The organism is Bariatricus sp. SGI.019 (genome assembly GCF_050315235.1).
Lineage (GTDB): Bacteria > Bacillota > Clostridia > Lachnospirales > Lachnospiraceae > JAFBIX01.
In genome coordinates this window covers 57,672-154,846 of sequence record NZ_JBNPOQ010000005.1, presented here as the reverse complement: position 1 = coordinate 154,846, position 97,175 = coordinate 57,672, and the positions used below count along the sequence as shown (strand labels likewise).

The window sequence follows — 97,175 nt, the reverse complement described above, 5'->3', positions numbered from 1 at the left end:
TATATTAATATATCATATGTTTTCTCGCTTGTCAACAACTTTTTTAATTTGTTTTTTGTCGTCCATTCCCAAGTGTTTCTAACACCTAAGCGACAACTTTTATAGGATATCATGTCTCCAAATCTTTGTCAACATTTTTTTGATATCTTTTTTGGATTTTTTCATTTCCAAAGTCTTTCCGTATAAAAATCCACCACGTTTTCGCGGTGGATTTTTATAATATCATTTTTTATTCTTAACGTCAAGTAGTTTCTTTATTTTTTAGTGAAATATTGTCGCCAGCTTCATAATCGGATTATATTCATATAACATTGTAAGAAATTGATTTTCCTGAATCATCTGAAATAACTCTTTTCCAACAGTTGTTGTATACATTAAAGTAATTATAATATATAACGTCCACACAATGACCATTGCTCCAACCATTCCTATAACTCCTCCCGCAAGCCGATTAACAATTCCAACACCCGGAAGAGAAGAGACAATATCCAGCGCAAATACAATTGCACGCAATATGATAGAGATTAAGACAAAAGTAATCAAAAACGCTACTATATTAATAATCAACTTAGCCAGATAACTACCTACATACTGTGCAAATGTTTCTACGCCAAGTTGTTGGTAAATCTCACTATTATTATTAACCGCCAAAAGACTCTTGAACACATTCGGAAGATCTGCCTGTTGTATGGCTTGCGTCTGCATTTCCCTCGGTATCTCTGCCCCTTCTATCGCCTGCTCAACAGTCTGCTGCCCCGAATCGAGACCGTCCAATACATTTCCGGATATTCCGTATTGAGCAAGATCTTCTTTGCTTATATTTCCATTTACAATATCTTCTATAGTAATACCATACTGTGACAATAGATCTTCCCCGACTCCTGCTGCTTCTAATACTTTTCTGACACTTTCTTCCGAAAGACCTCCTGACTCCTCTCCAGAAGCCTGAGAAACCGCCGCATTTGCCATTGTGCTGATTACCTGATTCTTAATCACATCATCCATAGGTGTATACTTTTCAATCGCCTTCGCCACATATGGCGTTGCAAAAAACACCAGTACAAGTGTAACAATTGTTGTTGCAAGAGATACTGCTATTTTAATCGCACCTCTACAAATCCCAACAATTATACTGACCAAGAAAATTACACCAACTGTTATCAATAACCAATTCATAAGTTCTCCTTATTTCACAAGACGGATTTTTTTCATTCCATCTGTGCTCATCAAAATGTACTTATTAACACCTGCAACCGGGAAAATCTCCAATATATTATCATCCATTTCCCCATCAAACTTCTGTATGCCACTTTTCATAAATATACTACATTTTTTACTATCATACAGAATCACTTGTCCGCCGCAGATTTTTGCATTTGCATAATCACCTGTAAAATCTTCCGACAGAACCACCTTCCCATGGGAATTATAAAGGCGAAGCTCATAGCCTTCTTTTCCTTCATTTTTAAGGACCATACCAATATATTTGTCGCTGTGGAACAAGCTTTTTATCTCTTTTTCAATCGTAATCTTAGTCTCTTCTTTCGGGATCTCCCTACCTTGATATATGGACAGGCAATTATCTCCAACCGCCACTGAAGTAGAACTATTGAGGAAAAATCCCGAAGCCATAATAGTATCTTCATATTCCTTCGTCGTTACCTGGTGATCGGCATCTTCCTCGCCTGCCTCACCAAAATTATAGTAAATTACTTTTGAAGTAATCTTTCCATCCTGCGTATAAAGATACAGAACCTGCATTACTTCTCCATTTGCCGACAAAGCCACATCAAGCGGATAGCCGGTTCCAGCCAAAGAAGTTTTATGCTCTACCAGCACATTTCCCGCCGTATCGTAACACATTATTTTTGCCGAAGATTCATTCTTTAATATCGCACTAACGATACCTTGCTCAGATACGCTTATTTTCTCAATCGGTATCGTGGTATGAATCTCTCCTTTTATACCATTCTTCTGGAATACAAGGATATCATTTCCACCTTTATCAGCTACTGCTGCCGCTTTCTCTCCCACATCAACAAATGGATTTTTCATCTGATAGGATTGATTCCATTGTTCTTCACCATTTTGATCAAGATAGGAGATACCATCACGGCTATATTTTAACACTCCCTCTGAAAACTGTATGTAGCTGTTATTTGATGTGCCGCTGTTCTGATATGAATCTATGGTTCTTGCCTGATTGTATGTCTGAAGATTCACAAGAAGATAAATACCAACCATTGCCACAAGTACTACTGCCACACAAATAATTCTCTTGCGCCACTGCTCTTTCTTGTGTTGTTTGATCTGCTCATTCAGTTCTTCTTGTGGGGTATTTTCATTATTCAATTCTTGCATTATATCTTTTACAATCTCATCTGTTGGATCTTCCTGTTCTCTGACAACATGAAGGTTTTTATTTCTCCGTTGTATCATCTGTCTCCCCTTCATTCGTTCTTCCGCAGAGCGGTGGTTCTTACCCTATCGAACTTCTTCGCTTCTTACGCCGTGCTCACTTCACACGACTTTGTGCTTTCGTGAACATTGTAACACATTTCCGGTTAGGGGAGTAGTAGTTTTTGTCCGATGTAAATGAGATTGCCATCGGATAACCCGTTCATTTTGCAGATTGCTGTTACATGAGAGGAATCTCCGTATAGTTTTACGCTGATGCTATCCAGGGTGTCACCCTTTTTTACAACGTAATAATCATCTTCACTTAATTCCTCTTGTATTGTTGAAGTCTCTGGTACAGTACCCTGAGCAGCTACTTCATCTGCACTCTCTGCACTACCGCCTGTTTCAACTACCGTTTCCTCACTTACGGTTTTGTTCTGACTTCCTGCTTGATCAACAGATTGCGACAGAGATTCCAGTGAACTTTGAACCGCCTCCATTTTGTCAAAGTTATTAACCGTCGATACCCCAATCGCAAGCACTACTACCACCAACAGCACGCTGGTTGCATAGACCAATCTCGAATTTTGCCGTTGTTCTTTATCTTCCATTTTCGTTCTTACGGCACTACGAAAATCCTTTGCAGCTCGATCCTCAACCATTTCACTGGGTGTCACGCCATTCTTTTTGCGTGTCGCAATCATATAATTTTGCATGGAAGGATTTTTTTCATAATATATATAATGTCCTCCCATCTGCATCAGTTCACCATATTTATGAGCATAATATAACTCCTCATTATCTCTGGCATCTTTCCAAATAAATATGGTATTTTCTCCCGAAAATGTTTTCGCGTGTATCTTTGAAATTTCCCGAATCTGTCCCATAGGATGACCACTCTCAATAAGTCCCCATCCAACGATCTGACTGAATGCAAAAAACTTTTTCCGCTCTCCTTCCATCTCTTCAAGCGTCTCTTCTTTAATAACGATCTCCGTACTAGTTACTTCAATTTCTTTCATCTGCATAGCGCCAGAAATATAAACCACATCCTGCCCCTCTTGATTCAGTATTTCACCAATAAGCATGACACCTATCGGTTCCTCAGACGCCTGTTGCTGTAGCTGAGTCAAATAGATATCCACATAATCTTCTACGTATATTTTAGGCTCATCACTTACGTTTCCTATCTGCCTTACATTTTTGGGAAATTGTCTTTCCATATACTCTCACCTCATCTTGAATATTTTTGCTAATGATAGCATACGAAATCTGCATATTTTATCAATTGATGGGACCTGTCCCAAAAACTTTCCGCCATATTACGACCGGGTACAGGGTATTTGCCAAAAAGGTACAGGGCATTTGTCAATTGGGGACGTAGTATTTTGTAAAAATACTACGTCCCCAATTGACAAAAAGAAGAAAACACACCCACAGGATGTGTCTTCTTCTTTCAGGAAATGTTTTTTATACAAACGCTTTTACTTTTTCGTAAATGCTATTTGCATCTAGTCCGTATTTTTTAATCAGTTCCACTGCTGGTCCTGATTCGCCATATACATCATTAATACCGATTTTCATAACTTTTGCAGGAGCTTTTTCTGCAACTACGTCGCAAACTGCGCTTCCCAATCCGCCAATGATTGAATGTTCTTCTACTGTTACAATCTTTCCAGTCTTAGCTGCTGCTGCGATAACTGCTTCTTCATCCAATGGTTTGATGGTGTGCATGTTGATTACTTCTGCGCTGATTCCATCCTCTGCCAGTTTTTCTGCTGCTGCCAGTGACTCAGACACTGGAAGACCAGATGCGATAATCGTAACATCGGTACCTTCACGCAGGGTAATTGCTTTTCCGAGTTCAAATTTATAGTCTTCGTTATCGTTGATTACAGGGACCGCAAGTCTTCCAAATCGAAGATATACTGGACCCTCATGTTCATAAGCTGCTTTTACTGCCGCTTTTGCCTCTACATCATCAGAAGGGTTGATAACAACCATTCCCGGAATAGTTCTCATCAGGGCAATATCTTCATTGCACTGGTGTGTTGCGCCATCTTCTCCTACGGAGATTCCAGCATGTGTTGCACCAATTTTCACATTTAATTTCGGATAACCAACAGAGTTACGTACTTGCTCATAGGCGCGTCCCGCTGCGAACATTGCAAAGGAACTTGCAAATGGTACTTTTCCGGTTGTTGCGATTCCTGCAGCGACACCGATCATATTGCATTCTGCAATACCACAGTCGATATGACGCTCTGGGAAAGCTTTTTTAAATGTTCCTGTCTTTGTTGCTGCTGCCAGGTCGGCATCCAGAACAACAACATCTTCATGTTCTTTTCCCAACTCAACTAAAGCATTACCGTAGCTTTCTCTTGTTGCGATTTTCTTTACTTCTGACATAATGCTTCACCTACTTTCTCTAAGTCTGCCATTGCAACCGCGTACTGCTCATCGTTTGGAGCGGTTCCGTGCCAGGACACCTGATTTTCCATAAAGGAAACTCCTTTTCCTTTCAATGTCTTTGCGATAATCGCTGTCGGCTGCCCCTTAGTTTCTCTTGCTTCTTTAAATGCAGCATCGATCTCATCAAAATCATTTCCATTAATATTAATTACGTGGAAATTAAATGCCTCAAATTTCTTGTCGATTGGGTACGGAGAGTTGACCTCATCAATCGGGCCATCAATCTGCAGATTATTGTTATCCACGATCACTACCAGGTTGTCCAACTTTCTGAAGCCCGCAAGCATAGACGCTTCCCACACCTGACCTTCCTGAATCTCTCCATCTCCAAGCAGCGTGTATACACGATAAGCATCTCCAGATAATTTTGCGGAAATTGCCATACCTACAGCCGCTGAGATTCCTTGTCCCAGAGAACCACTTGACATATCCACACCAGGAATGTGCTTCATGTCAGGATGTCCCTGAAGGTAAGAACCTACTTTACGCAATGTGGTAAGATCTTCTACCGGGAAGAACCCTCTGTGTGCCAAGGTAGAATAATATCCCGGTGCAGTGTGACCTTTTGACAATACAAAACGGTCGCGGTCAGCTTTTTTCGGATCCTTCGGATCGATATTCATTTCTTCAAAAAACAGATAGGTATAGATATCTGCAGCAGATAAGGAGCCGCCTGGATGTCCTGATTTTGCACTGTGTACAGCCGTCACAATACCCTTGCGAACCTCATTTGCTGTCTTCATTAACTCTAACTTATTCATGAGCTGCCTCCTACTCTCCAAATACTGCTTTATAATCTGCCTGGAATTTTGCAATTCCTGCATCTGTTAATGGATGTTTTGTCATCTGCTCAATTACAGAATACGGAACTGTTGCAATATCAGCACCAGCCAATGCGCAGTCTGTTACATGCATTGGATGACGTACACTTGCTGCGATGATTTCAGTCTTTATTCCAGCAACACGGAAGATCTCTGCGATCTCTGCGATCAAGTCTGTACCTCTTACAGAGATATCATCCAGACGTCCTAAGAAAGGAGATACATATGTTGCGCCTGCTCTTGCTGCCAGAAGTGCCTGATTTGCTGTGAAGATCAATGTCACATTTGTCTTGATTCCTTCAGCTGTCAGCTGTTTGCAAGCTTTCAGTCCTTCTACAGTCATAGGAATCTTAACAACCATATTCGGGTGAATCTTTGCGATTTCTCTTCCTTCTGCGATCATTCCCTCTGCATCAACAGTTGTTGCTTTTACTTCTCCACTGATTGGACCGTCTACAATAGAAGCGATCTCAGCGATAACTTCCTCAAATACTCTTCCTTCTTTTGCAATCAAAGATGGATTTGTAGTTACACCACAAATTACTCCCATGTCATTTGCTTTCTTAATATCCTCTACCTTCGCTGTGTCAATGAAAAATTTCATTTCGCTTTTCCTCCTTATAAATCCGCTATTTACTTCATGATTGGATTATAACTTACACCATGAAGATTGGTCAATAGCGCTTATTTATTATTAATAATTTTGTTTATTAATAATTTTATTTTATCAATTATTTTATTCTATTTTTTTCTTTCGTTTCTTAATAAACAGATTTTTATTCTCGCACTTTCAGCATTTTTTCCAGATGCATTACCGGAAAATATTAATAATATTTTTTCAAAATGAATTAATTTTTCTTTTTTCTTTTCTCTTTTGCATAAGATGTTGTTCCCCGTATGATCAACTGTGGTTCATACTCTACATGGTATGTGCTGATCGGCTCAATCTCTGAATATCTCGTATCATGGGATGCGATTTTCTTCATAATAATATCGCAGGCATCTCTGCCCTTAAAAATAACAAAATGTTCAATCGTCGTAAGATCCACTTTATGCATTCGGGCAAACAAAGTATTATCACAACCCATAACGGACATCTCTGACGGAACTTTTATCTTCGCTTCATGAAGCGCATCCAGAATTCCAAATGCAATCATATCGTTCAGTCCAACAATCGCGGTAATCTCCCGATTTTCCTGCAAAAGCTCTTTTGTCAAATCATAGCCAATCTTATATTCCGAATCAATGAGAGCAACATCAAGGTCTATCTCTTCTTTCGCAGCCTTAATAATTACATTTTCCCGCAAACCAGCCTTTTCATACTCTTTCAAAAATCCTTCTACACGTTTGGAACGTTGTTTTTGGCGCGCAGTCAAAGGCGGTGCAATATATGCCACATTGCGATGCCCCAGTTCCAGGAGGTGACGGGCCATAATTCTTCCAAGCTTAGAATTATCCAATTCCACCGCATCTACATTCATTTTTTCATTCTGATTATTAATAATCGCCACCGGAATCTTCTGAGACAACTCCTTTACCAGATCCATAAAACAATGACTCGGATTACAAGTATAGATAATTCCCAGGGGACGCAGCTCCCACATCATCTTCAGATATCGTTCTTCCATCTTCAGATCACGCTGCGTATTGCATACAAACAGACCAAATCCCTGCTCCTTAGCACGGGATTCAATCCCCTGAAGCAACATAACATAATACGGGTTGGTCAGATTCGAACAGAATACCACCAATAATTTTTCCTTTTTTGTGCCCTTTTTCTTCTTGCGCTTCGGCGGAACATATCCCAGTTCTCTGGCCGCACGTTCCACTTTTTCCACCGTTTCCTTGGAAAACGATACATTGTATTTTTTATTTAAGACCATTGAAACCGTAGACTGGGATACCCCTGCTACCTCAGCTATATCCATAGATGTAATTTTCTTCTTTTTCATCCTCACTCACCTCATTTGGGGACAGGGTAAATCTAATTGGGGACAGGGATATTTTAATTTGGGACGGAGGAAAACGAAAAAACCCCCGTCCCAAATTACAATTGTGTTCTTCCTTCCAATGCCCGAAGCAGGGTTACTTCATCTATATATTCCAGATCTCCTCCCACTGGGACACCGCTGGCAATCCGGCTGACTTTAATTCCGGTCGGCTTTATCAGCTTGCTAAGGTACATTGCAGTGGTCTCACCTTCCAAACTTGAATTAGTGGCGATAATCACTTCTTCTACATCTCCCTGCAGTCGTTCCATAAGCTCTTTCAGCTTAATGTCGTCCGGTCCGATCCCGAGCATGGGCGAGATTGCACCGTGAAGTACATGATACACGCCGTCGTACTTGCCGGTTTTTTCGTATGCCGCCAGATCTCTGGTATTTTCCACGACCATAATTGTCTTGTGATCTCGATTACTATTACTGCAGATCGGACACATTTCCTGATCCGTCAGAGTATAACATTCTGAACAATATCGGATGTTCTCTCTTGCCTCGACCATGGTGGATGCCAGCCTTTTTACATCTTCTAAAGGCATATGAACCAAGTGAAAAGCCAGCCTTGCCGCTGACTTTGATCCTATGCCCGGAAGGCATGACAATTCTTCAATTAATTTGCTCATCTGGTTACTGTAGTAATCCATATTTTGCACTCCCCGTTAGAATAATCCCGGCATCTGACCGCCCATGCCGCCGGTAAACTTAGCCATTGCGGATGCCGACTCAGCATCTACTTTATCCATGGCTTCATTTACCGCTGCAACGATCAGATCTTCTAACATCTCTACATCATCCGGATCAACCACTTCTTCAGCTAACTTTACTTTCAATACTTTCTTCGCGCCGGAGACCGTCACTTCCACAGCTCCGCCGCCCGCGGTTGCACTGAATTCTTTTGTCTCCATCTCTTTTGCCTGTTCTTCCATCTGGCGCTGCATCTTCTGTGCCTGTTTCATCAGATTCGCCATATTTCCCGGCATCCCGCCTCCTGGAAATCCACCTCTTTTTGCCATATTCATATCCTCCTACTCATCTTCTATTGTTATATCCATGTGGATCAGATTTTCAATATCAACAAAATGATCCTCAAACTTGCGTCCTTCTTCTAATTGTCGGACTTCTACTTCCATTCGCTTCCCAATCTTTTCTTCAATCAACCCTTCAATCTCTGCCTTATGTTCTGCTGCGGCGACAAAGCTTGCACTAACTTCATCCGGGAGCACAATAAGCAGACGATTACCTTCTCCTGCGCTAAGTCTTGCCTTTTTAAGATAAGTTCTAAGCAGCGGAGAGGCATCATTTGCAATCACACGAAAATCTTTCACCACTGCTTTCACATCTTCATTCAGCGCCTTGGGAATCTCCGGTTTTGACTGTTGCGATGTCTGCTGCGCCTGCTCTCCATTTACATAGACAACTCTTTCCTTTACTTTGGCTTCCGGCAGACCCTCTTCCAATTGTTTTTCGATTGCCCGGATACGATCCAGAAGAGCATCTGGATTCCGATCCATCTCTGGTTTGCACAACTTAATCAATGTCACTTCCAAAAGAACTCTTTTTTGGCTTGCGTATTTCAACTGATTGGTAAGATCTGAGAAGATTCTAATATAACGGATCAGTGTCTCATTGTCAATCATCTGCGCCTCTTCTTTTAGCTGAACCAGATTCTCTGTGGACACATCCAGTACGTCCTCCATATTATCAGAACTTTTTACCAGCAGCAAGTTTCTGAGATACCAGGTAAAATCTGCTGCAAGCTGAGACAGTTCACGGCCTTGCATGACCAATTCATCTACCGTTTCAATCACTTTATGCACATCCATGACCAGAAGTTCCCGAAGAAGCCGGCTAAACACTTCTGTATCTACAGCCCCCAGGACTTCCAGCACATGGTCATAGGTCAGTTTTTCTCCAATATAAAAAGCAACACATTGATCCAGAAGACTAAGCGAATCTCGCATGGAGCCATCTGCCATCTTAGCAATATAGCGAACCGCCTTTTCTTCTACATCCCACTGTTCTTTATCAATTAATTCCCGAAGCCTTGCGGAAATAGTTTCGATAGAAATTCTTTTAAAATCATACCGTTGGCATCGGCTCAAAATCGTGATCGGAATTTTATGCGCTTCTGTAGTCGCCAGGATAAAGATAACATACTCCGGCGGTTCCTCCAAAGTTTTCAGCAACGCATTGAACGCTCCAATAGAGAGCATATGAACCTCATCTATAATATATACTTTGTAGCGTCCTTCCGTCGGACGATATGACACTTCCTCCCGGATTTCACGGATATTATCCACACCGTTGTTAGATGCCGCATCAATCTCGATGACATTCATAGAAGCTCCAGACGCAATCGCTTTACACATGGCACACTCACCGCAAGGACTTCCGTCAATTGGATGTTCACAATTAACTGCTTTGGCAAATATCTTTGCCACCGTTGTTTTCCCGGTTCCCCGCGTTCCACAGAACAGATATGCATGTCCTATACGGTCTGCCATGATCTGATTTTTTAATGTCTTTACAATTGCATCCTGCCCCTTTACATCCTCAAACTCATCCGGACGAAATTTTCGATATAATGCCGTATATGACATTCTCTACACTCCCCGCTTCTTACGTCTTTATTTTGTACCGAAACTGATGCCCGTCATCTCTGCTTCCTTGATAATGCTGGAATTCGGATCAACATATTTCAGCTTACCGGCAACTTCTGCTAATGGAACACGTACAATTTCATTTTTCTTCACGCCCATCATACAGCCATAATTTCCTTCCAGAATTGCCTCTGCCGCTGCTGCACCAAGTCTCGTTGCAAGCACACGGTCATACGGGCACGGAGAACCACCACGCTGTGTATGGCCCGGAACAGTAATACGAACTTCCTGATCTGTCTTCTTCTGAATTCTCTCAGCCACTTCATATGCAACAGAAGGATATTTCTTCTTTGCTACCTTCTCCTTCATCTCTTTTTTGGATAGCTTGGCATCTTCTTTTGAAATTGCACCTTCAGCAACAGCGATAATCGTAAATCTCTTTCCTGCTGCTTTTCTCTTATTAATAGCATCCACCACCACATCAATATCATATGGAATCTCAGGAAGCAGAATAATATCTGCACCACCTGCAATTCCTGCATGGAGTGTTACCCATCCGACTTTATGTCCCATGATCTCAACAATAAATACGCGGCTGTGTGATGTCGCAGTCGTGTGAATCTTATCAATCGTATCCGTAGCAATATCTACCGCACTCTGGAAACCAAACGTCATATCCGTTCCCCACAGATCGTTGTCAATCGTCTTTGGAAGTGTAATGACATTCAATCCTTCTTCGCGAAGCATATTCGCTGTCTTATGTGTTCCATTACCGCCAAGTACCACGAGACAATCCAGATTCAATTTGTGATAAGTATGTTTCATTGCTTCAACCTTGTCCAAACCGTTCTCGTCTGGTACTCTCATCAATTTAAACGGCTGTCTGGAAGTCCCAAGAATTGTTCCTCCAACCGTCAGAATTCCTGAGAAATCCCTGGAAGTCAGCATCTTAAAATTAGAATAAATCAATCCCTTATAGCCTTCTTGAAATCCATAGATCTCAACATCGTCTCTCTTTGAACAGATTCCTTTTACAACGCCACGCATAGCTGCATTTAAAGCCTGGCAGTCTCCTCCACTTGTAAGCATTCCTATTCTTAACATACGCCTGCTCCTTTCACACTCAAACTTATTACACTTTAGTTTATCACAGAGTATGATGCAATTACAAGGAGAGGACGGGGGTTTTTGAAAAAACCCCATCCCCTCTTGACAAAGGATGCTATAATTATAAGTAAAGTATTTTGCAAAGAAAGTAGGTAATATTGTGGATAAACTGGATATAAAATTATGGTCTCTGGCCGCCAAGGGACAGATTGTTCCTGACCGTTCTCTTTTAAAGACTCCGGCGCAGATCGAAGCAATCAGAAAGAGCGCCGATTTGAACACAGCGGTCCTGGATCATGTGGCTGCCCATATTCACGAGGGCATGAGTACAGCAGAAATTGACAGACTGGTTTATGATTTCACAACGGAGCATGGCGGAATCCCAGCACCGCTTAATTATGAAGGTTTCCCAAAGAGCGTATGTACCTCTATTAACAACGTCATCTGCCATGGGATTCCATCCGAAGATGAGATTTTGAGAAACGGGGATATCATCAATGTGGATGTATCTACTATTCTGAATGGTTATTTTTCAGATGCTTCCCGCATGTTTACTATCGGAGATGTATCTCCTGAGGCAGCGAAGCTGGTACAGGTAACGAAGGAATGCGTGGAACTCGGTCTCAAAGAGGCGAAACCTTGGGGACACCTGGGGGATATTGCTTACGCAATTAACTCTCACGCACAAAAGAATGGCTACTCTGTTGTCGAAGAAATTGGAGGCCACGGCATTGGCCTTGCTTTCCACGAAGACCCTTTTGTCAGCTATGTAACTCCTAAGGGAAGTGAAATGGTTTTGGTTCCAGGCATGATGTTCACCATCGAACCAATGATCAACGAAGGCAGCCCTGATTTCTTCATCGACGAAGAGAATGGCTGGACCGTCTATACTATGGATGATAGCCTATCTGCCCAGATTGAATACATGGTACTGATTACAGAAGATGGTGTAGAAGTACTATCGAAATAATAATTGCTTTCTAGTGTCTGCCACAGAAAAAAAAGGAAAAGGAAAACGTCTGCAAATTACCAGAGGACGTTTTCCTTTTTCTTCTTATGTTAAGGAATTAATTCAGGTATCCGTATTGTTTTAATGTATCTTTCAAACGTACAACAGTCTCTTCTGGAAGATCTGACAATACAGGTTTGCGTGAATATCCGGCATTGACACCTCGCATCTTAAGACCTTCTTCCCTTTCTTTTCTTCTATAAACTCTTTTCATTACTTTCATTCTGATTTGGGCAAGTCTGCTTATCCATGTCCCTCATACTAAGTACAAGCGCTGAATGTGCACCCATATTGGCCACCACTTCGCCATCTTCTACGAGGAATTCATCATAATTCGTCGAATATCCGTCCAGATAAGAATACATCAACTTCTTCATTCTGCACTTCATCGGAATCTCTGCCTGCCATACCGGCACAGTTACCTGCGCAAGCTCACTGCGGTTATTGATAATAACGATGACCTTGTCTTCTTCCAGAAAACGGCCATATGCCAGAATATTTTCAGCCCAATACAGCATATTCAGGGAACCAGTCCTAAGAGCCGGATGTTCTTTGTGAATCCGAATCATCTCTCGATGAAATGCAATCAGCTCCTTATCTTCATGACCCCATGGGTAAGTGCGCCGATTATCAGGATCTGTAAATCCACATACGCCAGCTTCGTCTCCATAATAAACAGTTGGCGCTCCGACCCAGGTCATCTGCATCACAACAGCTTCGCGCATCACTCCAAGATTTACATAATTATTGGCAGCCTTCGGCCCAAGATGTTCAACTCTCCCAACCATGTGATTCGTACGGGTCAGAAATCTGGAATGGTCGTGATTCGACAATTCATTCATCGCAACCTGGAGAGAAGGCGTCAACATATTGGACATATGATGGGAAATGGATGCCACAAAGTTATCTGCATTGCCCAACAGTTCTTCCCGCGATTCATCGCTGTGCTTCTCCATACCCGTCAAAAACCAGGTCACCGGCTCCATAAACGCATCATAGTTCATGACCGTATCCCACTCATCTCCCCGGAGCCATTCACTTGGGTCGCCATAATGCTCCGCAAGAATCAACGCATTTGGATTGGCATTTTTGACGGCTCTGCGGAATTTTTTCCAGAAACGATGATTATAATCATTGCTTCTTCCAAGATCCGCCGCCACATCCAGACGCCATCCGTCTACATTATACGGTGGGGATACCCATTTTCTTCCAATATACAGAATATAGTTTTCTAATTTAACAGAATCTTCGTAATTTAACTTAGGAAGGGTATCATGGCCCCACCAGCCATCATAATTATAATTATACGGCCAATTCTCCGGTTCCTCTTTGAAGAATCGGAAATAGCTCCGGTATGGACTATCCGACGAAGTATATGCACCAGGTTCATAATCTTCCTGTCCTTCATAGATTCTCTCTCGATCCATCCACTTATTAAAAGAGCCACAATGATTAAAAACGCCGTCAAGAATAATCTTCATTCCCCTCCGGTGAAGTTCTTCCACTAATTTGATGAATAGTTGATTACTGGCTTCCAGATTCTTAATATCCGTTACTCTTTTCTGATATTTTGTCGCCTTTTTATTCTCTGTCACACCATCCGTCAGGACTTCTCCACCATCTTCCACGATCACACCATAATGTGGATCAATATAGTCATAATCCTGAATATCATATTTATGATTCGACGGTGATACAAATAACGGATTAAAATATAGTACTTCTACTCCGAGTTCCTGCAGATAATCCAACTTATTGATCACTCCCTGCAGGTCTCCCCCATAGAATTCCCGTACCCCCATATTGGCCGGATACTTATCCCAGTCAGTTACCTTCTGGCTGTATCCGCCTATATAATAATATTCGTTCGTCTCTACATCATTGGTCTTATCGCCATTATAAAAACGATCCGTAAAAATCTGGTACATCACTGCACCTTTTGCCCAGTCCGGTGTTGAAAATCCCGGCACAATGACAAAATCATAAAATTCTACAATCTCTTTTGCAACTCCACATCTATTATAATAACAGGTCGTATCATCATCCCTGATTTCAAAGCAATAACGGAAAGGTTCTTCATTCAGGCGCCATTTGATCATATAATAATCAAACTCGCCACTGGTACTCTCTTTTTCCATATCATATCCACCGACCGCCGTCATCAGACGCACCCGCACCTTATCATCCTTCGCCGTACGAAAACGTAAAATTACGGTCTCATTTTCCTGTGGTTCCTGTGGAATCACATAGCTTGCAGTCCCATCGCAAAACAACGCTTGTTTTTTCATGCAATCCATTTCCTCTCTCATTCATCATTTTTGTATTATGCTTCTGATACTTCTCCAGTAAATAATGATTCAAATTCTTCTCTTGAGATTTTTTCTTTTTCTAACAACAAGTTTGCACATGCGTGGAGAACATCATCGTATTTGTGGATGATATGTCTGGCTCTTGCATAACATTCATCAATAATACGTTTTACTTCCTGATCGATCACTGTTGCCACACCTTCTCCATATCCACGGGATGTATGGGCAAGATCTCTTCCTATAAACACTTCATCACTGTCATCATCATAATTAATCAATCCAACAGCCTCAGACATACCGAACTTGGTAACCATAGACTTTGCAAGTCCAGTCGCCTGTTTGATATCCTGAGAAGCTCCTGTCGTGATATCATCAAACACTTCTTCTTCTGCTACTCGACCACCCAATGCTACCGTGATATCCTGAAGCATCTTTCCTTTGGTGTTAAACATCTCATCATTTTCCGGCAACGGCATTGTATAGCCACCTGCGCTTCCTGTCGGAATGATCGATACACTATAGACCGGTCCAACATCCGGAAGCACATGGAACAAAATTGCATGACCTGCTTCATGGAACGCAGTAATTCTCTTCTCTTTATCAGAGATGACACGGCTTTTCTTCTCCGCACCGATTCCAACTTTGACAAATGCTTTCTGAATATCTTCCTGCTTCAGATATATCCGATCACTCTTAGCCGCCAGGATTGCAGCTTCATTCAGAAGGTTCTCAAGATCTGCCCCCGTGAAACCTGCCGTCGTCTGTGCAATCTGCTTCAGATCAATCTCTTCACTCAATGGCTTGCCCTTGGCATGAACCTTCAGGATCTCTTCTCGTCCTTTGATATCCGGTCTTCCTACCATAACCTTACGGTCAAAACGTCCCGGACGAAGAATTGCCGGGTCAAGAATATCAACACGGTTGGTCGCAGCCATTACAATGATGCCTTCATTCACACCGAAGCCATCCATCTCTACCAGTAGCTGATTTAATGTCTGTTCCCTCTCATCATGGCCTCCGCCCATACCAGTTCCACGGCGTCTTGCCACAGCATCGATCTCATCAATAAATATGATACATGGCGCGTTTTTCTTTGCCTCTTCAAACAGATCCCTCACTCGGGAAGCACCTACTCCGACAAACATTTCCACAAAATCCGAACCAGATATTGTAAAGAACGGTACTCCTGCCTCCCCGGCAACCGCTTTGGCAAGCAATGTTTTTCCCGTTCCCGGAGGGCCGACAAGCAGTACTCCTTTTGGAATTCTTGCTCCTACTTGAATATACTTTTTCGGAGCCTTCAGGAAATCTACAATCTCCTCCAGTTCTTCTTTCTCTTCTTTCAGACCTGCCACCTGCGCAAATGTAATCTTTTTGTCGTTGCCTGTGCTAAGCTTCGCACGGCTCTTTCCAAAATTCATCGCTTTGGCATTAGCCCCACCGCCCTGGCGATTCATAAGCGAAAAGATCAGCACAATACCTAAAAGTGTTACCAAAAGCGGCACTAAAGTCGTACCTATCCAACTGTCCTGCGGTACATCCGGCATGGCATAATCAATCTGCTTCTCTTTCAGATAATCCTGAATATCATTCACATCTGACACATACAGCCACTTCACTTCGCCTTCTTCGTCTCCGTGGCTCTTCATCTGTATCTCTACTCTTCCAGTCGGAACATTCTTATTCTGTGTAATCGTAACAGATTCTACATCCTCACTTACAACCAGGCGTTCAAACTGTTTCCAGGATATCTCTTTTTCTTTCTGATCAACTTGATTGGTGAACCAGAATGCCGCAAATAAAAATACGACAAACATCAGAACAGTCGCACCGCTCAGTCCTCTCGTCCTTTTATCGTTCAATGTTTAAAGCCCCTTTCTACTCCACTCCTTCTACAACTCCGATGTAAGGCAGGTTTCTATATTTCTGTGCATAATCCAGACCATATCCTACGACAAATTCATCCGGGATCTCAAATCCCACATAATTTACCTTTACATCTCTGACTCTGCGGTCAGGTTTATCAAGAAGTGTACACAATCTCATACTTTTTGGATTTCTCTTTTTCAGAATGTCCAGAAGATAATACAGCGTTCTTCCTGAATCAATGATATCCTCTACTACAAGCACATCTTTACCTTCCAATGATTCATCCAGGTCTTTCGCGATCTTTACCACACCGCTGGATGAAGTGCCATCGCCATAACTACTGACACTCATAAAATCCATGGATACTGGCACACTGATTCGTTTTGCCAGTTCACACATGAAGAATACTCCGCCTTTGAGCACGCAGATTAAATGCACCTGCTTACCTGCGTAATCTTCACTGATTTTTTTACCTAATTCTTCGATTCGTTTTGCTACTTCCGCTTCTGGGACCAACACTTTAATGCTCTCTGCCATCTTTTTTTCCTCCATGAAAATGAATTTCCATAATTCTTCTGGTATGTTCAGTTACCTGATATTTCTGATTCTGTCGATACCCGACGATCCACATAATCTCCGATCCGTCAGCTACAAGCCACACTTGATCTCTTTCTTCCCGGGGTATCTTTTCATTCACAAAATACTGCTTTAACTTCTGAGTGCCTCCGTTTTTATCAATCGTGAGATAATCTCCGGGCGCTCTATGCCTTATTTTTACAGTATTTTTTATTATATCATAGTCAAACCATTTCGTGTAGGTTTTTTTCGGAAATATTACTATATCCGACTGTCGTTCAAAGATCCGAAACGTTGCCGGTTCTTCCGCCGATATATCCTCTATCGTATCCACATCTGTAGTCTTTGACAGAACGATCCCTTCATAGCATCGTCTGGCCTGCATGTGGTAGGGAAGATCTACTCTTCGTCCCACCTGCTTTTCGATAAGCTCCATCACCGCCCGGACATGCGCAGATTCTATATCCTTTCGTCTTCCTGCAATCTGACACAGCATCTCATGAATCATATACGCTTGCAACGCCTCGGGAGCTTTCCCGTAAGCTTCTGCATTCAATATTGCCTGATTGCCGTGCACATATCGGATACATTGCCGTGCGTGCCGCCTGGTCTCCTGCTCTACGAATTCACCCAGCTTACGCATCTGTTCCATCGTATCTGCCATATGTTCTACCGTCTGCTGATTAATCTGCTCTTCCAGATATGGGATCACATGACTTCGAATACGATTGCGCGTATAATCGTCTTCCAGATTCGTCTCATCCGTACAATAAGATATTCCCCGTTCTGCAAGATATGATTCAATTTCTTTTCTCTTCAGACATAAAAGTGGCCGCACATATACTCCATCTACCGGCGCAATTCCTCCCATTCCTTTCAGTCCACATCCACGACACAGATTCCAGATCAGTGTCTCTGCATTATCATTCTGATGATGGGCAAGTGCAATCTTCGTTCCGCCACTCTCTTCTAATACCTGTCCAAACCGCATTCGGCGGATATTTCTCCCGGCCTCTTCCAATGTCAGCTTATTCCCCTTAGCATACTTCTTCACATCTTCCCGGAAAATCCGAAGGTCTACCCCCTGTTCCCGGCAGACTTTCTGAACATAATCCGCATCCGCATCCGCGGTCCCTTCCCGAAGGCCATGATGAACATGCACAGCCACAATAGAAAATCCCAATTCCTTCTGTAATTCTATAAGCATGAAAAGAAGGCATATGGAATCTGCTCCTCCCGATACGCCTGTCACCACTTTATCCTCTTTTTCCAGCATGTGATATCTCTGAATATACTCTTTGACCCGCTGATACATCTGTCTATCCTTCTTTAGTCTGCTAATGAATATCTTTAATATATAGAATTTTACTATAAAAAGCAAGTTTTCCTTATAATTTCCACATCCCCACTGCGAGCACCGTCATATCGTCCATCGGCACCTCTCCCGTCCATTCCAGTACCTGCCCCAGAATATGGTGAGCCAGTTCTTTCGGATTCACAATATCGGAATCCTGTATAAAGGTACACATCAACGCTTCCTGCTCTCCCACCGGCAGAGCATCGATTACTCCATCTGTTACCATAATCACATAATCTCCCGACGTCAACTCTTTTGTCTCCACATCAATCTCCAACTCCTGTAAGACACCGACTGGAAGTGTTGTGGAACTAATCTTCTCAACAGAATCTTTCCGCTTGATAAATGTTGTAGAAGCCCCTGCTTTTACAAATTCACAGGTGCCGCTATAGAGATCGAACAGGCATGCATCCACAGTTGAAAACCTCACTTCTTCCCTTCCAATGACCAATGCTGTATTCATCAGCTGAATTGCCGTTCTGACCGGGAACCCTGCTTCTAAGAGTTCCTCCAGCATCTCAACAACCATCGCACTCTCACGAAACGCTTCTTCTCCTGAGCCCATACCGTCTGACAATACAATTCCCTTTTTTCCGCCCGGAAGATCTTTCATCAAAAAGGTGTCACCAGAGATCTTCTCACATCCTTTGCCAATCTTTGCCACACCCTGAAGCGTGTGATATCTGGCGCTTTCAACGCAGGCAATGGTAGAATATTCCTCTCCCACCACCGGACGTTCTCCCTGTCTGGGCATCATTACCCTCCCCATCAGATCTCCAACCAGAGCCGCCAATTCTTTTGTGGCAATGATGTGCCCTTTTGCCGCTTTTACTGTAAGATGAATCTCATACTTTCCTTGCGGCGTGATATAGAACACCGAAGACAACATCTTTGCACCAGCTTTCTTCAAATGGGTTTTCAATCGCTTTTCCAGATGTTCATCTTCAAATATTCCTGCATCAAGTTCTCGGGTAGTATATTGGATCATCTTGGCAAAATACTTCAGCTGCCTGGCGAATCCTTCCCGATTCTGTACGATCTTATGGTTCCACAGCAGAATTTTTTTTGCATTCTCAAATACTTCCAGAGTCTCCCGCAAAAACCGCGGTGCCATAATGCATCGCTTCTGCAGACTTCTTTTCAATTCAATATTCAGCTCTGCTCCATATTCCTCAACCGCACACAATATCTCATATACCATCTGATAGGTATGCACTCGGTTTTCTCCCAGACACCACTCCTTCCTCTCACAGTTCTCGCATACTTTATCCGTAACCTTTTGAAACATTTCTTCAATCTCTTCTTTCGAAAATGTCCCCTTATAATCTTCTAAAGTAAGAAATGTCTTCGACAAATGCATCAATGAATCCGCAAACTTGTCCATCTGGATCACATATGGATTCAAAAAAGGTTCTTTTTCTTTTATTTCCGTCATTCTTTGCTCCCCTTTCAACGGTAAAAAATAAAAAAGCTCTAGGAATTTTGTCTCCTAAAGCTTATCTTCTGTTCATTATTTTGCTTTGAAAATGATCTCATTTTCATGTACAAGACCCAGCTTCTCTTTTGCCACATCTTCTACATATTCATCCGTACCCACGTACTCTTCAAGATCTTCGATTTCTTTCGAACGCGCCTTCTCTTCCTTAATCTGTTCTTCCAGTTCCTGCTCCTGTGCCTGATAAGACTGATCCTTAGCCCTTAATGTCATGCTATTGACGGATATCACCGCAAACAATAGAAAAACAACGGCACATACTGCAAAAACGCTCCTTTTATGGCGCTGCATACTTTTCTTAGTCCGTCTTCTGCGACGTCTTTGCTTCATACCACTCATAATTATTACTCACCCTTACGCCGGCACCCCTGCCAGCAATACTCGCCCGATTAATAATAATATATTAACTTTTTTTGTTTTTTTTATCAAGCTTTTGACTGAAATTCTTTTTTCTTATAAACGTAGATTTTTTTGTGCATCTTTTCCAAACAATTCAAAAAAAACGTCATAAAAACCGCCCCAACCACAACACCTAGTACAAAATACCATCGTATGCTACCATCACTTGTGTGGTAAATCTGCACAAACAAATATATAGCTGCTCCTGTCCAAAAGACTAGATCTTCAGCTTCTACTGCATATCGTCTATGCTTTACAATCTGACGAAAGCAGCTGATACACCGATAGGTAAGACGCACAATGGCACCAGAAAAAACTGCTGCCAGAAATATCATCATCTCTTCTTCAATTCCCGGCATGGCATCACCGGAATAGTTTTGAGAATAGATTTTCCTGATGTTTTCCGTAGCCTTGCACTTCAGAATAAGCGACACTGTCGATATTCCCCGACAGATCCACTTCTCCCTTCTCAAGGCTTAAGCGATTCACATGCAGATCACTGCCTTTTACCATCAACATCCCTTGTTCCGTCTCCAATAATATTTCATTTAAATCAAAGGATAGTACATCAATAACTCCTGTCACCAGACTGGTTTTTCGATTATTGATCACCAGTTTGTGATTTTTTTGTACCGTTCTTTCTTCCATGTGCCTCACAACCTTTCTTAATTATCTTATGAAAGGTTGTTTCTATTTATTACAAATACCGGAACAAGTCTTTCGCTTCTTCTTTCTTCGTAGTCTCCTGGATATCCAGAACTTCCACTTTGACCGTTTTCATTCCAAACTGAATCTCAATGATGTCTCCTGGTTTTACTTTCACCGAAGCTTTTGCCACATTGCCATTGACCAGCACACGACCCGCATCACACGCCTCATTAGCCACCGTTCTTCTCTTAATCAAACGGGATACTTTTAAAAATTTGTCTAATCTCATATTCTCTCCTTCTCCGTATTCCTTCACTTTTCGTATCAGCTCAAAAACCTGATAAGAACAGATTTTCTTATAGAGTAATAAAGGGTATCTCTCAAGCCTTTTACGGCTTTTGAGATACCCTTAATCTTATTCCATATCAGCTCACCGAATTATTCGTTAACAGCGTCCTTTAATGCTTTACCAGCTTTGAATTTTGGTGCTTTGCAAGCATCAATCTTCATTGTCTTACCAGTCTGTGGATTTCTTCCTTCTCTTGCTGCTCTCTTGCTAACTTCGAAAGTTCCGAATCCTACCAACTGAACTTTATGCTCTTTCTTTAATTCTTCTGTTACAACATCGATAAATGCTTTTAATGCTTTCTCAGAATCCTTCTTTGATAATTCTGCCTGGTCAGCGATTGCTGCTACTAATTCTGTTTTGTTCATGGATGATTTCCTCCTCTTGTTTACATATAGAATCCCTTATTTATTTAATTCTACTAATTTAACGCGACTTTCATAACAATTTAAATGAAACGCCTTTAGTTACAGTTATACCTGTTTTCCATGTAAATGTCAAGGTGATTTCTCAGTTTTGCCCCGTATTTTCAGGGTTTTTCACACTTTTTTAATAACTTAAAGCATTGTGTTAATCATGGACAAAACTTCTTCTCCCAGTTTGCTTGATTTTTCATCTGCATCTGCCAGAGATGTGCCCTTTATTCCATAGTAGAATTTTACTTTTGGCTCTGTTCCGGAAGGTCTTACACACAGCCATGCATCATCTGTCAGATCATAATATAATACATTAGACTTTGGAAGGCCAGTAGTAGTTACTTCGCCAGTCGCAATATCTTTGATGGTATCAGCCTGATAATCTCTTGCCTTCAGCACCTTATATCCGCCAACCTCTGTCGGTGGGTTCTTGCGAAGCGTCTCCAGGATCTCCTGAATCTTCTGAAGTCCTTCGATTCCTTTTAACGTAATAGACTGAATGTCGTCTTTATAGTAGCCATATTTATCATACATGTCCACCATTGCATCCCACAGAGTCTTTCCCTGCGTCTTGTAATATGCAGCAGCCTCACACAATGCCATTGTGGCAACAATTGCGTCTTTATCTCTTGCATGAGTTCCGATCAGGCATCCGTAACTTTCTTCAAATCCAAAAAGATAGCTTCCCTTACCTGTGGTCTCGAATTTTAAGATCTGCTGTCCGATGAATTTAAATCCTGTCAGTACTTCAATCAGACCGATATCATATCCCTTCGCGATTGCATCTGCCAGATTGGAGGTAACGATTGTCTTGATCAGATAACCATCATCCGGAAGTCCCTGGAGAGCTTTGCGCTGTCCAATCTCATAATCTGCCAACAGGCAGCCGGACATATTTCCAGTCAATGTATGATAAACGCCATCTTTGTCCTTTACACGCACGCCAAGACGGTCAGCATCCGGGTCTGTAGCAAGTACCAGATCTGCATCTACTTCCCTGGCAAGTTTCAATCCCAGTTCAAATGCTTCCTCTGCTTCTGGATTCGGATAAGAAACTGTTGGGAATTCACCGTCTGGAAGCTCCTGTTCTTTTACTACATATACATTCTCAAATCCCAGTTCCTTCAATATACGTCTTGCAGGGATATTGCCAGTTCCGTGAAGCGGGCTGTATACAATCTTCAGATCCTTTCCGACCGCATCAATAGAATCCTGATGAATTACCTGTTTCTTCAGTTCTGCTATGTATCCATCATCTACATCTGCGCCAATAACCTGATACAGGCCAGCCTTCTTTGCTTCTTCCTGATCCATTGTCTTAACAGTATTGTAATCTACAACAGCCTTTACCTCATCCATAATTCCTTTATCGTGAGGTGGTGTAATCTGTGCGCCATCTTCCCAGTATACTTTGTATCCATTGTATTCCGGTGGATTGTGGCTGGCTGTAATATTGATTCCGGCGATACAGCCCAGAGAACGCACTGCGTAAGACAATTCCGGTGTTGGACGCAAGGATTCAAACACATATGCCTTAATTCCATTTGCCGCCAGGCACAAAGCTGCCTCGTTCGCGAACTCTGGAGACATACGACGAGAATCATAAGCGATTGCTACCCCTTTGCCCTGCTCGCCCTTCTTAATAATATAATTGGCAAGTCCCTGGGTTGCTTTTCTTACAGTATAGATATTCATGCGGTTCGTTCCTGCACCGATAATTCCCCGAAGTCCGGCAGTTCCAAACTCAAGATCTTTGTAAAAACGCTCTTTGATCTCTTTATCATCCTCTGCAATACTCTTTAGTTCCGCTTTTGTAGTTTCATCGAAATATGGATTGCTCAACCACGCTTCATAATTTTCACGATATTCCATTGTCGTACCTCCTGTCCTTAATGATTCTATTATACAACAGGAATCTACAAATGAAAAGAAAATATATCCTCTAAAAATCGCTTCTTTTCTTCTGTCTGCCTAATTGCCAGCTCCAGTTTTTCAATACTCTTCGTGGATATCCATGCTTTATTTGAATGGTAGTATGAATTTGCGATTTTCCAGAATTTTTCCGGATAAATCAACCGAATCTTCAGATACTCCATCTCTGAATCTGTAAGTGGGCGGATTGCTGAATATGCATTCAACATATTATCACCCAGTCTCTCTCTCCACCCATGCTTTTCCATAACTTTACGCAAAAAATAATACAAATCTTCAACTTGGACATCTCGTTTAAATTTTTCAAAGTTCGTTGTAGCAATACCATAGGGCTCTTTTCTATAATTGCCGCTCCCCGAACTCCCATTTGCCAAAAAATTATTTCCTGAGAGCATCAGGACATTATGATAATTGTATTCCCCATGGGTCATACAGCAATTTTCCACACTCTCCTGATAAAGCTTCTCGTAATCTGAGTTCTCCAATTCCTCTAATGCTATCGCCGCCCATTGATACATCTGGTCAAAATATTTTAAAAAGGAGGATTCAAACGCCCCCTTGGGAGAGATGCCACGCACAAATCTTCTTACTTTTTTTAATTCTCGATTATGCCTCAGGTACTCCTCTTCAAGATGTGCACCCGGCATCACACTATGCTCCATCTTATGACACATCAGGGTATGCAGTTTCGCCAGATTCCCCGAAGCTGCCAAAAGCTCTGACGGTTTCTTAATATCACATTCCTGTCCCCGAAACCATAGCTTCAACACATATCTGCTTCCATCTTCCAAGACTGAGAGAAATTCCCCCGTCTTCGTCAGCACAATCCGATCCGTTCGTGTATACCCCTGATTCTGAAGATATTCATGTAACTCATATAACGCAGGAATACGTTTTTTGGACACTTTTACTTCCTTAAGCAACAGAATTCCTTCAACTGTGTCGCATAAAATAGCACCCCTGGTCTTGCGGGTGCCGCTGACTTCAATATCATATTGTTCTAATATACTTTGTTCATACTCCTGCATATCCATCCCCTGCACTCTACATTACATATTCTCTCTAGCGTATGATGCAAAAAGATAAAATATGATTAGGAGCTTATTTAAGTTTTTTTAAAAGTTCGTTTTTTCCATTTAATTCAGGATTCTCTATTACCATTTCCAACAGTTCGTTCAATTTATCTCCGATTTCTTTTCCCGGTTTCATCCCTGCTTCAATCAAATCCTTTCCTGTAACGGCCAGATTTTTTAATGATACACACTGCCCAGTCTCTACTATTTCCTGATACAACTTTCCGATATCATTCAGATTTTTCACTTTTTCTTCTCTCTGATACATACTCTGCGCGAGTATATCTGCACGGCGGACCTCCATATAATATGGGAACAGATCCTCTCCGATTATATTCATTGCACGGCGGACATTCTTAGCCGTTGCAGGCATTCGATAATCATGGTAACGCACCAATTTCGTCACTTTACCAATCGTATTATTGTCAAATTTTAATCTTCTCAATATGGATTTTGCAATAATTTCACTTTCTAAAGCGTGCTTTTTAAAATGCGCCACACCTGCTTCATCCATGGTTTTTAACGCCGGCTTTCCCATATCATGCAGCAACATCGTTAATCGCAGCACCTTATCGGCACGTACATTCTGCAATGCATGTAATGTATGCTCTCCCACATTGTACATATGATGCGGCGTCTCTTGTTCTGTAACCATTAAACGGTCAAATTCCGGCAAAAATATCTTCGTAATGCCAAGATCATATGCGTCCCGCAATAACTCTGGCCGCGCCGAAGTGAGCATTTTCACCAACTCCACTTGTATCCGCTCTGCGCTGATATTGTAAAGCGTAGGGGCCAGTTCTTGCATCCCGCACCGCGTCTCCTCCTCTATCGAGAAGCCAAGCTGAGCCGCAAATCGAATTCCCCGAAGAATTCTAAGTGCATCTTCGGAAAAACGTTCCCTCGCATTTCCCACACATCGTATTATTTTTTTATTTAAATCCTCCACACCGCCAAAGATATCCACGAGCCCATCTTTGTCATTGTAAGCCATCGCATTAATCGTAAAATCTCTCCGCAGCAAATCTTCTTTCAGACTTCGCGTAAACGTTACTTCCTTCGGATGACGGCTATCTTCATATTTGCCATCAATTCTATACGTTGTCACTTCATATCCTTCTTTGTCAAGGAGCACCGTGACCGTCCCATGTTCGATTCCAGTGTCAAATGTCTTATGAAACAAAGATTTCGTTTCCTGCGGCATAGCAGACGTTGTAATGTCCCAATCTTCCGGTTCTCTGCCGAGAATCGAATCCCTGACACATCCACCAACAGCATAGGCCTCATATCCATGTCCCTGCAACGTCTCAATAATCATCCTTACATTCGTCGGCAATTGTATATTCAGGTTTCCCACAATCTCATCCTCCCTCACATTCATCTATACACCATCATAACATGGGGACGGGGGTTTTTTCAAATTCCTCCGTCCCAAATTAAAATAACCGTGTCCCTTTTTCATTTTACCCTGTCCCTATTAATCCTCCTCTAATATTTTGCATAATAATCATTACTTTTTTCTGTGATATTTGCAAAACTTTCATTAGTTCTTTTTTATATTCTTTTCTTATCTCCACATAATTAAACAATTCTTCCTCCCGCAAATTATATTTCCACTTGTATTCTGCAAGAATTTCCTTTGCAATTCTCATGTTGTTTTTTTCCATATCCTCATCCACATCGTCAAATATATCCCAACTCTCAAATCTGTGGAATTCAAGGAAATCCTGATTTGTGTGAAACTTTTGATTTACCATCAAAAAAGCCTTCTCATCCAGAATGTCTCGAACTCCTCTGTAAAATTCTGACATACTACTGTATTTATAATCCAACATTTCTTTCACGCTTCCATTTTTCGCCGGATTTCTGTGGATATATCGAAGGCAGTTCCAAAAATAACTTTCCTTTTCTACGCATTGGCTCTTAAATCTGTCCTGAAAAACATATCCAATTCTATGATGTTTATAATTATAATAATGTGCAAATGCGGCTAAGACTTTAGCCATAAATGACGCTAATTCTTTCAAATCAGCTTTGATTAACATATGAAAATGATTTGGCATTATGCAATATGCTAAAATAGCCACCTCATACTCAGAAAGATTCTCTCGAATCAAATTGATGATACGGGTTTTTTCCCCTTTTTCTTTAAAAACCGGCATTTTATTTAATCCACGCACCATTACATGGTACATTCCGGTCGAACTTTCCTGTCTTGCTCTTCTTGGCATTTTTCTCCCTCCTTTGCAAAGAGGGACACCACAAAACGAATTAGGGACACGGATATTTTAATTTGGGACGGAGGAAATTGAAAAAACCCCCGTCCCCAACTAAGGAGCTTAGTATGATTTGCCCCAATATGCCATGTGTTTTGCTGGTTTTCCGCACCAGATACATTTGTCTGAAATCATTTCTTCATCTTCAATCAGACATCTGGTCGCAGCTCCACCTGTGACGTATTTTACTTCACCTTCGCATTCTGGATCTCCGCACCAGCAAGCTTTTACGAAACCACGGTTTGCCTGGAATTTTTCTTTCATTTCGTCCATCGTTGTTGCTGTATCAATATGGCTCTGTAAGAAGTCATTTGCTCTGTCATACATATCCTGCTGTTCTTGCTCTAAGATGTCACGTAATTTTGTGGCAATTTCGTCCAGAGATACTACAATCTTCTCACGGTTATCACGACGTACGACTACAACCTGGTTCTTCTCAATATCCTTTGGACCAATCTCGATACGGGTAGGAATACCAAGGATTTCCTGCTCAGAGAATTTCCATCCAGTACTCTTATCAGAATCATCAATCTTCACTCTATAACCGGCTTTTTTCAATTCATCCAGCAGTGCAAATGCTCTGTCAAGCACGCCTTCTTTGTGCTGTGCAATTGGAATAATACGGCATTCAACTGGTGCAACGTGTGGAGGAAGAACCAATCCATCGTCATCACCATGTACCATGATCAGGCCGCCGATACTTCTGGTAGACCATCCCCAGGAAGTCTCGTAACAACTGTGAAGCTGATTATTCTTATCCACATATTTAATGCCAAATGCATCTGGGAATCCACTTCCGAAGAAATGGCTGGTCGCGGACTGTAGTGCTTTTCCATCATGCATCAGCGCTTCGATTGTGTAGGTATCCTGTGCACCTGCAAATTTTTCATGTTCTGCTTTTCTTCCTGCTACGAAAGGCATTGCCATCGTCTCGGTATAGCAGTCTTTATATACCTGCCACATCTGAATCGTTCTCTCTTCAGCTTCCTCATAGGTTGCATGAAGAGTATGACCTTCCTGCCACAAGAATTCTCTTGAACGTAAGAACGGTCTTGTTGTCTTTTCCCAACGAAGAACAGAATTCCACTGATTCCATACTTTTGGTAAATCTCTATAAGAACGAACTGTCTTAGCCCACAAATCACAGAACAACGTCTCAGATGTAGGACGAATACACATTCTTTCCTGCAATCTTTCCATACCGCCATGAGTTACCCAGGCAACTTCCGGTGCAAATCCTTCGATATGTTCAGCCTCTTTTTCCAGCAAACTTTCCGGAATCAAGGTTGGCAGATATACATTTTCCACACCTGTCTCTTTAAAACGTCTGTCCAGATCTGCCTGAATCAGTTCCCAGATTGCATAACCATTTGGCAGATAATTCAAGCATCCTTTCACGCTTGAATAATCACACAGTTGTGCTTCACGAACAACATCTGTGTACCATTGTGCAAAATTTTCATCACGTGGTGTGATATTTTTTACTAATTTTTCCTTTGCCATGTTTCTCTTCTCCTTTTCTTTTCCAGCAGGGCCCTTGCCCCACGATAATTTTAGCCGGGAACCAATCTGCTCTTTGTCAAATGTTTTGACTTTAAATAAAACAAAAAACACCGGGCTTCTCGTTCCCATCAAAGGGACCGAAAAGCTCGGCGGTACCACCCTAGTTAACTGCGACCCTCTCGCAGCTCTCTCTCACCACCATTAACGCTAGTGTCACGCTGTACTTTCATACAGGGGCTCCAAGGTAGGTTCATTACTTATCAATACAAGAATCTTTCAGCCAAAGGATTCCCTCTCTGTAGAATTGCATCCGTAATTACTATTCCTCTTCTTCACCCATCCTGCCTTCTGCAACCATCATTGCCAGCAGGTTATTCGATTAAACGTAATTTTAATCCATTGTTTTTTATTTGTCAAGACAAAACATGCCACTATCGAATCAAAATATACACAAAAAACGCCAGATAGGCAATCAAAAACAAAGCTCCCTCTGTTCTTCGAATCTCTCGCTTGCTGATTGCCGAAAAATAAACGATCAAACTTGCTACAATTAACAAGACGGTATCATAAACCGCTGTAACATCCAATGTAATCGGTGTGATTACAGAAGATATTCCTAAAATCAGCAATATATTAAATATATTCGAGCCAACCACATTTCCCACTGCAAGATCATTTTCGCCTTTCCCTGCCGCAACCATAGAAGTCACTAATTCCGGCAGAGAGGTTCCAAGGGCCACAATTGTCAAGCCAATAAAGGTCTGACTAAGCCCGAATGTTTCAGCAATATTACAAGCACTGTCTACAACCAGATCGCCACCCAGCGCAATCCCAGCAAGCCCTCCGATTATATATAATGCACTTTTCATCGGACTCATCACTTTATAATCCTCTTCCACTTCAGACACTTCATTTCTTGACGCAAGAGCATCTCTTACCGTCGCATAGAGAAATACAGCAAATAATATCAGAAATAAAAGTCCGCCCCATCTTCCAAGAACAAAAGTCCCTTCTCTGCTTAAAACTTTTGCAATGGAAAAATCCGAATCCAGCAAAAGCAAAATTACCGCGATAAAAATTGAGAAAGGAAATTCTTTCTTTAGCAAAGACCATTTTGCCTGCACTGGATTCACTAACGCGCAACAGCCAAGCACTACCAGAAGATTGAATATATTTGACCCCAAAACATTACTAACCGCCAGATCATTACTCCCCTGTATTGCTGCCGTGACGCTGACCGATAGTTCCGGCATACTGGTTCCAAAAGCCACAACAGTAAGTCCAATAATAATTGTTGGAACTTTCAGTATTTTTGCAACGCTCGAACTTCCATCCACAAAAAAATCCGCGCCCTTAATCAGCAGAACAAACCCTACTATCAACAATATATAATCCATAACATTCTTCCTCGTTTCATTTGCATATTCTTTCACACTATGGTTAAATGATAAGAGCGAAAAGAATCAAAGTCAAGGAGAATTATATATGGCAGCAAATACTCTGGAAATATTATACGAAGATTCCCATATCCTTGTATGCGTAAAACCCCACGGAATCGCAACTCAAAGCAAACGAATCGGCAGTCCCGATATGGTAAATTTATTAAAAAATCACATATATCAATCCAATCCTTCCCAAGGAGAACCCTACCTCGCAGTAATTCACCGCTTAGACCAGCCAGTTAAAGGAATTCTTGTATTTGCCAAGACTCCATTTGCCGCAAAAGAACTAAACAAACAACTCACTTCCCAGGGATTTGGCAAATATTATCGTGCCCTTGTCGACGGATGCCCCCCTCAAGATGAAGGCAAGCTAGAAAATTACATGATAAAAGATACAAAAACCAACACCTCCAAAATTTGCACCGCCAACACAAAAGGGGCAAAAATTGCCAGACTCTCCTACAAAATCATCCAAAAGGGACAGGGTTATTTTAATTTGGGACGGAGGAATTTGAATTTTCCCCCGTCCCCAACTGAACTTGACATCCATCTGGATACCGGCCGCCATCACCAGATTCGTGTACAATTAGCCAATATCGGCTGTCCTATCATCGGGGACACCAAGTATAATCCCCATTGCAGCGAACGGAACGAATGGCAAGAAATCTGTCTGTGTGCCTATAAACTAGAATTTCAGCATCCTAACACACACAAACTCCTACATTTTGAATTATAAAAAGGGACAGGGTTATTTTAATTTGGGACGGAGGAAATTGAAAAAACCCCCGTCCCAAATTCATCAAAAAAGAAGAGGGAGCACTCCCTCTTCTTTTATCCTTCTTATTCCTCAGCTGGTTCTTCTTTTAATGCCTCTTCATATTTTTCAAGAATAATGTTCTGAATGCGTTCTCTTGTTCCTGAATTAATCGGATGTGCAATATCCCGATACTCACCGTCCAAAGCCTTCTTACTTGGCATAGCAATAAAGAGTCCTTTTTCGCCCTCAATAACTTTGATATCATGTACTACAAATTCTTCATCCATAGTAATTGAAACCACTGCTTTTAATTTTCCCTCTTTTGCTACTTTACGCACGCGTACATCTGTGATTTGCATTTTTCTTCTAGCCCCTTTCTTCCAAGCCGTTGCACTATAGTGCATACCTCTCGTTCTTTTCCACAACTACCTTCACACCATTTTCCCCAACATGACGTGTATTTGCTCTGATCGTGTCGCGGCTCTCTACAATACAGTTCTCAATATATGTATTGTCACCGAGATAGACGTCGTTCAGGATAATTGAATTCTTGATGACACAATTATTTCCGACAAACGTCTTCTTGAAAAGGATAGAATTCTCTACCGTACCGTTGATGATACTTCCGCTCGCCACAAGACTGTTCTTAACCACCGAACCAGGATTATATTTCGCTGGCGGCAAGTCGCTCACTTTTGAGTAGATCTCAGGACGCTCTTTGAAGAAATAATTTCTTACTTCCGGTTTCAGAAAATCCATGTTCGTCCGATAATAAGCATCCACTGTTGATATGTTGCTCCAGTAATCTTTTATCTTATAACCATATATTTTTTTCAGATTCTTATATCTGATCAAAATATCAGTTACAAAATCAAATCTGTCTTCTTCTGCGCAATTCTCAATCAATTCTATCAACAGTCTTCTTCTGATCACATAGATTCCCGTTGATATGGTATTCGAAGTTGCAACCATCGGCTTCTCTTCAAATTCCAAAACGCGCATATCTTCATCCATTTTCAGCGTTCCAAAACGGCTGGCATCCTCATCCGGCCCCAAATCCTTACAAACCACCGTAATGTCGGCCCGCTTATTGATATGGTATTCTAACACTTTGTTATAATCCATTTTATATACAGCATCTCCCGACGTAATGATCACATACGGCTCATGACATCTTTTCAGGAAATCCAGATTCTGATAAATCGCATCAGCAGTTCCACGATACCAGTATCCATTATCTGCTGTGATCGTAGGGGTAAATACATACAGCCCCCCTTGCTTTCTTCCGAAATCCCACCATTTTGATGAATTCAGGTGTTCATTCAATGAACGCGCATTATACTGAGTCAGCACTGCTACTTTTTGTATATGCGAATTAGACATATTACTCAAAGCAAAATCAATCGCACGATAACTTCCTGCTATCGGCATCGCTGCACTTGCTCTCTTCTGAGTCAGTTCACGCATCTTGTTGTTACTTCCGCCTGCTAAAATAATTCCTACTGCTCTCATGCTCGTTCACCTGCCTTTATTAATGTCTCTCCACTTTCCAGTATTCCATTCGGATAGTCCTCTCTTGTCGTAACACCACTGATCGCAGTATTCTTTCCAATCTGAACTCCATCCGGAACCACGGAATTCTCACCAATTGTTACAAGGCCAAATGAATAAATCGCCGGCTTAAGTTTGTTCGGTACATCACTGCCGATTCCCAATGTAACATTCTCGCCAATCTCACAGTTCTCTGCGATAATTGACTTATCAATGACACATCCCTTCTTGATCTTCGTATCTTTCATAATGATAGAATCTCTGACAACGGCACCATCTTCTATGGTTACTCCCGAACCAATGACACAGTTACGTACTTCACCGCCAATCTCAGAACCATTTCCAATCAGACTTCTTTCAATCACTGCCTGTCCGGAAATATACTGTGGCGGAAGGATCTCACTGTTCGTATATATCTTCCAGAATTCTTCATAAAGATTGAACTCCGGAATAATATCGATCAATTCCATATTGGCTTCCCAATAAGATCCTAACGTTCCAACATCTTTCCAATATCCGTTGTATTCGTATGCAAATAACCGTTGTCCCTTATTATGACAATACGGAATAATATGCTTACCGAAATCACATCCTGGCTCGTCCTTTAACGCGAGCAACGCTTCTTTTAATACTGGCCAACTAAAAATATAAATACCCATAGATGCCAGATTGCTCTTTGGCTGTGGTGGCTTCTCCTGGAATTCTGATATCTTACCGTCACCATCCGCAATCACAATGCCAAATCTGCTTGCCTCTTCTAATGGTACAGGCATTGCAGCGATAGTCACGTCTGCATTATTCTCCTTATGATAATCAAGCATAACCTCATAATCCATCTTATAAATATGGTCACCTGACAGAATTAATACATAGTCTGGATTAAAGGTCTCCATATAATCCAAATTCTGGTATATCGCATTCGCCGTACCGGTATACCATTCGCTGTTGCTGCTCTTCTCATAAGGAGGTAGAATCGTAACTCCTCCAAAATTACGATCCAAATCCCATGGAATTCCAATTCCAATATGTGTGTTCAATCGTAATGGCTGATATTGCGTTAGCACTCCGACCGTATCAATTCCTGAGTTTATGCAGTTGCTGAGCGGGAAGTCAATAATTCTATATTTTCCTCCAAAAGCAACAGCCGGCTTCGCAACTTTTGCTGTAAGAACCCCTAAGCGGCTTCCTTGTCCTCCTGCCAGCAGCATTGCTATCATCTCTTTTTTTCTCATGTCATCACCCCTTCTCAGTAATCTTGTCGTTCACATTATACCACAGTTTCTTTTAGTAGTGAACAAATTTTACAAAAAAAATGAATTTTTCGTGAACATTTTATTAAAATATCACAAATATTTACGACTTGGTTTTTTTCTCATATATGTATATAATAATATGGATAGAGAAATACTTTTATGACTATTTTTTTATAAAAATAGAACATTCATGAAAAAGGAAGGTATCTTATGTATAAAATTAATTTTCATCAGCCTGCACACGTACATTTTATCGGAATCGGCGGTATCAGCATGAGTGGTCTTGCCGAGATTCTCTTAAAAGAGGGCTTTACCATATCTGGATCTGACAACAAAGAATCTGCCTTGACAGACCACCTGTCCAAGCTGGGCGCCAACATTTTTTACGGACAGAAAGCATCCAACATCATCCCGGGAATTGATGTTGTTGTCTACACCGCCGCAATTCATGAAGATAATGAAGAATTTCAGGCTGCCGTACAACAAGGACTTCCTATGTTAAGCAGAGCAGAGCTTCTCGGGCAGTTGATGACCAACTATGACGTTCCGATAGCCGTATCGGGAACACATGGCAAGACAACAACGACATCTATGCTTTCTCATATTCTGCTTGCTGGCGAGATGGATCCTACCATTTCAGTCGGAGGAATTTTAAAGGCAATTGGCGGTAATATCCGCGTAGGAGATTCTGGATTATTTGTAACAGAAGCATGCGAATATACCAACAGCTTTCTTCACTTTTTCCCGAAGATCGGTATCATTTTGAACATTGATGAAGATCATTTAGATTTCTTTAAAGATCTGGCTGATATCCGCAATTCTTTCCGTAAATTTGCTGAACTCCTGCCAGAAGACGGGACCTTAATCATCAATGGCAATATTCCAGACCTGGGAGAGATCATTGATGGCCTGAAATGCAGGGTTCTTGTATATGGAAATGACAGTTCCATGGATTACAGTGCTACCAACATCTCCCATAATAACTTAGGTGAGGCATCTTTTGATCTGGTAAAATCTGGAACATTTGTTGACAGGATTTCCCTTTCCGTCAATGGTGACCACAATGTATCTAACGCATTGGCCTCAATAGTTGCCGCTGATCTTCTGGATATCCCTGTGGAAACCATGAAAAAAGGACTGAAAGAATTCCATGGAACTAACCGTCGATTTGAACACAAAGGTGATATAAACGGAATTACAATTATTGATGATTACGCACATCATCCAACAGAGATCAACGCGTCCCTGACGGCTGCAAAGAATTATCCTCACAGAGAGATCTGGTGCATTTTCCAGCCACATACTTATACCAGAACCAAGGCTTTATTCCCTGAGTTTGTGGAAGCATTATCGCATACCGATCATATCATCCTTGCCGACATCTATGCCGCAAGAGAGACAGACACCCTGGGAATATCTTCCAAGGATATTGCCGATGCATTAATCGAAAATGGACGTGACGCTTATTATTTCCCATCATTTAAAGAGATTGAAGATTTCTGTATGGAAAAATGTCAAAAAGGAGACTTGTTGATAACTATGGGAGCGGGAGACGTTGTAAATATTGGCGAAGACCTTTTGAAACGCTAGTTATCCACATTTTCCACAGATTTTTATCCACAAAAAACTTGATTTTTGGGTCAGAAATTTCTTTTGTCCCTGTCTTTCTGGTGCTATAATATCTCTACGATATTTCTAAAAATGTGTATGGAACCAACGAGGAGGACTGGCGTAAGAATTATGAAGAAATTGACCCTTACTAATTATGCACAGGGAAATACTACTGTGCTGGAGAATGAATTTATAGACCGTTATATGATCAAGGCAAACGGCGAATATGTAAAAGTATATCTTCTTCTTTTGCGCCATTTGAATGAAGCTTCTGGAATGCTGTCCATCTCTGAGATTGCTGATATCCTGGAATGTACAGAAAAGGATGTACTGCGCGCACTGAAGTACTGGAAGAATCAAGGACTTTTGGACTACTGTGACCATACCGAAGAGCATAATGCAGATACTGGCAGAAGCAAGGCAGAGACATCAGAGACATCTGCTCATTCTGCTGCAGCCACTATGACTGTTTCCGACACAGGAGCTGTCTCCGACAATGATTCTGCCGCTGTGCCTAACATACAGCAATACAGAAGTCGCAAGGAACGCAAGGAATTCAAAGAGCTTCTTTTCGTTGCCGAACAGTATCTCGGTAAGACTTTGTCTGCTGTTGATATTGATACCATTACATACTTTTTTGATACTCTGCATATGTCTGCAGAATTAATTGAGTATTTAATTGAATACTGTGTGGAAAATGGTCATAAAAGCATGCATTATATCCAAAAAGTTGCTTTATCCTGGAACGAGCAGAAGATCACGACCGTTTCCGATGCAAAAGCAAGCACCGTAGCGTATAACAAGAACTGTTATTCTGTCTTGAACGCATATGGAATCAAGGGACGTGCACCTGCTGCTTCAGAGATTACTTATATCAAAAAATGGAATGAAGAATACGGATTCACTTTGGACATTATTCTGGAAGCATGCAACCGCACGATGAATACGATTCATCAGCCTAACTTTGAATATACAGATACCATTTTAAAGAATTGGCGAAGCAAGAATGTACATTATCTAAAAGATATCGAGGCACTGGATGCCGATTATCTAAAATCAAAAGAGCAGAAGACAGCTCAGGCCACAAAACCAGACAAGCATATAAAGACGACAAAGTTCAACAATTTCGATGGTCGCTCATACGATATGAACGATTTAGAGCGCAAGTTAGTTCAGCAATAAATACATAACGCAAGGAGATTTTCCCCGGCATGGCACTTTCCAATTCTCAGTACGATCAATTGATGCGTACTTATGAACAAAAACAACTGGATAATGAACATCAACTCAGGGAACACTACAGGCAGGCATATTCTTTCATTCCAGAGTTAGAAGAGCTGGATCAATCTATCTCTGCCATGAGTGTTCAAAAAGCACGCCGACTCCTTGACGGAGACAGTCAGGCATTGTCTTCTTTAAAAGAGGATTTGAATTTCCTGATTGCACAGAAAAAGCGGCTTCTTCAATCCCATGGATTGCCGGCAGATTATCTGGAGCTCCATTACAACTGTCCTGACTGTCAGGACACAGGTTATATTGGAACTGAAAAATGCCATTGTTTCAAGCAGGCAATCGTGGAGCTTCTATATACACAATCCAATTTACAGGAAGTCCTGGATAAAGAGAACTTTTCTACCTGTTCTCTAAGTTATTATTCCAACAACCACATAGATCCTCTTACAGGAAGATCTTCGTTGGAATCCATGCAGACCGCATTAAAGGTATGTCATGATTTCGTAGATACATTTTCCGATGAATTTCACAATATTCTATTATATGGCGACACCGGGGTCGGCAAAACCTTCCTCTCCCACTGCATTGCCAAGGAATTGATGGATACTTCTTTTTCTGTTGTATACTTTACTGCAGCTCAATTATTTGATATCCTGGCAAAGAACACATTTGGTAAAAAAGAGGAACAGAATTTGCAGGCTCAAGAACTGATCTACGATTGTGATCTTCTGATTATTGATGATTTGGGAACCGAGTTTTCCAATACATTCACGGTATCACAATTGTTCAGCTGTCTGAACGAACGTATATTAAGACAGAAATCTACTATTATCTCTACCAACCTCGCGTTGGAAGATATAAAATCAATCTATTCAGAGCGGACTTTTTCCCGGATCAGCAGTAATTATACGATTCTGAGGCTGACTGGTGACGATATCCGCATCCAAAAAAAATTATTAAACCTGGGAGGTACAAATGATGTTACGCCGTAATGATCGCATTCTAGAAAACATACCTGTCGGAGCACTTGGAATTATTGCTCTCGACGGTTGCACCGAGATGGGCAATAGGGTGAACGATTATCTTGTAAAATGGAGAAAGGAAGATGGCTCTGCCTATAAAGACGATGTTGTCTTCAACGGTTATGAACGAGATACCTATCTTATTGATGCAAAAGTTCCACGATTTGGATCCGGCGAAGCCAAAGGTATTATCAATGAATCTATCCGTGGAAAAGACTTATATCTTATGGTTGATGTCTGCAATTATAGTCTGACCTACTCTTTGACCGGTCACACCAACCGCATGTCTCCGGATGATCATTACCAGAATCTGAAACGTGTAATTGCTGCAGTTGGAGGAAAAGCTCGACGTCTGAATGTCATCATGCCTTTCTTATATGAGAGCCGTCAGCACAAAAGAAGCAATCGGGAATCTCTGGATTGTGCACTTGCACTTCAAGAACTTGTCCGTATGGGTGTCGACAATATCATTACATTTGATGCTCATGACCCAAGAGTTCAGAATGCAATTCCACTTAATGGATTCGAAACGGTGCGCCCGACTTATCAGTTCGTCAAGGGTCTTCTTCGCCGTTTTAAAGATCTGCAGATTGACAGCGAACATATGATGGCAATCAGTCCTGATGAAGGTGCTACCGGACGTGCGATCTACCTTGCAAACGTATTGAATCTTGATATGGGTATGTTCTATAAACGACGTGATTACACCAAGATCGTCGATGGACGCAACCCAATTGTTGCTCATGAATTTTTAGGTTCTTCTGTCGAAGGCAAAGATGTCATTATTCTGGATGATATGATTTCTTCTGGAGACAGTATCCTGGATGTTGCCCGTCAATTGAAACAGCGCAAAGCCAAACGAATCTTTGCTGCCGCAACATTCGGTCTGTTCACAAACGGACTCGACAAATTCGACAAAGCATATGAAGAAGGAACTATCGACGCAATTCTTACCACCAACCTAATCTATCAGACACCAGAATTGTTGGAACGTCCTTATTATATCAACTGTGATATGAGTAAATATATTGCACTCATGATCGATACATTGAATCATGATGGATCTATCAGCAGTATCTTGAACCCAGTAGATCGTATCCATAACGTTGTGGATAAATATAACAGAGGAGAGGAAATCTAACCAGATTTCCTCTCCTTTTATATGATCTCCTCATGATAGGCGATATTCAGTTCTTCCAATAGTTGTTTTTCTCTCTTCTGGCAGGTAAAGATCAGGACTTGTTTCTTATGAATGCTCAGCCATTGCATCACTTTTTTTAATCGATTTTCATCATAATATGCAAACGTATCATCCAGAATCACCGGATAATCTTCCTCAAACAATAGCTCGCCTGCTGCAAGGCGAAGGACAAGATATATCTGTTCTATCGTCCCCCTGCTCAACTGCTCCATTGGAACTTTTCTTCCTTCTGCCATAACACTCATATGCAGATTCTCTTCAATAAAAAGTCTGGTGTATTTTCCATCCGTAATATATTCCAGGATCTCCGATGCCTTCCCATCCAGCACCGTCTTCAACTGTTGCTGCAATTTTGCAGACAGATTATTCAGCTGATCCATAGCCAACTGGAGGGCTCTGCGCTTTCTGTCATATTCCCGGTAATCCTCACTGACTTCATCTAATTCTGTCAATTGTTCTTGTAAATTACTGTATTGAACCTGCTTTTCTCTCAATTCCTCTTCCACATGTGATTTTTCCCAGACAAGTCTGTCTAACGGAATCTTCTCTTCTTCTGGTGTAATCTCTTCCAGCAAAATCTCAGGTGCTGTTTTTTCCTGCTTTTTCCCCACTTTCATCCGATTCCAGGTGTATAATCCACAAGCAAGAAAAATTACAATTGCGACCAGATAATTCCATGGTTTTGCGATCAACGCAAAAGCAAGTATCACAAACACAGCAAACAGCAAGAGTTCAACCGGGTGAATTCTCCATTTTGCCGGCCTGAGTTCATCAATCTTCCGCCGATTCTCTTCCTGATCCTTCTCCTTTTTCTGACGATATTCTAATTCTCCTGTAATGCGTTCACACTCTTCTTCCAGGTGATGGATATCTCTCCATACATAAGAAGCTTCCTGTTCCATCCGTTCCCTTTTTTGCTGCTTTTTCATAAGATAATTCTTCTCATCACGCTCGAGAAGCTTCTTTTTCTCTTGAAGAGACTGCAATGCCCGACCTAGATCAAGTTCACTATTTCCCGTTGCATAATAATTTGTCGCATAGTTCTTTAATTCTATTCCCAGAGACTGACCGGTCTCTATCTTTAACTGACCGATAAATACCGTATTCTCATAATTTCCGGCATTCAGCCCTCCCAATAATACATCCAGATCTCCATCTGTAACCGACAATTCTTCTCCGTCATCTTCACAGATTAATTCTGCCTTTTTTGAGTATTTGTCAAAATTCCTATCAAGTCGAAAGGTCTTTTGCCCTACTCGAAATCTCAATGAGCCAGCGTAATAATTCGGATTCTCCCACGGCTCATAGATACTGTATGTATCATAAACAGACGCTCTTCCCCGGCCTCGTTCCATTCCAAAAAACATCCCTTTGATAAAGGTATGGATCGTAGATTTACCGGATTCATTTTCGCCATACATAAGGTTCATACCTTCTTTTAATTGTATGGACTTGTCTGTAAATTTCCCAAAATTCTTTAATCTTAATTCCTGAATTATCATATCTAGCCTCTTCTCGTTTCCATCAGTGCCTGCACACCTTCACATAATGCCATATATTCTATGCTGTCTTCCTCATAATCTTTCAGGCTTTTAATATATTGTCCAAGAAGATTATCCTGGTTCTGGTCCATAAGCTTTTCAAATTCATATGCCGGTCTGGTCTCATCTGTCAGCTCTATGATATTTCCATAAGTGTCCATATCCTCCAAATCAAAGATGATATCTGGATCCCGAAACCCTGTTACGACCACTTTATATATATTCTGTATGCCTCGTTCCTGAATCTGAGATGCGATCTGCATTCTCAGTTCATTCCCCGTCATTTTTTTATGAACCTGCACCTCCAGATGAATGTACTCTCTGGACGCCATTGGTACAAAGCTTATCTGACATCCTTGTTCCGACATCTGCCCTGACACATAACCGTGTGGGCCGGTATCGTTCTTGTCAATTGGCTCCAAGGCTCCTGCATATACCATTCGATCCGCAACGATCACTTGTGGTTTATGAATATGACCTAATGCCACATAATCATACCCAAGAGACATCACCTGATTCTTCTGAATCGGAATGTGCTTCTCATCTCCGCCATGTGCCAGCAATATCTCATACTTTTGCTTTTTCTCAGGACAGGCGTGATCGTATCGTCCTTCCGGGATTTCTTTCGTATGATAACTGCATCCATACACTGCCAGCGACAATTCCGGTATCTCGACACTGGTAACTTCTTCGGTTAAAATCATATGAACATTTTCTGCCCACTGAAAACTTCTATAATAAGAATCTTTCTTAACATAATCATGATTTCCTGCAATCAGTACAACTTGAGTATTTTCTAATAAACCAAAAAGATAATTTACTTCTTTTAATTCTCGCAACAATGGCTGTCGATGAAACAGATCTCCCGCAATCAGAAGAAGATCTACAGTTTCTTCATTACATACCTCAATAATCCTTCTCAGACTATTCCATATTTCCTTTGTTCTCTTTGCGCTGTATGCGCTTCCTGCGTCCGGTCTTGCCCCTAAATGTACGTCTGCGATGTGTATGAATTTCATCTGCTGCTCCCTCTTCCTTCTCTGTCTTTGATGGCAAAGTTACAATAAACTGTGTCCTCAGATCATCACTTTTCGCACGGATCAGCCCACCATGCAACTCTACGATTTGTTTTGCAATGGCCAGTCCCAGCCCTGCACCGCCGGTTCCACTGGATCTGGAACCATCCACCCGGTAAAATTTCTCAAATATCGTCTGGAGCATTGCTCCCGGAATCTTATCGCCCTGATTGGTAAAAATAATCTCTACATCTCCCTTTTTCATCTGGGCTTCTATCCGAATCACCGTGTTTGCATAACAATATGCGATTGCATTTCTTAATATATTGTCAAATACTCTGGCAAGTTTATCCGGATCACCGTATACCATCAGATTCTCTTCAACGTTAACCTCACAGGATAATTTCTTCTCCTGCAAGACACCATATAATTCATCTGCCAGCTGTTCCAGCATAAAAGACAGATTGATCTCTACCGGCTCAAGCTCAATATTCTGAAGATTATAACGGGTAATATCAAAAAATTCATTGATCAGCTCCCCGAGGCGGAGAGATTTTTCCATGGCAATATGGGTATATTTGATCCGCTCTTCTTCCGGCATATCCGGGTGACTGTCCAGCATGCTGAGATAAGCAACGATCGATGTAAGCGGCGTCTTCAAATCATGTGCCAGGAAAAGTACCAGATCATTTTTCTTCTTCTCACTCTCCTCCGCCTCTAATTCCTGCCTCTTCAAAGTTGCCTTAATCTCATTCAGACGAATTTCAATTGGTTTTAATTCCGTAATCAGATGAATCGGCTCCGTAGATTCTGACACAATATTTTCAATTCCATATCCAATCTGATCCAGGTACCTGGTCATCTTAGAAAGTGCCACATAGAAAAATAGCGCAAAAAGTAACAGGAAACCAACAATCATAAAGAACATCTTGTTGTCCCCGATTAATTTCCAGTACAGGTCTTTCGCCTGACTTTCATTCATATTGAACGCCATCATACAATTGACAAATATTTTGGCAAAACTGTCATTATAAATACCGTCGATCACGTAATTCAGCAAAAATCCGCCGACCAGAACCGTCACTGCCGTGACAAATACCGTCTGGAGCAATATACTGACCTTTAACTTACGATAGTTATTCTTCAACCTTATAACCTACTCCCCAAACTGTCTTGATAAAATCTGATTTCCCGGTCGGTGCACTCATCTTCTCCCGCAGATGACGGATATGCACCATCACCGTATTGTTACTGTTCTTATAATATTTTTCATGCCATACTTTTTCAAATAATTCTTCCGAACTGATGACCTTTCCCCGATTCTCGCAGAGAAGCCAAAGGATGTCAAATTCAATCGGAGTTAACGTCAGAGGGACCTCATTGTAAACGCATTCATGAGACGTTCGGTTCAAAACAAGTCCTCCAAAATCAATGACATCTCCTTCGTCTTTTCCCCCATCATTATATTGCGTATATCGACGAATCTGCGCTTTTACACGTGCCACCAACTCCAAAGGATTGAACGGCTTCGGAATATAGTCGTCCGCCCCCAGCGTAAGACCCGTAATCTTATCCATATACTCCGTCTTCGCCGTCAGCATGATCACCGGGAAAGTATACTTCTCCCGAATCATCTTAAGAATCTGAAAACCATCAATATCCGGAAGCATAATATCCAGAATTGCCAGATCAATCTTCCTGCTTTTAATACAATCCAACGCATCCTGACCAGTATAGAACTTGTACACATTATACTGATCATTCTGGAGATACAGTTCTACAACATCCGCGATTTCCTTCTCGTCATCAACAACTAAAATATTCATACTAGCCCTCCTTTGCCATTTGGGGACGGGGGTTTTTTCATTTTCCTCCGTCCCCAATTAAAATTACCGTGTCCCTTTTTTTGAATCCCCCTGTCCCTTTTTGAATTCCACACATTATTTTCTACAATTCGCAGTTATTTACGGTTCTTGGGAATGGGATAACATCGCGGATATTACTCATTCCTGTCAGATACATAACGCATCTTTCGAACCCAAGTCCAAATCCAGAATGTCTGGTAGAGCCGTATTTGCGAAGGTCGAGATAGAATTTGTAATCTTCTTCTTTTAATCCCAATTCATTCATCCGATTCAGGAGTTTATCGTAATCGTCTTCTCTCTGGCTTCCGCCGATAATCTCCCCGATGCCGGGAACCAGGCAGTCTACTGCTGCCACAGTCTTTCCATCGTCATTTTGTTTCATATAGAAGGCTTTGATTTCCTTCGGATAGTCAGTTACAAATACCGGGCGTTTAAATACTTGCTCGGTCAGATAACGTTCGTGCTCTGTCTGGAGATCTGTTCCCCACGAAACTTTGTATTCGAATTTATCGTTATTTTTCTCCAATATCTCAATCGCTTCTGTGTATGTCACTCTTGCGAAATCGGAAGAAACTACATTGTGAAGACGATCCAATAAGCCTTTATCCACAAATGAATTGAAGAAATTCATCTCTTCCGGTGCTTCTTCCAGCACATAGTTGATAACATATTTTAACATTGCTTCTGCCAGCATCATGTTATCATCCAGATCTGCAAATGCCATCTCTGGCTCGATCATCCAGAACTCTGCCGCATGTCTTGTCGTATTAGAATTCTCTGCACGGAAGGTCGGACCGAATGTATAGATATTGCGGAAAGCCTGAGCATATGTCTCTCCATTTAACTGACCGCTTACCGTAAGGCTTGTCTCTTTGCCAAAGAAATCCTGAGAATAGTCGACTTTTCCATCCTCAGTCTTTGGAAGATTCTCCATATCCAGTGTTGTAACACGGAACATCTCTCCTGCACCTTCACAGTCACTTCCGGTGATAAGCGGTGTATTTACATATACGAATCCTCTCTCCTGGAAAAACTTATGAATTGCATAGGCTGTCAGAGAACGCACACGAAATACTGCCTGGAAAGTATTAGTCCTTGGTCTTAAGTGTGAAATTGTTCTAAGATATTCAAAGCTGTGACGCTTCTTCTGCAGCGGATAATCCGGCGCAGATGCACCTTCTACCTCTACAGTATCGGCCTGAATCTCAAAAGGCTGCTTTGCCTGCGGTGTTGCCACCAATGTTCCTGTAACGATCAATGCTGCTCCCACATTTAACTTGGAGATCTCAGCAAAGTTATCCATCTTATCATGGTAAACAATCTGCAAAGGTTCAAAAAATGTTCCATCATTTAATACAATGAATCCAAAAGTCTTGGAATCCCGGATACTGCGCACCCATCCCCCAACAGTAATCTTCTGATCCAGATACTTTTCTTTTTCCTTATATAGTTCCTTAATCGTAATCAAATCCATACCAATTTACTCCTTTTTGTGATTGCTTGCGTTTGACGCTTTGGAGTTATTATAACATAATAATGGATGTTTTAAAAGGCAGAAGACAATTTCAGACATGATAGAAGCAAAATGGGGTCCAGACTTGCATTGCCACTCACACTATGCTATACTCTCAATCGCAACAAAGCCAAAAACAATGGACATTTATTCATATGCAAATATACGAAATACCGCAGAAAACCAACGTTTTCTGCGGTATTTCCTTTCGTCTGTATTCATCAACTATCATTCCAAATGGGGTACGTGTTCAAACAACTTTTCTTCTTATTCTTCATAATTTTCAAGTTGTTTCATACAGTATTCCTCAGCTAAATTAATAAATTCTTCGGCTGTTAGAATCTGACGTTCTGATTCCTCCCTACTGGTAATATAAAAATCATCATAATCACTGGCATGTCGTATTTCCTCTGCCTGACCTATTTTCCTTCCAATTTCTCTTGGAAATATTGATGTTTTTACATAGTTTTTATTAAATCACTCCTGGCAGTTTCCAGTCTGTAAATAACCAGATCCTTTCTCGTGCCAATCTCCTGATTATGCTGCTTCATATAACACTACTCCCTCTTCATGAATATTGGAATAAAATGGGTAATTCACACTCCACTTATTAAAATGTGTTTCACTTTTCGCTATTGGCTTTATATCCATGTCATGATCCAGATTAAAATCATATGTCATATAAGAGAGTTTCTGACTATATGCTTTCAACTCCACATCTGGCAAATCCAAAAGAATCATAATATCCACATCCGAATCTGGTTTGAAATCTCCTCTGGCATAAGAACCATATAAAATAATCTGGCGTAAATGCAAACCATATATCTTTTTTATTTCGTTCACGTACTTTTCCATTAAATTCTGCATATTCTTTGGCATATAAATATCCCTCCGTTCTGCTAACTATAAAATATTACTTCCTTATGTTTCTATCATTATAACTGAATTTTCCTTCTATTTCTATAGCTTTTCTAGACCTGCACATAATATATCAGAAAATTCTAAACCAAGGCAAAATAAAAGGAATGCGTGTTGGTAAATCTACCTGGCGTATTCCTAAAATTTCTATTTATCAGTATATAAAAGAATCTTCTTTCCTTTAACATGGTAATCTTTTACATTTTTCCATCCAAATATCCATATTATAGCAAAATGGGGTACGGACTTGCATTTCTCCCCTCGCTATGTTATACTCTCTATCGCAACAAAGCCCATCAAAACCAAGGTCTATCGGGCTTGCCGCCGATTCCCGGCGGTACTCAGATACCTGCGGTACCTGAGTCTCGCGGCATTCGCCAGATGGACATACAAGTATGTCCGCATGGCTCATTGCTTCGCGGAAAATGTGCCGAGTGTTCGAGACCTTCCACTCGTAAAACAAAACTAAAGGAGAATTTCATATGAGAAACAAAAACATCAACTTTCTGACCCAGGCGGCCATGATCGCTGCCATCTACGTGGTGCTGACCTATGTATTCGCACCATTTTCTTTCGGAGAAGTACAGGTAAGAATTGCAGAAGCCCTTACGATCCTTCCGGTATTCACACCAGCCGCTATTCCCGGCTTATTCGTAGGATGCCTGATTGGGAACATTCTGGGCGGCGCGATCCTTCCGGACATCATCTTCGGAAGTCTTGCGACCTTAATCGGCGCATTTTTCACTTACCAGTTACGAGACAAGAATAAGTTCCTGGCACCGTTGCCGCCAATTGCAGCGAACACAATCGTTGTACCTTTTGTACTGCGCTATGGTTATGGTGTTGCACTGCCGATTCCATTTATGATGCTTACCGTTGGTGTCGGGGAAGTATTATCCTGCGGCGTACTTGGTATGGTATTGTATTTTGCACTGAGAAAATATAAAAATATTGTGTTCAGACCAGCAGCGAATTCATAGACTTGTTTTGAACGCAAAAGGAAAAGACCCGCGATAATGATGCGGGTCTTTTATATTTCTGAAATCTTTCTTTTATCCAATATACGTGTTTCCACTTCCCTGGGTCATCTGATCCATTTCTTCATAAGTCACACTGGATCGTTCCCCGGTCTCCGGATCGACATAGATAACAACTGTATCCGTATATCCGATCAATATAACTGAATTTTCTGCATTCAACATACCGATCACCGGCGATCCCTGGTTAATGATGTATAGTAATTCCTCTGTTGCACAGCCGGTCAGATCCAGATACCGGTCGTCATTCAGACTCTTCATAATATCTACCGGTGCTTCTTTCTGCTTTAACCGGTCGGCAATTCTCTGGATCACATCATCTTTGTCAGCGATTGTGTACTGCAGATCTCTATTTCCGCGCTCCCAGATATAATTCTGCGTGGCATCTACCGCAACGCCACTGTAAGAATCAGCCAGCCTAATTGCTTCACCCGCCTTTTCACAACAGTCTAGCAGTTGTCCATACCCATATACATAATATTTATCTGCATGGGTTACATCTTCGAATTCAACGACTACCGGGTCTTCCATTACAATCTGCTTTGGCCGCAGTACCTTCGGCTCCTTATCTGAGATTCCATCTTCAAATGTAAGCCGGACTTGTGTCTCCTTAAGATCTGTCGCATACGATTCCAGATAGATATTGCTCTTTTCTTTTTCGGTATTATTCGTGATGTAATCCTGAGAGGTACTGGTATACGTATTGCCATCTTTTACTGCACGATTCAATGTCACCATATTATCTTTCAAATATGCATCCAACACATATGTGCCATCTGCCTGATAGGTCTTTACAATTTCGCTTTTGCTGTTCTGTATCTCTACTTTGTACATTGGAACCGTAATTTCTCCGGAAACCGTCTTACCTGTATCTGCAGTCTTGGCCACTCCATAGACAAAATCATTTTTTACAAACCCCAACGGGCGGATACATTCATCTGATTCGCATTCGGCCGTTCGTTCCTTGCCACTCTCTAGATTCTTGACAACCACCTTTGTCGCTGTGTTCAGATCTCCATTTTCCTGATAAGCGACCAGATGTCCATCTTCTGATACCACATACTGGTCTTCGTTCAAAGCTTCAACAAGCGCCGTATTCTCCTCCATCTCCACATCGAATTCATAGAGCGTACCTTCCACCATGATGTATAGCATATTGCGGCTGGCGCTGTAGTAGACAAGCCTGCTCATTTCATTTATGACGTTTTCATATGACTTGTCACTGGAGATAAATACTTTTTCTTCCACAGAGTTCTTCTCCATGTCATAATAATAGACGGCAATTCCAACTTCTCCCTCATGGCTTCCACGATTCATATAACCACATACCGCAAAGATTGTGTTCCCTGTCTCATCCATTTCCAGAAGCTTAATCTCATGCTTTGTCACAAGATTACGTACATCGCTATTTTCAGCATCTGCAAAACTGAATACCTGAGACACTTCGTCGGTATCTTTGTTGTAATTCCACAATTCATTTGCCACAACAAAAGACACAACAGAACCGTCATCATTTACCATATAAGAAATATTCTTTGGGGCTATTCCAAGCAAAACGCCTTTTTCATTCAACACTTGCTTTGTTGCGTCAAATATCTGTTCCATCGTTCTATCATAATTGAGCAGATAAGTTTTCTGTGCATCTTCAATATGGCGCACACGGAAGAATTCTTTGACCGCATAGACATCCGTCTCATTCTCTTCGCCTTTACATCTTACGCGATATTCCAACTGTACCGAGATGGAATTACTGTTAATCTCTTTAATATTCCAGCGTTCGCCTTTTTCAACTTCCGGCTCCAGGCTTCCCCAGGATACATGGTCATAATCGGAGTGAATGGTCACATGCTGAAAGCTGGTATTATCGCCCTCTTCGCTCGGTTCAATGGCTGCACCTACGCCGGCACCCTCTACTTTTCCAATGGCACTCTCGTGAAAATTCCGAATATAATCCAGACATTCCATAACAGACGCATCTGATGCATTTACAATCCTGGTGTAAAAATAAATGGTCTTATCTTCTGTATAGAGCGCGATCTCGAGGACACGCTCTTCATCCATTAGCCCTTCATCGCTCAAATCTGCCGTGATGTTTTCTCCCGGATTTTTTACCTTTTCTTCCTTTAGCTTTTCTTCGCCATCCAATGTATAGATGGTATAAGAAGCACTGCTGATCTTAATGCCATATGCCTGGACGTTAATCTCCAGACGCTGATTTGTCACCGGCGTTATGGTATCCCTCATAGCTGGAATGTCCATCGCTTTTGCATACCCACTCAACATATTCAACGCATAACCCTGGTAGGAAAATGAAACCTGTGGATAGGTTGCTGCTCCCATGTCAGCCGTCATGTTATCATTGCCTTTATTCGTATAATAGCTGAACCCTAACACAGCAATGATGAATACTATGATAAGGACTCCTGCTTCAATCAATCTATTTTTCCACTTCATTTACAAATCCCCTTCATGATCTGGCACAATTCGCATCTTGTAATAACCGTCCCAACATCGGCTCAACGTGCAGATATTCTTCACACTTTTGAATAGCCTCTGTATTCTCCCCTTTTTTTCCGGTCTTCACTGCACGAATCAATATATTCTTCGGTGTATGCTCCATATCTATAAATTCCAGAATCTGAGCATCATAACCTTCCCTTTCCAGGTATTCCGCACGCAATGCATCTGTCACCAGCGCAGCCATACGTTCCTTAATCAAGCCATATTTGAAAACAGGCTCCAGTACATCATTTTTTATCTGGCGGTTTAACTCATGCTGATAGCACGGTACTGATAAGATTACTTTGGCATCCCAGCCGATAGCTTTGGCCAAAGCAAAATCTGTTGCCGTATCACAGGCATGAAGCGTTACCACCATATCCACCTTATCTACACCGGTATAGTCAGCGATATTTCCCTCCAAGAACACCAGCTTCTCATAACCATATTTCCGGCTAAGCTCATTACAATGTCGGATAACATCCTTTTTAAGATCCAGTCCGATAATACGTATGTCATAATGCTTCAGCTCATGCAGATAATAATACATCGCAAATGTCAGGTAAGATTTGCCACATCCGAAATCCAGAATTGTAAGCTCTCTTCCCTTATCAAGCTCCGGCAAAATATCTTCAATAAACTCCAGGAAACGATTGATCTGCCGGAATTTATCAAATCGGGAATGGACGACCTTTCCCTCCTGCGTCATGACCCCCAGATCCTGAAGGAACGGGACCGGGATACCTTCTTCCAAGACATAGTGCTTCTTCCGATTATGGCTCATATCTACATCCTTTCTTTCACACTTCTGAGCCTTCTTCTTAATCGTCACCTTTCCCTTTTTACTCACCAAAACCGTATACTGGTACTTCTGCGTCTCCATCTGCATCTGACGCATGTTCTCCATATGCCCCAGAATCAGTTCACACGCCTCCCGTGAATCTGCATTCCTGTGAAAAGCCTGATTATTCTGGAACAATTCAAGCTGAAATACCAGATGCTCCTTCTGAAGCAAGGGGCGCACTTTAATCTTGACCGGGCCATCCTTTCGCCGCGGATTACTAAGCGTTGCCGTAATAAATTCTATATTTAGATTGTCCTGTAATAATTCTCTTAATTCATTCATAGTATTATTATTGTAATGTTTTTTCCTGACAAGCGCAAGTTTGGGACGGGGGTTTTTTCATTTTCCTCCGTCCCAAATTAAAATATCCCTGTCCCTTTTTACATTTGCCCTGTCCCTATTGGAAATGTTATGGTCACCCGGAACAGATCTCCATCCAGATACAATTCGAATTTGCCGCCTTGCATCTGGGTCAATGACTTGGCTATAGATAGTCCGAGGCCGCTGCCTTCTGTGCTTCGTGAGATATCTCCACGGATAAATCGTTCGGTCAGCTCATCTGCCGAGATATTGAGTGGCTGCTGGGATATGTTTTTCAGACTGAATACTGCCGAATCATTTACTACTTTTAATTCTGCATATACACGGGTTCCTTCCATAGCGTATTTGGCTGCATTGTTGTAAATATTGGCCAATACTCTCCAGAGCCGTCTACCGTCTGCCCGTATCACGACTTCTTTCTCTGGCAGGATCAGCACTTCTTTCAATTCTCTGGCTTTGAATTTTTCTTCAAATTCTCCGCTAGTCTGCTGAATCATCTCTACAAAATTAATATTCATATACTGTAGTGTAATATTGCCAGAACTTACTTTGGATGCCTCTACTACATCTTCTGTAAGGGTCTTAAGCCGTTGGGCTTTTGCCTCCAGGATCTCCAGATACCGCTGAATCTTCGGATCTTCAAAATTTTCCTTCTTTAACAAATCCACATAATTAATAATAGAAGTAAGCGGTGTCTTAATATCATGGGAAACATTGGTAATCAGATCTGTTTTGAGCCGTTCACTCTTCATACTTTCTTCCAGTGCCCGGTCCAGGCCTTCTCCAATGGAGTTAATCTTTTCAGCAATGATCTTCTGATCTCCGTTCAATCCATTCAAAGGAATCTTATATTCCACTTCACCTTCCGCAATCTTAAGAATTCCTTCCTTAATTCTCTGCTTTCCGATAGCCTGTCTAACCATATAGACAAATGCAGCCAACTCCGCTCCTAGTATCAGCGCAGGCAACAGAAAAGTAATTCCCATGACCGATGCCCACTCGATCAATGCAAAGAATGAAAACAGCCCTATAACGCCAAATACAATAATAACCTGCCACACTTCATTGAAATTACAAAATAGCACCTTTATAAATCCGCCGAACCATCTTAGAAGACTATTTTTCCATAATGTCCTTGCCTTTATTCTTCGTACCAGACTTAAGAAACCTGTCAGGAATAATGCACAGGTATAAACTGCAAGTAAAGCACCACATATCATATAAGGGATCGCACTCTGGATATAATCTGCCTGATATAACTGATAATCTCCTCCCCACGATGGAAAATACGAATACGTAATTCCAGACACACCCAATGCAACAGGAATGCACCAACCTCCAATCACCACCAGAGCAGCAATCTCGGTCTTCCAACGGTCAAATCCATTCAGATGTAATTCCTCATCTTGCGGATTACGACCGGCTATCACCGTAAGCCATACCAGAAGTATCAGGAATACAATACTCGCAGCACATCCCATCACCAGGATACCCCTCGCACTTGTTCCGTATTTATCATATAACTGGGATTCCGTATAAAATGCATCCTTAATCGGATAGGTCGTATCCACGCCAACAGCATAGATGAATCCCTCTTCTTTATTGCCGGAGTTCTTCACCTCTTCCTGCCAGTCCGAAGCATCTATATTATTAAAATTCGTCTCAAAATCTGCAAGTTTCGGCATAATGATTGCATATTTTCCCATCTTCCGGAACATTTCCAGATTCTCCTGCGCCTTGTCATAATCCTGATATGCTTTCCGGTTTGTATACACACGCTTAGTATCAGTATCTACATACAAATACGCAAAGTTCGTATCTCCTTCCTGATAGAACTCACTCAGATCATTATATTCTCTCATGTCACTTTCGACCTGGTAGATACAATATCTCAGCATTTCATAAGCTTCACTCAGCCGGCCATTCCAGATAGGATTGTCATTAGCTATCTCCATAACACTCTTGCCATCTACCGTCTGATATTCTTCGGCCAGCCATTGTCCATCGTAACTCCAGCAGTCAATATACGCAATCTTCCCTTCTACATCCTGAAGCCCCTTGAAAGCATTCACCGTATTATTATAGAAATTTCCATCCTGCAATTCATTCAGAATATCCTCTTCAGAAACTCCTGAATCATCACTTGCGATTACAAACCGAAGCTCACCACTGTCTATCAGATTCCTAAATTCACTATAGTAATAATAATGATAGGTATTGTCAGAACGCTTACATACAATAATATTCTCATCCATACCTGCATTATCATCGTAAGATGAATTCTCTTCTCCCTGGTCGAGCCATTGCTGCGCCCAGTCAGACAGATCCTGCAGTCGGTATGCCAGACCACTTAGATTTTCATTCGTAATCTCTGACTCATTATAATATTCCTGTATATCGACAATCTTCTGCGGATTATAGACCCCATCCGTCTCGAATCGGTCCCGCATTCCAATTCCATTCATTACCTGGTGGCTATATGTTCGCAACAGCTCATTAAAGCTTTTCGTCTCTTCATAATTCTTTGCAGGCTTTCCTTCAAACATCTCATTGCGCCCTGCCGGATAGGACAAAATCCATATGATGCAGACCGCCATAATCACCACCAGAATATGTTCAGCAACGATCAAAAGTCCTTTTATGATCGGCGCCCGATACCAACGACGCTTCATATATACTCCCTTCTAAAGTTTCTCTATCTTATATCCAACACCCCAGACCACTTTCAGATAGCGCGGCTCCTTAGGATTGATCTCAATCTTCTCCCGAATATGCCGGATATGTACCGCCACTGTATTATCCACACCAATGGCTTCTTCATTCCAGATATTTTCATATATCTGATCAATAGAAAATACTTTCCCTTGATTCTTCATTAATAATAGTAAAATATTGTATTCGATAGGTGTCAGCTTCACAGTCTCCCCATCTACGGTTACTTTCTTCAGATCATTATTGATTGACAGTCCTCCAACCTCATACACTGCCTGATTCTCATGATTCACCGTACTTCCAAGCTGCGTATATCTTCGAAGCTGTGATTTAACCCTGGCTACCAGTTCCAATGGATTAAATGGCTTGGTAACATAATCATCAGCCCCGACGTTCAATCCAAGAATCTTATCAGCATCCTCAGATTTTGCAGACAATATGATAATCGGCATATTATTCTCTTCCCGAATCTTAAGCGTTGCCCGTATTCCATCAAGCCTTGGCATCATAACATCAATCACAAGAAGATCTACTTTTTCGTTCTTCAAGACCTTTAACGCTTCCTCCCCGTCATAAGCCTTCAACACATGATACCCTTCCTGAGACATATATATATCAATTGCCTCTACAATTTCTTTATCATCATCACAAACTAATATATTAGCCATTTTTATCACCTCCCTTATACTATACAAGAATAGCAGTAATTTTTTAAGAGCAGTTTGTGGAAATTCTTAAGATATTCTGAAAATCTTTTCTGTCGAAAAATGTCGAATTTTTACTGTTCACGTCGCGAAATATATTAAATACTATATTTCCGATATAATGTCCCTATAGCATGTTTTCGTTTCTCATTGTAATAAAACGTAAATAGAACAGGAGACAACATGAGTGAAATAGAAATTGAACGCTTGATTCGTTCTCTTGGCATTGGCGCAACATACCGAGGATATCATTATCTTCAATATGGGATAAAACTTTGCCTGGAGAACGAAGACTATCTTCTCTCTGTCAGCAAATCCCTCTATCCCCAAATTGCAAACCATTACTGCACAAGCAGCTACAGCGTCGAGAGGGATATCCGAACCGTAATTAATGTTTGCTGGGAGCGAGGAAACCGCGAACTACTCCAGAAAATTGCCATGCACCCTCTGGAGATTCGTCCCGCTTCCAGTGAATTTTTAGATATATTAACTGCCCATCTAAAGCAAAAAAATATTGAAAAAATCTTTTTTTAGTATTTTTTCTTTGTCATCTTAAGTCCTTTTTAAGAATTTTTCTTTTTCTTTTAGAGTTTTAACATACTTTAGACATAATTTTCTTTTATACTTAGTTACAGATAGTTGATAAACAAATCACTATCTCCCCCCTCATAAAGTAAAACATCAAGAAATACATGTTCTTGATGTCACACTTTACTCTCATTCCTTTAGATAACTATAACAACAACGAAACCCGTTAGCATGATAGCTAACGGGTTTCGTCATTGTTTGATACATCATGATTTTTCTACATGTTGTTTCCCCTATTGGTTGCATCCTGTCAGTCCATAGGTTTCTAGATTATTTATAACCACCTGCCCTCCATGAGCACAAAGATATATCTGATTCTGTGCGTTTCCTGCAAACACATTGAGAGAATGGTTGTTCTGATAATCGTCCGTAAATATCTCGATCGAACTCTGATCTGATAATATATGCACATCTAGTTCTTTCCTATCCTTTAGATACATCACGCTTTTGGATATTCCTTTACTCCATCCATCTGCCTCATTTCGATTTACAGACATCTGCGCATTTTTAAAATCAAAGATGCAAATAGTCTTTTTACCCTCTCCACATCGCAAACCTATTTCCAACTGATCCGCATTCGTCTCTTCAAGATTGATTTGCATTTTCCATTCAAAAGAAATACCATCACCGGCCTTAATATCTGTCTTCTTCTCACTTACTATTATAGTCTCCTGATTCCATGCATCCACACGAAGCGATTCTATCTCTTTAATTGGAATAAATTGAAGTGTACCATCTTCTTTCATTCGAACTTCTCTTGGAATATTGTACGAACCACACCAACCTTCTTTATAAGTCGGCCCCCAGTCTTTCCAGAATGGCATCCAATCCCATGCATTAGCCCACCCAACAATTATTCTTCGTCCATCTGGAGTCAGAAATGATTGCGGTGCATAATAATCGAAACCCCAGTCAATTTCTCCATTAATATGGTAATTAAATTTTCCAGTTTCATAATCGAAATCTCCCACAAGATAGACAACCGTACGTTCTCCGGCCCCCATAGGCGAAAACATAAGTACATACCGATCTCCCATTGGATAAAAATCCGGGCATTCCCACATGTATCCCCACTCGCCACGGCTTTCTGCCAACACATTAAAGAACTCCCAATGTAACATATCTTTGGAGCGATATAAGAGTGCCTGTGCTTTATTATCCCGGCTTGCTCCGCATACCATATAATAGGTATCGTCATGTTTCCATACCTTTGGATCACGGAACTGATATGTCGGGATTCCATCTGGTGCAGTCAATACAGGATTTCCCTCATACTTTTCAAAATGTATCCCATCTTCACTATATGCAATACACTGCGTCTGCTCAAAACCTTTTCCATTATTTGTTGTGCCTGTGAACATCAAAAACAATTTTCCATCATGTTCAATTGCACTTCCAGAAAAACATCCACCACGGAAATGATCGTCATAAAATTCGGAAGGTGCAAGTGCCAGTGGTAGATATTCCCAATGGAGCATGTCATCACTTATGGCATGACCCCAGTGCATATAATCCCAGAATCCATAATATGGATTATACTGATAGAAAAAATGATACTTGCCTTTATAATAAATCAATCCATTCGGATCGTTGATCCAACCAGTCTGCGCCATAAAATGATAGTGTTGACGCATTGCACCGTTTTTCACAATATCTTTTTTTGCATCAATTTCCTGCTGAGCCTTTTCAATTTTTTTTTGCATTAATTCATTAGACATAAGACTCCTCCATATTATTTATATTCATCACGAAGTTTCTTTGCAAATTCCGTATTTAACCTTGATTCTCGACGTGCTTTCTCTTCTTTGATTCTGAATTGTTCCTGTCTTGCCGGACTGTATTCTTCCCATCGTTTTTCCCAGGAATCTCTTGCCGCTTTCATTTCATCTGTCAATTCAGGCATTCTTAAATCTCTTTCTGGAAGAACCGGAACATTCGGTAGTCTTTCTTCCATTGGAAGAATTGTAATATTCTTGCTCGTCGGCAGGGTCTGATACCAATAAGCAGTGGAACTCCAGTCATCAGACAAATGATTTGCATGCCCATGCTCGATTGTTACTTTTAAACTCTTTTCAAAACGAACCGGATCCGTAATATGGAACCTATATGATACCTGGAACCCATCTGTATCCCCTTCATGAACAATCGTTCCAAAGAACGGATACGCATTTCTCTGCATTCCCCAGGCATGATTAAAATAATCCTCTGTTCCTGTCCCATTAAGACTTGGGTATTCTTCTCCATCAATAAAGAACATATCATTACCCTCGCCCCACCAGCTTCCCTGATAGTGCTTAACAGTCAGATTACATCCTACATAATGTCCTGTTCCTTCTACGTCAAGAATCGTATAATTTCCCTCGCCTTTGAGATTCGTCACATTATTTACTTCCGGTGAATTAGTCTGAATATCTGGTCCCCATCCATCACATGGATTCTCTCGTCTCCAGCAAGCATGAAAATATGCAGTATTCTCATCCAATGGCTCTTTATACATCTCATAGTCAATATTGAAATACAAAATAAACGGTAATTCATTCTCATTTATAATCTCAATCTTTGCTTTTTTATTAAACGGCATCGGGAAATAACAGGATACAGAACAAGGGGCGCCATATCTTCCTGCCTCTTCTGGTTTTAATGAAACATTAAATGGAAGTGAACTGAAATTTCCCGGATAGCAATTTCCAATACAGAAGAAATCTCCAAAAGGAGCAAGAACACTCGGTGTATCCTGATCATCCCAGGTGATTTTTATTAACACCTTTCTATAATAAAACGGATCATAATCATCCCAAATAACTCCAAGTGCAGGATGAATCTCCATTACCGGCGCTGCCGATGCATTAAGAACCGGATCCAAAATACTTGGTGCCTTTACTTTACGGCAGGAAGATGTCATCCAAATATGGGTAATGCATCCCGGTCCTTCCACTTCTCCTAATACAATACTTTCTTTTGCCGGGATCTCCCAGTAATCCTGATTTTTTCCTCTTTGATCCCAACTTGCAAGTCTTCCGTTTCTAGCTTTTTTTATTGTTGTTAAATCTTGAAATAATCCTGATACTTTACTCATATTTTTCTCCTCCTATTGAGCAAATTTATATGCTAACCTTTTACTGCTCCTGCAGTCATTCCTTCTACGATATTCTTCTGGAATATACCATAGAATATCAACTCTGGAATAATAATCATAACACTTGATGCAACAATTCCACCATAGTCAACTGTATATGTTCCTTTGAAGAAAGATGCTCCCATGGATAACGTGTAATCTGAAACATCTCTTAACATAACAGATGCAAATGGGAACTCATTCCAGATATACAGCACATTGAATATTACAATTGTCGCAATTACCGGCTTTGTCATCGGTAAGATAACTCTCACCATTAAGTCCCAGATAGTACATCCATCTATGACTGCTGCTTCATCTATCTCTGTAGGTAATGATTTCAAATACCCCACCAATAACAATGTATTGAATGATATAGAAGTTGCTACATAAGGGAATATCAATGCCAGTTTTCCTCTGAGTCCAAAAAAAACATTTATCTTGTATACCGGGAACAAAAGAATGAATGGAGAGATTGATAACCCCATAATCAAAAAACCGTACAATAGTTTTTTAAGTTTTTTATTTTTGAATTCCATTCTTGCAAGCACAAAAGAACTGAGAAATGTAATCACCAACTCAATAATCAATGATATAATACATACAAACAACGTATTCCCATATAGCTTAGGAAAATTCAACGTTTCTAATGCATGCTTATAATTCTCAAGATTTAATGTTTTCGGCAATGACAGAGGTGTAGACAATATTTCAGAATTTGTTTTAAAAGAAAGAACCAACATCCATACAAAAGGAAATACGACCAACACAGTAATGATTGCCATTAAAATATACATCGTTGTCTTTTTTCTTTTATTTATCATCTCTTACCCCTCCTTCTCTTTTGTCAAACTAGAATAAATCGCCGTTATAATTAGAGATATTAAGAATGTAACGGTCGCTAAAGACATTCCATATCCATAATCTCCACTTGAAAATGTCTGGGAATAACTATATGTTACCAAAGTCTCAGACAAATGGTTCGGACCTCCTCCAGTTGTCTGCTGAACAATCTCAAAGATTTTAAATACACCCGTAATAATCAACACTGCAACTGTAGAAATTGTTGTCCGCATCATCGGAATCGTCACATAACGTATTTCCTGAATAGCATTTGCCCCATCAATTTTAACGGCCTCAAGGATATCTCCCGGAATCATCTTTAATCCCGCAATAAATATTGTTACAAGATAACCTAACTGCTGCCAGAAATAAATAATTGCTATACTATATGGAGAAAGCGTTTCTCCACCAATCCATTTTTGCTTAAATGCATCTGCCCCTATTGCATCCAGAACATTGTTAATAATACCAATATTAGGATCCAATATGTATACCCATATAATACCTACTATAATTGGCGCTATGATTGCTGGCGAAAAAATTAAAGCCTTAGAAAAATCAACTGCCCTAAGTTTATTATTCAACAAAAGTGCAATTAAAAAAGATAATGTGAGCAATAACACAAATGCCAGGATAAACATGATCATTGTATTTTTAAAAGAAACCCAAAACAATTCATCCTGGAACAGCCTTATATAGTTTTTTAATCCAGTAAATCTTGGTTTTCCAATACCAGAATATTGTGTGAAACTATAGTAAACTGCAATAGCAATCGGTAATATTATAAAAATACTATAAACCAGCAATGTAGGAAGCATAAGTCCTACTTTGTATCTTTTCTTACTTAACCAATGCATACAACCACCTTATTCCTTATAAGCGTTTTGTTGGGCACGACTTATTTGTCATACCCAACAAAAACGTCTTATAAACTATTGACTATTTGCTAGAGAAGTATCAATTTTATCTAATGCTTCTGCAGGTTCATAAGTTCCCTGAAGCACTCCAAAGATTCCGTCATATAAAGCTTCCTGTACTGCTGATGGTACTGTAAGATCTGGTGCTGCCTCTGGACTTCCCCATCCACTTGCAAGCGATTCAAGCATTGCATTCATTGCATACTGTGAATCTGATGCTGCAACACCTTCATAATTTGTTGCCGGGAAAATAGATCCTTCATAAGACAATTTTGCAGCCTCTTCTCCATAATAGAATTTCAGGAACTCATATACGCCTTCTTTTAATTCTTCATCATCCGCAACTGCTGCACTGACTCCGATTGGTGCAGATGGAACCTTCATTGCTATATCCTGATTTGCCTCAGTATCTGTAAATTTTGGTCCCCACCAGAAACCAATTTTGTCACCAAGATTTTCATCAAATTCTGCACAATCCCACTGACCAGTACCAAACATAGCTGCACTTCCTTCATCAAAGAGCTGTTTTGCATCAAAGTACTCAATTGTTGCCATGTTTTCAGGGAATGCCTGTGCATCTTTCAGTCCCTGTAACTTTTCAAAGCAAGCAAGCAATTCTTCATTATTAAACTTGTCTTTTCCGCTAAGGATATTTTCAATATTATCTTCCCAACCATATCTTGCGAGGAATTCATTGAACTCCCACATTGCAAATGCACTGTTTTTGCTTCCAATTGAAAGAGGTATTATTCCACTTTCTTTTAATTTTTGGATCATCTCAATAAACTCTTCGTAAGTTGTATCATCTGTTGGATATGCTACTCCTGCTTTATCAAAAAGATCCTTATTATAAAAGATTCCCTGCACATTACACTGATATGGAAGACCATATTGTCCATTATCATCTTTGAATGCTGCTTCCATTCCACCTAGAGCCTCTTTTATATCAGCATTTTCATCCAGGAATTCTGTCAGATCCATCAGCACTCCTGCCTCGCTATACTCGGATGCCTCAGAACCTTCGATCCAGAAAATCTCTGGCAATGTACCGTCTTCTGCTTTCAACTTCATATTTTTCGAGTGCGTTTCTGTGTCAGCAGCTTCAAACTCCACTTTATATTTTCCTTCATTCGCTTTATTAAACGCCTCTACAATACTATTTGTCACTGGTTCTTGTTCTGCCGGATTCGCTACATGAATACCAAATTTAATAACTGTTGCTCCGCTTTCATCTGTTGCTTTTTCACTACTACTGCCGCCGCATCCTGTCAGAAGCCCCATAGTCAAAACGCCTGCCATTGTTGCAGAAAGAATTCTTTTTACATTTTTGCTTTTCATAATTCTTTTCCTCCTTTTTTTGCTTCACTTAATTATGGAACCCGTTCCATATTCATTAAAAAAAATCATTAATATAAAAATATTTTCCGGGGATTACTCTTTGTGGAACGGGTTCCACAAAGAGTAAAAAAAACAAAATCTCCAATGTGCACTTTTTCGATTCATTTGCTTTTATTATATTACTCCCCAGCAAATTGTCAATATTATTTCTTTGCATTATAGTCTTTTTGTGTATTATACCAGAACGTCGCCCATTATTTTTGTGCATTATCACAGTTTTTCAATCGTTGTTCTTCCATATCTTACCTGCACATTTAAAAGGATCTTCTTATCCTTATAGACCCTTCCTCCTATCAGCCTGTGAATCAGTCTCACTGACTCTTTTGCCAATCCCTCTATTGGTTGAACAATAGCTGTAAGCTTCGGCTCTACAATCTCAGTAATAAAAGTTCCATCATAAGCAATAAACTTTACATCTCTTGGTACTTCCTTATGTCTGCGAATGGCTTCATTCATACATTCAATTACCAACCGGTCCACACCAAACACTCCATCAAATTCAATATCTTTTGAGAATACTTCTTCCACCACTTCTTTATAGTAGGCAGAATCCATACGGTTCCATTTTAATTCGTATCCATAAGTCTGAATATTATTTTTCTTCATAATCCGCTCAAACTCATAATGTCTTTCATGATAGGGAGATTCCACCTGCACTGCCCCTTTAAAATGCAACACCTTCTTACACCCATTTTTTATCAACGTCTCAGCGGCCAGTCTCCCTCCTTCCTTATGGTCAACCGCAACCACCGGAATGTCTTCACCGAGGTAACGATCAAGTGCTACAATCGGTTTATGAATCTTCTTATACTCTTCCACATCCAGCGAATGTACACCTGTAATAATCCCATCCACAATATGACGGTTCAGCATATCCAGATATTCCAATTCTGCATTATGAGTCTTTGCCGTATTGCAAAGCATCATCTTGTAACCCAGCTGATATAATTCCGCCTCAACATAATCTACAAATTCTGCAAAAAACGGATTTGATACGTTCGGCACCAAAACAGCTATAATCCCCGTCTTTTTGTGATATAGATTTCTTGCCAACTCGTTGGGTGTATAGTCGAGTTCTTTCATGGCATCTTCAATTTTAGCTCTTGTCTCCCCTGAAACGTACCCGCTTTCATTCAAAAGTCTTGATACAGTTCCTACTCCAACCCCCGCTCTTTTTGCAACATCTCTGATACTCGCCATTTTCCTCCGCCTTTCCATAAAATTCCTACTTCTATTTTAAAATAATTCAGCTAAAAGTCAAACAAAAGATACCTTATTCTTTTACTAACATAACACAATAAATATATACTAATATTTCTCCATCCCTTGGGAAAAAGTAGATTCTCTTTAATGATTACATTTGGCATTTTTATCACACTGCTTACCTACATAGATAGAAAAAAACAAGTAAACAACAAATAAACCTACCTTTGCACTCAGCAGTCTAGGCAGGCTTATATTTTACATTAATGGCGATCCACTTTGTGGACAGTTATTCCTTTCTCATCTATCATATATCACATCATAACATGTATTGTAAGCATATAAATTTTCCAGAGTATCTTTGCGATATCTGAAACTATTAATATCACAACTATTCCTCTTCACTCCAGAGTTATCATATAGTCATGTTCAAACTTCACGACTCTCTCTTCTCCTTGATACCGGATAACCAATGTCTCATACATCTTCTCATATCCCTGATGAATCAGCTCCATCGACAGCTCGTTTCCATCCAATGAAAAGCGGTACAGATTATATTCACCCTCCTGATAGTGGAAGTCTTCCCCATTATCCTGATAATGAACATACTCTGCTTTTCCCGGATACACCTCCAAAATCAATACCTTGTCCTTTTCCTCTGACGTAGAAAGTCTTGGTGGATACTTTGGTATTATACCTCCCGCTTTTACGAAGATTGGACACTCATCTAGTTCTGCATGGCGAATCTTATACTGTCCGCCTTGGATTTTCTCTCCAGTCCAGTAATCATACCATTCTCCCTCAGGGAAATATATGAGTTTCTGACGCATTCCTTGTTCTGTCACCGGTGCAACCATAATATGATCTCCGACCATGAACTGTCCGTTCAGATTCTTCGTCTCCTCATCCTTTTCATAATTCATAACCAGCGGACGCATCAGTGGGAGCCCTTCTTGCTCTTCTACATGGCACAGATCATAGAGATACGGCAGCAATTCATACCTGAGCTTCAGATATTTCCTGTATATATCTAGCACTTCCTGATCAAAAGTCCACGGCTCTTGCCTTCTTGTTCCCATTGCTGAATGATTTCGGCAGAATGGCGAGAAGCATCCCACTTCAATCCAGCGACACATCAGTTCTTTCGTTACATCCGAACCAAATCCGCCAATATCCGTTCCCACATAGGGGATTCCGCTTAAGCCAAGGTTACACAGCTGCGGAATTGCCATCTGCAGATGCGCCCAGATACTGTGATTATCTCCTGTCCAGGCAATGGCATATTTCTGAGAACCACTGTAGCATGCTCTTGTAATGACAAATGGCCTTTTACCGGTCAACTTCTTTAATCCTTGATAAGTTGCCCTGGCCATATTATGTCCATAGACATTATGCATTTCTGCATGAGTACTCTTCCTGCCGCCATCGTAAAACACAACATTCTCCGGTAGTTCCCCTTTAAAACTTGCTGGTTCATTCATATCGTTCCAGATTCCGCTGATTCCGGACTCCATCAACATACGATGGTTTTCTCCCCACCAATCGCGGACCTCATCTTTGCCAAAATCCGGATAAACCGCATCTCCAGGCCAGACTGCATTTTCATATATCTGTCCGTCCTCGTCCAGAGCAAAGTAGCCTTTTTCAACACCTGTATCATACACTTCATATCCCTTTTCAACTTTTACTCCGGGATCCATGATGGTCACAAGCCGGATTCCTATATCTGACAGATCCTCCGTCAGCTTCTTCATATCCGGGAAACGCGTTTCATCTACCGTAAACACTTTATATTTTTCCATATAATCAATATCCATATGGATTACATCACAAGGAAGGTGATGTTCTCGCATGGACTCCGCAATCTTTCGGATATCTGCTTCACATTGATATCCCCATCTAGACTGATGGTATCCCAGCATCCACATCTGTGGCAGCGGCGCGGTTCCAGTCAAGTAAGCATATCCCTTCACTACGTCTTTCATCGAGTCTCCGCCGATGAAATAATAATCCAGATTACCCTGGTCTCCACCGAACCAATAGTAATCATCCGATTCCTTTCCCATATCAAAATATGTACGAAATGTATTATCAAAGAAAAGTCCAAAAACAGTATCCTTTTTTAACGTAATAAAAAATGGAATAGACTTATACAATGCCCGGAAACTATCCACATGAGGATCTGGATCATCCGTATTCCAGTTCATATATTCATATCCACGCTTATTCAAGAACCCGGTCTTATCACCAAGTCCATAGAAGCATTCGTCTCCATCCAGCTTCTTCAAAACCTGAATCACATGACCATCTGCATTCTCCTGGGTAGAGTGTCCCTCTCGCTCTAAAAGTTCCAGCATCTTCTGGTCAAGTGACTGACTAGAGACTCTTTCTCCTCTGTAATCAATACAGACTGGCTTTCCATCTTTATCATAGATATCCACCTTGGCCTCATCAAAGACTTGCACGGTAAGTTTCGGCAAATGAATCTGGACACTTTTCTCATCTTCTCCTATAGCGAATGCCACCTTTCGGACTTTGTCCCCTTCTATTGCCTTAGATACCGGGCGCTCTTCGGACAACCGCGAAAATACTCGGATAATCTGTTCGGTAATAATCTGAATCTCCAGTTCTCCCTTTTCGAAAGAGATATAAATTATGTTTCCATCTTTTTTATGTTCTTTTAATCTGCCATATTTCTTCATCTTACTCTTCCTGTCACTTTGGTAAGTGCATATATCTTCTCCAGAATCTCATCTGTCAATGCACCCTTTTTCATTCTCCATTGCCAATTGCCGCCAAGCGTAGATGGTGTATTCATACGTGCCTGTGATCCAAGGCCAAGGAAATCCTGCACCGGAATGATACACGTATCTGCTACGCTGCGCATTGCCAGACAGATATAATCCCAGTGAATCTCTTCTTCATCTGTCGCCCAATTATTCAGATATGTCAGTGCCATTTCTTTATCTTCTGCACTGATGCACTGATACCAGCCCTGTAACGTATCATTGTCATGCGTTCCTGTATATACTACACAGTTCGTTCCATAATTATGTGGCAGATAATCACTTTCCTCACGGGAATCAAATGCGAACTGCAACACTTTCATTCCCGGATAGCCGCTGTCTGAAAGAAGCTGCCTTACGCTTTCTGTCAGGAAACCAAGATCTTCTGCAATAATTGGAAGATCTCCCAGTCTTTCTTTTATTGCATTGAAGAGTTCCATCCCCGGTCCCTTTTCCCAGTGTCCGAACTCTGCTGTCGTATCTCCATACGGAATCGAGTAATATTCATCAAATCCACGGAAATGATCAATTCTCATAATATCATACAGGCGGAAGCAATGCGCGATACGCTGTACCCACCATTCATAATTTGTTTCTCTATGATAATCCCATTTATATAATGGGTTCCCCCAGAGCTGACCTGTGGCTGAGAATCCATCTGGCGGACATCCTGCCACCGCAGTCGGAAGATGATTCTCATCCAACTGGAACAACTCAGGATTGGCCCATGTATCTGCGCTGTCAAATGCTACATAGATTGGAATATCACCAACAATCTGAATCCCATTTTCATTGGCATAAGACTTAAGTTCGGTCCACTGTGTGTAAAAAAGATATTGCAGATACTCATAGAATTCTATCTCATCCTGCAATTCATTTCTATAATAAGCCATTGCTTCAGGCTTACGAAAACGGATATCTTCTGCCCAGCTGTCCCAGCTTCTTCCATCAAACTGGTTTTTTACTGCTGTATAGAGTGCATAATCCTCCAGCCAGTATGCTTCTCTCTCTTTAAATGCACGGTAGTCTTCTTCCTGAAGTCCGCCGCTGTCTTTGATTCTTCCATATGCAATCTTCAAAATCAAGAACCTTGCACGAAAGATTTTCTCATAATTTACAGATTCTTCATCATCTCCAAAATCAGCCGCCTTACATTCCTCTTGTGTAAGATAACCTTCCTCGATCAATGACTCCAGATCAATAAAATATGGATTTCCTGCATATGTGGAAAATGCCTGATAGGGGGAATCACCATACCCGGTAGGTCCAAGAGGCAGAATCTGCCACAAAGATTGGCCGGATTTTTTCAATAGATCCACAAACTCATATGCCTCTTTCGAAAAGCAGCCGATTCCATAGGCAGATGGCAGTGATGATATCGGCATTAACATTCCATTTCTTCTCATCATGTTTCTCCTTTACTAAAAAGGAACCCGCTTTCATGCGGGCTCCCGAGTTATCCTTTTACAGCACCTGCCGCAACACCCTTGATGATATGTTTCTGACAGGACAGATAGAAGATAATTACCGGAATAACGGCAAGGATAAGAGCAGCCATAATCGCGCCCATATCTACTCGTCCGTAGCTTCCCTTCATATACTGAATAACAATAGAAATCGTCTTATACTTATTCAGGTCAAGTACCAAATACGGAAGCAGGAAGTCATTCCAGATCCACATCGTCTCCAGAATACCTACAGAGATATAGGTAGGTTTCATGATCGGAAGAACTACTGAGAAAAATGTACGAAGTGGAGTACACCCATCAATCATAGCAGCTTCTTCGATTTCCAGCGGAATAGACTTTACAAATCCACAGAACATAAAGACCGCAAGTCCCGCTCCGAATCCCAGATATATAATGATGATTCCCCATGGTGTGTTAAGTCCGGTACGGTCTGCAACCAGTGAAAGTGTGAACATGACCATCTGGAATGGCACTACCATTGAAAATACACAAAGCAGATAAAGAAGCTTTGTAAATTTTGTCTTTACTCTTGTAATATACCATGCACACATGGATGTACATACAAGAATCACCAATACAGAACCAATCGTAATAAATACCGTCCAGCCAACGGCACTTAACAATTCATATTTATCAATCGCAGCAAAATAATTTTCAAATCCTACATAAGTCTTTTCTGTCGGAAGTGCAAATGGTTCCTTATTGATAAATACCTTTTTCTTAAAGGAGTTCATAAGCACGATTAAAATTGGTGCAATGTAAACAATACCGATAATCGTAAATACACCGGTACCTACCCAGCTTAATTTTTCTTTTATTTTCATCTACTGCTGCACCTCCTTGGAACGTGTTGCACGAAGCTGTATCATTCCGATTGCTACTACGATCAGGAAGAAGATTACAGCCTTTGCCTGACCGACACCTTCCCATCCGGTACGTCCATAGAACGTATTGAAGATATTCAGTGCCATTAACTCAGACAGTTTTGCCGGTTCACCTGCTGTCAATGACAGGTTCTGATCAAAGAGCTTGAATCCATTGGTAATGGACAGGAACATACATATTGTGATGGAAGGCATCATCATCGGGATCGTAACCTTGAAAAGTCTCTGGATCGGTGATGCACCGTCAATCTGTGCTGCTTCCATAACATCCCCCGGTATCGCCTGCAATCCTGCGATATAGATAATCATCATATAACCAATCTGCTGCCAGCTTACCAGAATAATGAGTCCCCAGAAACCGTACCACTGATTCAGGCTGATTGCAGTGTTATAACGAGCCAGGAAACCATTAAAGATCAACTGCCAGATATAACCGAGCACGATACCGCCGATCAGATTCGGCATAAAGAAGATAGTACGAAAGATATTGGTTCCACGCATCTTCTGCGTCAGTGCCATAGCCAGTAAAAATGCAATTACATTAATTACAATAAGTGATACTACTGCAAAGAGAACAGTCATCCAGAATGAATGACGGAACATGGTATCCTTTAATGCTTCGATATAATTGGAGAATCCTACAAATTTTGCATCTGTAACTGTCGTGAACTTACAGAAAGACAGCCAGATACCCATAATAAACGGAACAATGAAGCCGATGATAAATGCACAGAATGTCGGAAGTACAAATATCGGCATATAACGTTTTATGGCTTTTTCCATAAAACTCCCTCCTTCTCTCTAAAAACGGCGAGCGAACTATTCGTCGCCCGCCGTCTGTCTCTTATGGTTTCTTTTTTATTTTGCTGCTGCAGCCTCTGTTGCCCATCCGTCAACGAATGCAGTTACTACTGCATCCCAGTTCGCATCTGTCTGGTCTGCTGCGTATGCTGTAAGTGCAGAACCAACACCGTTCTTCCACTCTTCTGAAGGCATTGTAGAGAAGTTCCATGAAACAGGAGTCTTGCCTTCTTCCAGATATTTATTAGCTTCATTTACAAGTACGTTATCAGATTCCAGATTAGACTTGAATGGAATTACGAATCCCATATCTTTGCACATAGCCTCAACACCTGTATCAGATGTTACACACCAGTTAATAAAGTCAAGTGTTGCCTGAATATCATCTTCAGAAGCTTTTGCATTGACACACCAGTAGTTTTCTGTACCTGTGCAGACACCCTGATCTTCTTCACCTTCTACGCCAATGTAGATTGGAAGGATTCCAAGATTCTCATCGCCAAGATCAGCGACATCGTTATATGCCCATGTACCATTCTGATAGAATACTGCTTCTTCTGTTACAAACTCTGCTACTGCATCGTCACCTGTCTTTGTAGAAAGAAGTGTAGGATCACAGGTTGCATTGTTAATGTACAGATCCCAGATTGCACGGTAGTTATCAAGATATGTACCCTTGATTGCATCTGTGTTGTCGATACCTTCATCTTTGTATTCATAGTAGATCGGAAGGTTTGCAAGATGTGTCTTGAATCTCCAGTCAGAGGATCCGTCCATACCTGCAGATGTAAATGCAGAGAATCCAAGTTCATCTTTACGTGCTGTGATATCTTCTACTACTTTCTTGAAGCTGTCAAAATTCGTGATATCATCTGCTGTATATCCGGCTTCTTTCAAAAGTGCTTTGTTGTAAATAATTCCGTAGTTTTCAATAACGTATGCAATACCTGCCATTTTATCTCCGTCCATCAGTGCGAAGCTGTCATCTGTAAGCTCGCCTGCGATGTCAGAACCAGATAAGTCATAGCAGTAATCCTTCCAGCTTGCAAGACCTACCGGTCCATTTACCTGGAATAAGGTCGGAGCGTCTGTCTTAGCCATCTCAGATTTTAATGTCTTCTCATATTCTCCAGATGCTGCTGTCAGAACGGTTACAGGAACACCAGTCTCTTCTGTATAAGCTTTGGCAAGATCCTGCCACTGCTCGTCTGCTTCTGGTTTAAAGTTGAGGTAATATACTTTACCCTTTGCATCCTTAGATCCTTCATCGGATGAAGAACTTCCACATCCTGCAAGGAGACTTAAGGACATTGCTGCTACCAGTAAAACTGATAAAACTTTTTTCATTTTCATACTGTTCTCCTCTTTTCTAAAACTTTCGTTTTTTTGTTTCTGGAGATATACTAACAAAAATGAATGCAAAACATTTAACAATAAAAAAACCAACTATGCAAAAAAATAAACTTTAAGGCGAAGCATCACTGCTCCGCCTCAAATTGTTCTATACTCTTATCCTCTTCCTGTGTAAACTGTTCTGGAGTGATCTTTCCAGAGATCAGATCGGGCAGATATGCTCCCAGTGTCTCCTCCTGGAGAATTGAATTCCACTTCACCTGGTAGTTCGGCACGATCTGTGGATTTCTCTGATATGCCCGGATATAATCCTGAACCACCTGGCCGCCGCTGGCGCCGTTATCCCGGAACAATTCTTCTTTTTCTTCTTTATTCAGCTTCGTCCGAAACTTCAGAAATTCTACTGCGCCTTTCTTCACTTCATCACTATAACTGGATACAATCGACCAGCCAAAAGTCTCCGGCGAAGAGACCAGCTTATTCCCCGGAAATGGCGAGAATCGCACCCTTTCCTCCCATTCTCCTTCCGGAATCTGATCAATCATCCAGTATCCATTGGGAATCATAGCTGCCTTGCCAGAGAAGAAATTCTCATAGGACACATCAAAGTTCTGCCCGATCGCATCTTTCGTTGTATACGAGAACAATCTCTTTAACGTTTCTGCCATATGCAGGCCACTTTCATTCTGATAGGACTCCGGGAAAATCTCCTTCATGAACTCTGCGCCTTCTGGTGTATCAGAAAGCTCTGCCGTAGCCAAGAGCATCGCCGCCCAGGCAGTTCCTTCTGTGTGTAACGCAAGAGGCGTTATCCCATAAGACTCAAGTCTTTCACACACATTCCAGAATTCTTCCCAAGTTTCCGGGAATTCGTCAATCCCGGCCTTTTCAAACAGCTCCCCATTCCAGAATACTCCCGAACATGAGAAAGCTGCCGTACTAAGAGGCGCCAGATATATCTTTCCGTCCGATTCACGAAAGCTGTCCAACACGACTGGCTCTATCATGCTCATCCATTCATCATCTTCCAGGATATAAGGAGACAGATCCTCAATCCTCTCATCTTCTATCATCATCTGATAGAAAGATGGAAGCATACGAAGATCCGTGATGATTGCAGGCAATTTATCCGTAACATTCAACCGTTTCAGATTCTGCCGATATTCATCCTCTGTCTCCATGACCCACTCTACATCTATCTCGTAGATTCCATCATATTCCTCATTGAACTTTACGACCACTTTTTCTTCGTTCTTCTTACCGGTGGAAGGATCTACGGTAAGGATCATCGGAATCTTTATTTCACTTTGACTGTTCTGCGTTTTCTTCTCCTCTTCCGATTCGCAGCCGACAAGCAGCATCACAACCAGAACTACACACAAGAATGCAGAGAACCATCTACTATACAATTCTTTATTCCACATGTCCTTCACCTCCCGGAATACGAATGACACAGCTTGTTCCTTCCGACTCCACATGATAAAGGATTCTCACTTCATCTCCATACTTCAGCCGCAGCCGGGTAATAATATTCACAAGCCCATATCCACGGTTTTTATCTGGGAAACAGCCTTTCACCTTACTAAGCGGCAATTCATTCAAATCATTGAGTTTCTGCACCGTCTCCTCTTCCATGGACGTACCATTGTTATACACAACAAATTCCAGTGTTTCCTCCGCCTTCTTTACTTCAATTCGAATAAAACCGCCTTCAAAAATATCGCAGAAGCCATATTTTATCGCGTTCTCAACAAGCGGCTGAAGCACAAGCTTCAACACATACGTCTGCTTTGGATCCACCTGACAGTCAATCTCATATCGGAACAGATTCTCATTCCGAATCTGTTGTATCTCCATATAACTCTTTACATTTTCCAATTCATCCTCGACTGTAACCACATCTTTTCCTTTGCTCAATGACAGTCGAAGATATTTGGACAACGCCTGTATCATCTTCATCGTTGTCTCTTCTTTATTAATACGGGCAAGCATATAGATTGTATCCAGCGTATTATAGAGAAAATGTGGATTGATCTGGCTGATCAGCATATTCAGCTCACTTGTCCTTAACTCTTGCTGCTGTATTTTAATCTCTTCCAGCAACTCTTCGATATTTCCAAGCATTTCATTATAAGAACGCCCAATCTGATCTAATTCCGTATGCGTCTCCAGTTCAATCGTATGATCAAAATCTTTTCCGTCAAAACTACTCATCGCTTCGCTGATATCCTGAATCGGTCTGGTAAAACGTTGCGAAAAATAAATACTCAAGACTAACGCAATTGCAATGACAATGACATAGATTCCTGCCAACACAAAAAGCATACTTCTTGTTCCGCTGTTCAACACACTGTCCGGCACGAATGAAAATACGATAAACCCACTTTCTTTCTGCCGATACGCCGATACCACACCGCCTGACACTTCCATGCCGTCTAAGATCATGCCATCGCCCTCTCTGTCAGTGGCCTCCAGGGAAATATCTTCCATGGGGATCCACATTTCTTCTGGTGCATTCAGACTGCATAGATTTCCATTTGCATCCATGATTCCCGAAGCAAACGCTTCCTCTGATACTCCATTGGACACAACCTTGTCCAGATATTTCTCTTCCATCTTAAGGAACAACATGCCCGGTTCATGCGCATATTCCATATTCCTTACATAGCGGCCGATAAAAAGAGACGGTTCACCGGTACCAAACAAGTTATCATCTGCCCAGAACCATACTGTTTTCGAATAATCTCCGCCCAGCTTACCCTCAAATCCACTCTGTTTAAAATCGGCGTAAGAAACATCTGAGTAATAACGGCTGTACACATTGCACTTATTATCTACATAACAATATTCCGACACATAATCCAGATCAATATATGCAAAATACTTACTGAGAGCAGTGCGGTTCACCTCTTCCATCTCATTCTTCTGAAGACTTTTCTGTACATCATCATAGACAATACACTCTGCGGTCACCTCATCGCTTTTCCGATACATATTATCTAACGCAATTCCCATTTTCTCATCAATGAACCGGTATTTATCAACGATTGTCTTTCTGACGCTTTTTTGCATATATGCCCATACTCCAATACTGGAAAGACATAATGCAAGTGCAAGAAGTGTAATTGTATATTTTAAATATTTTCTCTGGATGCCTGACTGCAGCATTCTTTTTCTCATACTTCGTATTCCTTTTTATATTCACTGGGCAGCTTTCCGGTATATTGCTTAAAAAGATGTGAAAAGTAAGACGGATTATTAATTCCGACCTGTTCACATATATTTCCGATACTTACATCCCCTTCTTCCAGAAGTCGCTTTGCCTTCTCCATTCTCTGCTGAAGGATATACTTCTTGAAAGTCATATGAAATGTATTCTTAAATACTCTTCCAAAATAAACAGGATTCAGATAAACATGCGTCGCAACCGACACAATAGACAATTCTTCATCATCCAGATGTTCATCTATATACGCAACAGCTGCCTGAATATATTCTTTGAAATATTTTGTTTCATCTTTTTCCGCACATTTCTGACGCTCTTCGATTACATTTCCGATAATCTTATAACATACATCTACTGCTCTTGCAGCGTTCAGATTCTGCATGTTAGAGTAATAATTCTGGAACTTCTCCTTCAATTCATCCGTCATTCCATAGGAATCCTTGACCATAAGTTCTACCTTCAGCATAACCTTATGGAAATACTTGCACTGCAGCTCCTCATCCTTTGGAAGATGATATATCATATGAATAAAAGCATCCTTAAGCTCTTTCGCATTATTCTTTCTCACTGCATTGACAATCAAGATATCCGCATCGTCTGAGGAACCCTTGTCCGTATAATCTTCCAGCTCCTCTGAAACTGCAAGGGCACTTGCTCCTGCCGCCCCGGCAATTCCGAACAGCTTCTGCGCCTCCTCATAGCTGCGTTTGATTCCTTCAATGCCCTTGTATGGCTTCGATATTGCGGCAATAACCGGGCTTGTCCCTTTTTGCTTAATATCTTCCAAAAGATGCTTCAGCTCTCTCACCACTGCATTGTCCTGAGTCTTAATAATGAAGATATAATTTCCTTCCTGATCTTCCATCTTCCAGTAAAAATATCTCTCTTTGACAGGCTCTTCCAGAAGATTCAATAATTTCAGTCTGGATGCCTCATAATCCAGAGAATTCGTAATCTTATATGCAATATCTATATCTGCACATACTGTAATAAACCGGTCATTTTCTAGAAGTATGTTACCGATTGCGTCAAACACTTCCTTAACTTTATCATATTCCAGACGATTCTGTACATATTTTTGCACAACTACCTGCAGAAAACTGGTAGAATCTGACACGAGCAGTTTTTCCCAGCTTTCATACTTTTCATCCGCTTTCTGCCTCTCCATGCATTTTTGATAAGCAGATTCCATGGTTTCCTGAAGCTTATCATCCTCAATCGGTTTTAATAGATACGCAAAAGCTCCCAGATCACACGCCTGCTTGGCATATTCAAAATCCCGATATGCACTTAGTACCACGAACAGACACTCCAGGCCTTCCTTTTGTATCTCTTCTATAACCATAAGGCCTGTAATCTGCTTCATCCGTATGTCTGTCAGCACCACGTCCGGCTTCACTTCACGGATAACCTCCAATGCCTGTTCTCCACTTGAAGCAGAACCCACTACTTCAAATCCCATACTCTCCCAGTCATAGGTATGCAAAAGTCCCTGTAAAAGAATCGGTTCGTCGTCCACAATTACCAGTTTTAACAGTTTCATAATTATCCCCATTTGATATAAACGTAAATACATTTTTATTTTCTCCTTTCATTTTATTGTTCAAACAGGGAATCATTTTATAAAAAAGTATACTTTTTATGCCAAAAAACATACTTTTTCGTAATTTTCCTGTCCCGGATGTAAGATATACAGCGAATTACCTTCGTTTTCCATAACATCATAACATAAAAACTTTTATAAACCGATTAAAATGTGTTATACTTTTCCAATATACCACATTACAAATTTAAATCATAAAAAGGGAATATACATATGACGATTCAAGAATATTTACAAAGAAACAAATTAATTACTGACGGTTCTTTTGGAACCTATTATGCCGGAAAATATCAGACAGACGAGATTCCAGAGGCTGCAAACACAGAGCATCCAGATCGCGTCAGCAGTATCCACCACTCCTATATTGATGCTGGTGCCCGGCTGATCCGTACAAATACATTTGCATCCAACACGGTGTTGCTGTCTTCTGACTGGGCTTCGGTGGAGCAGAATATTCGTGCAGCAATACAGCTTGCAAAAGATGCGGTCAAAAGCAAAGACATCTTTATTGCCGGTGATATCGGTCCGATTCCAGATACTTCTTCTCCGAATACCGAGACGGATCTTCTGGCCGAAGAATATTACCAGATAGCAAGGATATTTGCCGAAGAAGGAATTCAAATACTGACTTTTGAGACATTTCCTGACATGGAGCATATTCTTCCGGCAATCTCTCGTATTAAAAAAGGATATCCACTTTTTATCATGATGCAATTCTGTGTAGACCAGTTTGGTTACAGTGCTTCCGGACTGAGCGCAAAGAAATTGTTGGAAGAGGCAGCTTCCGTGCCAGAGATTGATGCAATCGGCCTGAATTGTGGTGTTGGTCCCGGACATATGAACCAGATATATGGAAAAGTAGATCTCCATTCAGACAAATACCTGATAGCTCTGCCAAACGCCGGATATCCCAAACGTCTCCGTGGACGCCAGATCTTCTTTAACAACAATACAGATTATTTTACAGAAAAGATGACCGAACTTTCTACTGCCGGAATTGACATTCTTGGAGGCTGCTGCGGAACAAATCCATCTTTTATCAAGGCAATTTCGTCTGCACTGGACATCCGACAATCAGTAAAATCTGCTTCTATCCTGTCTCACACAGAAGTCGAAGCATACAAAAAGAAATCCGGCTTCTTCTGTCAGGAAGACGGTACTGTCAAAGACAAAAAGCTCATTGCCGTAGAGCTTGCCCCTCCAGTCTCTGCCAATGATGAGAAGCTTCTGGAAGCAGCACATTTTCTGCGCAATGAAAATGTAGATGTACTGACTTTCCCAGACTCTCCGTCCGGAAGAACACGAATCGACTCTGTGCTGATGGCCGAAAAGATACGACGTTCCACAGGTATGTGCGTCATGCCGCATATCTGCTGCCGTGACAAGAATGCCATCGCCATGAGATCTCTGATCTTAGGCGCACATATCAACGATATTCATAATCTGCTGATTATTACCGGCGATCCGATTCCATCTTTGGCAAGACAGACGGTAAAATCAGTATTCAACTTTGACTCTGTAGGTCTGATGAAGATTGTAAGAGATATGAACCAGGAATATTTCCCAGATGCACCGATGGTTTACGGAGGCGCAATCAACCAGGGAAGACGCAATATTGAAGTGGAGATTAAGCGAGTAAAACGTAAGATGGAAGTCGGTGCTGAATTCTTCCTGACTCAGCCGGTTTTCTCTAAGAATGACGCTGATCGTGTCCGCTACATTAAGGAATCCACCGGGGCTCGGATTCTCTGTGGAATTATGCCTCTGATCAGCAGAAAAAATGCGTCATTTATGAAAAATGAAATCGCGGGTGTCGATGTTACTGATGAGATCATCCAACGCTATCCGGAACATGGCACCAAAGAAGAAGGCGAAGCAGTCGGTGTTGCAATCGCCAGAGAAATCATAGAATACACCAAAGACTTCGCAGATGGATACTATTTTTCATTTCCATTTAATAGAGTCCATCTGCTGAAAGAGATTCGAAAGTCTCTATAGACTCTCAATCCATTGATATAAGTCTTCATACACTTGTTCACGGTCGGTCTCATTCAGGATCTCATGCCGGTCTCCTTCATAGAGATGCATGGATACCTGTTGCATTCCGGCCGTTTTATACTTTTTATATACTTTTTCGACTCCTTTTCCAAATGCTCCCACAGGATCATCTGCTCCTGCCACGAACAGTACCGGTAAGTCCTTCGGGATACGTTCCATGCTCTCTTTTCGTGTCAGTACTTTCATCCCTTCAAACATCTGGTAATAGCCGCCCAGTGTAAACATAAAGGAACATAACGGGTCATTGACATATTTCTGTCTGTGGTCTTTATCCGAGGTGATCCAATCTTTTGAAGTCTCTCCAGGTTCGAATCTTTTATTATAGCTGCCAAAGCTCAGTTTATCGACGAATCTGCTGCGGTATCTCCAACCCTTGAATGCTGCGATCACACGGCATACCAGCTGCCCCATGTTCAATACCGCACTTCCCTGATATCCAGTTCCCATGATAATCGCACCTGACAGACCTTTTCCATACATGGTCAGATATTGCCGCAGCAAAAATGATCCCATACTGTGTCCTAACATATAATAAGGAACATCTGGATATTTTTCAGTCGTCATCTCCCGAAGCTTCTGAATATCACCAATGACAAACTGATTCCCTTTCTTTTCTTCAAAATACCCATAATCTTCTTCATTGCGTATGGATTTTCCATGTCCAAGGTGATCATGCCCCGTTACATAATACCCCCGCTCACACATATATTCTGCAAAATCATGATATCGGTTGATGTATTCCACCATACCATGGCAGATCTGAAGCACTCCCTTAACTTCTCCTTCCGGGATCCATTCTACTGCATGAATCTGCGTCACTCCATCCCGGGAAGGATAACAAAATTCCTTTTTCATCTATCGTTCATCCATTCTCAGATATGTTTTATGCTCAGCCAGCGGCTTATACGCCGGTCGGATAATCTTATCAACATTCTTCAACTCTTCCAGTCTGTGCGCACTCCATCCTACGATACGCGCCGCCGCAAAGATTGGTGTGTATAATGACGGTGGAAGATCTAACATGCTGTACACAAGACCACTATAGAAATCTACATTTGCATTGACACCCTTATAGATCTTTCTCTTTTCTGCAATTACTTCCGGTGCCAGACGCTCTACCGTCTCGTACAATGCATACTCATCTTCATAGCCCTTTTCTGCAGCAAGCTGCTTCACAAATCCCTTGAAAATATCAGCTCTTGGATCAGATACAGAGTAGATTGCATGGCCCATTCCATAGATTAACCCCTTCTGATCAAAAGCTTTTTTATCCAGAAGATCATAGAGATACTGCCGAACCTCATCCTCATCTTTCCAGTCTTTTACCACGTTTTTCATATCTTCAAACATCTGTGTAACTTTGATGTTGGCACCTCCATGCTTCGGCCCCTTCAAAGAAGCCAGTGCCGCAACAATCGTAGAATAGGTATCCGTTCCAGAAGAAGTTACCACATGCGTTGTAAATGTAGAGTTATTACCTCCACCATGATCCATATGCAGTACCAAAGCCATATCCAATATCTTTGCTTCTAACTGTGTATATTTTCTGTCCTCTCGAAGCATCATCAGGATATTCTCCGCCGTAGATAATTCTGGAGATGGGGCATAGATGAACAGATCTTCGCCCAGGCGATAATTGTACGCGTGATAACCGTATACCATCAACATCGGAAACTGACTGATCAGATTCAGACACTGACGCAGCACATTCGGAATCGATGTATCATCTGCCAATGCATCATAGGAATACAGACTCAGGATAGAACGTGACAGACTATTCATCATATCTCTGCTCGGTGCCTTCATGATCACATCTCTTACAAATGTCGGAGGCAATGTACGTCGTTCTACCAATGTCTCATGGAACATCTCCAGCTCCTTTGCTGTTGGCAATTCTCCAAACAGCAGAAGATACGCAACCTCTTCAAATCCAAAGTGCCCATCTTCCAAAAATCCTCTTACCAGATCTTTAATATTATATCCACGGTAATACAGATTTCCTTCACAAGGGACCTCTTCGCCATTCACGATCTTCTTCGCACATACATCAGAGATATTCGTAAGACCCGCCAGAACGCCTTTTCCATTCAAGTCACGCAGGCCCCGCTTCACCTCATACTTTGTATATAATTCCTTGTCAATTGCGTTATTTTTATTACACAATTCTGCGAAATGTTCTATCTCCGGTGTAACCTCAAATAATACAAATTCTCCTTTTCTCGCCATAGGCAGCACTCCTTTCTTTTTCTTCTAATCTATTATCTTATTGCGCATACTTAATCATTATGCGAATATTTCCACAAATAATTGCTCAGCTCTGCAAATTCTTCCAACGTAAGAGCTTCTCCTCTGACGCTGGAACCCTTCCCCAAAGACTCTATTGCTTCTGTGATCTCTTCTTTTGAAAATGATAACTTGTCTGAATTATTCAGGCCATTGGCCAGAGTCTTTCTGCGCTGGTTGAAAGATGCCCTTATAATATCAAACATCAGGCGTTCATCCTTCACTTCCACCGGTGGCTGTTCGTGACAGGTAAGCCTGATGACTGCTGACCCCACCTTGGGTCTTGGCATAAAACAGTTTGGCGGAACATTCGCCACAATATACGGCTCTGCATAATACTGAACAGCGAGCGACAATGCTCCATAATCCTTATTCCCCGGTCCGGTCTGCATCCGGTCTGCAACTTCCTTTTGCACCATGACAGTAATGCTCTCTACCGGTACATGATTCTCGAATAATCCCATAATGATCGGAGTTGTAATATAATAAGGAAGATTCGCCACTACCTTGATCGGCCTTCCCTGATTCTCCTCATTGGCAAGCTTCTGGATATCCAGCTTCAGAACATCTTCATTGATAATCGTCACATTCTCATACGCACTCAGTGTGTCCGATAAGATTGGAATCAGATTCTTGTCAATCTCTACCGCAACGACCTTTCCCGCTGCCTCTGCCAGATACTGCGTCATCGTTCCGATACCCGGTCCTATTTCCAGCACCATATCTTCTTTGGTAATCTCAGCTGCACGGATAATCTTATCCAGTACATGTGTGTCGATCAAAAAGTTCTGGCCAAATTTTTTCTGAAATGTAAAATTATATTTCTGCAAAATCTCAATGGTATTCTGGGGATTTCCTAAAGTCGGTTTACTCATAGATCTACTCCTGATTTTTATAGTATTTTGTTATTATACAATATTTTCAGACTTTTTGATATGTCTAAAGAATTAAATAATAATTAAGAAAATGTGAATTTATATATCAAAAAAAGGATTCACCTTGGTTTTCAACCACTGTGAATCCTTTTATATTCCTATACTATACCTCTATGTTGTGTTCACGATATCCAAAGAACATCAGCCAGAACAACACTCCGGCAAGTGCCAGCGCACACCCCAGCCCTGTGTAGAACACCGCTATAAATACATCCGGCACAAGCCCGGAGCTGCGAAGCCAGATTCCGCCGCCCATCATAACCGCCATAATACAGTACGCCTTAAGGTCGAAGAAATGCCATACCGGGCGGAACTCTTCTTTATAGCCCTTGATCCGCTTGGTATGCTTGATGCTCATTTTATAAAACATCATTCCAAACGCAGCAAAAACAAGAACGGATAACAAGATATGTATTACTGAAAATGGCAGGATCTTCTGATAAGAAAGTATGCCAAGCCTTGCCACATTAAATCCGGCAATCATCCAGACACAGCCTGCAACCGCAAGCAATGTACGCTTTTTTACATGAAAGAAAGAACGTCTGCTCATAGAATCATCACCGTCCCATCGCTTTATATCCTATCAAAACAACCCACACATAAGCACATGTCTTGGGAATCATCAACATTCCAACCGGCGGCACGGTATCTGCAAACAAAACCACCGGAATATAACATGCAAAGCTTATGACCACCGCAAGCCACAGAAACCGAAACGGCTTATCCTGTTCTGCCTTTGCACTGCGATAAAACAGAACCACAATCAACACACCAAGAATGGTGAACGGAATATTACGGTAAATTCCCCAAGAAAGTGGTGCCTCAGCGCTCATCCATGCATTCTGCGGCATCAGACATAATACAATACGCAAGAGTGCCAGAATCCACACAATCATTGTAAGTTCTTTTTTATCGTTGACCTGATACCGAAGCCGCCATACATAATAGAGCAGCACATAGAATAATGTCATTGTAATGGATGTAATCAGTTTCCCGACACCAGATATACGATATCAAACAGTGTCTCAAAAATTGCCTGCATAAGCTCTTCCTCCTTAGGTGAACATTGTTCATTTTATTTGAAAAGAAAGCCCGTCAAAAGACGGGAATTCTATTATATGAATCAATAATTATAAGTAAATCGTTCTTCGTATCGTCTCTTTCAGCACTTCACAGCTTGTCTTTCCCTGTATAAGTAATAACAACAAATTGTCTAGCACAAAATCAATAAACTCCATTTCTGTAAATGCTGAAGAAAATGCCTCTCCTGATACCCGGTCATCTGCCTTCAATACCTCCAGCATGCCTGTTTTCATATGGTCGAAATAATGCTTCATTGTGCTTTTTGCCTTCCCTTTTTCAGAGTTGGCGATACTGACAGAATGCGCTGTGAAAAAATCCGGGTAATCTTCAGCACCTTTCTGTATACATTCAAAAATATACGCTACATATTCTGGGAAAGTGAAGTCCGTCGGGCACTTGTGATCCATATGGAAAATCGCTTTCCATATATCTTCTACAATCGCAAGCAGCAATTCATCTTTATTAGAATAATAATTATATAATGTCCCAAGTGCAATATGACATTCATCAGCAACGGATCGCATATTCACTGCAGATAACCCTCTGGAAGCCACAATCCCTCTGCACACCTGAAGGATCGCTTCTTTTGATGTGATACCTGTATTCAATATACTCACCTCCCATGTGAACATTGTTCATCATAGCATTTTCTTACTCAATTGTCAATTTCTCCTCCATCACGCTCATGTAAGCCGGACGTATAATCTTATCTGTGCAGATCAATTCTTCGATGCGATGTGCACTCCAGCCGACAATCCTTGCGATTGCAAATATCGCTGTGTATAATTCCTGTGGAATTCCAAGCATATCGTACACAAATCCACTGTAGAAGTCTACATTCGGGCTGACTCCTTTGAATATATGGCGTTTCTTGGCAATCAGCTCCGGAGCAAGCTCCTCTATATTTTCATAAAGTGTCAGATCTTCTTCTCTTCCTTTTTCTTTTGCAAGCTGCTTCACATATTGCTTGAACACTCTTTCTCTCGGATCAGACAGCGAGTAGACTGCATGGCCGATTCCATAGACCAGACCCTTCCGGTCAAATGCCTGCTTATCAATAATCTTATTCAGATAGGCTGCTACTTCCTCTTTATCCGCATAATCTTTTACATTTTCCCGGATATTTTCCATCATTTCCATGACCTTAATATTCGCTCCTCCATGTTTTGGCCCTTTCAGGGAGGACATTGCTGCTGCTATCGTAGAGTAGGTATCCGATCCGGAAGAAGTTACGACTCTCGTTGTAAAAGTAGAATTGTTTCCTCCTCCATGCTCCATATGGAGAATCAATGCAGTATCCAGAACTTTTGCTTCTGTCGGCGTATACTTCATATCCGGACGTAACATTCGCAGAAGATTTTCCGCGGTAGACAGCTCTGGATCAGGATTGTGAATATACATACTCTGATTATTTTCATAATGGTTGTATGCATGATAACCATACACAGCAAGCAGCGGGAATTCGCTAATTAACTGGATACATTGCCGAAGGGAATTGCTGACACTGATATCTTTCGCATTCTTATCATAAGAAGCCAGGGTCAGAATGCTCCTTGTCATAGAATTCATGATATCTTCAGAAGGTGCTTTCATAATAACATCCCTGGTAAAATTGGTCGGCAGCGTCCGGCATCTTCCGATGATATCACGAAATGTTGCCTCTTCTACCTTTGAAGGCAGTTCGCCCATCAGCAGTAGATAAGCAATCTTTTCGAATCCCATCTGATCCGATCCCAGACTGTGAATCAGATTCTCCACCTTATATCCTCTGTACCACAGCTCTCCATCACAGGGAACCTTTTTATTGCCTTCTATACGTGTTGATACAATCTTTGATATCTTCGTAAGTCCTGTCAGAACACCATTTCCATTCTCATCACGCAGGCCTCTGTTTACACCATACTCATCATACAGGCGCCGGTCAATGTTATCATTTTTACGGCAGATATCTTCTTCCCGTTTTGTATAATCATTCATCAATTCCATCATCTCTGTCATTTTCTTCCGACACCTCCATTTCTTCTATCTTACTGGTCATAACGGTATCCAGTTGTTTCATCAGCTGTAGTAATTTAATCAGATTCTCTTTTCCAAACGCTTCGATTACTTTTCCATAATAATCTTTCAGACAGGCTTCTTGTCTGGCAAGCAGACTGCTTCCCGTATCTGTTATTGTGACATAGGTCCCTTCTTTTCCACTTCCATCATGGGACCACAGAACCAGCCCCCGGTCTTTTAATTCCGTTATCATCTTGGAAGTCTGCCGAATGGTCATCTGCATCTTATCAGACAGATCTTTTAAATAAGTCCTTCCTTCATATATGATAGAACTCTTACTCTCTGAAGCAATCATATGCAGAGCAATGTATTCGGCCAAGGTCATTTCACAAAAAAGTTCTCGGATTTTACCCCTGTTCATCAGATAATGTCGATATATCAGTTCATTCGAAAGCTCTGCTACTTCATTATTCTCTAATAAGTTCTTCATACATCTATCACTCCGAATCAGCTATCTTTTATCGGTCTTCATATTTATCCTAATACATATCTGGCTGCGGAGGTACTGCCGGTGCTGCTTCCTTGATATCTGCCACAGCAGCTTCTGTAGTCAGAAGTGTAGCTGCTACGCTGACGGCATTTGCAAGTGCATGTTTTGTGACCTTGACAGGATCGATAATTCCTTCTTTGAGCATATCTACATACGTTCCATGAATTGCATCGAATCCAATTCCATCTTCACTTTCTTTTACTTTATTTACAACGACAGAGCCTTCCAGTCCTGCATTTTCTACAATCGCGTAAAGCGGTGCTTCCAGTGCTGTTGCTACGATCTCTGCACCTGTCTTTTCATCGCCTGTCAGTGTTGCTGCAAGTTCATGGACTTTCTTCTGTGCATGGATATATGCAGATCCGCCGCCGCTGATAATTCCTTCAGACACTGCAGCTTTGGTAGCGTTCATTGCATCTTCCATACGATATTTGGCTTCCTTCATCTCGGTCTCTGTTGCTGCTCCGACACGGATCACTGCAACACCGCCGCCTAGTTTGGCAATACGATCCATCAGTTTCTCTTTGTCAAAATCAGATGTTGTATCTGCCATCTGTCTTCTCAGGCTGTCAATTCGTTCTTCCACTCCGGCTTTGTTACCCGCGCCATCAACGATGGTTGTATTCTCCTTGGTAACTTTCACGGATCTGGCACGTCCAAGCATATCCATTGTTGTGTCCTTCAGCTGCATTCCAAGATCGTCCATAATAACCTGTCCGCCAGTCAAAGTAGCGATATCCTGCAACATTTCCTTTCGATTATCCCCGAATCCAGGAGCTTTTACTGCAACAACCTTTAAGGTTCCTCTTAATCTATTTACGATCAATGTCGTAAGAGCTTCGCCTTCTACATCTTCTGCAAGAATCAGAAGCTCTTTTCCCTCTCTCATGATATTTTCCAGAATCGGAAGAATGTCCTGAATATTAGAGATCTTCTTATCCGTCATGAGGATATATGGATTCTCCATATTGGCAACCATCTTCTCTTTGTCATCACACATATAACCGGAAAGATATCCATTATCAAACTGCATACCTTCTACCACATCAATTTCTGTCTTCATGGTCTTGGCTTCCTCAATAGTGATGACTCCATTCTCTCCGACCTTTTCCATCGCATCTGCGATCATCTCACCAACTTCTTCGTTACCTGCAGAGATGGCAGCGACCTTTGCAATATGATCTTTTCCAGTTACCGGCTGGCTCATCTCCTCCAGCGCTTCACAGACAGCATCGGAAGCTTTTTTCATACCTTTTCTCAGGATGATAGGATTCGCTCCGGCCGCAATGTTCTTCATTCCCTGATTGACAAGTGCCTGTGCCAGAACGGTTGCTGTTGTCGTTCCGTCACCTGCGATATCATTCGTCTTCGTCGCAACCTCTTTGACCAACTGCGCACCCATGTTCTCGTAGTGGTCTTCCAGTTCAATATCCTTTGCGATTGTCACACCATCATTAGTGATCAATGGCGCACCATAAGACTGCTCTAATACTACGTTCCTTCCTTTTGGTCCAAGTGTTACTTTTACAGTGTCTGCAAGCTTATTGACACCTGTCTCCATTTTCTTTCTTGCATCAATATCAAAACTAATATCCTTTGCCATAATGAATTCCTTCTTTCTCTGAACTTTTCAAAATCTATTCTACAATTGCCATAATATCGCTCTGATCTACAATAAGATACTCTTCATCATCTATCTTAACTTCTGTTCCGGCATATTGAGAATATATAACTTTATCCCCTTCTTTTACCTGCATACCGCTACATTTTTCGTCGTCTCCCTTTCCAGGTCCAACCGCGATTACAACTGCATCCTGTGGTTTTTCTTTGGCACTGTCTGGCAGGATAATTCCAGATTGTGTCTTCTCTTCTGCTTCCTGTTGCTGCAAAATAACTCTGTTTCCTAATGGTCTTAATTTCATTACAATAACCTGCCTTTCATTTTTGTCAGCACTCTTTCTATCCGAGTGCCAGATTTAGTTTAAAAAATATATTACTCCTCGCGAAGTAATTATTTTAATTTTAAACTGTTTATTTTTAAAGTATTATATCACTTGTTTTTTCTTTGTCAACAGAGTTTATACTTTTTTTAAAAATAAAAATGCAAAGCATATTTTTATACCTTGCATTTTCATCAGACTATATGATATTTTCTATATTACTTTTTATCTTCAAGGAAACTTCCAGAAATACCCGAAGTTCTTCTTCTGATATTCCCTGCAGAATCTGTCGGTTCATCTCTTCTCTTCTTTTTGCCATCTCTGCAACAATCTCTTTCGCAGAATCCAGTACTTCATAATGCACATATCTACGATCATTTTCGTCTGGAATCGCCATAATAAACTTCCGCCTGCACAGACTGTCAACCGCCTGTGAGATATGGCCCCTGTTCATCATTAATTGTGTATGGATATCCGTGGGAGTGTTATGGCTACCGCAACGGGATAAGAAATACAAAATCTCTAATTCTGCTTTTTTCAAGTCATATTTCTGGCGTAATTCTATACTTTGTTCATCCAACAGTTTCTTAAACTGTCCGCCTTGCAAGATAGATTCCATCTGTCCGTCCATAACATCACCTACTTTTTCAAATATTAAGTATCATTTTATCAAATAAGAGAATGTAAGGCAATAAAGGACTTGTGAATATTTATGCTCAAGAATAACAAGCTATTCTCTTTTTTCCCACTTTACTTCTGCTTTCTTGCCATAATGCGCCAGCCCAACATAATACACTGTCCCTTCCATCTGTGCATCATACTTCTTTTCCTTCGCCTGCCGTATTGCATCCAGCGCCAATTCTTCCAGACTCTGTGACTTGTCTCTGGTATATTTGAATTCCAGTATCATATGTGGCAGTTCTGGTTTTCTGGCATAAAGGAGAATATCTCCCCTTCCCATTCCACTCTCCCGGTTACTTTGCACATCATAATATGGATGCAGAAAAGTACACATTCCTAGCATCATCATATGATAGCTGTTCTCACTTTTTAAATCATGACAGGATGGCAGATCCTTTAGAATCCACTGATATTCTTCTGCGAATCTCTCCATAGCCTCTGTTCTCAGATTCAAGAGCATCAGGTCAATATGTCCTTCTTCTACCTGCATATAAAATGCTGTAAGTTCCTGAAAAGCCTTCCACACTTCATAATTTGGAATCCGAAGCTTATAGATTCCTTCACTTAATTCCTCCTGGACCGTTACCATCCCTGCGTTGATTAACAATCCCCAAAGAGAAGCATCATCCTGCTTCTCATAATATGCCATTGACAGTTCTGCACTAACAGTTGCTGTTCCTTTTTCAATCAATTCATTATAGCCACGGGAAAAAGATTCGCCCCGCTGCGCAAGTGCATTTTTAATGATACTGTTCTCACTGGTATTCAGCCAATAGGCTTCTAGCTTCTTTCTGGATGCATAACATGTTACCGACCACGGATTATATACCTCCTCTGTACCGAACAGATATCCATCATACATTGCCTTAATATCACTTGAAAATTCCAGTTCACAATATTGCAAAAGTGCTTTGACTTCCTTCTCTGAGAATCCAAAGCATTCTGCATATTCCGGATCCTTTACCGTACAGACAACCAGATTATTGAGTCCGGAAAATATATTCTCCTTGGCAACACGCTGCACTCCAGTCAACATCGCTTTTTCAAGAGACGGATTCCCTTTGAGCGAAGAGCTTAAAAGTTCTGCCAGTACGCCACGTATATTCTCATAATATCCGCTATCATTTGCAGAAATAAATGGTGTATCATATTCATCTATAAGAAGGTATACCTTTTTCTCATAATATAATTCCAACAAATAACATAATACAGAAATCGATGCAACAAGATAATTTCTCCCCTCATCATTCATTTCCCTCTGGCAAAGACAGCGATATATCCTCTGTGCCTGCGCATTCTGCTCCTTGGGCAATCGCGCTTCCTTCCATACAAATGAATACCGCTGATATTCTTTTTGAATCACATCACATAACTTATACAACATCTCGTTCGCCGAACTGCCCTTGACATTCAGAAATGACAGAAATATGACCGGATGTTCATTCATCTCTTCCATGACATAGCTTTCGGTAACTCTGGTCCCTGCAAACACATCGCCGGAATATTTTGTACAATCCAGGAATTCAGCCAACATGGACATATTTAATGTCTTCCCGAATCTTCTGGGGCGCGTGACCAGCGTGATCTGATACCAGGATTCCAGGAATTCCTCTATCATCTTCGTCTTATCCACATAATATCCGCCTTTTTCACGTAAACTACGAAAATTCTGTTCTCCAATTACCAGCTTTTTCCTGATATTCTTCCGCGACTTCTTATGCTGCGCCTGATAGGATACCATATTCTCGCACAACACGCCATACCTTGCTGCCGGTGCTCTTCCAAAGAGTTCATCCATCGAACAATCCAGCACATCTCGAATCCTCTCTAATGTCTCCAGATCCGGTGATCTCTTTCCTGATTCGTAATTCGTATAAGTGGAACGGGAAATATTCAACTTTTCTGCCATCTCTGCCTGCGTATATCCCCTTACTCTGCGCAGATGCATCAAATACTCATGAAATTTCGTTTTCATGTCCGAATCAACTCCCTTTGTACTTTCCTAAAGTATAACATGTAATGTTTCACATCGCAACATTATGTCGTGTCGTATTGCAACATTTTATTGTAAAAAATACAGCAAAAAAATCACCGCCCCCAACGCTCTCATGTCGCCAAAAACAGTGATTCCTAAGTGCGCGATCAGGGGTTCGAACCCTGGACACCCTGATTAAGAGTCAGGTGCTCTACCAACTGAGCTAATCGCGCATCTACTATTGATTTTTATTGCGTCTTCCGTAACGCAATTGATATTATATAATAGCATTCTGAAAAAAGCAAGTGTTTTTTTATATTTTTTTCATATATTTGCATTTTCCTTCATATACTAGTGGAGGGAGGCGTATTGTTATGAAATTTTTATCAAAATATATTGACGCAAAAGACAAGCCTTATATACTTATCGTAATTGTTCTGGGCTGTCTGAATCACTTTTTATATGATATTTCTGGAAAACTGGCAGGGGTCGCCATATTCTGTCCGGTAAATGAATCTACCTGGGAACATTTGAAGCTTTTGTTCTTTCCTTTTCTTTTCGTATCTGTTTCCCAGTATTTTAAATTTCACTTCCATACAATTCGTTTCTTCTATTATCGTTTTATCGCTGCTCTATGCGGAATACTTTCTATTATTGTATTATTTTACACGTATACAGGAGTCATAGGACAACATTTTCTCTTCGTTGATCTTCTTATCTTTATTTTTAGTGTTTTTCTCTCCTTCTCCATCTGTCATTATCTACAGCAAAGAGAACTTACGCTTCCTTCACAGACTATCGTATTTTCTCTTTGGATTCTGGTATCCATGAGTTTCTTTGCTTTTACCTGCTTTCCACCAGATATTCCTCTGTTTTTTCCTACACTCTGACTCTTAATCAGGGTGTCAACGAATTTATTTCACAATCCACAAATCCGCAATGCATTTTTCAGATAACTGTAGTATAATTGTGTTGGTACTTTATTACGTTACAAGAAAGGAGCGTGGGATTATGGAAAATAAACCTGTTCAATGTAAGATAGAGCACCATGCAGTTTTATTTGCACTCTTTGCAAAACACGCAATCGAATTATGCGGTGAAAAAGGGAAAGAAGCAATTCTTACCGGAATGACTACCTATGGCAACGAACGAGGTGCCCGTATGGCTGCCAACGCAATTGCCCATGGAGACCCGCTGACAACTATGACCAATCAGGCATATGGTGAATGGAAACCCGATTACAACGGTCAGATGGAATTTGGACAATTACGTACAGAACCGACACTTCAGACCTACATATCCAAATGCGCCTGGTGTGATGCCTGGAAAAAACACGGATTGACCGAATACGGCAAATTTTATTGTGTCAATGTTGACAATGCAGTTTACCAGGGATTCCGTTCTGATTTTGTCTGCACTCCAACTGCCACTTCCATGAGCTGGGGCGGAGAAAGATGTGAATTTGACTGGGGATATCCCCTGACACCTGATGAGGTCACTCAGCTCGCAGAAAAGAAAAAAGAGCTTGGAACTTCCTGCATGAAAGATTTTAATTTTCACACTGCTCATATCAAGCACACAATCAGCAAGACATTAATCGATACTCTTGGTAAAGACGGGCAAAAAGCTGTTGATCTGGCATTGAAGGATTATGCCGACACCTTCGGTCAGGAATATCTGGATGTCCTGGAAAATGTTTATCCGGCAGAGTAATTAAAAACACATTAACTACAAGGAGGTATGACATGAACCATGAAGCAGATGCGACGAACATTATCGCATCCTGGATTGACCAACATGAGCCAGAACTAATCGAAACCGCCAGCTACCTCTTCCAACATCCGGAACTCGCCTACCAGGAAACTCTTTCCTCCAGATATCTGGCAGAATACCTGGAAGGTCATGGATTCGAAGTCACATATAAAACAGCCGACATTGAGACCGCATTTACCGCTGTATGGCATAGTACTCCTGTTCAAGAAAAACCAATTATTGGATTCCTTGCAGAATACGATGCGCTTGCAGAACTGGGACATGCCTGTGGGCACAATCTTCTCGGCACCGGAGTCTGTGCTGCAGCCTGCGCATTAAAAGCAGATATGAAAAAAAATCATACACCTGGAACGATCCGCGTGTATGGTTGTCCGGCAGAAGAGATCATGTCCGGCAAGATAAAAATGAATGAGAAAAGGGTATTCGATGACTTGGATGTAGCCGTCATGTGGCATCCATTCGACCGAAACCGTATAAGCAACGATATCTGGCAATCTCAGGATATCAAAAACTACACATTCCACGGCATCAGCGCCCACGCTTCCAAGGCACCGGAAGCTGGTAGAAGCGCACTGGATGCAGCGGAACTTATGAATATTGGCGTCAATTATCTAAGAGAACACGTCCCCGGTGACGTCCGTATGCACTATGCATACATCGATAACGGCTTGCCGGCAAATGTCGTTCCCGACTTTGCCAAGACCAATTATTTCATCCGATCCGCCAAACGTGCCCGTACCGAAGATGCAAGCATCCGAGTCGACAATTGCGCCAGAGGCGCTGCCATGATGACTGGAACATCCGTCGACATTGAACTGGTCGGAAGTTGCAAAGAGATGAAAGTCAACCGTCCATTGACCGAGATCTACTACAAAGCCATGACTCAGATTCCGACCCCTGAATATACAGAAGAAGAACTCGCCTTTGCCGCAGATATTACCCGCGAGGCAGGCCTTCAAAATAACGGTATCTACTTCACCGGATTAGAACCACTGGAAGACGAACCAGTCCCCATATCCATTGGAACAGACGCTTCCGAAGTAAGCCATACCGTTCCCCTCATCACAATCAGCGCAGCAACCATGTGCAAAGGCACACCACTGCACCACTGGGCAGCCGCCAAACAAGCCGGAATGAGCATCGGCCACAAAGGAATGCTGTACGCTGCAAGATGCATGGCAGAAGGAACAAAATTATTACTTGAGAAACCAGAAAATTTACAAAAAGTATGGAAGTATCATTTGGGTACACCCCATTTATAAAAAAGTGACACCACAAATGTTAAATGGGGACGTAGTAAAATTGCATTTTACTACGTCCCCAATAAAGGAGGTACATAATATGATTACAAAGAAAATTGGAGTTATTGGATGTGGTAACATGGGTGGCGCTATTCTCTACGGCGCATTGGAAAGCGGCGTTCTCCCTAAGGAGAATGTCTATGTATATGACATTAATCCTGCTATGATGGAAAAAGCCAAGGGCTGGGGTGTGAACCTTGCTAAAGATGATGAAGATGTCTGCTTAAGCAGCGATATTATCCTCTTGGCCGTAAAACCACAGAATGCTGCCGAAGCGTTATCTCAATGTAAAAAAGCGTTAGATGAAAAAGCAATGATGTCCATCGTTGCCGGAGTAACCGTAGAACGCCTGAGAAATATGATTGACGGTACTCCAAGGATTCTTCGCCTGTTGCCAAATACTCCTGCTATGGTATTCGAAGGAGCATTCGCAATCTGCTCTGACAATGACTTTACAGAAGAAGAATTAGAGATTGCAAAATCCATTTACAGCACAATCGGAATTATTGAAATGGTACCGGAACACTTGATTGATGCTGCCTGTGCATTAAACGGCGGTGGTCCTGCTTTCGTTGCTATGTTCATTGAAGCCATGGCTGATGGTGGAGTAAAACAGGGGCTTCCTAGAAAAACAGCTTATCGCCTTGCAGCACAGACTGCTCTCGGTACAGCCAAAATGATTCTTGAAAAAGAATTACATCCAGGTGAAATCAAAGACATGGTAACCTCCCCAGGCGGAACAACCATCGAAGGATGTGAGGCACTGGAAAAAGGCGGCATGAGAGGTGCCGTTATCGACTGCATCAACAAAGCCGCTGAGAAATCCAAGAAGTTATAGATGGGAATTTAGATGAGTTAGTTGGTGATTGGGAGGTGTACGGCGCAAGGGAGTTGGATAGGCTGGTCTGTATCCGATATCCTTCGCTGAGAATCCATAACAGAAAAAAGAGTTGCAATTTCGTGACCGGACTGATTCACCGAGAAATTTGGATAATTTCTCGATTCAGCAGTCCTTTTGAATTTGGCTGAATGCCAAATTCTCACACGGAATTGCAACTCTTTTTTCTGTAACGGATTCTAACACTTGGATAGACGGATACAGACCAGCCTATCCAACTCCCTTGCGCCTGACATTTCCAATTACCGAACGGACTCATCTGGCGGAATTTCTGGCGCGAAGCGCAATGGGGAGCGATGTTTTTATACTATTCATCATTATTTCAATGGAAGAATCAGTTAGTTATTCCGCCAGTTTTTTGACAATATCTTTACTGATATCTTTCCCTCTGCATGACGCGCAGGAATCCTCCCGGATGAGGAAGTTGCGGACTTGGGGGATGTCAGGCGAGAAGATGGATGGGATAGTTTCCATTCGTTGGCCAAGCGATAGAATCCGTTACTGGAAAAGAAGCAGATATTTTGTGCGAAGATTTGGCTTCAAGCCAGATCTGAGAAGGCTGCTGAGCCTCGAAATCATCAAGATTTCGGGGCGAATCAGCCTGGTCACAAAATATCTGCTTTTTTTCCTGTTATGGATTCTTAGCGAAGGACTCCGCAATGGAAACCATCCCATCCGTCCTCTCGCCGTACACACCCAATCACCAACTAACTCATCTAAATTCCTACTTCCCCTGCATCCTTTTAATTACCTTCAATCTGGTAAATTCTTCTCTTTCTTTTTCTTCCAGGGCATTACTGATGTTATAAACCAGATTGGTATACATCGGGATTGTAATATTTTTCAGTGCATTGGCGCGTTTCTGTGTCTTCTTGATATTCGTAGCCAGGCGATAAGCTGAATTTTCAACTTCAGCCAGCTTGATCGTCAATGCTTTCACCTCACGGAATGCCTCTCTGGCAATATCAATAGACTCATGCGTGGCACCAAATGCATAAGTCAGTTTATTCTGTTTCTCATCATATTTTATATGCGGAATTTCTGTTCCCATAATACTTCGCGTCTGAATACGGATAGAATCCTCTATCGGAACAGTAAAGGCCAACTCCTGTACTTTACTGATTCCCAGCTCAATATTGGCACGCTTCAGACAGGCATATGCTTTCGTAAAGGTCGAATCAATCTCTTCCTGGATATCTTTCGCCTCATCAATCAACCCCATCAATTCCTTTAAGAGGATATTACGTTTCTTATCCATCAGCTCATATCCCTGACGCGCAAGTGCCAGCGAATTCTTAGCAAGCATTAAGTTTCCTTTTGTAGGAAATTCTCTCGGATCCATATACAAACCTCTTTTCTACTGCTAATCTTATTACAGTCTACAGACTATCTGCTATTTCCAAATATCGCAACTAGTCTGTTGCCGGTGTATAGTATTTATCGATCAGTTTTGTATCAATTCGGTCGAGCTCTTCTTTTGGCAATAACCGCAGAAGTTCCCAGCCCAGATCCAGCGTTTCCTGAATCGTCCGATTCTCCGTCGGGCCCTGGCCGATGTAACGTTTTTCAAACTCTACACCAAACTTCAGATATTTTTTATCAATCGGAGACAATTCATCTTCGCCGATAACAGAAGCCAGATTTCTTGCCTCTCCCACTTTTGCATATGCAGAAAACAACTGGTTTGCCAGATCCTGATGATCTTCACGGGTATATCCAGCTCCAATTCCATCCTTCATCAGACGTGACAGGGACGGAAGTACACTGATCGGCGGATAGATCGCCTGCCCATGAAGGCTTCGGTCTAATACAATCTGGCCCTCTGTAATATATCCGGTCAGATCCGGGATCGGATGTGTAATATCATCATTTGGCATCGTAAGGATCGGAAGCTGCGTTACAGATCCATTTGAACCCTCTACAATTCCGGCACGCTCATAGATGGTTGCCAGCTCACTGTACAGATAACCCGGGTATCCCTTTCGAGAAGGGATCTCTCCTTTGGAGGATGAGACTTCTCGTAACGCTTCTGCAAACGAGGTCATATCCGTCAGGATAACAAGGATATGCATATTGCATTCAAATGCCAGATATTCTGCCACTGTCAGCGCAACTTTCGGTGTGATCAGACGTTCCACCACCGGGTCATTTGCCAGGTTCAGGAACATACATACATGGTCAGATACTCCGCTTTCTTCAAATGTTTTCCGGAAGAATTCCGCCACATCATGCTTTACACCCATTGCTCCAAATACAATCGCAAATTCTCCTTCTGCGCCATCTCCCAGAGATGCCTGCTTAACAATCTGTGCTGCCAGCTGATCATGCGGCAGTCCATTTCCCGAGAAGATTGGAAGCTTCTGTCCACGAATCAGTGTTGTCAGTCCATCAATTGCAGAGATTCCGGTCCGGATATAGTTTCGCGGATATTCTCTGCGCACCGGGTTCAGCGGAAGTCCGTTGACATCTCTTCGCTCCACTGCCGTAATCGAGCCCAGTCCATCGATTGGTTCTCCGATTCCGTTAAATGTACGCCCCAGCATATCCGGTGACACAGCCACTTCCATCGGACGCCCGGTCAATTTTGTATGCGTATTCTGAAGGGACATATTCTCCGTTCCTTCAAACACCTGTATAATCGCCTTGTCTTCATTCAGTTCAACAATACGGCCCATCTTCTTGATGTTGCCTTCTACGACAAATTCAACAATCTCGTCAAAGAAAGCATTCTGCACTCCTTCCAGTACAACAAGAGGTCCGTTGATATTACTCAGTCCAAGATATTCTATTGCCATTTACGGTTCCTCCTTTATGCATTCTTTTCGATTACTCTCTGATAAAAATGGTCAATCTCCACTTTATATAGATCTAGCAGCTGCAGATCATCGTTTGGAACATCATATTTCATTGCAATTACTTTCTCGAAGATTCCTTCCGCCTTTAACACAGACATCGGCATTCCCATTGCAACAAGAGCCCGGGATGTTTTATACAGATATAAGATAACATCCATCATCTTAAACTGCTTTTCCGGCGATACGCAGGTATCATCTTTGTGGAAAGCATTCTGCTGCAGGAAGCCCAGACGGATTACTCTGGCGATCTCCAGGATCAGTTTCTGATCATCCGGAAGTACATCTCCGCCGATCAATTTTACAATCTCCATCAGGTTACTCTCCTGGCTCAGAATGGTCATCATTCTGTTTCGATAATCTGTAAACTTCGGCGACACATGGTCTGCGTACCATCCACTGAGATCATTCAAATATTCACTATAACTGTTCAGCCAGTGAATTGCCGGGAAATGTCTTGCATACGCCAGAGATTTATCCAGTCCCCAGAAGCATCTCACAAATCGCTTAGTATTCTGCGTAACTGGTTCTGAAAAATCTCCTCCCTGAGGAGATACTGCTCCGATAATGGATACGGACCCCACCTCGCCATTCAAAGTCTGCATCATACCAGCTCTTTCATAAAATGCTGACAGCCGAGAAGCCAGATATGCAGGAAAGCCTTCCTCAGCAGGCATCTCTTCCAGACGTCCGGACAACTCACGCAGAGCCTCTGCCCAACGTGAAGTAGAATCAGCCATAATAGCCACATCATATCCCATATCCCGATAATACTCTGCCAGTGTAAGGCCTGTATAGATAGAAGCCTCACGGGCTGCCACAGGCATATTCGAAGTATTGGCGATCAAAGTGGTACGATCCATCAATGGGTTACCGGTTCTCGGATCCTCCAGCTGAGAGAATTCTTCCAATACCTGCGTCATCTCATTCCCACGCTCTCCACATCCGATATAGATAATAATGTCTGCATCCGCCCACTTCGCAATCTGATGCTGCATCATCGTCTTTCCTGTTCCGAAGCCTCCCGGAATCGCTGCAGTTCCTCCCTTTGCAATCGGGAACATGGTATCCACGATACGCTGTCCTGTAATCAGTGGAATATTTGCCGGGAATCGATGAGCCGACGGTCTCGGAACACGGATCGGCCAGCGCTGTGTCATCGTAAGATCTCTCCTGCTGCCATCCAAAAGTTCCAGCGTAACCAGCACATCCTCTATCGTATACTGCCCATCCGGAACAACGGAGACAACCGTTCCTTCTACATCTGGCGGCACCATACACTTATGAACAATTGCACGTGTCTCCGGAACCTCCGCAATAATGCTTCCGCCATGAACCACATCTCCAACACACACCGTCATATGCGTATCCCACAACTTTTCTCTGTCCAGCGAATCCACACTGATTCCTCGGGTGATAAATGACCCGGCAGTATCCGCGATTCGATCCAACGGACGTTCAATTCCATCAAATATATTATTCAGAATTCCCGGTGCCAGAGTAACGGATACTGCTGATCCAGATGACTCCACGATCTCGCCCGGTTTTAATCCTGATGTTTCCTCATATACCTGTATCGTTGTCAGATCCTTATCCAGGGAAATCACTTCGCCCACCAGCCTCTGTTCCCCTACATATACCATCTCTGACATCTTAAAATCAGTCATACCTTTCAAGTAGATAACGGGACCATTGATTCCGTAGATTTTTCCAGTTGATACACTATTCAACTCCCGCACCTCCTCTGAATACAAACTCACGATATTCTTTTTCAATTGCGCCCTTGAACGCGTGATCAATCAGAATATTCCGTTCTCTGATCACGGCCCGCACACCTCCGATAAAGTCCTCTTTACTCACGGTAAGTGCCATGCCGGTATGTTCCTCCAGATAATCTTTCTTATCTTCATCCGTCGGATTAATGTAGATCGTCATAGCTGCCCCGTCTGCAAATCGGGCCGACTTATTAATATACTCAATCAGAAGACGCTTATATTCTTCCGTCTTCATGAAGTCCCGTATCAGTTCCTCAACCTCCCGGAACAGCTCCTTTTTCAACTCTTTTTGTGTCTTTCCCAGTTCTCTTTTTAATTCCAGCTGCGCCTTGGACATCGCCATATTCAGCTGCTGCTTTGCATGGACTCTTTCCGCCTTCACTCTCATCTCCGACTGTCGGGTTGCTTCTATGCGGTGCTGCTCAAATACGCCCATCAGCGCATCTTCATGCTTTTTCATAATAGCATTGCCCTCTGTTCTGGCTTCTTCCATCGCTGCGGCCTGCAAATGTGATATCTTCTCTTCTATTGTCAAGTGTGTCACCTTCTTTTCAATTGGAATTTCATTCCATCTATAATTTCAGGCCAATCGCCTCATTTACATAAGATGTGATAAAATCTTTCTTACGTCCGGTTCCGTGTCTGTCAGGAATCTCTATCAAAAGCGGCATCTCTCGTCCCAGCTTGATCTCATCGATCAGATCCGGGAATTCTCTGCCGAACTTTTCCGTCAGCAGTATGATTCCCACTGTCTTATCATTCATCGCAGTCTCAATGGCCTCCCGAAGCTCCTCTCTTTCATGAACCACTACACCATCGACACCAGCCAGCCGCATTCCTGTCAGCGTATCGATATTATCACTGATCAGATACATCTTCATCTTACAATTTACCTAAGATCATGAAGGAGATGATCAGTCCATACAGACATACACCTTCTGCAAGACCTACGAAGATCAGAGACTTACCAAGTGCGCTGGAGTCTTCACTGATTGCTCCAAGAGCAGCACTGGCAGCACTGGCAACGGCAATACCACCACCTACACAAGACAAACCGGTTGAAAGTGCAGCGGCAAGGTAACCGAATCCTGTAGCATTTGAAGCAACATTTTCTGCAGTGTCAGCAGCCTGTACCGGATCCCCGCCAAACATCATGATTGCTGCAATTACAAATGCTCCAAAATAAAAGAATACATTGGTTCCAATTGCTCGTTTATATCTTTTTCTGGATTTTTCTCC

86 protein-coding genes, 1 tRNA gene, 1 pseudogene and 1 other annotated feature (1 of these 89 only partly in view) are annotated in these 97,175 nt (G+C 41.5%); of the genes and pseudogenes, 13 read left to right on the top strand and 75 right to left on the bottom strand.

The features are described 5' to 3' along the window. Positions 1–261 precede the first annotated feature (261 nt). The 11 genes from ACQRD1_RS04765 to ACQRD1_RS04715 form a co-directional block, all read right to left on the bottom strand. Positions 262–1,176 (bottom strand): CvpA family protein, encoded by a 915-nt coding sequence (locus ACQRD1_RS04765; protein ID WP_235231918.1) that lies wholly within the window; start codon positions 1,174–1,176, stop codon positions 262–264. Positions 1,177–1,185: 9 nt separating this feature from the next. Next, complete coding sequence (locus tag ACQRD1_RS04760; protein ID WP_427786966.1) at positions 1,186–2,439, bottom strand: DUF5711 family protein; 1,254 nt, start codon at positions 2,437–2,439, stop codon at positions 1,186–1,188. Between the two features lie 125 nt (positions 2,440–2,564). Next, positions 2,565–3,623, bottom strand: a complete 1,059-nt coding sequence (locus ACQRD1_RS04755) for a LysM peptidoglycan-binding domain-containing protein (RefSeq protein WP_235231920.1) — start codon at positions 3,621–3,623, stop codon at positions 2,565–2,567. 247 nt (positions 3,624–3,870) lie between these two features. Further along, on the bottom strand, positions 3,871–4,809 hold the full coding sequence (locus ACQRD1_RS04750) for a transketolase family protein (protein WP_235231921.1): 939 nt from the start codon (positions 4,807–4,809) through the stop codon (positions 3,871–3,873). Beyond that, a complete protein-coding gene (locus ACQRD1_RS04745; protein ID WP_235231922.1) occupies positions 4,797–5,633 on the bottom strand; it encodes a transketolase in 837 nt (278 codons plus the stop codon). The genes ACQRD1_RS04750 and ACQRD1_RS04745 overlap by 13 nt, the downstream gene beginning before the upstream one ends. A 10-nt stretch (positions 5,634–5,643) precedes the next feature. Then, positions 5,644–6,297: a fructose-6-phosphate aldolase gene (gene fsa / locus ACQRD1_RS04740; RefSeq protein WP_235231923.1), complete on the bottom strand. Its 654-nt coding sequence runs from the start codon at positions 6,295–6,297 to the stop codon at positions 5,644–5,646. A 244-nt stretch (positions 6,298–6,541) separates the two neighbouring features. After that, positions 6,542–7,645 (bottom strand): LacI family DNA-binding transcriptional regulator, encoded by a 1,104-nt coding sequence (locus tag ACQRD1_RS04735; RefSeq protein WP_235231924.1) that lies wholly within the window; start codon positions 7,643–7,645, stop codon positions 6,542–6,544. A 95-nt stretch (positions 7,646–7,740) separates the two neighbouring features. Next, positions 7,741–8,337, bottom strand: coding sequence for a recombination mediator RecR (recR, locus tag ACQRD1_RS04730; protein WP_235231925.1), 597 nt, complete (start codon positions 8,335–8,337; stop codon positions 7,741–7,743). A 15-nt stretch (positions 8,338–8,352) separates the two neighbouring features. Then, a complete protein-coding gene (locus ACQRD1_RS04725; protein ID WP_235231926.1) occupies positions 8,353–8,706 on the bottom strand; it encodes a YbaB/EbfC family nucleoid-associated protein in 354 nt (117 codons plus the stop codon). A gap of 12 nt (positions 8,707–8,718) precedes the next feature. Next, positions 8,719–10,293, bottom strand: coding sequence for a DNA polymerase III subunit gamma/tau (gene dnaX / locus ACQRD1_RS04720; protein ID WP_235231927.1), 1,575 nt, complete (start codon positions 10,291–10,293; stop codon positions 8,719–8,721). 27 nt (positions 10,294–10,320) lie between these two features. After that, positions 10,321–11,397, bottom strand: coding sequence for a 6-phosphofructokinase (locus ACQRD1_RS04715; protein WP_235231928.1), 1,077 nt, complete (start codon positions 11,395–11,397; stop codon positions 10,321–10,323). A gap of 163 nt (positions 11,398–11,560) precedes the next feature. Between ACQRD1_RS04715 and map the strand changes: the two genes are divergently transcribed. After that, positions 11,561–12,370 carry a type I methionyl aminopeptidase gene (gene map, locus ACQRD1_RS04710; protein ID WP_235231929.1) on the top strand — a complete coding sequence of 270 codons (810 nt, stop codon included), beginning with the start codon at positions 11,561–11,563 and terminating at the stop codon, positions 12,368–12,370. A 97-nt stretch (positions 12,371–12,467) separates the two neighbouring features. Here map and ACQRD1_RS04705 read toward each other — a convergent pair whose 3' ends face one another. The 17 genes from ACQRD1_RS04705 to ACQRD1_RS04625 all read right to left on the bottom strand — a co-directional run bounded on the left by ACQRD1_RS04705 (position 12,468) and on the right by ACQRD1_RS04625 (position 30,005). Continuing rightward, positions 12,468–12,623 (bottom strand): hypothetical protein, encoded by a 156-nt coding sequence (locus ACQRD1_RS04705; protein ID WP_235231930.1) that lies wholly within the window; start codon positions 12,621–12,623, stop codon positions 12,468–12,470. Beyond that, positions 12,607–14,697, bottom strand: coding sequence for a glycoside hydrolase family 13 protein (locus tag ACQRD1_RS04700; RefSeq protein WP_427786965.1), 2,091 nt, complete (start codon positions 14,695–14,697; stop codon positions 12,607–12,609). The genes ACQRD1_RS04705 and ACQRD1_RS04700 overlap by 17 nt, the downstream gene beginning before the upstream one ends. A 35-nt stretch (positions 14,698–14,732) precedes the next feature. Then, on the bottom strand, positions 14,733–16,580 hold the full coding sequence (ftsH, locus tag ACQRD1_RS04695; RefSeq protein WP_427760952.1) for an ATP-dependent zinc metalloprotease FtsH: 1,848 nt from the start codon (positions 16,578–16,580) through the stop codon (positions 14,733–14,735). A 16-nt stretch (positions 16,581–16,596) separates the two neighbouring features. Further along, positions 16,597–17,124 (bottom strand): hypoxanthine phosphoribosyltransferase, encoded by a 528-nt coding sequence (hpt, locus tag ACQRD1_RS04690; protein WP_347376197.1) that lies wholly within the window; start codon positions 17,122–17,124, stop codon positions 16,597–16,599. Further along, entirely contained in the window at positions 17,108–18,478 is a 1,371-nt protein-coding gene (gene tilS / locus ACQRD1_RS04685; RefSeq protein ID WP_427786964.1) for a tRNA lysidine(34) synthetase TilS, read from the bottom strand. The genes hpt and tilS overlap by 17 nt, the downstream gene beginning before the upstream one ends. Before the next feature lie 73 nt (positions 18,479–18,551). Continuing rightward, positions 18,552–19,955 (bottom strand): SpoIIE family protein phosphatase, encoded by a 1,404-nt coding sequence (locus ACQRD1_RS04680; protein WP_235231935.1) that lies wholly within the window; start codon positions 19,953–19,955, stop codon positions 18,552–18,554. 75 nt (positions 19,956–20,030) lie between these two features. Then, complete coding sequence (locus ACQRD1_RS04675) at positions 20,031–20,354, bottom strand: septum formation initiator family protein (protein ID WP_235231936.1); 324 nt, start codon at positions 20,352–20,354, stop codon at positions 20,031–20,033. An 86-nt stretch (positions 20,355–20,440) separates the two neighbouring features. Further along, positions 20,441–20,773 (bottom strand): spore cortex biosynthesis protein YabQ, encoded by a 333-nt coding sequence (yabQ, locus tag ACQRD1_RS04670; RefSeq protein ID WP_235231937.1) that lies wholly within the window; start codon positions 20,771–20,773, stop codon positions 20,441–20,443. A gap of 4 nt (positions 20,774–20,777) precedes the next feature. Beyond that, positions 20,778–21,062: a sporulation protein YabP gene (gene yabP, locus ACQRD1_RS04665; RefSeq protein WP_235231938.1), complete on the bottom strand. Its 285-nt coding sequence runs from the start codon at positions 21,060–21,062 to the stop codon at positions 20,778–20,780. A 49-nt stretch (positions 21,063–21,111) separates the two neighbouring features. Further along, positions 21,112–21,351, bottom strand: coding sequence for an RNA-binding S4 domain-containing protein (locus ACQRD1_RS04660; RefSeq protein WP_235231939.1), 240 nt, complete (start codon positions 21,349–21,351; stop codon positions 21,112–21,114). A gap of 149 nt (positions 21,352–21,500) precedes the next feature. Then, positions 21,501–21,809 (bottom strand): HU family DNA-binding protein, encoded by a 309-nt coding sequence (locus ACQRD1_RS04655; protein WP_328282588.1) that lies wholly within the window; start codon positions 21,807–21,809, stop codon positions 21,501–21,503. Positions 21,810–21,965: 156 nt separating this feature from the next. Beyond that, positions 21,966–23,696 (bottom strand): phospho-sugar mutase, encoded by a 1,731-nt coding sequence (locus ACQRD1_RS04650; RefSeq protein WP_235231941.1) that lies wholly within the window; start codon positions 23,694–23,696, stop codon positions 21,966–21,968. Positions 23,697–23,740: 44 nt separating this feature from the next. Further along, a complete protein-coding gene (locus tag ACQRD1_RS04645; protein ID WP_427786963.1) occupies positions 23,741–24,784 on the bottom strand; it encodes a MarR family transcriptional regulator in 1,044 nt (347 codons plus the stop codon). Positions 24,785–24,857: 73 nt separating this feature from the next. After that, positions 24,858–26,177 (bottom strand): CCA tRNA nucleotidyltransferase, encoded by a 1,320-nt coding sequence (locus tag ACQRD1_RS04640; protein ID WP_427786969.1) that lies wholly within the window; start codon positions 26,175–26,177, stop codon positions 24,858–24,860. 115 nt (positions 26,178–26,292) lie between these two features. Next, positions 26,293–27,060 carry an REP-associated tyrosine transposase gene (locus tag ACQRD1_RS04635; RefSeq protein WP_235231943.1) on the bottom strand — a complete coding sequence of 256 codons (768 nt, stop codon included), beginning with the start codon at positions 27,058–27,060 and terminating at the stop codon, positions 26,293–26,295. A 108-nt stretch (positions 27,061–27,168) separates the two neighbouring features. Next, positions 27,169–28,608: a proline--tRNA ligase gene (gene proS / locus ACQRD1_RS04630; protein ID WP_427786962.1), complete on the bottom strand. Its 1,440-nt coding sequence runs from the start codon at positions 28,606–28,608 to the stop codon at positions 27,169–27,171. 129 nt (positions 28,609–28,737) lie between these two features. After that, positions 28,738–28,950: a binding site (T-box leader), on the bottom strand. Between the two features lie 89 nt (positions 28,951–29,039). Next, positions 29,040–30,005 (bottom strand): calcium/sodium antiporter, encoded by a 966-nt coding sequence (locus tag ACQRD1_RS04625; RefSeq protein ID WP_427786961.1) that lies wholly within the window; start codon positions 30,003–30,005, stop codon positions 29,040–29,042. Between the two features lie 88 nt (positions 30,006–30,093). On the opposite strand from ACQRD1_RS04625, the gene ACQRD1_RS04620 reads away from it, so the two are divergent. After that, positions 30,094–30,786 carry an RluA family pseudouridine synthase gene (locus tag ACQRD1_RS04620; RefSeq protein WP_427786960.1) on the top strand — a complete coding sequence of 231 codons (693 nt, stop codon included), beginning with the start codon at positions 30,094–30,096 and terminating at the stop codon, positions 30,784–30,786. 104 nt (positions 30,787–30,890) lie between these two features. Here ACQRD1_RS04620 and spoVG read toward each other — a convergent pair whose 3' ends face one another. From spoVG to ACQRD1_RS04605, 3 genes are read right to left on the bottom strand one after another with little or no spacing between them, the layout of a single operon-like run. Then, on the bottom strand, positions 30,891–31,166 hold the full coding sequence (gene spoVG / locus ACQRD1_RS04615) for a septation regulator SpoVG (protein WP_235231947.1): 276 nt from the start codon (positions 31,164–31,166) through the stop codon (positions 30,891–30,893). A 34-nt stretch (positions 31,167–31,200) separates the two neighbouring features. Beyond that, complete coding sequence (gene glgD / locus ACQRD1_RS04610; protein ID WP_235231948.1) at positions 31,201–32,319, bottom strand: glucose-1-phosphate adenylyltransferase subunit GlgD; 1,119 nt, start codon at positions 32,317–32,319, stop codon at positions 31,201–31,203. After that, complete coding sequence (locus tag ACQRD1_RS04605) at positions 32,316–33,590, bottom strand: glucose-1-phosphate adenylyltransferase (protein WP_347376195.1); 1,275 nt, start codon at positions 33,588–33,590, stop codon at positions 32,316–32,318. The genes glgD and ACQRD1_RS04605 overlap by 4 nt, the downstream gene beginning before the upstream one ends. A 231-nt stretch (positions 33,591–33,821) precedes the next feature. Between ACQRD1_RS04605 and murC the strand changes: the two genes are divergently transcribed. The 4 genes from murC (at position 33,822) to ACQRD1_RS04585 (ending at position 38,618) form a co-directional block, all read left to right on the top strand. Continuing rightward, the gene (gene murC / locus ACQRD1_RS04600; RefSeq protein ID WP_347376194.1) at positions 33,822–35,201 is read left to right on the top strand and encodes a UDP-N-acetylmuramate--L-alanine ligase; all 1,380 of its coding nucleotides are present in this window, start codon (positions 33,822–33,824) and stop codon (positions 35,199–35,201) included. Positions 35,202–35,351: 150 nt separating this feature from the next. Continuing rightward, entirely contained in the window at positions 35,352–36,404 is a 1,053-nt protein-coding gene (locus ACQRD1_RS04595) for a DnaD domain protein (RefSeq protein ID WP_235231951.1), read from the top strand. Positions 36,405–36,433: 29 nt separating this feature from the next. Beyond that, positions 36,434–37,447: an ATP-binding protein gene (locus ACQRD1_RS04590; RefSeq protein ID WP_235231952.1), complete on the top strand. Its 1,014-nt coding sequence runs from the start codon at positions 36,434–36,436 to the stop codon at positions 37,445–37,447. Then, a complete protein-coding gene (locus ACQRD1_RS04585) occupies positions 37,434–38,618 on the top strand; it encodes a ribose-phosphate pyrophosphokinase (RefSeq protein ID WP_235231953.1) in 1,185 nt (394 codons plus the stop codon). Before ACQRD1_RS04590 ends, ACQRD1_RS04585 begins: the two co-directional genes overlap by 14 nt. 17 nt (positions 38,619–38,635) lie before the next feature. Here the strand turns inward: ACQRD1_RS04585 and ACQRD1_RS04580 are convergent, their stop codons facing one another. From ACQRD1_RS04580 to ACQRD1_RS04550, 7 genes are all read right to left on the bottom strand, one after another. Beyond that, on the bottom strand, positions 38,636–40,180 hold the full coding sequence (locus tag ACQRD1_RS04580) for an ATP-binding protein (RefSeq protein ID WP_235231954.1): 1,545 nt from the start codon (positions 40,178–40,180) through the stop codon (positions 38,636–38,638). Positions 40,181–40,182: 2 nt separating this feature from the next. Then, positions 40,183–41,238: a metallophosphoesterase family protein gene (locus tag ACQRD1_RS04575; protein WP_235231955.1), complete on the bottom strand. Its 1,056-nt coding sequence runs from the start codon at positions 41,236–41,238 to the stop codon at positions 40,183–40,185. Then, positions 41,144–42,382, bottom strand: a complete 1,239-nt coding sequence (locus ACQRD1_RS04570; RefSeq protein WP_235231956.1) for a sensor histidine kinase — start codon at positions 42,380–42,382, stop codon at positions 41,144–41,146. The genes ACQRD1_RS04575 and ACQRD1_RS04570 overlap by 95 nt, the downstream gene beginning before the upstream one ends. Then, positions 42,372–43,061 carry a VanR-ABDEGLN family response regulator transcription factor gene (gene vanR / locus ACQRD1_RS04565; protein ID WP_235231957.1) on the bottom strand — a complete coding sequence of 230 codons (690 nt, stop codon included), beginning with the start codon at positions 43,059–43,061 and terminating at the stop codon, positions 42,372–42,374. The genes ACQRD1_RS04570 and vanR overlap by 11 nt, the downstream gene beginning before the upstream one ends. A 121-nt stretch (positions 43,062–43,182) precedes the next feature. Continuing rightward, positions 43,183–44,574: an asparagine--tRNA ligase gene (asnS, locus tag ACQRD1_RS04560; RefSeq protein ID WP_427760941.1), complete on the bottom strand. Its 1,392-nt coding sequence runs from the start codon at positions 44,572–44,574 to the stop codon at positions 43,183–43,185. Positions 44,575–44,880: 306 nt separating this feature from the next. Next, positions 44,881–45,018 (bottom strand): hypothetical protein, encoded by a 138-nt coding sequence (locus ACQRD1_RS04555; protein ID WP_347376205.1) that lies wholly within the window; start codon positions 45,016–45,018, stop codon positions 44,881–44,883. A 132-nt stretch (positions 45,019–45,150) separates the two neighbouring features. Continuing rightward, complete coding sequence (locus ACQRD1_RS04550; protein WP_347376189.1) at positions 45,151–45,492, bottom strand: nucleotidyltransferase domain-containing protein; 342 nt, start codon at positions 45,490–45,492, stop codon at positions 45,151–45,153. A 521-nt stretch (positions 45,493–46,013) separates the two neighbouring features. Between ACQRD1_RS04550 and ACQRD1_RS04545 the strand changes: the two genes are divergently transcribed. Then, the gene (locus tag ACQRD1_RS04545) at positions 46,014–46,511 is read left to right on the top strand and encodes a QueT transporter family protein (protein WP_347376188.1); all 498 of its coding nucleotides are present in this window, start codon (positions 46,014–46,016) and stop codon (positions 46,509–46,511) included. A gap of 72 nt (positions 46,512–46,583) precedes the next feature. Here the strand turns inward: ACQRD1_RS04545 and ACQRD1_RS04540 are convergent, their stop codons facing one another. The 4 genes from ACQRD1_RS04540 to ACQRD1_RS04525 all read right to left on the bottom strand — a co-directional run bounded on the left by ACQRD1_RS04540 (position 46,584) and on the right by ACQRD1_RS04525 (position 53,612). Continuing rightward, positions 46,584–49,022 carry a hypothetical protein gene (locus tag ACQRD1_RS04540; RefSeq protein WP_427786959.1) on the bottom strand — a complete coding sequence of 813 codons (2,439 nt, stop codon included), beginning with the start codon at positions 49,020–49,022 and terminating at the stop codon, positions 46,584–46,586. Between the two features lie 13 nt (positions 49,023–49,035). Next, positions 49,036–50,193 carry a class I SAM-dependent methyltransferase gene (locus ACQRD1_RS04535; RefSeq protein WP_427786958.1) on the bottom strand — a complete coding sequence of 386 codons (1,158 nt, stop codon included), beginning with the start codon at positions 50,191–50,193 and terminating at the stop codon, positions 49,036–49,038. A gap of 98 nt (positions 50,194–50,291) precedes the next feature. Continuing rightward, a complete protein-coding gene (locus ACQRD1_RS04530; protein ID WP_427786957.1) occupies positions 50,292–52,904 on the bottom strand; it encodes a histidine kinase dimerization/phospho-acceptor domain-containing protein in 2,613 nt (870 codons plus the stop codon). Between the two features lie 12 nt (positions 52,905–52,916). Further along, complete coding sequence (locus ACQRD1_RS04525; protein WP_235231968.1) at positions 52,917–53,612, bottom strand: response regulator transcription factor; 696 nt, start codon at positions 53,610–53,612, stop codon at positions 52,917–52,919. A gap of 219 nt (positions 53,613–53,831) precedes the next feature. Between ACQRD1_RS04525 and ACQRD1_RS04520 the strand changes: the two genes are divergently transcribed. Continuing rightward, positions 53,832–54,182, top strand: coding sequence for a sporulation initiation factor Spo0A C-terminal domain-containing protein (locus tag ACQRD1_RS04520; RefSeq protein ID WP_427786956.1), 351 nt, complete (start codon positions 53,832–53,834; stop codon positions 54,180–54,182). Between the two features lie 287 nt (positions 54,183–54,469). On the opposite strand, the gene ACQRD1_RS04515 is transcribed toward ACQRD1_RS04520, so the two are convergent. From ACQRD1_RS04515 to ACQRD1_RS04450, 14 genes are all read right to left on the bottom strand, one after another. Then, on the bottom strand, positions 54,470–55,954 hold the full coding sequence (locus tag ACQRD1_RS04515) for a glycoside hydrolase family 32 protein (protein WP_427786955.1): 1,485 nt from the start codon (positions 55,952–55,954) through the stop codon (positions 54,470–54,472). A 14-nt stretch (positions 55,955–55,968) separates the two neighbouring features. Further along, positions 55,969–57,312 carry a glycoside hydrolase family 172 protein gene (locus tag ACQRD1_RS04510; protein ID WP_427786954.1) on the bottom strand — a complete coding sequence of 448 codons (1,344 nt, stop codon included), beginning with the start codon at positions 57,310–57,312 and terminating at the stop codon, positions 55,969–55,971. Between the two features lie 32 nt (positions 57,313–57,344). Next, entirely contained in the window at positions 57,345–58,175 is an 831-nt protein-coding gene (locus ACQRD1_RS04505; protein WP_235231972.1) for a carbohydrate ABC transporter permease, read from the bottom strand. A 3-nt stretch (positions 58,176–58,178) separates the two neighbouring features. Continuing rightward, entirely contained in the window at positions 58,179–59,051 is an 873-nt protein-coding gene (locus ACQRD1_RS04500) for a carbohydrate ABC transporter permease (RefSeq protein WP_427786953.1), read from the bottom strand. A 75-nt stretch (positions 59,052–59,126) separates the two neighbouring features. Continuing rightward, positions 59,127–60,449 carry an ABC transporter substrate-binding protein gene (locus tag ACQRD1_RS04495; protein ID WP_427786952.1) on the bottom strand — a complete coding sequence of 441 codons (1,323 nt, stop codon included), beginning with the start codon at positions 60,447–60,449 and terminating at the stop codon, positions 59,127–59,129. Between the two features lie 270 nt (positions 60,450–60,719). Then, positions 60,720–61,709 carry a LacI family DNA-binding transcriptional regulator gene (locus ACQRD1_RS04490; RefSeq protein ID WP_427786951.1) on the bottom strand — a complete coding sequence of 330 codons (990 nt, stop codon included), beginning with the start codon at positions 61,707–61,709 and terminating at the stop codon, positions 60,720–60,722. A 404-nt stretch (positions 61,710–62,113) separates the two neighbouring features. Further along, complete coding sequence (locus tag ACQRD1_RS04485; RefSeq protein ID WP_427786950.1) at positions 62,114–64,414, bottom strand: TIM-barrel domain-containing protein; 2,301 nt, start codon at positions 64,412–64,414, stop codon at positions 62,114–62,116. After that, on the bottom strand, positions 64,411–65,904 hold the full coding sequence (gene malQ / locus ACQRD1_RS04480; RefSeq protein WP_235232015.1) for a 4-alpha-glucanotransferase: 1,494 nt from the start codon (positions 65,902–65,904) through the stop codon (positions 64,411–64,413). Before malQ ends, ACQRD1_RS04485 begins: the two co-directional genes overlap by 4 nt. A gap of 50 nt (positions 65,905–65,954) precedes the next feature. After that, positions 65,955–66,791, bottom strand: a complete 837-nt coding sequence (locus tag ACQRD1_RS04475; RefSeq protein WP_235231977.1) for a carbohydrate ABC transporter permease — start codon at positions 66,789–66,791, stop codon at positions 65,955–65,957. After that, on the bottom strand, positions 66,792–67,634 hold the full coding sequence (locus ACQRD1_RS04470) for a carbohydrate ABC transporter permease (RefSeq protein ID WP_235231978.1): 843 nt from the start codon (positions 67,632–67,634) through the stop codon (positions 66,792–66,794). It lies immediately after the preceding gene. A 75-nt stretch (positions 67,635–67,709) separates the two neighbouring features. Next, positions 67,710–69,005, bottom strand: a complete 1,296-nt coding sequence (locus ACQRD1_RS04465) for an ABC transporter substrate-binding protein (RefSeq protein WP_427786949.1) — start codon at positions 69,003–69,005, stop codon at positions 67,710–67,712. 125 nt (positions 69,006–69,130) lie between these two features. Continuing rightward, positions 69,131–70,429 (bottom strand): ABC transporter substrate-binding protein, encoded by a 1,299-nt coding sequence (locus ACQRD1_RS04460; protein ID WP_427786948.1) that lies wholly within the window; start codon positions 70,427–70,429, stop codon positions 69,131–69,133. Then, positions 70,419–72,185, bottom strand: a complete 1,767-nt coding sequence (locus tag ACQRD1_RS04455) for a sensor histidine kinase (protein WP_427786947.1) — start codon at positions 72,183–72,185, stop codon at positions 70,419–70,421. The genes ACQRD1_RS04460 and ACQRD1_RS04455 overlap by 11 nt, the downstream gene beginning before the upstream one ends. After that, positions 72,182–73,807, bottom strand: a complete 1,626-nt coding sequence (locus ACQRD1_RS04450) for a response regulator (protein WP_347376179.1) — start codon at positions 73,805–73,807, stop codon at positions 72,182–72,184. Before ACQRD1_RS04450 ends, ACQRD1_RS04455 begins: the two co-directional genes overlap by 4 nt. Before the next feature lie 240 nt (positions 73,808–74,047). Between ACQRD1_RS04450 and ACQRD1_RS04445 the strand changes: the two genes are divergently transcribed. Further along, on the top strand, positions 74,048–75,832 hold the full coding sequence (locus tag ACQRD1_RS04445) for a bifunctional homocysteine S-methyltransferase/methylenetetrahydrofolate reductase (RefSeq protein ID WP_427786946.1): 1,785 nt from the start codon (positions 74,048–74,050) through the stop codon (positions 75,830–75,832). On the opposite strand, the gene ACQRD1_RS04440 is transcribed toward ACQRD1_RS04445, so the two are convergent. The 13 genes and pseudogenes from ACQRD1_RS04440 to ACQRD1_RS04380 all read right to left on the bottom strand — a co-directional run bounded on the left by ACQRD1_RS04440 (position 75,827) and on the right by ACQRD1_RS04380 (position 87,570). Further along, the gene (locus ACQRD1_RS04440) at positions 75,827–76,747 is read right to left on the bottom strand and encodes an alpha/beta fold hydrolase (protein ID WP_235231984.1); all 921 of its coding nucleotides are present in this window, start codon (positions 76,745–76,747) and stop codon (positions 75,827–75,829) included. The genes ACQRD1_RS04445 and ACQRD1_RS04440 overlap by 6 nt on opposite strands. Next, positions 76,748–78,118 carry a citrate/2-methylcitrate synthase gene (locus ACQRD1_RS04435; RefSeq protein WP_347376177.1) on the bottom strand — a complete coding sequence of 457 codons (1,371 nt, stop codon included), beginning with the start codon at positions 78,116–78,118 and terminating at the stop codon, positions 76,748–76,750. It abuts the gene before it with no gap. 50 nt (positions 78,119–78,168) lie between these two features. Then, the gene (gene rsmA / locus ACQRD1_RS04430) at positions 78,169–79,050 is read right to left on the bottom strand and encodes a 16S rRNA (adenine(1518)-N(6)/adenine(1519)-N(6))-dimethyltransferase RsmA (protein ID WP_427786945.1); all 882 of its coding nucleotides are present in this window, start codon (positions 79,048–79,050) and stop codon (positions 78,169–78,171) included. Positions 79,051–79,213: 163 nt separating this feature from the next. Then, on the bottom strand, positions 79,214–79,660 hold the full coding sequence (locus ACQRD1_RS04425; protein ID WP_235231987.1) for a hypothetical protein: 447 nt from the start codon (positions 79,658–79,660) through the stop codon (positions 79,214–79,216). A 7-nt stretch (positions 79,661–79,667) separates the two neighbouring features. Next, positions 79,668–80,111: pseudogene (locus tag ACQRD1_RS04420) on the bottom strand (hypothetical protein); the annotation flags it as partial. Between the two features lie 129 nt (positions 80,112–80,240). After that, complete coding sequence (locus ACQRD1_RS04415) at positions 80,241–80,801, bottom strand: TetR/AcrR family transcriptional regulator (RefSeq protein WP_347376175.1); 561 nt, start codon at positions 80,799–80,801, stop codon at positions 80,241–80,243. A gap of 43 nt (positions 80,802–80,844) precedes the next feature. Beyond that, on the bottom strand, positions 80,845–82,191 hold the full coding sequence (locus ACQRD1_RS04410; protein WP_427786944.1) for a citrate/2-methylcitrate synthase: 1,347 nt from the start codon (positions 82,189–82,191) through the stop codon (positions 80,845–80,847). Then, positions 82,163–82,681 carry a MarR family winged helix-turn-helix transcriptional regulator gene (locus ACQRD1_RS04405; RefSeq protein WP_235231991.1) on the bottom strand — a complete coding sequence of 173 codons (519 nt, stop codon included), beginning with the start codon at positions 82,679–82,681 and terminating at the stop codon, positions 82,163–82,165. The genes ACQRD1_RS04410 and ACQRD1_RS04405 overlap by 29 nt, the downstream gene beginning before the upstream one ends. 49 nt (positions 82,682–82,730) lie before the next feature. Next, complete coding sequence (groL, locus tag ACQRD1_RS04400; RefSeq protein ID WP_427786943.1) at positions 82,731–84,344, bottom strand: chaperonin GroEL; 1,614 nt, start codon at positions 84,342–84,344, stop codon at positions 82,731–82,733. A 34-nt stretch (positions 84,345–84,378) separates the two neighbouring features. After that, positions 84,379–84,663 (bottom strand): co-chaperone GroES, encoded by a 285-nt coding sequence (gene groES / locus ACQRD1_RS04395; RefSeq protein ID WP_427786942.1) that lies wholly within the window; start codon positions 84,661–84,663, stop codon positions 84,379–84,381. Between the two features lie 217 nt (positions 84,664–84,880). Further along, the gene (locus ACQRD1_RS04390) at positions 84,881–85,312 is read right to left on the bottom strand and encodes a MarR family winged helix-turn-helix transcriptional regulator (protein ID WP_235231994.1); all 432 of its coding nucleotides are present in this window, start codon (positions 85,310–85,312) and stop codon (positions 84,881–84,883) included. 99 nt (positions 85,313–85,411) lie between these two features. After that, positions 85,412–87,337 (bottom strand): AAA family ATPase, encoded by a 1,926-nt coding sequence (locus ACQRD1_RS04385; RefSeq protein WP_427786941.1) that lies wholly within the window; start codon positions 87,335–87,337, stop codon positions 85,412–85,414. 160 nt (positions 87,338–87,497) lie between these two features. Then, positions 87,498–87,570, bottom strand: a tRNA-Lys gene (locus tag ACQRD1_RS04380). A gap of 141 nt (positions 87,571–87,711) precedes the next feature. Between ACQRD1_RS04380 and ACQRD1_RS04375 the strand changes: the two genes are divergently transcribed. The 4 genes from ACQRD1_RS04375 to proC all read left to right on the top strand — a co-directional run bounded on the left by ACQRD1_RS04375 (position 87,712) and on the right by proC (position 91,249). Beyond that, the gene (locus tag ACQRD1_RS04375; protein ID WP_235231996.1) at positions 87,712–88,227 is read left to right on the top strand and encodes a DUF6512 family protein; all 516 of its coding nucleotides are present in this window, start codon (positions 87,712–87,714) and stop codon (positions 88,225–88,227) included. A gap of 121 nt (positions 88,228–88,348) precedes the next feature. Continuing rightward, on the top strand, positions 88,349–89,050 hold the full coding sequence (locus ACQRD1_RS04370; RefSeq protein WP_235231997.1) for an L-2-amino-thiazoline-4-carboxylic acid hydrolase: 702 nt from the start codon (positions 88,349–88,351) through the stop codon (positions 89,048–89,050). Between the two features lie 32 nt (positions 89,051–89,082). After that, on the top strand, positions 89,083–90,372 hold the full coding sequence (locus tag ACQRD1_RS04365; protein ID WP_235231998.1) for an amidohydrolase: 1,290 nt from the start codon (positions 89,083–89,085) through the stop codon (positions 90,370–90,372). A 79-nt stretch (positions 90,373–90,451) separates the two neighbouring features. Beyond that, positions 90,452–91,249: a pyrroline-5-carboxylate reductase gene (gene proC, locus ACQRD1_RS04360; protein WP_235231999.1), complete on the top strand. Its 798-nt coding sequence runs from the start codon at positions 90,452–90,454 to the stop codon at positions 91,247–91,249. Positions 91,250–92,033: 784 nt separating this feature from the next. On the opposite strand, the gene ACQRD1_RS04355 is transcribed toward proC, so the two are convergent. The 6 genes from ACQRD1_RS04355 to ACQRD1_RS04330 all read right to left on the bottom strand — a co-directional run. Continuing rightward, positions 92,034–92,651: a V-type ATP synthase subunit D gene (locus ACQRD1_RS04355; protein WP_235232000.1), complete on the bottom strand. Its 618-nt coding sequence runs from the start codon at positions 92,649–92,651 to the stop codon at positions 92,034–92,036. Between the two features lie 70 nt (positions 92,652–92,721). Continuing rightward, complete coding sequence (locus ACQRD1_RS04350) at positions 92,722–94,104, bottom strand: V-type ATP synthase subunit B (RefSeq protein ID WP_427786940.1); 1,383 nt, start codon at positions 94,102–94,104, stop codon at positions 92,722–92,724. A 14-nt stretch (positions 94,105–94,118) separates the two neighbouring features. After that, positions 94,119–95,891 carry a V-type ATP synthase subunit A gene (locus ACQRD1_RS04345; RefSeq protein WP_235232002.1) on the bottom strand — a complete coding sequence of 591 codons (1,773 nt, stop codon included), beginning with the start codon at positions 95,889–95,891 and terminating at the stop codon, positions 94,119–94,121. Next, positions 95,884–96,471, bottom strand: a complete 588-nt coding sequence (locus tag ACQRD1_RS04340) for a V-type ATP synthase subunit E (protein WP_235232003.1) — start codon at positions 96,469–96,471, stop codon at positions 95,884–95,886. The genes ACQRD1_RS04345 and ACQRD1_RS04340 overlap by 8 nt, the downstream gene beginning before the upstream one ends. A 37-nt stretch (positions 96,472–96,508) precedes the next feature. Further along, on the bottom strand, positions 96,509–96,817 hold the full coding sequence (locus ACQRD1_RS04335; protein ID WP_235232004.1) for a V-type ATP synthase subunit F: 309 nt from the start codon (positions 96,815–96,817) through the stop codon (positions 96,509–96,511). Position 96,818: 1 nt separating this feature from the next. Further along, on the bottom strand, positions 96,819–97,175 hold the 3' portion of the coding sequence (locus ACQRD1_RS04330; RefSeq protein ID WP_235232005.1) for an ATP synthase subunit C. 78 nt of this gene lie beyond the right edge of the window; only the last 357 of its 435 coding nucleotides appear in the window; its start codon lies off the right edge, out of view; it ends in the stop codon at positions 96,819–96,821.

Excerpts from the sequence above, each read along its gene's own strand:
- ACQRD1_RS04745 (WP_235231922.1), bottom strand. The coding sequence starts at position 5,633 with ATGAATAAGTTAGAGTTAATGAAGACAGCAAATGAGGTTCGCAAGGGT.
- ACQRD1_RS04540 (WP_427786959.1), bottom strand. The coding sequence starts at position 49,022 with ATGAAGTGGAAAAATAGATTGATTGAAGCAGGAGTCCTTATCATAGTA.
- ACQRD1_RS04575 (WP_235231955.1), bottom strand. The coding sequence starts at position 41,238 with ATGAAATTCATACACATCGCAGACGTACATTTAGGGGCAAGACCGGAC.
- yabQ (WP_235231937.1), bottom strand. The coding sequence starts at position 20,773 with ATGCCGGGAATTGAAGAAGAGATGATGATATTTCTGGCAGCAGTTTTT.
- ACQRD1_RS04495 (WP_427786952.1), bottom strand. The coding sequence starts at position 60,449 with ATGAAAAGCAAAAATGTAAAAAGAATTCTTTCTGCAACAATGGCAGGC.
- proC (WP_235231999.1), top strand. The coding sequence starts at position 90,452 with ATGATTACAAAGAAAATTGGAGTTATTGGATGTGGTAACATGGGTGGC.
- ACQRD1_RS04465 (WP_427786949.1), bottom strand. The coding sequence starts at position 69,005 with ATGAAAATGAAAAAAGTTTTATCAGTTTTACTGGTAGCAGCAATGTCC.
- ACQRD1_RS04370 (WP_235231997.1), top strand. The coding sequence starts at position 88,349 with ATGGAAAATAAACCTGTTCAATGTAAGATAGAGCACCATGCAGTTTTA.
- ACQRD1_RS04590 (WP_235231952.1), top strand. The coding sequence starts at position 36,434 with ATGGCACTTTCCAATTCTCAGTACGATCAATTGATGCGTACTTATGAA.
- murC (WP_347376194.1), top strand. The coding sequence starts at position 33,822 with ATGTATAAAATTAATTTTCATCAGCCTGCACACGTACATTTTATCGGA.
- ACQRD1_RS04510 (WP_427786954.1), bottom strand. The coding sequence starts at position 57,312 with ATGAGTAAAGTATCAGGATTATTTCAAGATTTAACAACAATAAAAAAA.
- ACQRD1_RS04350 (WP_427786940.1), bottom strand. The coding sequence starts at position 94,104 with ATGGCAATAGAATATCTTGGACTGAGTAATATCAACGGACCTCTTGTT.
- ACQRD1_RS04660 (WP_235231939.1), bottom strand. The coding sequence starts at position 21,351 with ATGAGATTAGACAAATTTTTAAAAGTATCCCGTTTGATTAAGAGAAGA.
- fsa (WP_235231923.1), bottom strand. The coding sequence starts at position 6,297 with ATGAAATTTTTCATTGACACAGCGAAGGTAGAGGATATTAAGAAAGCA.
- ACQRD1_RS04445 (WP_427786946.1), top strand. The coding sequence starts at position 74,048 with ATGACGATTCAAGAATATTTACAAAGAAACAAATTAATTACTGACGGT.
- ACQRD1_RS04525 (WP_235231968.1), bottom strand. The coding sequence starts at position 53,612 with ATGGCTAATATATTAGTTTGTGATGATGATAAAGAAATTGTAGAGGCA.
- ACQRD1_RS04500 (WP_427786953.1), bottom strand. The coding sequence starts at position 59,051 with ATGCATTGGTTAAGTAAGAAAAGATACAAAGTAGGACTTATGCTTCCT.
- ACQRD1_RS04460 (WP_427786948.1), bottom strand. The coding sequence starts at position 70,429 with ATGTGGAATAAAGAATTGTATAGTAGATGGTTCTCTGCATTCTTGTGT.
- ACQRD1_RS04550 (WP_347376189.1), bottom strand. The coding sequence starts at position 45,492 with ATGCCAAAGAATATGCAGAATTTAATGGAAAAGTACGTGAACGAAATA.
- ACQRD1_RS04705 (WP_235231930.1), bottom strand. The coding sequence starts at position 12,623 with ATGAAAAGAGTTTATAGAAGAAAAGAAAGGGAAGAAGGTCTTAAGATG.
- proS (WP_427786962.1), bottom strand. The coding sequence starts at position 28,608 with ATGGCAAAGGAAAAATTAGTAAAAAATATCACACCACGTGATGAAAAT.
- ACQRD1_RS04435 (WP_347376177.1), bottom strand. The coding sequence starts at position 78,118 with ATGGCGAGAAAAGGAGAATTTGTATTATTTGAGGTTACACCGGAGATA.
- rsmA (WP_427786945.1), bottom strand. The coding sequence starts at position 79,050 with ATGAGTAAACCGACTTTAGGAAATCCCCAGAATACCATTGAGATTTTG.
- ACQRD1_RS04605 (WP_347376195.1), bottom strand. The coding sequence starts at position 33,590 with ATGAGAAAAAAAGAGATGATAGCAATGCTGCTGGCAGGAGGACAAGGA.
- ACQRD1_RS04355 (WP_235232000.1), bottom strand. The coding sequence starts at position 92,651 with ATGGATCCGAGAGAATTTCCTACAAAAGGAAACTTAATGCTTGCTAAG.
- ACQRD1_RS04725 (WP_235231926.1), bottom strand. The coding sequence starts at position 8,706 with ATGGCAAAAAGAGGTGGATTTCCAGGAGGCGGGATGCCGGGAAATATG.
- ACQRD1_RS04425 (WP_235231987.1), bottom strand. The coding sequence starts at position 79,660 with ATGAGCAGACGTTCTTTCTTTCATGTAAAAAAGCGTACATTGCTTGCG.
- ACQRD1_RS04580 (WP_235231954.1), bottom strand. The coding sequence starts at position 40,180 with ATGATAATTCAGGAATTAAGATTAAAGAATTTTGGGAAATTTACAGAC.
- ACQRD1_RS04755 (WP_235231920.1), bottom strand. The coding sequence starts at position 3,623 with ATGGAAAGACAATTTCCCAAAAATGTAAGGCAGATAGGAAACGTAAGT.
- ACQRD1_RS04530 (WP_427786957.1), bottom strand. The coding sequence starts at position 52,904 with ATGAAGCGTCGTTGGTATCGGGCGCCGATCATAAAAGGACTTTTGATC.
- tilS (WP_427786964.1), bottom strand. The coding sequence starts at position 18,478 with ATGTATCAGCGGGTCAAAGAGTATATTCAGAGATATCACATGCTGGAA.
- hpt (WP_347376197.1), bottom strand. The coding sequence starts at position 17,124 with ATGGCAGAGAGCATTAAAGTGTTGGTCCCAGAAGCGGAAGTAGCAAAA.
- ACQRD1_RS04405 (WP_235231991.1), bottom strand. The coding sequence starts at position 82,681 with ATGAAGAACTTATTAGAGAATAATGAAGTAGCAGAGCTTTCGAATGAA.
- ACQRD1_RS04455 (WP_427786947.1), bottom strand. The coding sequence starts at position 72,185 with ATGAGAAAAAGAATGCTGCAGTCAGGCATCCAGAGAAAATATTTAAAA.
- ACQRD1_RS04645 (WP_427786963.1), bottom strand. The coding sequence starts at position 24,784 with ATGCAGGAGTATGAACAAAGTATATTAGAACAATATGATATTGAAGTC.
- asnS (WP_427760941.1), bottom strand. The coding sequence starts at position 44,574 with ATGGATTTGATTACGATTAAGGAACTATATAAGGAAAAAGAAAAGTAT.
- ACQRD1_RS04750 (WP_235231921.1), bottom strand. The coding sequence starts at position 4,809 with ATGTCAGAAGTAAAGAAAATCGCAACAAGAGAAAGCTACGGTAATGCT.
- ACQRD1_RS04735 (WP_235231924.1), bottom strand. The coding sequence starts at position 7,645 with ATGAAAAAGAAGAAAATTACATCTATGGATATAGCTGAGGTAGCAGGG.
- ACQRD1_RS04365 (WP_235231998.1), top strand. The coding sequence starts at position 89,083 with ATGAACCATGAAGCAGATGCGACGAACATTATCGCATCCTGGATTGAC.
- ACQRD1_RS04390 (WP_235231994.1), bottom strand. The coding sequence starts at position 85,312 with ATGGACGGACAGATGGAATCTATCTTGCAAGGCGGACAGTTTAAGAAA.
- ACQRD1_RS04335 (WP_235232004.1), bottom strand. The coding sequence starts at position 96,817 with ATGAAGATGTATCTGATCAGTGATAATATCGATACGCTGACAGGAATG.
- malQ (WP_235232015.1), bottom strand. The coding sequence starts at position 65,904 with ATGAGAAGAAATGGAATGTTAATGCCGATATCATCACTGCCATCTGCC.
- groES (WP_427786942.1), bottom strand. The coding sequence starts at position 84,663 with ATGAAATTAAGACCATTAGGAAACAGAGTTATTTTGCAGCAACAGGAA.
- ACQRD1_RS04715 (WP_235231928.1), bottom strand. The coding sequence starts at position 11,397 with ATGTTAAGAATAGGAATGCTTACAAGTGGAGGAGACTGCCAGGCTTTA.
- ACQRD1_RS04765 (WP_235231918.1), bottom strand. The coding sequence starts at position 1,176 with ATGAATTGGTTATTGATAACAGTTGGTGTAATTTTCTTGGTCAGTATA.
- ACQRD1_RS04440 (WP_235231984.1), bottom strand. The coding sequence starts at position 76,747 with ATGAAAAAGGAATTTTGTTATCCTTCCCGGGATGGAGTGACGCAGATT.
- ACQRD1_RS04760 (WP_427786966.1), bottom strand. The coding sequence starts at position 2,439 with ATGATACAACGGAGAAATAAAAACCTTCATGTTGTCAGAGAACAGGAA.
- ACQRD1_RS04635 (WP_235231943.1), bottom strand. The coding sequence starts at position 27,060 with ATGCCAAGAAGAGCAAGACAGGAAAGTTCGACCGGAATGTACCATGTA.
- ACQRD1_RS04490 (WP_427786951.1), bottom strand. The coding sequence starts at position 61,709 with ATGGCGAGTATCAGAGATGTTGCAAAAAGAGCGGGGGTTGGAGTAGGA.
- ACQRD1_RS04535 (WP_427786958.1), bottom strand. The coding sequence starts at position 50,193 with ATGAATGAATTAAGAGAATTATTACAGGACAATCTAAATATAGAATTT.
- ACQRD1_RS04470 (WP_235231978.1), bottom strand. The coding sequence starts at position 67,634 with ATGGAAAAAGCCATAAAACGTTATATGCCGATATTTGTACTTCCGACA.
- ACQRD1_RS04450 (WP_347376179.1), bottom strand. The coding sequence starts at position 73,807 with ATGTATTTACGTTTATATCAAATGGGGATAATTATGAAACTGTTAAAA.
- ACQRD1_RS04375 (WP_235231996.1), top strand. The coding sequence starts at position 87,712 with ATGAAATTTTTATCAAAATATATTGACGCAAAAGACAAGCCTTATATA.
- ACQRD1_RS04515 (WP_427786955.1), bottom strand. The coding sequence starts at position 55,954 with ATGTCTAATGAATTAATGCAAAAAAAAATTGAAAAGGCTCAGCAGGAA.
- ACQRD1_RS04505 (WP_235231972.1), bottom strand. The coding sequence starts at position 58,175 with ATGATAAATAAAAGAAAAAAGACAACGATGTATATTTTAATGGCAATC.
- recR (WP_235231925.1), bottom strand. The coding sequence starts at position 8,337 with ATGGATTACTACAGTAACCAGATGAGCAAATTAATTGAAGAATTGTCA.
- ACQRD1_RS04650 (WP_235231941.1), bottom strand. The coding sequence starts at position 23,696 with ATGGAATATCGTGAAAATTATGAAGCGTGGTTGAGCAATCCATATTTC.
- ACQRD1_RS04620 (WP_427786960.1), top strand. The coding sequence starts at position 30,094 with ATGGCAGCAAATACTCTGGAAATATTATACGAAGATTCCCATATCCTT.
- ACQRD1_RS04385 (WP_427786941.1), bottom strand. The coding sequence starts at position 87,337 with ATGAAAACGAAATTTCATGAGTATTTGATGCATCTGCGCAGAGTAAGG.
- ACQRD1_RS04585 (WP_235231953.1), top strand. The coding sequence starts at position 37,434 with ATGTTACGCCGTAATGATCGCATTCTAGAAAACATACCTGTCGGAGCA.
- ACQRD1_RS04595 (WP_235231951.1), top strand. The coding sequence starts at position 35,352 with ATGAAGAAATTGACCCTTACTAATTATGCACAGGGAAATACTACTGTG.
- glgD (WP_235231948.1), bottom strand. The coding sequence starts at position 32,319 with ATGAGAGCAGTAGGAATTATTTTAGCAGGCGGAAGTAACAACAAGATG.
- ACQRD1_RS04410 (WP_427786944.1), bottom strand. The coding sequence starts at position 82,191 with ATGACAGAGATGATGGAATTGATGAATGATTATACAAAACGGGAAGAA.
- dnaX (WP_235231927.1), bottom strand. The coding sequence starts at position 10,293 with ATGTCATATACGGCATTATATCGAAAATTTCGTCCGGATGAGTTTGAG.
- yabP (WP_235231938.1), bottom strand. The coding sequence starts at position 21,062 with ATGGAAGAAAGAACGGTACAAAAAAATCACAAACTGGTGATCAATAAT.
- ACQRD1_RS04680 (WP_235231935.1), bottom strand. The coding sequence starts at position 19,955 with ATGACGGAAATAAAAGAAAAAGAACCTTTTTTGAATCCATATGTGATC.
- ACQRD1_RS04545 (WP_347376188.1), top strand. The coding sequence starts at position 46,014 with ATGAGAAACAAAAACATCAACTTTCTGACCCAGGCGGCCATGATCGCT.
- ACQRD1_RS04485 (WP_427786950.1), bottom strand. The coding sequence starts at position 64,414 with ATGAAGAAATATGGCAGATTAAAAGAACATAAAAAAGATGGAAACATA.
- ACQRD1_RS04520 (WP_427786956.1), top strand. The coding sequence starts at position 53,832 with ATGAGTGAAATAGAAATTGAACGCTTGATTCGTTCTCTTGGCATTGGC.
- ACQRD1_RS04475 (WP_235231977.1), bottom strand. The coding sequence starts at position 66,791 with ATGAAAATAAAAGAAAAATTAAGCTGGGTAGGTACCGGTGTATTTACG.
- ACQRD1_RS04675 (WP_235231936.1), bottom strand. The coding sequence starts at position 20,354 with ATGAGTGGTATGAAGCAAAGACGTCGCAGAAGACGGACTAAGAAAAGT.
- ACQRD1_RS04700 (WP_427786965.1), bottom strand. The coding sequence starts at position 14,697 with ATGAAAAAACAAGCGTTGTTTTGCGATGGGACTGCAAGCTATGTGATT.
- vanR (WP_235231957.1), bottom strand. The coding sequence starts at position 43,061 with ATGAATATTTTAGTTGTTGATGACGAGAAGGAAATCGCGGATGTTGTA.
- ACQRD1_RS04625 (WP_427786961.1), bottom strand. The coding sequence starts at position 30,005 with ATGGATTATATATTGTTGATAGTAGGGTTTGTTCTGCTGATTAAGGGC.
- spoVG (WP_235231947.1), bottom strand. The coding sequence starts at position 31,166 with ATGCAAATCACAGATGTACGCGTGCGTAAAGTAGCAAAAGAGGGAAAA.
- groL (WP_427786943.1), bottom strand. The coding sequence starts at position 84,344 with ATGGCAAAGGATATTAGTTTTGATATTGATGCAAGAAAGAAAATGGAG.